The organism is Azonexus sp. GW821-FHT04F04 (genome assembly GCF_059420025.1).
This window is the reverse complement of record NZ_JBWKSX010000007.1, coordinates 112255-224803: the sequence shown is the minus strand read 5'-3', so window position 1 is coordinate 224803 and position 112549 is coordinate 112255. Positions and strand designations below refer to the sequence as shown.

Here is a 112549-nt window from a genome sequence, read left to right as displayed (position 1 = left end):
CCAGGGTGTCCGTGATATAGCGTCCACCGGCCATCACCCTCTCCAGGGCCGTCACCAGCTCTTCAGCGGCTCTGTCCTTGTTGAGGTAGCCGGCTACCCCCATTTGCAGGGCGCGGGTTGCATAGGCCGCCTCTGCATTCAGGCTCAGAACAAGAATGCGCAGATGGGGCGCCGCTTTACGCAATTGGGAAACGCTCTCCAAACCTTCCGCATCCGGCAGGTTCAGATCGACGACAGCTGCCAGCAAGCCATCACGGCGCGCCAGTTCCAACGCTGTCGCAAGGGTTTCGGCCTCGACCACCTCGGCGTCCGGCCAGCGCTGGACGATGAGTTGGCGAACGCCAATGCGAACGATAGGATGGTCTTCAAGCAGCAGAATTTTCATCGGGCAACTTTTCAGCAGTGACAGGCAGGACGAGACTTAGTGTAACGCCATGGTGGGGCGTATTTGTATAAGTCAACCTGCCCCCCATGAGTTCGGCGCGCTCCAGCATCCCCGCCACGCCAAGCGCCCCCTTGCGTGTCGGTCCATCCTGTATGCCAACGCCATCATCGATCATGGAGATTCCGTAGGTTCCGCCATCAGTGCGCGCCCCCTGAACGACAAAGTGGGCTGCCCCGGAGTGGCGTACTACATTGGTGCAAGCCTCCTGGATGATTCTATAAACCCCGAGCGTCTGACGTTTGGACAAACAATCACAATCTTCCAGATTGACGCTATACAGCACCCGAACCGGACGTAGTGATGTATCCAGCAGTTGCTCTGCCGCAGCTTGCAGGCCAAGGTCATCAATCAACGGAGGGCGGAGCTCTGCGGCAATGCGTCTTGCTGTTGCGACGCCAACATCGAGCGCTTCAAGCAGCCCCTTTTCCTGAGCCTCTGCCAAAGTCCCTTTGGGAAGCCCACGGAAAATCATCTTGATGCCGGTCAGCACGGCGCCAATCTGATCGTGGACCTCGCGTGAAATACGTTGCCGTTCCGCTTCAACTGAATCCTCCAGTTGCGTCGCGAAACTGGCAATCCGCTCCTTGGCTTCGACCAATTCGCGGGTTCTTACCGAAACCTGCTGTTCGAGGAGACGGCCGTACTCATCGACTTCGGTCAGCGTGTCTCGCATTTGATCCAGTTCGACAATGCCGGTTGAGTGCACTGGTGGCGACGCCCCGCCGAGAACCGCCTTGGTGGCATCAACGGTTTGACGCAATGACTTGGCAATGCGCCGGGAAACGATCACCGCAGAACCCAAACCAATCAGCAGCAGGGTTACACCCCAGAGGACATTTACCAGCACCTCCTGTTTGAGAGGTTCCAGTAGCAAGTCCTTCGGCACCCCCAACGAGAGATACCACCCCCATTCTCCAATTGGCCGGAGAATGGTTCTTGTAGGGACCCCCTCTTTACTGATGCCATCCCACACACCCGCAGTTTTCTTCTCCATTGCTTCAATAAGTAGAGGAGGGCCTGCCTGACCGACATAACGCTCCGGAGCGTGCGAACGGGCGACCAGAATCCCATCCATGCCGATCAAGGAAGCGATCCAGCCATCTGGCAAGTGACTAGGCTGGAGAAGGGCATTCAGCACCGCCGTGCTAATGACGGCGCGCAAACAATAGGCCACCTCGCCATCGCGAATGACTGGCACACCAAGGGCGACGACAATCTGATCGCTGATGGGCGATTTGAAGGGTGCGGAAAGCACTGGCTTTCCAGTTTCAAATACTTTTCGAACAGCCAGAATGTCGCTGGTCGGAAATTGCTGGCCGAATGGGCGCAGGGTCAGGAAAACCATCCGGTTGTCCGGAGCAATGAGCGATATGGCGGCAATATCCGTGTCAAGTTCCTGGATGCGGCGCGCATATCGGTAAAGCCCTTCCAAATCACCTTCATTTGCCGCATTGGAAATAGACAGGCTTTGCACATAACCCAGCGACTTGGCCAAGCGGTCGCGAACCTCCGATGCCAGCGCATCACCTCGCTGAACCAACTCGGTTTCAATCGCAATGCGGCGCTCCTCGGCATAGCGATAGGATGAATACGCCGAAAACAAGAGCAAGGTTAGCGTCGGTAGAAGTACCAGCAACAGTAACCACGCTGTAATGCTCGCCCGGATTTTCATAGGCACCTCGCTGCTTGTTTTGATGTTTGTCTTGATTGATGACAATACTATCAGGGCGATACAGAGATACCGTCACCGCAAATGGGTATTGAATCGCCATGCACACAAGCGTGTTGGTCTCCAAACCCTTCGCGGCAACGCTTAATCGGCCATCAGAACGGCCCACTCGCATACGTCCAATAGCGGCCCCGAGGCAGATTTTGTGTGCAAACCCAAGGACCCCGGATACGCCACCGGGGCCCCTCACCACCGCGTCAGCGAGGTAGCTGCGGCCATTGTCCGCGGATATCACCCCGGCCCCAGAAGGCCGGCGCTGATGGGTTGCTGGCGGGCTCATCAATTATTTGTCGGAGCCGTTCGATCTGCTCCGGCGAGACGTTTTGGATCGTTGCCACATCCTCTCTGTCAAAATCGTTCGTCACCGTCAGCACATTATTTTCCGTATCATGACGCAGGGTCGCCTTGTACAGAGCAATGTGTTCCGCAGTCGTACGGGTGGTGCCGGCATTAAATTGTTCAAGGGAAAGATACGCCCTATTATGAGCGTCAAATATAGCTGGCATCATCCTGTTCAACAAGGGAGATGGTCAGGACACCTTCACTACAGGTGGTACCGGTAGCGACATCATTTCCTTGGGCGGCGGCATCATCTATGCCGATCCGGTCTTCACCAAGGCGACCAATGACCTCGTGCTCAAGATCGGTGCAACCGACCAGATCACCTTCAAGAATTGGTATGCGGCGACATGCACTTGCTGCAAAGCGGCGTCTCTCTGGAGATCATTCGCGACTTCCTCGGGCACGTAGATGTGAAGACCACGCAGATCTACGCCTGGGCCAACCTCGAGATCAAGCGCAGGGCCCTCGAGAAGGTGGTGGACGATACCGCATTGCCCAGCCTGCCGTCATGGCAGCGGAACAAGACGCTGCTGGACTGGCTACACTCCCTGTAGGCCCAGCGAGAGGCTGAGGGCGGGTTGTGACTTGGAGCCACCCGGAAGTTATGCCGAGCTTGAGCCGTCAGGCTCAGCTCCGGATGGGTTCTTCTGCAGTTTGCTGCGCATAACCGCGGACGAACCTAAATAAGCCCCCGATACCCTGGCCCGGTTGTGCCCGGCCAGACGGGCCGCCGAGAGCCGCGCCGCAGCATCCACGTCGGAATGGACATCGCTGCCACCTCGCACCGGTGGTACGATGCCAGCTTTGTCGGTGTAGTGGTCGATCATCGCTTCGTGGCGCAAGCCGTGAGCCGTGGCACCCAGTCCGTCCGCCGTGATGCCGAACTTCTCCATCACGTAATCGAAGCGCCGCAGGTTGTGCTTCAGGCTATGGCTGGGATCACCCAGATGCGCATCCTCGCCCTGAACGACTGCCTGTGCAAATTTCAGCGCCGCCATGCGTTGCGCTGAATCCAGCGGTACGAAACGCAGCCGCCCACCCTTCGCGCCTTCCTTGATCCGCAGGTAGCGATCAGCCTGCCTTTCCTCGGACGCCAATCCTGTCGCCTCGAACTGGACGACACACAGGTGCGGACGAAGCATCACCGATTCCTTGCGGCGCAGGCCGAACGCCCGGATCAAACCCAAGGAAGCGCCGACGTAGCGGTCGAACGCCCTGGCCTGTTCAATCACTGAGTCGATATCGATACCCGCCGCCGTCCAGCTCTTGTCACGTTGAGCGTTTTCGTTGCGCTGATATTCCCTAAGGGTGAGGCCGTAGTGGTCAGGGGGACGGATGAATCCTGGCTTGCCTATCCACAGCGCCAGTCCCCGTAAAAAACTCAGATAGGTCTGGATCGTCGACGGTGCCAGTTTCTCTTCGCGCCACACGCCAACAATCGCCCGGATGTGCCGGTCACCAAGATTGCGGGGATCGGGCACCGTGGCGAAATTCGCCTTCAGCTTGAGGTCGCGGAAGAAACGCCGCAGGAAGTCGGCCCGCTCCTGCCGCGTTTTGTGCGAGACCGACTTGTCGAGAGCCGTATGCTGCGTGTTGAACAGTTCCAACAGGACATCGAGTACCTGCACGGGGTCCGCTTTGCCCGGAACGTAGCGGCCCAGGATCTCGGCGGGCGTGAGCGAGGCCCACTCCTGGCGGCGTGGCGGCTGATGATGGGTGGCACGGCCCGAGCCAATGGCGCCTTGGACCCGGCGACGGGAGTGGGAGGCGTTGATGAAAGTAGACTTAGACATGGCAAATCTCCGAAGCGATCCGTGCGCTGTCCCGTCAGCTCACAGCAGATGTATTGGGGGAATCTGTCGGTTCAATACGGACGCAGATTCCGTCGCGTCCGTAAGGCGTGGTCGAGTTTTTCGGCACGGCGTGCGACCACGAGCACGTCACGCCTACCCAGGGTTTGCCGGTGTCGCGCTTGACGCGCTGTCTCCGGCTCGGTCGGTCTTAAAAATGAAACGGTGATCCGTCCGCTTCCGCATTTCTGCGTTCGACGGGATGGGTGATGCAGCCTCGCCTCGAAGGTGGGGGCAACATCGGCGCGAAGGTCTCGCCTTGCGCCATAGGGGGATCAGTCCTCGATTCGTAGCGTCATCCACCTGCATGGGGCCGCCCCTGACCGAAAGTCCAGGGCAGTACAGGCGTACGAGCGGCTTCACACGGGGAGCCCATGAGGGCCAACACGACGTGTGCTGCGCAAGGCGCGTGCTCGAACAATGACGAGGAGTAGTAGCGCGGCATCGGGTGCCGGCTGTTTGAACCGAACGCAAGACACGCCCTCAAGGAGCATCCGACAGGGAATTGCCGGCAAGGTCTGGCGTTGCACTACGGGTGAAACAGCTTCGGGCGCGGTCTCGGGGACCATGCCAACCCGACTCAAGGTCGGGGCTGAAGAGGCGGGTAACGACCGCAACGCCTTTTGCTCCGCGATGGAGCAGGCCAGGAGGCCTCGGGAGCCCGTAGTTCACACCTTGAAGGAGCGAAGGTCAATGGGCTGACCCGCCGAAACACCAGGAATGTAGGGGCTTGCGGATGGCACTTGAAATTGAAACTCAGGGTGCGTTTATTTTTCGGTGGAGGACTGGAGCAAGGTGGAATCAGGGCTTGACGGGCGCCAACTCGGCCTCTGGTTTCCACCGTGAGCGTTTCGACTTCTGGCCGCAATCTTCTCTGGAGCAGCCGCTGGAAATGTGGCCTTGACGTACCCCGATCCAGTGAGATCGTAGTGCGACGCGTGGACGCTTGTATGTAAATCAACGGTGCAGCCGCGGCTTAGCGGGAATGGAGTCGGATCGACCCCCGCTGTTGTCGCAGCCAATCCCGAAAACAGCCAATTTTCGCAGGCATTCCGCGTAGACGGGGTGGTGCCGGGGAGCCGATGCTGCCTTTTGCCAACCCGTACGGAGACTTTTCCATGGACCTTGTCATCAGAGCGGTGGATGTCGGTTTCGGCAACACCAAATACATCAGGAGCGTTATCGGCGGCGAGATTCGTTGCTCCAATTTTCCTTCCATTGCCTATCCCAGCATGCGCGACCCGGCCAGTCTGCCCGGTTTTGAACGCCGGAAGACGGTCGCTATTCCCATCAACGGCTTGTTTTACGAAGTCGGGCCGGACATCGCCTTGGCCGCCGATGCGTTTCGGGCCACGCAGATGCACGACCGTTACATCGAAACGCCCGAATACATGGCCTTGCTGCGTGGCGCCCTGTCGATGATGAAGGTCGCCACCATCGACCTGCTGGTAGTCGGCTTGCCGGTGGCGATGCTCGTCACGAAAAAGATGGCACTGGAAAAGGCTGTGACCGGCACCCACGATGTTGGTGGCGGTAAGAACGTGGTGGTGAAGAAAGCCCTGGCTGTTGCTCAACCACAAGGGGCCCTGGTGGATTTCGCCTGGCAACACCAGAAGTCGGCCACTATCGAACGCGAACAAAGCCTGATTATCGATCCTGGCTCGCGCACATTCGACTGGCTGGTGGCGCGCGGGATGCGCCTGGTCCAGAACAAGAGCCATTCGGTCAATCGCGGGGTGGCAGACATGCTGCATGCGATCGCGGCCGAGATCAGCGCCGACATTGGTACGCCCTATGGTGATCTCGACGCCATCGACGTGGCCTTGCGTACCAGCAAGAACCCAGTGATCTTTCAAAAGCCATACGATATTTCGCGGGCTATGCCGATGGCGCATGCCATTGCGCAGCAGGCCGTGGCATCGATGATGCGCTGGGTCGAGGCGTCCTACAGCGTCCAGAACATCATTCTGGTGGGCGGTGGAGCCTATCTGTTCAAGAAGGCGGTGAAGGAGGCCTTTCCGAAACATCGGGTTCTGGAGGTCAAGGACTCCTTGCACGCCAACGTACGCGGATTTCAGATCGCGGGCATGAGTCACGCCCCGAAATTGCTCGAACACCCAGATGGTACGTTACCGGTTCCGGATCGGGTGGCATCGACAACTCAGCCGGGAGAATATCCATGAGCGGCGCAGACCGAGCCGAGTACTCGACTATCAGCCTGCTGTTCGAACTAGACCGTAACGACAATCCCTGGTTGTACGACGATCTGATCCGTTTCAAGAAGGGTACCAAGCGGATCAACCGTTTGCGCTTCCTGGCTCACGAGGGAATGGTCGCTCAGTTAGCGTCGGTGGGCGTGGCGGCCGGTATGACGAGACCAAATATCGCGATGCTGGCGCCGGTGACCACCTCAGCGGAAGCAACGCCAACCGTCGTACTGCCGATGGCAGGTGACATCTTTGCCGAACCGATCGCAGATTAGGCACAGTTCGGCCGTCCGTGCAGAAGTTGGGTCAGGGAACGAACCCACGGTAGGCACAAAATTTCAGGAGAGATTTCGTGATACTAAAGAAAAAATCCGCGTAATTCATGGCTGGGTTGTCGGTGCCCATCAGGACGCTGCATCAGTCCAATGGGCGCGAGATCGCGCTGCCGGCGATGTCGTCCTTGATGACTGCCATCGGTCACTTTGTCTGCGTAGCCCTCTATGTGCCGATGTGGGGGGGCTTGGGTCTGCAACGCTCCGAGAGTTGCCCGGAGTGGGGCGGTGACAGATGTTGGGAGTAATCGTGTGCTAGATGAATGACATTTTGAGCAACTATCTCTTAACGTCCGTTATTGACACTTACACCTCAGGCTTGGGGAAGTCCTTTAAGCAGCAACGTCCCGATGGGTTGCTGGTGTCGCATGAACACAATCCGGCCTTTGGTCTGGGCTATGACGAAATCCTTGGTTGTCGGATCGGCAAGAAAATCGCCCCTTGTGACACCGAAGCAGTGGCACAGAAGGTTATCGTTCGATGATTCCTTAACGCCGATTCGTGTACGCAACTGCGACTTAAGTATGGTCGACCCGTCATCGCAGAAATACACGACGTCACACGCGGGGTCATCGCAAAAGTAATAGCGATTGGTGGTCGGTTGCCAACACCAAGCATCATGGATGTGGTGTGCGATAGTTCGCGCCGATACTTCCGAATATTCGTTTCCATTCGCAGGGCAACGAAGTTTTTTCGGGTCGGTGCTGTCACGACTGGATGAGGGGCGGCAACTACTCATGACCTATCCTGCAATAGCATATCTTGAAAAGATTATCCGTCGTTTTGCACAGGATACGAAAGAGAAGGTCCGCTTGTGGGTGATCTCTGCAGGATGACTAGCCAGCATGAGAGTAGACTTTACATACAATCCAATAATCGTTAGATTGTATTCATGAGGCCAAACATTACTAAGTCCTACCTCTACGAACACGTCGCCCGCATCGGAAAGGCCATGTCCAGTCCGAAGCGACTGGAACTGATCGAACTCCTCGCCCAGGGCGAAAAAACCGTCGAGATCCTGGCCGAACAAGCCCGAATCGACATGCGCTTGGCCAGCGCCCATCTTAAGGCGCTGCGCGAAGCACGTCTGGTTGAGACACGTCGTGCCGGCAAGTTCATTCACTACCGTTTGCCCGTTCCATGCCGTTGAGTGAACTGGAGAAGCGCCTGGCTGATCTGCCGGCTGACAAGGAAATCGTCGCCTATTGCCGCGGTCCCTTCTGCCTGATGTCCGACGAGGCCGTACAGCTATTACGCCAGCGGGGCTACAGCGCACACAAGATTGCCGATGGGGTGACCGAGTGGCTCGCCAGCGGGCTGCCCATCGAAAGTAGAGCCTGAAACGAACATAGAGGATATCGGCCTTGAAAACCCTGTTCATTCTCAATGATGCTCCCTACGGCACGGAGCGCAGCTACAACGCCCTCAGGCTGGCGCGCGCTTTGGCGAAGATAGACGGAGAAGCGGTTCGTGTCTTCCTGATGGGCGATTCGGTTGCTTGTGCCAAAGCCGGTCAGAAAGTACCCGACGGTTACTACAACGCGGGGGACATGGTTCGCATGGTCGGCGGCGAAGTCGGTCTATGTGGAACCTGCATGGACGCGCGCGGCCTGGGCGAAGAGCAAATAGTTGAAGGCGCCCGCCGCAGTACCTTGAAGGAACTGGCAGAGTGGACGGCTGCCGCCGACAAGGTGCTCGTATTCTGAATTCCCAACGCGACACCCAAACTTCAACAGGAGACAAAATGATATTCAAACTGATGCGCGCCGCCGCGCTTGCCCTGGCTATCGTGGCCTTGCCGGTTATGGCCAACGAAGAAGCCGTCAAGGCCATGGAGGAGTACCTCGATTTCGTGGACTACGGTGGCGCCACCATTTTCCCGGAACAGATCCCGAAAGACGACTGGCAGAAATTTCATGTGATAGATGCCCGGGACAAGGACCAGTACGCCAAGGAACACATTCCGGGGGCCGTGAATGTCGAGTGGCGCCAGGTGCTGACCAAGCGAGACAGTATCCCCAAGAGCAAGCCTGTGCTCATTTACTGCAACACCGGCACGCTGTCTGCACAGGCTGGTTTCGCCTTGCGTATCGCCGGTTATGACAACGTTCGCATTCTGCAGGGGGGCTATGCTGAGTGGAAAGCCAAGGGCGGCCTTGATGCAGCAGCCAGTGCTACCGCACCGGCGAAACACTGAGTTACGCAGCCAGGAGTGAAACATGAAAGGGCGCGAGAGCGGGATGCCGGATGAAACCTACTGGTCGTCCTTCTTTGACTCTGAAGAAATTCTCGACCGGCTGTTGGTCACTCATGGACACTGCTACCACCTGATTGAATTTGGCTGTGGTTACGGCACCTTCACGCTTCCTGCTGCGCGCCGGACCAAAGGCTTGGTCACAGCATTGGACATCGAGCCTGACATGGTGGCCCTGGTCGACGAGAGGGCCAAAGGCTTGGCTCTTTCGAATGTCAGGGCAAAACTTCGCGATTTCGTGGCGCACGGCACCGGGCTAGAGGCGGCTTCACAAGGACATGCCATGGTGTTCAATCTGCTTCACCTTGAAGAGCCGGTCAACTTGCTCAGGGAAGCGTTTCGGACGCTCCAGCCAGGCGGGATTCTGTCGGTAATTCACTGGCGAAGTGACATCGAAACTCCACGAGGACCGCCGCTCGATATCCGTCCTACACCGGAACACTGTGCAGGATGGGTTGCGGAAGCCGGTTTCCAATCAATTTTGAAAATTGATCTTGGTGCTGCAGCTCCCTACCATTTTGGCCTTGTAGCGCAACGGCCTTGAGAGGATGCTTCGAAGTGCTATAGACCCAAGCCACGCCACGGGCATCTTGTAGAATGAAGCATGAACTTTTCTAATTTTAGTGCTCTGGGTGGCCTTTCTCGTCGAATTTACGCAGCCTTTTTGCTCGCGGCTGTTATCCCTACTGCTTTGGCTGGAGCAATTGGTGTTTATCTTTCGCTGCAGGCGCTGAAAGCGGAGACCCTGCGCAATTTGAATCAGGAAGTGACCGTTCGGTCGCAGGGAATCGGCCGTTTTTTTGACCAGTTGTCGTCGGAGCTGCTTTATCTGGCCAATGCCCGTGGTCTGGTCGACGTGATTGCTGCCAAGCAAACGAAAGATCCCTGGCTACTTCAAGCTGCGACGGCACGCTTGGAACGTGACTACGCAGCATTGGCCAGTCTCTACCCGCATATTTACCAAATTCGCCTGATTACCGCCGATGGCCAGGAGTGGGTGCGCGTTGATCGAAAGCCGAATGGGGTTTATGTCGTGCCTCGTTCCGAGCTTCAGCCGAAAGGTGACCGCTACTATTTTCGTGATGCCATGGACGTCAATGTCGGCCAGATTTATGTCTCGCCGCTGGACTTGAATGTCGAATTCGGCAAGATCGAGAAACCGGAACGTCCGGTCATCCGGGTGGCAACGCCAGTCTCAGCGGCGAACGGAAGCAAGATCGGTGTCCTGATCATCAACCTGCACGCTGACATTCTCCTTGAACAGATTCAGCAAATGGCCAATGCTCGACAGGGAACCGCCTATCTGCTCGACAGCCAGGGACACTATGTCAGCCGCTCCGCCGGAGGCGAAGCCGGGGCTTTTTCGATGGAGCCTGTGGAGCAACTGAACAGTATTTTCCCGGCCAGTATCACCAAGAATCTGATTGAAAATGGCATTTCACCTAGCCTCGGCGACGGCTGGATCGTTGCGCATGCACCGATTGATTACGCACCGCAGGCGATTGCGGAAAACTCCAAAGGGAAGTGGCGTATTGCCTTGGCCTTTCCAGAACGTGAGCTATTCTTGGCAGTCGTCAATCTCTACCTGCTTTACGCAGTCCTCTTCGTTGCGCTGATCGTAACCGCCATCGGTGGCTACGCGCTTTCCAGACGTTTGCTGCAACCACTGGAGGAACTCTCGAAAGAGACCGATGCGATTTCCAGCGGCGATTTCACGCGCCGGGTTCCGGTCATTGGCACCGACGAAATCGCGGCCTTGGGTAACAAGTTCAATACCATGGTCAATCGTTTGCAGGAGTCATCCCAAGCCATTAATGCGCACCGGGATCGACTGGAGGAAGAGGTTCGGGCGAGAACCCGAGAACTCGAACAGGAGCGTGCTTCCCTTGAAGCTGTTATTGAGCACACGGCAGATGGCATTCTCGCCATTGATCGTGGCGGCGAGATTCGCCTACTTAACCCGGCAGCCATCCGTTTGTTGGGCAGTAGCGCATCTCCTCTTGGCCTTCGAATTGATCAGTTCTGGCCTCAGTGGCCAAATATCGCTGCAGATGCCGCACCAGGACCGTTGCGTTGTGATGTCGAGTTGCTGGAGCAGGTAATTTCGTTAGCCATTACGCCAACCCGTGTCGGCTTCATCGTGGTTGCGCGTGATGTCAGCCGTGAGCGGGAAATTCAGGACGAACGCCGCGAACTTGACCGGCAGATGTTCCAGATGGAGAAGCTGACCACGCTGGGCGAATTAGCCATGGGGCTGGCCCACGAAATCGGCAACCCGTTGGCCGGGATGAAGGCTGTTGCCCAAGCCATGCAGTATGAGGAAGATATCCCTCCCGGGCTGATCGAAGCCCTCAAGCGCATGGAGGCCGAAGTGGATAGGCTGTCAGGCTTCCTGCGAAGCTTCCATGGCTTTGCCGCCCCACAGGCTATCCTGCCGGAACCATGCGGTCTGGGGCAGATTCTTGATGACGTGCTGTTCTGGACGCGTAAGGATGCCAAGAGTCGTGACATCGCATTTGAACTGGCCGGAATCGATAGCGTGCCGCCCTTGTCGGCCGATCCACATCAACTGAAGCAGGTTTTTCTCAACCTGCTGATGAACGCTGTCCATGCCATGCCGAACGGTGGGACTGTTACGGTCAACGCGGAAAAAGACGGGAAATTCGCCTTCATCCGGGTGTGCGACACTGGCATTGGCATGAGCGCCGAAGTCCTGCAAAGGATTTTCGAACCTTTCTACACTACTCGCCGTGAAGGTACCGGCCTCGGTTTAGCCATTGTGCGCAAGATCGTCGAGCAGCATGGCGGGAGCATCGAAACGAGTAGTACGCTGGGGCATGGAACCTGCTTCACGATGAGTTGGCCTCTTGCTGGAAACCAATATGCCTGAACCGATCCTCATCGTTGAAGACGACAACACCATCCGGGTAACGGTGGGCAATTTTCTTGCGCGCCAGGGTTTCGATGTCGAAGTCGCCGAAGATGGTCAACAAGCGCTGGCCTTGTTGAAGGAGCGCACCTTCAGCCTGGTCCTCCTTGATTTGCGTTTGCCGGACATGAACGGTCTGGACATCCTGGCCAAAATCAAGGAGTCGGACGATCAGCCGCTTGTCGTCATCATGACCGCCTACCCGGAGGTGCGCACTGCGGTAGCAGCCCTTAAGGCCGGCGCTTACGACTACATCAACAAGCCCTTCGATCTCGAAGATTTGCAGGAATTGATTCGCCGTGCGGTTGAAATTCACCGCTTGCGCCGTGAAGTGGAATGGCGACGTGCCCAGGCTGAGACTTGCGTCATCGAAGGACTGATCGGCGATAGCCCGGCTTTTCGGCAAATGCTCGACATGACCGCCAGGATTGCATCTGCCGGCAAAATTCCGGTACTCATCCGCGGCGAATCCGGTACCGGCAAGGAGCGGGTAGCCCAGGCCATACACTGCCGATCACCCCGGGCAGATGGCCCCTGGGTGACGCTGAACTGCTCGGCGCTACCTGAAGGTCTGCTGGAGTCCGAGTTGTTCGGCCACGAGCGTGGCGCTTTCACCGACGCCAAGCAGATGAAACGCGGACTGCTTGAACTGGCCGACGGCGGCACGCTGTTTCTCGATGAAATCGGCGATTTATCGCTGGCTCTGCAACCCAAACTGCTTCGGGTGCTTGAAACGCAGAGTTTCCGTCGGGTCGGCGGACAGAAGGAAATTCGCGTCGATGTCCGCTTCGTCTCGGCTACCCATCGCGATTTGCCGGCCATGGTGGAGTCCGGGCTATTCCGCGAAGACCTCTATTACCGTTTAAATGTGGGTGCCATCGACTTACCCGCATTGCGTGAGCGGCAAGATGACATTCTTGCGTTGGCCCAGCATTTTCTGGAAAAAACAGCCCCGATTATTGGTGTTGAATCCTTTGGGATCGACTCCTCCGTCGAACCATTACTCAAAGCCTATCGCTGGCCAGGAAACGTTCGTGAATTGCGCAATGTCATCGAGCGGGCCGCGATTCTCTCCCGCGGGGACGCCATTTCGGTTCAGCACCTGCCCAAAGAAATCATCGGTGACAGGCCGATCCCCCGTGTCGCCGAAACCCCCAAGTTCGGGACGACGATTCGTCCGCTGGCCGACATTGAAGCCGACTATATTCGCCATGTCCTACAGCATTGTGCAGGTAACAAAACCCAAGCTGCGGAATTGCTTGGCATCACCCGACTAACCCTGCGCAACAAGTTGCGTGAGTCAGACGAGGCAGCGGAAATCTGATTTCGATCAGAAATCATCCGGTTAAAAAACAACCGGCTGGTTAATTTTTAACCGGCGATTTTTCGCTAGCTTCATAGAAAACCCTAATAAATCAGTGGTCTCTGTGTCTGGCACAGAGACTGCGTATCCATAGTCCGTGTGGGGCTGTTCCCACGAATCTCCAATACACAGGGGGGACTATGAAAATCCAGCAGCGCAAGCGATTCACGCAAGCACTGGGCGCCATCGGACTGGTGACGGCGGTGACGCTGACTATCGGTATCCAACCAGTTTTTGCTCAGAGCAAAGCACCTGATCTTGCACCGATGCCTGAGGTCAAGCCGGGTAATGCGGCAATGATCGAATTGGGTAAAGCCTTCTTCTTTGACAGCCGACTCTCCGGCGACTGGGGCGTTTCATGTGCCTCATGCCACGACCCGAAAAAAGGTTGGGGCGATGGACAGGCACTGTCGGCTGCTTACCCGTCGATGGAATATTTCCGCAACTCACCGACGGTTCTTAACGCCAAATATCGTCAGCGCTTCCTGTGGGATGGCCGGCTTGATGGGTCCGATGCAGGCACCCTGGTTCGGGACATGATTACCGAAGCGCATACCATGAACATGGACGGCCGCTTGATGCAGGAGCGTCTGCAACAGGTACCCGAATACGATGCCTTGTGGAAGAAGTGGCGAAAGGACGACATCAATGGGATGCGCGTCTTCAACGTTATTGGTGAATTCATCCGTAGCCTGGAAACCACCAATGCGCCCTTCGATAAGTTCGCCAAGGGCGATAGCGCCGCCATCAGTTCCGAAGCCAAGGATGGTTATGAACTGTTCAGGGGCAAGGCGGGTTGTGTTTCCTGTCACAACGGCCCAATTGGCACTGACGGCAAGCTTTACAACACAGGCGTTCCGGAAAACCCGGAGGTCCTGAAGAACCCGTTGCGCACCATTACCATGCTGCGCCATTACGCCACCAGCGGCGTGCCCAATTACATGAATTTGCGCACAGACGTCGGCTCTTATGCCATTACCAAAAAGCCCAAGGACATCGGCAAGTTCCAGACGGCCCAGTTGCGTGACCTGAAGTACACCGCACCCTACATGCACAACGGCATGTTCAAAACCCTCGATGAGGTGGTGGCGTTCTACAACCAGGGCGGTGGCAAGGGCTCCGAACTGAAGCCGCTGAATCTCTCGGCCGGCGAACAGAAAGCGCTCGTTGCCTTCTTGCTGACCTTGTCCGGCGATCAAGTGATGGTCAAAGACCCTGGTCAGCCTGACATGCAGGTTCGCACTTTCGGCAAGAACTGAGGGAGACCACCATGAAAAAACAGTTAGCAATCACGATGGCCGGACTTCTGCTGAGCAGCGCCGTAGCCTTGGCCGCCGACAAATATCCGCCATTGGCACCGCTGCCGCCGGCGCCGATACCCAAAGACAATCCGCAATCACCGGAAAAGATCGCTCTCGGCAAGCAGTTGTTCTGGGAAAACCGGCTTTCCGGCGATGGGTCGATGCCCTGCGTTTCCTGCCACTTACCCGGTCTTGGCTGGGGTGACGGCGGCCAGATTTCCCGTGGCTATCCTGGTACCAAGCATTGGCGCAATTCGCAAACGGTCATCAACTCCGCCTATTACAACAAGCTGTTCTGGGAAGGTAGTGTGACCAGCCTAGAAGGACAAGCCCCGTCGGCAGCTGAAGGTGGCGTAGCCGGCAATGGAGACCCCTCGGTGATGGAAATGCGCCTGCGCTTCATCCCGGAATACGTCGAGGCCTTCAAGAAGGTGTTCGGAGCCGAATGGCCACGCATGAATGATGCCTATCGAGCCATCGCTGCCTATGAGCGGACCATCGTTTCAGACGCCAAAAAAGTTCCGTTCGACCGTTACGCCATGGGCGACAAGAAGGCCCTGAGCGCTTCACAAATGGCCGGTATGAAGTTGTTTAACGGCAAAGCGGGTTGCGTCCAGTGTCACAACGGTGCGCTGGCTTCCGATCAGAAGTTCTACGACACCGGCCTGCCTGACTTCACGGGCTTCAAGGATGACCCGCTGTACCAGGTAACCCACCGTTGGGAGCATTACCAGAAGGGTGTTCCCGAGCAGAAGTACCGCACGGCGGACATGGATTACGGCCTCTACTACATCACCAAGAACCCGAAAGACGTGGGCAAGTTCCGCACGCCGTCACTGCGCGAAGTGAAATACACCGCACCGTACATGCACAACGGCGTTTTCACTACTTTGCAGGAAGTAGTTGATTTTTATGATCGCGGCGGTGGCAAGGGAGCCAACAAAACCCAGTTGCTCAAGCCACTGAAATTGTCGGCGCAAGAAAAGAAGGATTTGATCGCCTTCATCGAAGCACTGTCGATGACTGAACCGCTGATCCACGACGATCCAAAGCTGCCTGGCGACTATCAGCCATTGCCGGCACCGGTGAAATAAGGAGTATCGAACATGAGTCAGAAAACCATTCCAGTCCAATCGGCCCACGATCATTCGCATGAGGGTGAGCGGATGTGCATGAGTCGTCGCCAGTTTTTGCTGACTGGCGGTGCGGCGGTAGCTGTCATCAGTCTGGGGAGTTTTCCAGGCATGGCAGAAGCAGCCCAGGCTTTAAAGGCTGAATATCCCCGCCAGAAAATTGGCACGCTGTCGGCCCTGAAAACCGGCGTCCCCGTCGAGTTCAACTTCCCGTACCCGGATGTGCGCAATATCCTGGTCAAGCTTGGTGTTCCCGCTGGTGCCGGCATCGGTGGCGACAAGGATATCGTTGCCTTCAATCAGCAATGCACCCACATGGGCGGTCCGTTGGATGGCACCTACAAGCCGCAACACCAAGTGCTGGGGCCTTGTCCGCTCCATCTCACCACTTTCGATTTGACTCGCCACGGCATGGTCGCCTCCGGGCACGCCACGGAAAGCCTGCCGCAGATCATGCTGGAAGTGCAGGGAGACGACATCTACGCCGTTGGCGTGATGGGCCTCGTTTATGGCTATAGCGCCATGACCACCAAGCGTAGTGCGTAAGGAGCAGAACATGAGCAATCAAGACAACTACACGCCCAAGGACTTCGTGCCACTGCCGCCGAAAGACGCCGATGTCCTGACCACGGCTTGCGACTACTGTACGGTGGCTTGCGGATACAAGGTCTATCGCTGGCCGGTCGGCAAGGAAGGCGGCGCCAAGGCTTCGCAGAACGCACTGAAGGTGGACTTCCCGCATCAGACAATGATGGGGGCCTGGGTCAGCCCGGTGCAGCACAACGTCGTCAGCTTCCAGGGCAAGCAGCACCACGTGGTCGTCGTTCCCGACAAGGATGCGACGGTCGTCAATCCGGGCGGAAACCACTCCATCCGTGGCGGCACGCTGGCCGAAAAATGTTTCAACCCCAGCAATCGTACCCGCGAGCGCTTGATGCATCCGATGATCCGGGTCAACGGCCAACTGAAGCCAGTTAGCTGGGATCTCGCGACCGAGGTGATGGCTGACATCTCCAAGTACATTCTCGCCAAGTATGGCGAGCATGCCTGGGCCGTGAAGTCTCACTCCTACCAGTATTTCGAGAATGTCTACGCCATTACCAAGCTGGCGATGACGACCATCGGCACGCCGGCCTTCGCCTGGCACGACAAGTGTTCGGCCACCAATGACGCGACCGGTCTCGACGATGCCGGTATTGACTCCTTCGCATCCAGTTACGAGGACTGGGCCAATTGCGAAGTGGCTTTCCTCTCCGGTGTCGATCCGTATGAGACCAAGACGACCTTGTTTACCTCGCACATGATGCCGGGCGACAAGAAGTTCATCTTCGTCACCCCGCACAAGACGATGGGTGTGGCCTGGTCGGTCAAGGAGGGGCGCGGCATGTGGCTGCCGATCATTCCCGGCACCGATACGGTATTGCACATGGCGCTGGCCCGCATCATCCTTGAGAACAAGTGGCAGGATCAGGCCTTCATCGACAATTGGGTGGCCAAGCCTTGGGAGGTCGATCAAGGTTACGGGCGCGGTACCCGCAACACCGGTTGGCAGTGGCGTACGACCTGGGGTACCTGGCAAAGTGACTGGGATGATTACCAGAAATTCATCCTGTCGCAGGAAGAGTCGAAACTTGATGTAGCCGCCAAGATTACCGGCCTCAATCCAGACGACATCCGGAAGGCTGCCGAATGGATCGCCAAGCCGAAGGCTGATGGCTCAATGCCGAAAACCTCGTTCATGTGCGAGAAGGGAAATTACTGGTCCAACAACTACATGAACACGACCTCGTTCGCATCGCTGGGTCTGATCTGCGGAGCCGGCAATCGTCCGGGACGTATGATTTCCCGTGGTGGCGGTCACCAGCGCGGTGGCTTGTCGGCTGGCGGTGGTTCAGGCTGGCTGTCTCCCGAGAAGCATCCGGGTCGGCGCAAAAAGGACTTCAACCTTGATCTCTGGATGATGCAAGGCAACATGCGCTTTGCCTGGGTGATTGGTACGACCTGGGTAGCAGCGATGATGGGATCGAACGCGCTGGAAAAGAAAATGCGCGAATTGACGGTAGGCAATCCGAACCAGATCACTAGCCTGGATCGTGCCGCCATCTTTGAAACACTGAAGAAGCGTGTCGACTCCGGCGGCATGGTGATGGCCAATTCCGATCTCTACCCGGTGATTCCCATCGGTACCGATCTGGCCGACATCGTCTTCCCGGTTTCTTCTTGGGGTGAAGACAACTTTACCCGCTGCAACTCCGAGCGCCGTCTGCGTCTATACAGCAAGTTCTATGACGCACCGGGTGAATCCAAACCCGACTGGTGGATCGTCCAGAAATTTGCCCAGAAGATGGGCTTCGACAAGGATGGCGGTTACGACTGGAAAGATTCCAACGATGTCTTCGAGGAAGCCGCTCGCTTCTCGCGGGGTGGCGTGCTGAACTATCACCCGCTAGCCATGCAAGCCAAGGAAAAGGGTGTCAAGGCGCAGGAATTGCTGCGTACTTACGGCACAACCGGCATCCAGACGCCGATCCGTGTCAAGGATGGCAAGCTGGTCGGCACCAAGCGCCTGCATGACCCAGATAACAACTGGGGTGAGATAGAGCAAGCCGAGGTTCAGATCGCCGCGCTGTATGCCTTCAATACCCATAGCGGCAAGGCCATTCTGCTCAAGTCGCCGTGGAAGTACGCTGGCTGGATTCAGTTCTACGAGGCGATCAAGCCACGTGCTGAAAAGGGCGAGGTTTGGGTTACCAACGGCCGCGTAAATGAAACCTGGCAGTCCGGGTTCGATGACCTGCGCAAGCCTTATCTCTCGCAACGCTGGCCCGAGGCCTTCATCTTCATCCATCCGGATGATGCGAAGAAAAAAGGCATCGAGTCTGGCGATTACGTCGAAGTGGTGAACGACACGGTCTATATCCAGACCGGTCAGCCGCAGGGCGTCATGGATGCTGACCTCACCTTCAATCAGTTGATGAAGGATGGCCACATCATGACCACCGAAGGCCGGTTCAAGGCCGTGGCCATTGTTTCCGACGAAATGCGCCCGGGTGTTTGCAAGGCCAACTTCAACTTCCCGAAATCGCCGGCCAATGCTGTCGTCTCGGCCATCCCCGATCCAATGACCAACAACTACCGCTACAAATTGGGACGTGGGGTGTTGAGCAAGGTTGGCGAATCGCCCTACAAGCACAGCTTTACGCAGATGAGTCTAAAGCCTCGCAATATCGTTTGATCCACGCATGGCGGTGCCTTTCGGGGTGCCGCCCTTTATTTTTACTGGAGAATCTTATGAAGAAAATCCTCACACTGGCTGTGCTGGCTACCCTGTCTGTTCCGTCATTTGCCGTCGACCAGGCTGCAGCCATGGAAATTGCCAAGAAAAACGGTTGCCTGGCCTGTCATGCCCTCGACAAGAAACTGGTTGGTCCGGCCTGGAACGAAGTCGGCAAGAAATACGCCGGTGACGCTGCTGCCGCTGAACAACTGGTGGTGAAGGTCAAGAAAGGCTCCAAGGGCGTCTGGGGCCCGGTCCCGATGCCGCCGAATTCGACCGTCAAGGATGCCGATGTAAAAACGCTGGTCGAGTTTGTTCTGGCCTTGAAATAACTTGTTTCATTGTTCCCCCCTCTCCGGCGCATCCCACCTCCCAATGCGTCTTCCCGGATAGCCCTTCGGGGCTATCCATTTTTCCAAGGCGACTGGATGTCTTTATGCAAATCCTGTCTGGCGCTTCGTAAATCCAATTCACAAGAGCAACCACCGGAATCTCGACGTGTCTCAACAATCCCCCGTTTTGGTTGACCCGTTTGGAAGGGCTATTTCCTACCTGCGTTTATCGGTGACTGATCGTTGCGATTTACGCTGCGCTTATTGCATGCCAGTTGAATTCGATGATTACGAAACGCCCGGTAACAGGCTTCGGTTTGACGAAATCCTTCGCCTGAGCAGGATTTTCGTTGGGCTTGGTGTTTCTCGGATTCGCCTCACTGGCGGCGAGCCTCTGGTTAGGGCGCGTTTTGTCGAACTGACCGAGGGGATTGCTCGGATTCCAGGGGTGGAAGACTTGTCCGTCAGTACCAATGGCACCCGCTTAGTATCGATGGCTGATCATCTGAAAAAAGCAGGCGTAACCCGGCTGAATGTCAGCCTAGATACACTTTCGCGTGACCGTTTTCAGCAATTAACCCGGCGCGATGCACTGCCCGATGTCCTCGCTGGATTGGAAGCGGCCCGTGAGGCTGGATTTCAGCCCATCAAGATCAACATGGTCTGGTTGCCGGGCGTCAATCAGGACGAACTCGAAGCCATGATCGAGTATTGCATGGCTCGGGGATTCATCCTTCGTTTGATCGAAAACATGCCGATGGGCGATGCCGCCAGGTCGTTGGGTACGTCTTCATTGCAACCCCTGATCGCCCATCTCAGGGAGCGTTTCGGCCTAATCGACCATGCGATACCCGGCGGCGGGCCTGCTCGCTATCTGGCCTCGCCCGATTTCTCCTTTTTCATTGGATTCATTACCCCCATGTCGCAGCATTTTTGCGAGGCTTGCAACCGGGTACGTCTGTCGGTGACCGGAACTCTGCATCTGTGTCTGGGGCAGGAAGATCGCCTCGAACTACTGCCATTTCTCAGAAGCGATGCCAGCGATCAAGAAATCGCCGAACAGATTCGGGCTGCGGTTATGCGTAAGCCTGAAAAACACGACTTCCTGCAACGCCCCGGGAAGGTTATCCGGATCATGGCCTCGACCGGCGGTTGATCTTCAGCCTGGATGCCGAAGATATCTAACGTGCCAAATTTCGCAAGCATCAAGACGACCAAGTACAATTTTGACTGGAGCAAGCTGATTGCATCGCTGCAAAACGATCGAGAATTTACATGTTTTTCTGCTCAATGCGGCATTCATGCCGAACTAGCGGCCATGGCCCTGACCTATCTGGAGCCTCTCTCCGGGGCCGCGATGAGTACCGAGCAGATCATAGCGATCAGGGAGGTCATCAAGCTTTTTGACGAGGAATGCAAGGTGTCGATGCAGGATCTTTTTCGCGAACACATGCGGGAGTGTGGAACGTGTGCAGCCTTGCTCAGGCAACTTGCCTAGCCTGGTCCTTCCATTTCTTGAAATGGGGCCGGTTGCGATTCATGCCGACGGCCAGCCGCTGACTTCGGGCGAAAAACAGACATGACCACGATCAACGTACTTTATTTCGCCGGATTGAAAGAAAAGATCGGCCACGGCTCGGAAACGACAGCCATTCCCTTCGATCAAAGTTGGACAGTCGCAATGTTCCGGGAGCATCTGGTTTCCCTTGGGCAAGGACGTGACTGTCTGGCGACCCCAAAAAAATCTCAAGCCTTCCATTAATCACGAACTGGCAACATTCGATATTGGCAATAGAAAGTTCGGTAAACAGTGATGACAAGAACAACAAAATTCTGCAGGCATGGCCGGTGTTATGAACTAAGGCCAGAAACTGGCATGATGGGGTTCTTGCCAACATCTATGCTATAGAAATACGAGGTACGGATATCATGTTGTTCTTCGCTCCACCTCGCGAGCATTTTTTTCGCCCGTTAACTCATGAGAATCGCGAGTTGTGCGCCGGGGCGCTAAGGGCTTTGTACGAGCGCGTGCATGGAGCGAACGCCGACTATGCCGAGGCGCTGACGCGGGAAGTAGTGCTGGAAGTGGTTGGGCGAGTACTCGCTGATCCCGTCATGCGGGCGCTAGCGTTCGAGTCGGGCGGCTCAATTTCGGCGGAAGAGGAGCGTTCCTATGCCGGCGAGTTGCTGCGCAAGCTCAAGGAGCACGGCTGGTTGGAGGACTACCGCGACCCCATCGACCTCAAGCCGACACTCAAACTTAGCCGCGCAGGCAAGGCCTTCAGCGAGACCTTCGCCAATCTGGATGATTCGCGTGCCAAGACCCGGCAGCGCAACATGCGTTCGGCTCGCAAGGCATTAGCCGCATTCAAGGACATCAAAGACGCCGATGAATTACTTGACGCACATGAGTTCGCCAGTCGTGTCGTCCAGGATCTACAGGACGATATCGAGTATTTTCGCCACCTGATCCAGAGCCTTACTCGTGAAGCGTTGGCGCAGAAGGTGGCCTGGGGCGAGTTCAACGAGTTCATTGAAAAGCGCTTCGCCCGTGAATATGCAGTGCGCCTAGTAGCGGATTCGGCCGAGCGCCACAGGGGACAGATTGTCGAGGCACTGGATGAGGTGCGCGCGCTGGGCGGAGAAATCCGTGATCAGGTAGATGGCCACTTGTTGCAGCGTGCGCCCTGGCTGGAGCATGAAGTGCAGGGCCGTAGCCCCATGCTGTGGTTGGCCGACCGGATAGAGAGCATGGTGGAGGCTGCCTGTGGTTTAAAGCTACCGATGCTGCGCTCGGAGATGAACAACTATGTGCGCCGCTTCACCAGTCTTTTACGCCAAGCCCTGTCGCTGGATTACGGCGCGGAGTCGGCCTTGGGCCGAACCATGGGCTGGTTGAAGGACAAGCCGGAGGTGGGGCGCCTGGCGTTGCTTGATGCCTTGTCGGTGCGAATGGCCACGAGCGAAATCCGTCTGCCCGGATGCGTGTTGCGATGGACCGTGCGCGACCGCCACGCCGATCATACGGATCTGGCGCCGCTGGCAGTGGATGATGCCAGTCGGCTGGAAGCCGCAATGCGTCGTGCCGAAGCCGAAGCCTTCGCCTTTAGCGACCAAGATGTGCTTGCCGGGTTGTTACCGCATTTGCTATCACTTCCGAATGGTGGCCCGGTGACTTTGGCTGCGCTGCCGGTGAGTACCGCTGAGGAGGCAGTGCGCGTGCTGCATGCGGTGGGTGCGGCACGCTCCACCGAAGGGCGGCGCTTTATGCGTGCGCGCAAGACTGCGGATCTCGTAGAGAACGAATTCTTTACGGCCGACAACTACGAGCTGGAGGCCGATCTGCAAGCCATCCAGCACGAGACACGCTAAGGAAAGTGCATGCTCCAGTCGATCGCCCAAGTTGTCGAACAACGCCTATCCACCGAGGGCGCGGGCAACATCAAATCCGTACGCTTCGCCGAACTGGTTGGGCGCATGCTGGCCAGCGGCGTACTGTGGCGTGATTGGTCGCGGCCGGAAGCAGCGCTGTACGACGATGCCACGCAATGTGAGCAATTATTGCGCGAGTGGTTCGCCTGTATCGGCTTTGTGCTGATCCATGATGCGGATGCGCGTATTTTCCGCTTGTACCCGCCGGGCGAGCACGGCGCGGGAGGCGACGAGGATGAGGACGGCATCAAACGCCTGAAGAGCCGGCTGTCGCGTGACTTCGTGGCGGCAGTGATCGCACTGCGCTTTCTCTATACTGAAGCGCTTACTGGCCGCCGCCCGCTGGTGGATGAACGACTGGCCATCAGCCTTGAAGAACTGTCACAAGCGGTAGTTTCGCTGCTCGCGCACAAACTGCCACCATCGGCGACCGAACGCATGACCTTGCTACGTGAATTGCGTAAGCATCGCATCGTGCATTTCATCGAGTCGGATGACGCCGGTAGTATGGAAATGGGCTTGGCCGTCCTACGGCCAGTGATGAGTTTCGTCAGTGATGAAGCCATGGAAGATGCGTTGCGGCTGGTTGGCCGGAAGATATCCCAGCCAGCCGTAACCCAACCGTTCTCCGTAGATGAAGGGGCCGCAGCACTCCCACAGGAGGGCGATGCATGAAAATCGCCAAACTGCTTACTTGGAACTGGGGCTCGCTGGAAGACCGCGAATGGATTTTTGCCGACACGGTACTGCTTACCGGTGAATCGGGTTCGGGCAAGTCCACGCTGCTCGATGCGATCCAGACCGTGCTGACGGCAGCGCACCAGCATCTCGTGCAGTTCAACATCGGCCAGGATGAATCTACCCAGAGCCGCCGGGGCGGCAAGGAGCCGCGCACGCTGGCCGCTTACGCACTAGGTCAGCAGGCAGACGGTGTATTCCTTCGCCCGCGCTCCACCAGTTATGCCGCCATCGTATTCGATGTATCCGAGAAGGCGGGTGAGCAAGCGATGCCGCTGACGGCGTTGGTCGGCTTGGAGGCGTTCGAGGATGGCAAACGCGCCGTTATGGCGGGTACACCACTGTTCTTCATTGTGCGGCGTGCACTGTCGTTTGAGCATCTGGCGCGACGCGACGCAGATGTGCTGGGAAGCGCGCCGATACCGTTGAAAGAGATCTACCTGCAACTGCAGCACCGCCTTCAGGCCGGCCCGGAAACTGTGCAACGCTTCCCGGATAAGGGTAGTTACCTGCAGCATCTGTACGGCGCGCTGATGGGTAAGACCGCCGTCAGCGAAGCCGAATCGACTCGGGCCGCCAAGTCCATTGTCAAGGCCATGGCTTACAAAGAACTGGGCAACGTCAACGATCTTGTGCGTGACGAAATCCTGGAGCCACACGATTTCAGTCGCGACTTGGACAAAATGCGCGAACTGATGCGCTCAATGGCCGCCCTCAAGGCAGAAGCTGAACGCTTGGAGCTTAACTTGAAGCGCCTTGATACCGCTGCCGAGAGCGCGCAAGAAGTTCTGGATGAAGCCCGACGTTTCGTCGTGACCACCGTCGCCCATGCGCTACGTTCCCGAGACGACACGCGCGGCGAAATGGAATCGGTGCAGCGCCAGATCGGAACGCAGAACAGGCGGCAAACGGAATTGCAGGCCAAACTGGCTTCGTTGCAAGCCCAAGAGGATCAGTTGCGGCATCAAATGGGGATGGTGCAGTCGCAACTGAGCGCCAACGGTGTGGTGCAGGAGAAGGAGAAGCTGGATAACGACATTCGTCAATATGCCAGTCAGTTCCGTCTGCATTGGGCCCGCGTTCAGCAAGCAGCGCAAGGCATTGCTGGGATGGTCGTGCAACTGGAACAATTGTTGGGCCTCGAGTTGATCCATGTACCGGTGCTGGCGAGTGCGGTGGATTCTCTGCGCCCGGCAGCGGCCGCGCTACTCAGGCTCTGGCCGTCGATGGCGCAGGCTTACGTCAGTGAAGCGCGTCTGGATGTGGAGCTTCCTGCAGTGGATGTGGAAGCTTTCGATGCAAACCTGGGTCGTCTGGAACAAGGCATACGCGACGGAGAAGCGTCGGTGCAGGGGGCCATCCTGCAGGCGCTTACCGAAGTGGGGGAGCGTCTGAACAAGATTGAGGACGAGCGCATCGAACGCGAGGCCGAACTGCGCTTGCTTCAGTCGGGGCGCGTGTCCGGTCGACCCGATGCGCACCAGGCGATTGATCTGATCGAACACGAATTACCGGATGCACACCCGTACCTGCTTGCCCAACTGGTAGAGCCCCGGCCAGGTAGCGAGTGGCAGAATGCCATTGAAGGTTATATGGGTAACGACCGTTTCGCGCTCATCGTCGAGGCGGGTTGGGAGGCTCGTTGCGCCCGGTTGGTCAAACGGCAATTTCCGGTGCGTTCGCCCAAGGTAGTTCAGGGCAGCAAAGCCATGGAAGACACCGAGGGTCGCCAACTGGAGGGGAGGGCGATTCTGCACGAGTTGCAATGTACGCATCCCGTCGCCAAGGCTTTCCTGATGGCGCAATATGGTCGTGTACGCAAGGTAGACAGCGAGGAGGAATTGGCCCGTACACCACAGGGCTTGATGAAGCAGGGGCTGGGTAGCCGGGGCTATGGCATGTTTGCTTGTCGCTTGCCTGATGCCGACCTGACTTTCGGCGAGGCGGCGCGTCAACGGCGCAGGCAGTGGTGCGAAGATGAACTCGTTCGTCTTCAACACGAAACGACGACGCTCAAAATCCTGAAGCAATCGTTGAACGCAGTGGCACGCATGTTCTCCGGCGCGGTCTTCACGCCGCTCACACCATTATTGCTCGCGGTACTGGAAAGCCAGGTTCAGCATGCGAATGCAGCCAAAGCGCTGGCGGCTCTGGACTTATCATCGGTCGAAGAGCAGTTGCGCGAGCGGGAAAATTTGAATGAGTGTATCAAGAAAACAAGGGAGCAGTACGACGAGCATATGAAGCAGGTTGGCGCTACGGATAAGGCGCTGACGGATTTGCTGCGAAGGGAGAGCGACCTCAGCGGAAATCTGCCAACTTTGGAAATTGCTTGCACCAACGCCAGCGTTTGGGCATCACGTTTCTCGGCGGCGGCACCCGAATTGGCAACCGAGCCGCAACTGATGTCCGAGGCCGAAGAACTCGCGGCCGCCGTGGAGGTCAGCCTTGATGCCCTGCGTCTTCGTATTCAGTCATTGAAGGAAAAGCTGACGCCGATGTTGCGCGAACTGGCACTCGCTGTGGGTTCTTATCTATCGGGGGCTCGTGACGACGCCGAGCGCTTTGCCTGGAGCGATCCGCCGCGGAGCTTTGATCGACTGGAAGAACTTCTGCCCATCGTTTTCTCGGCACGGCAGGCCATTGCCGAGCAGACTCAGCGCCAACGCGCCATCGGGCTGGCCGAGAATGCCGGACGCCTGCGCGACGCCGAAGCGCGTTTCAACCAAGTATTCACCACGAGTTTTTGCTTCAAGGTGCGCGACGACGTCAAGCAGGGCGCATCGACCTTATCGCGTCTGAACCGTCACATGCAGGACATTCGCTTTGGCGCCGACACTTTCAAGCTGGAGTGGGACTGGATTCCGCGCATGCAGAAGATATTTGAGTTCTTTGAGGCAGTGGAAACCGTCATTGAAGGGCTGGAGCGCGAACGCGGCTCTATCTTCGAATCCTCCCTATTGACAGATGAGCACCGTGCCACTGCTGAGGATATCCGCAAACTGCTGCTGGCCAACGACCAGGGCGCCAGTGAGCGTGCCTTGAAGGAAATGGCAGATTACCGCAACTACCGCCGCTACGATATCGTGCGCACCAGTCCGGTCGGGCAGACGAAGTTATCTACTTGGGGAACTGGCTCCGGCGGCGAATTGGAAACACCCTTCTACGTCGTGCGCTCGGCAGTGTTGGCTCATGCGCTTGGGCATTTTGGCCGCGACCGGCGCGAAGCGCCGGCGCTGCGCCTGATGCTTAGCGATGAGGCGTTTTCGAAGATGGACGAGTCCCGCTCGCGCAGCGTGCTGCAGTTCCTCTCCGGCACATTGGGGCTACAACTGGTGGTGGCTATGCCGACCTCCAAGTCGGGTGCCGTGAAGCCAGAGTTTGACAAGGAGTTCACTTTCTCCAAGGTGATGGCCAAGCGCGATGGATGCGAGTTGTTCATCAGTGAGGCGCAGGAGAAGATACTGCACCGTGAATCTCTGGCGCGGCTGTGGCAGACTCACGCAGAAATGGCGCGCGGTGCCGCCCGGTTGGCACATGAGGCGTCGCGGGCAGCTGCAACCTCTGGAAGTGCGGGTGAAGATGATTGACCTTCCGATGCTCTCCCCATTTCTGCAGCGACTGGCGATCAGGTTACTCACCAAGGCAGAGCGGTCAACGGGTAGTGGTCCGGTCCGCCTGAAGATCGACCGTCGCGAAGCGCCGGAGCTATTTGAGCAAACCGATGCAGAGACTGTGCAACGCTGGGTAATGCTGCTCCAGGACCTGTGTGCCACGGGCTGGGTCTCCCTAAGGTTGGCACCGCCCAAGGAGTTTTCAGGTTTCGTCGATCGGAACCCACAGCTCGAACTGCATGATTTCGATGCCCTCGCGATCTGGGCTGGCTACACACCGCAGGCCATGCGTTGGCAACGTCAATGGTTGGACTACCTGGCTGTGCTCTGGAGGGAGCCTGGGGCAAATTCGCCTCCCGAGCCAGAGGCATTACTGGACTACTTGGCCCGCAATCCGTTGTTGGCCCTGCAGGAGCTTCCGATGGAAGAAGCAGCGCGCAGCCTTGAAGCCTTGCAAGTGCTGTGTGCGTCGGGCCTCCAACTTCCGCTGCGCGAGGCTTCGGCGCAAGTCTTTCAAGGGCGTTCGAAGATACTGGACAGCCGCGAGGAACTATTGCGCTTGTTGGGAGCTACCCCAGGGCAATTCCATGAAGGACCGATCCAGTTGCTGGTCGATATCACGGTCGTTTTCGACGAGGTGCTTTTCGTCGAAAATCTGGTCACCTTCGAGCGCATGTCCGACCTGCGTCAGCCGTCTTGGCAACGCTGCCTTCTGGTGTACGCTGCCGGCTTCAAGGGCAGTGCCCAGCGGCTACGGTCACGGCAGGGCTGCCGACTCTATGTACGAGCTTCATCGTTATCGAGTGCTGCCACGTCTGTGGTTGGGGAAGGGGGCTTGCGTGCTGTCGAAAACTGGCTGTTCGATACGGCAGACCTGCCCGTGTATTTTTTTGGTGACCTCGATTACGCCGGCATGCAAATACTCGGTAGTCTGCGCACAGTATTTACGAATGCCCAAGCCTGGATTCCCGGCTATCACGTGCTTGCCAACGCTTTGGAGCGTGGTGGAGGCCACGCTCCCAGTCTTGCCGCCAAGGAGCTACAGACGGATCCCGAACACACCGGTTGCGCGTATGCGGACCAATGGCTGTTGCCATTGATGCGCCGCCATGGTCGTTTCATTGATCAAGAGGCATTCAGTTCTGAATCTTCTGCGGAATGCGCCAAGCCGCAGGAGAGCGGACAGATTTTTTCGAGGTGATCAGCGATAATTTGCACTCAGGTGATGGCTAGCCTTGGAGAACTCCCCATTGAATTCTGATCGCGCTCTGCTACGATCGGTTACGTGCTGCAGGATGCTTAATCAATTCTATGAAGCAAGGTTACCGATGCTGCTCATCCATGTCTCACTGACTTCCTGGTCGTAGTAGATGTCGAGAGAATCTATGGCACTATTTGGTGTGTGGGCCAGTTTGATGCGCGCGACTCATCTTCAATGTTGGAGGCTTCAACATCAGGTCGTGTCATGTCGTGTCAATTGAGCCCACTGGTTTTGACGGTATCTCTGACGGTATGAAGGATTTCATGGATCGCTGCAACCCTAGGAACACAAGCGTGTGGCGGTTCAATGAATAATCGAGTGGGAATGATGTAAGGTTTTTGCACAAACGACAAAGCCCGGTTTTCCGGGCTTTGTCGTTTGTGGCGCAAGGCTTTACTGGTCTTCAGCCAGTGGCGTCGAGTGCTTCTGAAGCGCTGCGGACTGGTGATGTCACGTGGTTTTCATGGTTCAGGCCATACATACGGAGATTGATGGCGAGCGTCGCCGTCAGCAGGAGGGCGGCGCCGAGATTGTGGGCGACGGCGATGACCAGTGGCAGGCCGAGCAGCACGTTGGCGATGCCCAAACTGAGTTGCGCCAGCAACAGAAACGCCAGCAAGCCACCCCATAATTGCCAATTTCTCTTGCCGGTTTTGAACAGGGCAAGTGCCAGCAGGCCCGCCATCAGGGTAACCAATACAGCTCCCAGACGGTGGCTCCAGTGAATCGCTGTCAGGGCGGCGTACGGCAGTAACTGGCCATCGCTTGTTTCGCCCAATTCGCGGTGCAGGCTGAAGGCGTGGGTGAAATCCATTTCGGGCTGCCATTGACCCTGACAGGTCGGGAAATCCGGGCAGGCGAGGGCGGCGTAGTTGCTACTGACCCAGCCGCCGAGGGCGATCTGGATGACGATTGCCAGCAGTGCTGCAAAAGCGAGCCGGCGGGTGCGGGGACCAATGGCGTTATCCGGCGTTGCCTTGCGTCCGGCAACGCTCATGCCGACGAGGATGGAGAGTGTCGTCATGCCACCGATTAGGTGCAGGGTGACGATGACCGGCTTGAGCAATAGCGTGACGGTCCACATGCCGAGAGCTGCCTGCAGGCCAACAATGCCGAGCAGTGCGGTCGGCATCGTTGGCGACTGGAGGCTGCGGGATTCCTTGCGCCAGGCGAGGATGCTCAGCGCCAGGATGAGCAGGCCCAGTGTGCCGGCCAGATAGCGGTGGAGCATTTCCTTCCACGCCTTGCCAGTGTCGAGCGGACGGTCTGGATAGGCTTGCGCGGCAGCATGTTGTTCATGGGGAGCGTCTGGTATGCCCAGCCAGTGCCCGTAGCAGCCCGGCCAGTCGGGGCAACCGAGGCCGGCGTCGGACAGGCGGACGTAGGCGCCGAGGGCGATGACGGCGAAGGCGAGCAGCGTAGCGACGAGTAGCAGGCGACGGTAGAGGCGCATCGGCAGATCAGAACAAGCAGATCAAAACAGGCGGTCGATGAACAGAGCGGCAAAGAGCAGGGTCAGGTAGAGGATGGAGTAGCGGAAGGCGCGGCGGGCCAGGGCGTCGCTGTAGTTGCGGCAGAGGGCGATGGCGTAGCCGAGGAAGACGAGGTCGAGCAGGCTGATGGCAATCAGGTAGAACGTGCCGCTCATGCCGAGCGAGACCGGGATCAGGCTGGCGGCGGCGAGCATCACGGTGTACCAGAGGATGTGCTGGCAGGTGAAGGCGATGCCGTGGGTGACCGGCAGCATGGGCAGGCCGGAGCGGGCGTAGTCGTCGCGCCGGTAGCAGGCCAGCGCCCAGAAGTGCGGCGGGGTCCACAGGAAGATGATGAGGAAAAGAACCAGCGGTTCGGCCGAGACATGGCCGGTCATCGCCGTCCACCCGAGCAGTGGCGGCATGGCGCCAGAGGCACCGCCGATGACGATGTTCATCGGCGTCGCCGGTTTGAGGATCAGGGTGTAGATGACGGTGTAGCCGACGAAGGTGGCCAGCGTCAGCCACATGGTCAGGTCGTTGATGTAGGTGTGAAGAAGCCACAGGCCGGTGGCGCCGAGAGCGGTGGCCAGCGTGATCGTTTCGAGCGGCGAGATGTCGCCGCGGGCCGTGGCGCGCCAGCTGGTGCGGGCCATCTTGGCGTCGACGGTGCGTTCGACCAGACAGTTCAGCGCGGCGGCGGCGAAGGAAACCAGCGCGATGCCGAGCGAGGCGACCGTGAAGCGGAGCAGCGGTGGGAAATCCGGCGTCGCCAGGCACATGCCGATCATCGCGGTGAATACGATCAGGCTGTTGACCCGGGGTTTGCACAGGTGGCTGAAGGCGGCCAGGCGTTGGCTGAGGCTCAGGGTGGGGGCTGTCGCGGTGTGCATGGCGGTTCTCCTAGCCGGTCCAAGCGTATTTGAGCAGGCGGTCGAGGTCGGCGCGCATGCCCTGGGGTCTGGCGTCGGGTGGGTAAGTCATGATCACGAGGCCCTGTGGATCGACCAGCAACACTGGGTCGGTGACTTCAGCCAATGCGCCGGACGGGGCGGTTAGCACCATCAGGTCGGGCTGGCTGGCGTGCAGGGCGAGCAGGGCGGGGTCGTCCGGCTGGTCGGTCAGCACGGCGCGGCTCAGGCGGCCCATGTTTTTGTAGAGGGCGACGTGGATGCGGCGCATTTCGTCGAGACGGCTCGTGCAGTCGGCGGCGCAGGGGCCGCGGACCTGGAGCACGAGTTTCCATTTTTCGGCATTTTTTCCGGTTGACCGTAGCATTTGCTCTGGCAGTGGTCGGGGAGGATTGACGAGGTGCCCGTGGTGCCCAATCCGGGACGGATGCCAGCCGCCGAAGTAAAGGCCGGCCCCGATGATGAAGGGCAAGGCGAGCAGGCCGACGATCAGCGCCAGCATGAGCCGGCCCTGGCGTTGGTTGGGGAGCGGACGGATTGCGATGCTGTTCATGGCCGGCGGATCAGGAAATAGGCCCAGATGCCGACGCTGGCGGTGGCGAAACCGAACCATTGCAGGGCGTAGCTGCGGTGGCGGTCGGCCCGTTCATCCGGCCGCGGCCATTCGCGCACAAAGCCGCCCGGTGCCGTTGGGTCGAGCTGAATGACCAGGCCTTGCAGGGGATAGGGCACGGCCGAGCGGAAGCGTTCGATGTCGAGGTTCTGCCAGACCGGTGCCCAGCCGCTGGTCGGCTGCGGCGCCAGGTTGAAAAAGCGCTGGGTGGGCAGTACGGCAATGCCGCTCAGTTCGATTTCACCGGCCGGTACTTCGGCCACCGGTTGCTGCTGATGATCGGCCGGGGCGGCCAGCCAGCCGCGATTGACCAGCACATGCATGTTCGATCCGGCCAACTGCAGGGGCGTGATGACGTGGTAGCCGGCCTGTTCCTGATGCAGGCGGTTGTCGATCAGCACCTGGCGGGCCGTGTCGTAGGTACCGCGCAGGATGACCCGGTGATGGCGCAGGGAATCAACATCGGCGAGCGTGGTTGGCATGGCGATGGCGGCATCGTGGCTGCGGGTGTCGAGTTCGATCTGTAGCGCGGTTTTGGTCTCGGACTTGCGCCATTGCCAGAGGCCGAGCGAAATGAAGGCCGGCAACAGGAAGGCGAGGAGCAGGCCGCCAAGGATCGCCGCCTGCTTGCGGCTGGCCCTTGCCGCGCCGCCCGGCCGGCGCGCATACTGGGCTACGGAAATCCCTGTGGAGGCGTCGTCCATGCTCAAGCTGCTGGTTGTTTTGCTGTTGTTGGCCATAGTCGGCAGCCTGTTCTCCGGGCTCTTCTATCTCTACCGCGACCGAGGGGCCGGCGAGCGGACGGTGCGGGCGCTGACCCTGCGCATCGGGCTGTCCATCGCGCTCTTCATGGTGCTGCTGGCCGGGTTCAGGTTTGGTCTCATACCCGGCTACACCCAGTAAACGAAGACGAAGAGGATCAGCCAGACCACGTCGACGAAGTGCCAGTACCAGGCGACTGCTTCGAAGGCGAAATGGCGCTCGGCGCTGAAATGGCCGCTCAGGCTGCGCAGCAGGATGACGGCCAGCATGATGGTGCCGAGCGTGACGTGGAAACCGTGAAAGCCGGTCAGCATGAAGAAAGTCGCCCCGTAGGCGCCGGCCCCCATGGTCAGGCCGAGTTCGGTATAGGCGTGGTGATATTCGTAGGCCTGAAAGCCGAGGAAAACGCTGCCGAGCAAGACCGTCGCGGCTAAACCGAGCACCAGGTGGCTACGCTTGTTGCGCAACAGCCCCCAGTGCGCCCAAGTGACAGTGGCCCCGGAACTGAGCAGCAGGGCGGTATTGAGTGCCGGAATGCCCCATGCGCCCATAGGCGTGAAGGCGGCGCCTTTCGGCCCGCTGGTCGGCCAGGTGCCGGTGAACTCCGGCCACAGGCTGAAGCCATGGGCGCCCTCCATGCCGCCCAGGGTCGGCACCGAAATCACCCGCACGTAGAACAGTGCGCCGAAGAAGGCGGCGAAGAACATCACCTCGGTGGCGATGAACCAGATCATGCCGTAGCGGAATGAGCGGTCTTCCCAGTCGCGGTAGGCGCCGCTCTGCGATTCGCCGATGACCTTGCCGAACCAGCCGAACAGTACATAGAGGATGACGGCTGTGCCGCCGAGCATGACCCATTTGCCGGGGCCGAAGTTGTTGATCAGCTGAATGAAGCCAAAGGCGAGCAGGAACATGCCGGCCGAGAGAATGACCGGGTACAGGCTGGGCTGCGGAACGAAATAATGTTCTGCGTGTACGGCGTGAGCTGGACTGGTTTTCATCGGGCCTCCCCGGGGTGGGTCAGTGTCTGGCGTTGTCCATCAATGCTGAAAAAGGCGTAGGACAGGGTGATGTGGCTGATGTTGCGGTCAACCTCTGGTTTGACGATAAAAGCCAGCGGCATTTCGCGCGCCTCGCCCGGCCCCAGGGTTTGTTGTGAAAAACAGAAGCATTCGATCTTCTCGAAATGCTGCGCTGCCTGGCCGGGGGTAACGCTCGGCACGGCTTGGCCAGTGATCGGCCGGTTCGATGTGTTGCGGACGAGGTAGCTGACTTGCTGTAGTTCGCCGGGGTGGATGTCGAGGCTGATCGTTAGTGGCCGCATGTCCCAGGGCAGGCCGGGCATCACGGTGCCGGTGAATTCGACGCGGACAGTCCGCCCGGTATCTACCTTCGAGGCCGGGGCAGCGGCGGTTTGCAGGCCGCCGACGCCGAAGCCGTCGCGAATCACTCCCGGTCCGGCTGTCTTGCCGTTGAAGCCGGTGGCCGCACAGAGCACGTCGTAAAGCGGCACCAGCGCGAAGGCAAAAACGAAGGCCCCGGCCACCATCAGCAACAGCTTGCCGATCAGGCGATTGTGGCTGGCTGGGGTGGGCTGGGCCTGTTCCATGGTGCTAACGCTTGATGAACAAGCCGATGAGGTAAATGACCAGTACGACCGTGCCGAGTAACCAGCCAAGGCGGCGCGATGCGGCGCGGCGGCGGGCGAGCTCGGCATCGGTGAAGGCCGGGGTCATGTGCTCCTCGTTCATTTGATCACCGGCTGGATTTCCCAGCTATGGTGGGGCGGTGGCGACGAAAGCTCCCATTCCAGCCCCTCGGCGCCTTCCCAGACCTGGCCGTCGACCTTCGGGCCGCCGCGCACACAACACCAGATATTCCAGGCAAAGAGCAACTGGCTGATGCCGAGGACAAAGGCACCAATGGTCGAGATGGCATTGAATTCGGCAAACTGCAGCGCATAGTCGGGAATGCGTCGCGGCATGCCGGCCAGACCGAGGAAGAACTGTGGCAGGAAGGTCAGATTGAAAGAAAAGACGGTCAACCAGAAATGCAGCTTGCCGAGCTTTTCGCTGTACATGTGGCCGGTCCATTTCGGCAGCCAGTAATAGACCCCGGTCATCACGCCCATGATGCCGCCGGCGAACAGCGCGTAATGGAAGTGGGCGACGACGAAATAGCTGTGGTGGTACTGGGCATCGGCCGCGACGTCGGCCAGAATCAGCCCGGTCAGCCCTGCGATGCCGAACAGCACGATGAAGCCGACGGCAAACAGCATCGGCGTCTCGAAAGTCATCGCACCCTTCCACATGGTGGCGATCCAGCAGAAGAACAGGACGGCCAGCGGCAGCGAAATGGCCATGGTGCTGAACATGAAATACACCAGTGCCGGTACCGGCATACCGGCCGTAAAGAAGTGGTGGGCCCAGACCACGACCGAGAGCAGGCCGATGGCGATGAAACTGTACACCTGCGCCTTGTAGCCGTAGGTTGGCTTGCGCGAGAAGGTGGACAGCACGTGTGGCATCAGGCCCCAGACCGGCAGCAGCAGGATGTACACCTCGGGGTGGCCGAAGAACCAGAACAGGTGCTGGAAGAGAATGGGGTCGCCGCCACCAGCGGCATCGAAAAAATGCGTGCCGAAATGGCGGTCGGTGAGCAGCATGGTCACCGCGCCGGCCAATACCGGCAGCGTGGCGATGAGCAGGAAGGCGGTGATCAGCCAGCCCCAGGCGAAGAGCGGCAGCTTCATCATGGTCATGCCCGGTGCCCGCATGTTGAAGATGGTGACGATGATGTTGATCGAACCCATGATCGACGAGATGCCGAGGATGTGCACGGCGAGGATGGCGAAATCGACGCCCATGCCACCCTGCACCGACAGCGGCGCGTAGAAGGTCCAGCCGGTGGCGATGGCGCCGTCGCCGATGCCGAACAGGGCCAGCGTGAAGGGCAGGGTGAGCAGGATGGCGGCCGGTGGCAGCAGCCAGAAACCCCAATTGTTGAGACGGGGTAGCGCCATGTCGGGCGCGCCGATCATCAGCGGCAGCATCCAGTTGGCGAAGCCGGTGGCGGCCGGCATCAGCGCCGCAAAGATCATCACCAGCGCATGCACGCCGATGAGCTGGTTGAAGAACTCAGGCTTCATGAGCTGCAGGCCGGGCTGGAATAGTTCGGCCCGGACAGCGAGGATCATCAGGCCGCCGACGAAGAACATGATCAGCGAGAAAGTCAGGTACATCGTGCCGATGTCCTTGTGATTCGTCGTCGTCAGCCAGCGCATCAGGCCGCCGGGGTAATGTTCTGCCGGGTGCTCGGCGGCGTGGGTGGCTGTGCTCATCGCTGTCTCCTAGCGCAGTGACTTGATCTGGGCTGGCTGGATCATGTCGCCCGTCTGGTTGCCGAAACTGTTGCGTTCGTAGGTGATGACTGCTGCCAGCTCGACATCGGACAGGCTGGCGCTGAAGGCCTGCATGGCTGTGCCGGCCTTGCCGTGCAGCACCCGGTCAACATGGCTGTCCTTGATCACCTTGCCGTTCATGTCGAGCAACGGCCCGCTGACGATCTTGCTGCCGGCCAGCGCCGGGAAGGCTGGGGGCAAACCCTTGCCATCCGGCTGGTGGCAGGCGGCGCAAACCTTTTCATAGACCGCTTTGCCTTCGGCGACCAGTTCGTCCTTGCTCCAGGTCCGGTCGGCCCCACCGGCCGCCACCTTGGCTTCGGCTTTTTGGGCTTCCACCCAAGCGAGATACTCGGGTTCCGGTACGGCATGGACGACCACCGGCATGAAGCCGTGATCCTTGCCGCACAGTTCGGCGCACTGGCCGCGATAGATGCCGGGCTTTTCGATCAGCACCCAGGTTTCGCGCAGGAAGCCGGGAATGGCATCGCGCTTGACGCCGAATTGCGGAACCCACCAAGTATGGATGACGTCGGTCGACGTGAGCAGGATGCGCACCTTCTTGCCGACTGGTAACACAACCGGTTTGTCGACTTCGAGCAGGTAATGCTCGCCCTTGGCCTCGGCATTGCTGATCTGGTCGCGCGGTGTGGCCAAAGTGCTGATGAATTTGACGCCGGATTCCGGGTACTCGTACTGCCACTTCCACTGCATGCCGGTGACCTTGAGCACCATGTCGGCCTTGGTCTGGGTATCTTCCATGTTGATGATGGCCTGCACCGCCGGGATGCCCATCAGCACGAAGTCGATGAAAAGCAGGATGGCGAACGGGATCAATGCCCAGAACCATTGCAGGGCGCCAGTCGGCCCGGTGAACTTGGCCGGTGCGTGGCCGCTGCTCTTCCGGTGCTTGATCATCGAGTAGATCATGATGGCGAACACCACCACGAACAGAATGGTGATGATCAGCATGAACTCGTTGTGGATGTGCAGCGTTTCCCGGGCGATGGGCGTGACCGGCTCGGGGAAATTAAACTTGTACTCAGCGCTGGCTAAAGCCGGCAAGAGCAGGGCGGAAGGAGGGAAAAGGCTGCGTAGCAGCCGGGCAGCAAGATTTGCGTCTGCGCTTTGCGCAGCCTGAGTCTCAAGCGTACAACTCGCCATTCTGTTCCCTCCCCTTGTGAGAACCGACCTCTAGCCTGAGAATCAATGTTCCTGAAATAGTTCAGAAAAAATTGTCATGATGAATCGCCGCCTCTTTCTCGCGCTGTCCATGGCTGCCTTGCTCTCCTGCAAGCGGCCACCTGCGACATTTCGAAATACCGATCTGACCGGCGCAACTTTCGGGCGTCAGTTGACGCTGGTCGACCACCACGGTCGGCAACGATCCCTGACCGACTTTCAGGGCAAGGCAACGGTGGTGTTCTTTGGCTACACCGCCTGCCCGGATATTTGTCCGACCATGCTGGCCAAGCTGGCCGACGTGATGAAGGCGCTTGGCGGCGATGCGGAGCGGGTCCAAGTGCTGTTCGTCACGGTCGATCCGGAGCGGGACAGTGCTGAGCGTCTGAAGGATTTCGTGCCCTGGTTCAACCCGACATTTCTTGGCCTGCGCGGTGATGCAGCGCAAATCAAGGCGGCCACCGAGGAGTTCCGCGTCTTCGCAGCGCGCAAACCGGTCGAAGGCGAACTGGGCTATGTCATCGACCATTCGACGGGCGCCTATGTCTTCGATCCGGCCGGTCGCCTGCGGCTCTATGTCAAGGATACGAGCAGCGTTGATGACATCACTGCCGACATCCGTCTGTTGCTGCTGGGCAACTAGGGTGAGCCAGTCCGCTAGCGCTATACTTGCCGCCCTTCCGAACCCGATTTTCCTGGCCACCGTTTTATGAATGATCCTGTTTTTGCTGGCGAGCTGGCATGAGCGACGAAGCAACACTCGGTCTCAGTGACGAGTTTTTCATGCGTGAGGCGATGTCGCTGGCGCGCGCTGCCGAGTGCCTTGGCGAGGTGCCGGTTGGCGCTGTCGTGGTCCTCAATGGCGCCATTGTCGGCCGTGGTTTCAATTCGCCGATTGGCGAGAGCGACCCAACGGCCCATGCTGAAATCGCTGCCTTGCGCGACGCCGCGCGGGTGCTCGGCAACTACCGCCTGCCGGGGTGCGAACTGTTCGTCACGCTGGAACCGTGCGCCATGTGTGCCGGCGCCATCATGCATGCGCGGATCAGCCGCGTCATCTACGGTGCACGTGACGCCAAGACCGGCGTGCATGGCAGCGTCGTCGATCTGTTCGGGGTCGAGCGGTTGAATCATCATGCGACTGTCGAAGGTGGCGTGCTGGCCGATGAATGCAGCGCCATGTTGTCGGCTTTTTTTGCTGGTCGGCGCAAGAAGTCATCATGAAACTGCATATTTCAGTGGCACGCCAGGCGATGACCGTCTTCGACGATCAGGGCGAGATTCTGCGCGAGTACCCGGTTTCGACGGCCAAGGCCGGGGTTGGCGAAGTTTCCGGCAGCTATCAGACGCCGCGTGGGCGACACATTATTCGCGCCAAAATCGGTGCCGGTCAGCCGGAAAACACCGTCTTCGTTCGCCGTCGCCCGACCGGCGAACTCTGGTCACCCGCTCTGGGCGAGGAATTCCCCGGTCGCGACTGGATCCTGACGCGCATTCTCTGGTTGTCTGGAAGCGAGGCCGGCTGTAATCGGTTGGGTTGCGTCGATACCATGCGCCGCTATATCTACATTCACGGCAGCCCGGACTCTGCGGAAATGGGTTTGCCCGGCTCGCACGGCTGTGTGCGCATGCGCAACGCCGATATCGTCGAATTGTTTGACCTCGTGCCTTGCTATTCGGAAGTCGAGATCACTGAAGACTGAAGCGGCTGCCCGTTCGGGCCGAAACTGTTTTCGTGAACCGTGATCTTGCCGTCAGCGTCTTGCCAGACCAGCGTTGAGGCACGCGTGCCGTAACTTTCCGATTTGACGAAAATGGCTGATAGCAGGCGTTCCCATTCGATGGGAACACCGGTGCTGGGCAGGTTCTCATCGACGACGATGGCCTGGTCGGCCAGCAACTCAAAAAATGCTGACTCATCGGGCAGGCAGGGCAATGCGTCGGCAAATCGCTGGCGGGCAGCCAGCAGTTTCGGCCATGGGCTGTCGAGCAGGTGATTCGATAAGCCATAAACACCCGGCGCCAGTGAGCGTGGATTGCCATCGCGATTCGAGCAGTAGACCAGTTCGTCGCCGTCGCTCAGCAACAGGTTGAAGCCGGAGTATTGGTTGCCATTGATCCCTGCGGCGTATTCCTCGGCCGATGATCTGGCCGTCAGGAAGCCCCGTGTCAGGGCGCCGCGGGATTGCGCGCCTTTGGCCATGCCGGGCTCGCGTACGTTGGTGACCGCGGCGAAGCGCCCGGACTCGCTGATGCCCAGCCAGGTGCCACCGGCTTCGAGATCGAGCCCGCCGATAACTTCTGGCGCATCGGGCCAGCGTCCCAATGGCGCTGTCGGGCGGGCGTAGAACTCGTCACGATTGGCCGCGACGACCAGTGGGTAATCCCGATGCACCCGCCAGCCGACGACGATCAGACACATTTCATTTTTGGCCGTTTTTACGGGTTGACCGCGGCAGCCTGGACGGAAGGGCCTTCCAGCGAACCCAGACGGACATTGCCGGCAAAATTGCTCTGGATGACCGCCAGGGCTTCGTAACCGCCGGCCGGCGACGGGGCGACGGTCATCACCGTGCCACAGGACTGATCCGGGTTGTCGGGCGAATACAGAACGTCGCCGGCCTTGAGTTCCTGCGCGCTGGTTACGCGATGCAAATGGCGTTTGACCTTGCCGAGGTACTGGGTGCGGGCGACGATTTCCTGACCCGGATAACAGCCCTTGTGGAAACTGACGCCGCCAATCTTTTCGAAATCGGCCATTTGAGGCACGAACTCCTCCTTGGTGGCCAGGGTGACGAGCGGGAAAGCGGCCTGAATATCGAGCCAGCGCCAAGCGGGGAGGCCTGCCGGGCGAGCTTTGACGGTGAGTTTTTGCCACAGCACAGCCATCGCCGATTCCGGCGCCACGATCATGAAACGTTTGGCATCGAGGCGAATGACGGTTACACCGCCGGCGGTGGCCGTCGCCACCATTGCTTCAGCCGGGCAGGGCAGTCCGGCATCGGCCAGCGCCTCTTCGGCTTGCGGGCCGGAGAGGCCGAGCATGACGGTACTGTCGGTCTGCGCGGCCAGTTTTACTTTTGCCCGCAAGACGAACATTTGCAGGCGCTTTTGCGTTGCTTCCTGGAGGTCGGCAGCCAGAGCAAGGAGATAGCGCTCGCCTTGGCGCCAGACGACGAAACTCGCCTGCATCCGGCCTTTGGCGGTGCACCAACCGGCATGCTGGGCCTGACCATCGGCCAGATGGTTGATGTCGCTGGTGAACTGGCTGTGCAGGAAGGCCTTGGCCTCGTCACCCATGGCTTCGATAAGTCCAAGGTGGGTGAGCGGAACGACGACGGTCTGCTGCGTTGCGGCAAGCAATTCGCCGGCGCCATCGCCGAAATTGAGAAGCTCGGTCGAATCGTTATCGAAGACACCTTCGGTCGATTCCAGAAAGCTGCGCCAGTGGGGATTCATGAGGGCTCCTGAGGGGGTTTCGGATATTATATCGCTCGTTATAACGTGCTCGTTCCACACGGGCAAGACCTGCTTGCTCCCTTCGAGTTCCCGTGCGCTTCCTACTCAAGATTTCCCTTCCGATTTTTGTGCTGTTGGCAACCGCGGCAGCCGGCATGTGGTGGTGGGCAAATCAGCCCCTGCAATTGAGCAGCTCGCCACTCGATTTCCGGGTGACGGCAGGCAGCAGCCTGCGTTCAGCCATCACCCAGATGCGCGAGGCTGGCATCGCTGTCGAGCCAACCTTGCTCGCCATGCTGGCCCGTATCAATCGGGCCGATACATCCATCAAGGCGGGGAGCTATGCGGTCAAAACGGGGGTTACCCCGATACAGCTGCTCAACAAGTTGCTCAAAGGCAAGGTGACGCAGGGCGAACTGACCCTGGTTGAAGGCTGGACATTCCGCCAGTGGCGCGGGCGGATGGACAGCCATCCCGATCTGAGTCATGAGACCCGTGAATTGAGCGAAGCGCAGATCATCACCCTGCTCGGGCTCAATGTCAGGAGTCTGGAAGGTCAGTTATTTCCGGATACCTACCTTTTCGACAAGCAATCGAGCGATCTGGAGCTGCTGGCTCGGGCCAATCGAGCCATGCTGCGCAAACTGGATACTGAATGGACCCGGCGCGCCACCGGGCTACCCTACAAAACGCCGGCTGAGGCGTTGGTCATGGCGTCGATTGTGGAAAAGGAAACCGGACGCGAAGCCGACCGGAATCTGGTCGCTGCGGTGTTTGTCAATCGCTTGCGCAAGGGCATGTTGCTGCAGACCGATCCGACCGTAATCTATGGTCTGGGCGAGAGCTTCGACGGAAATCTGCGAAAGCGCGATCTGCTTACCGACACCCCGTACAATACCTACACCCGGCCCGGCTTGCCGCCGACGCCGATCTCCATGCCCGGGCAGGCTTCCTTGCGCGCAGCGCTCAATCCGGCTCAAAGCGACGTTCTTTATTTTGTTGCTCGTGGCGACGGCAGCAGCCAGTTTTCGCCGACGCTGGATGAACACAACAACGCAGTCAATAAATATCAGAGGGGTGGGAAGTGAAAGGTAAATTCATCACTTTCGAAGGCATAGATGGCGCAGGAAAGAGCAGTCACGTCGAGTGGCTGGCCGAATTGCTGCGAGCACGCGGTATCGTTGTTCAAGTGACACGCGAACCGGGCGGTACGGAGCTGGGTGAAAAATTGAGGGAATTGCTGCTCAACGAGCCCATGCATCTGGAGACTGAAACGCTTCTGATGTTTGCCGCCCGCCGTGAGCATTTGGCCAAATTGATAGAACCGGCGCTGGCCCGGGGGGAGTGGGTAATCTGCGACCGCTTCAGCGATGCTACCTACGCCTATCAAGGCGGTGGCCGCGGGTTGGATCGTGCCAAGTTTCTGATTCTGGAGCATTGGGTGCATGAACACCTGCAACCTGATCTGACGCTATTGTTTGATCTGCCCCTCGATATTGCCCGCGAGCGCATCGTGCTGGCCAATCGGGTGCTCGACAAGTTCGAACAGGAACGGGTCGATTTCCACGAGCGAGTCCGTCAAGCTTATCTGGAAAGAGCGCATGGCAGCCCGAGCCGAATGCGTGTGGTTAACGCTGATAACACCATTGAAAATATTCGCAAACAACTTGAACAAATTATTGCAGCGATTTGTTTATGAACGTTATTGATCTTCACTCGAAGGTCTGGGCAGGATTGCAGGCAAGGCGGAAGCAATTGCCGCATTCGCTGTTGCTGGTTGGCCAAAAAGGCTTGGGGAAATATGAGCTGGCGAGGCGTTTCGCGGCCAGTCTGCTCTGCGAATCGCCATCAATCGACGGCTTGGCTTGCGGCAAATGCCTGGCCTGCAACTGGTTCGAGCAGGGCAATCATCCCGATTTTCGCTTGTTGCAGCCGGATGCGCTCGGCGAAGAAGCCGAGGTCGAGGACGGCAAGAAAAAGCCCAGTCAGCAGATCACCATCGATCAGGTGCGTGGGCTTGATGAATTCTTCAATATCGGTACCCACCGCGGTGGATTGCGGATCATTCTGGTCAATCCAACCGAGGCAATGAACCGCAGTACCGCAAATTCACTTCTCAAAACACTTGAAGAACCTGCTCCAGATACTTTGTTTTTAATGGTTTCAAGCGAGCCAATGCGTTTGTTGCCAACCATACGCAGCCGCTGTCAGGTCGTGCCTGTGCCGGTACCTTCGATGAAGGTCGCGGAGAAGGTTTTGGTTGACGATGGTGTCGCCCAAGCCGAACGCTGGCTGGCTTTGGCGGGTGGTTCGCCCGGGTTGGCACTGGAGTTTGCAGCATCCGGACAAGGGGCGTGGCTTGAGTTGCTGACAACACGACTGGGCGCAGGCCGCAAGGGTGACCCATTGGCAACCGCAGCCGAACTCGAAAAAGCCGTCAAGGACAGCAAAGGCAAAGTGGCGTTGAAACACGTTACCGAAGCTTTGCAGAAATGGATGGTCGATCTGACCCTCGCCAGGAATGGCCTGCCTGTCCGATATTTTCTGCCGCAACAAGCCATTATTTCAGGCTTGGCTGATATGATTCCCCCTGCACGCCTGATTCAGTCATATCGGGCTCTGATTACACGTCGCCAGGAGGCAGAGCAGCCACTCAATGCGCGCCTCTTCCTGGAAAGCCTTTTACTGGACTATCGAGCCCTGTTTGCCAATTGATCAAAGATGAGTGAAGCAAAACCCGCTCCGCAGCGCCCCAGCGTTCTCTCGCTCAATATCAATTCCAAATCCGCGCTTTACGCCGCGTTCATGCCGCACCTCCGCAGCGGTGGCATCTTCATTCCGACGACACGCAGTTACACCATCGGCGATGAGGTCTTCATGCTGTTGTCGCTGATGGATGATCCGGCCAAACTGCCAATCGCCGGCACCGTCGTCTGGATCACCCCGGCCGGGGCCCAGAACGGCCGGGCACAGGGAATTGGCGTACATTTCAACAATGATGAAAGTGGCCAGGAAGCCCGGCGCAAGATCGAAGGCCTGCTTGGCGGCGTCATGCAGTCGGCCCGCCCCACGCATACGCTCTAATTGACCGGCATGCTGGTCGATTCTCACTGTCACCTGGATTTTCCTGATCTGGCCAATCGCATGCCGGATGTGCTGCTGCGCATGCAGGAGAATCAGGTTGGCCTGGCTGTCTGCATCGGTGTCAATCTGGAAAATTTTCCGCAGGTGCTTGCGCTGGCCGAGCAGCATGAGCTGCTTTATGCCACAGTCGGCGTGCACCCCGAATATACCGATGTAGAAGAGCCCGATGAAGAGCGTCTTCTAACGCTTGCCGCGCACCCGAAAGTGATTGCAATCGGCGAAACAGGGCTCGATTACTACTGGCAGAAGGATCAGCCTGAGTGGCAGCGCGACCGTTTCCGGACTCATATTCGGGCAGCCAAGCGTTGCGGCAAACCGCTGGTGGTGCACACCCGGGATTCCGCGGCCGATACCTTGCGCGTGCTGAAGGAAGAGGGCGCCGATGCGGTCGGCGGTGTCATGCACTGCTTTACCGAAAACTGGGATATCGCCCGACTGGCGCTTGATCTTGGCTTCTATCTCTCATTTTCCGGAATCGTTACCTTCAAGAACGCCGCCATCGTCAAGGAGGTGGCGCAGAAGTGCCCGCTCGACCGCCTTCTTGTTGAAACCGATTCGCCCTATCTGGCGCCTGTCCCATATCGCGGCAAACCCAATGAGCCGGCCTACGTGCGCTATGTGGCCGAGGAAATCGCCAAGCTGCGTTCGGTTAGCATTGATGAAGTCCACCAAGCGACAACCGATAATTTCTTTTCGTTGTTCAAAGGCGCAAAACGGATATGAAAATTAGCCAAAAATTCCGGTTGACCGTAGCAATAGCCCTGGCTTTCCCTGTAATTGTCGGTGCGGCCACCTACGATGATCTGATTACCTCGGCCAAGATGGGCGATGTCAAAGAAATCGCGCAGCTTGCTGCCAAGGGTGCATCCCTCGATACAACTGATATTGATGGCAACACGTTACTGATGCTTGCGGCCCGCGATGGGCATGCGGACACGGTCGACTTTCTGATCAAGAAACGCGTCAAACTTAACGCCCGCAATGCCGCAGGTGACACCGCATTACGTCTGGCAGCCTTTCGCGGACATCAGAAAGTTGTAGAGTTGCTTTTGGCAGCAGGTGCGACGGTCAACATGCAAGGCTGGACGCCGCTGGCCTATGCCGCATTTAGTGGCCATCTTGAAATTGTAAAGCTACTGATCAAGTCCGGCGCAGACATAAACTTGGCGTCCGAGAACGGAACCACCCCGCTGATTGCAGCATCGCGCGGTGGGCATGTCGAGATTGTCCAACTGCTTATTGCCAACAAGGTTGATCTTGGCCGCACACTTGATAGCGGGGAGACAGCCCTCGATATTGCAGCGCGATTCAACAATACCGACATCGCCGACCTGATTCGCAAAGCCGGTGGCAAGTCAGGAAAAACGGTCAGCATCGAGGTCCGATAGAGCCGGAGAGGGCTGCCCAAACATCATGAATCCTTCGGAAATCGACTGGGGTTTGTGAAAAAATGCACATCGGCTGCTTGCTGCTGATATGTAGTATTGGAATCGGTGTATTGCGGATGTCTTATTCCACTTTCACCAATTCATCTACCCCAGCATTCGGACCATAATGAGTCTCCAACCACATTTTCTCCAGCAATTTGACCAGTTCCCTGTGCTGCAACGTATTGAACTCGCAATCAGTCTCACAGTTGTTCTTGCCATGGGTATGGGGGTGTCGGCGAATGTGCAGGCAACGCCGGAAAAGGCATCAAGCTATTATGAAGATGCCCTGAAAAGATACGAAAAAAACGAGATGCCGGCGGCAGTAATTCAGCTGAAGAACGCACTGCAGCAAGACCCAAAAATGCTTGCCGCCCATCTCCTGCTCGGCAAGGCCTTGCTGAGAAACGGCGATCTGAAAGGTGCTGAAGCGGCATTTGAGGAGGCGCTCAAGCAGGGCGTCAATCGCGGCGAAGTGGCGCTGCCGCTCGGCCAGGTCTATCTTGCACTTGGGCGTCCTGAGGCTGTGATAGACAAGATTCCAGCTTCGGGCCTTTCGCCAGCGTTGCAGGTTGAAGTTCTCACCATGCGTGGGAACGCCTACATGGAGGCTGGCAAGAACAGTCTGGCGGTCCAGAGCTTCGAAAACGCACGGGCAATCGACCCGAAATCGCCCTCTCCGCTGATCGCCCAAGTTCCAATGTTGTTGGCGGCCGGAAAAGCCGATCAGGCTCGTGAAAGCGCAAATAAAGCTGTCGAACTGGCACCTAATAACGCTTTAGCATGGAACATGAAAGCATCCGTTTTGCATGCTGCGTTCGACGCTGCGGGTGCCATGGCTGCGTATGATAAAGCCTTGGTGCTGAACCCAAAGCATGTCGATGCCCGTGTTGCTCGTGCAGCACTGCTCCTTGACCTCAAACGCGAATCAGATGCCCGCAAGGATCTCGACTACCTGAAAACAGTGGCGGAAGATGAGCCACGTGCAGCGTACTTAAGGTCGGTGCTGGCTAGTCAGCAAGGCGATGCTAAGGCGACAACTGAAGCGTTAACGGAAGTTGCTCGGACCATCGATGCTCTCCCTCCAGCTTGGCTGGCTCGTCGCGAGCAATTATTGATGGCGGCTGCCTTGGCTCACTACGGACTTGGCAATCATCAAAAGTCCCGCGAGTATCTTGATGTGATTGTCTCGCGCAGTCCGAATAATCTGGGTGCAAAGAAGCTTCTCGCCTCAATATACGTTGACACCAAAGACTTCGGACGCGCCCAGGCATTGCTCGAATCGCTGCAACGAGCATTGCCGGACGATCCGCAGGTAATGTTCATGCTTGGATCGATTAATTTGTCCCAGCGGCGTTATGCTCAGGCAACCACATTGCTCGAGAAAGCAGCTGAACGGACGGGGTCGCCTGAAATGAATCGCTCGTTAGGGTTCAGTCAGCTTGGACTTGGGCAAACTACGCAAGGTCAGTTGAGTCTGGAAAAAGCGTTCGCGGCCAATCCAACCGATACACGGACAGGGATGGCGCTGGCAATGCTCCATATGCGACAAGGCAAGACCGATAAGGCGATGAAGGTTGCGGAGTCCATGGTCAAGCACGACCCGGCCAATCTCACTGCGGTAAATTTTTTGGGTACGCTTAAGGGGGCAAATGGCGACAAGGCGGGTGCGCGTGCCGCATACACTCTGGTTCTTGCCAAGGACTCAACCTTTCCTCCCTCTGTTCTGAATTTGGCTCGCCTCGATATTGGGGAGAAACGCTTCGACGAAGCACGTCGCCGTCTTGATGGTTTGTTGAAAAAAGATGGCAACGATCATCAGGTACTGTTTGAATATGGTTTGCTCGAGCAACGGGCTGGCCGTCCCGACGACGCGATTCGCCATTTGACCAAGGCAGGCAATGTGCAGCGCACCGACCCAAATCCGACGCTCGCGCTGATAGACCTTTTGTTAAATCAACGTCAAGGTGAGCAAGCTTCGGCGGCGGCAAAGGAGTTGGCTGGTAAATTCTCCACGAATTTGAAAGTTCAACTCGCTTTGGCACGAACTCATTTGGTAAATGGCAATGCCACTGCTGCCAGAACGACATTGAGCGGAGCTACACGTCTGGCCGAATTCGATCCGAGGTCTCAGGTTGCAATTGCGAGAATGCAAATTGCTGCATCCAACCCTGATGGCGCAGCCTACAGTGTCTACAAGGCTCTGCAGGGCAGCCCAGATGATGTCGCGGCACTTGCCTTGGCGGTTCAGGTTGAGGCCCTGCGTGGCGATGCAGTCAAGACTGACTCTGCTCTCAAAGCGCTCAACGCCAAGCATCCGGCGGCCATAGAGACGGCCCGAGTTGGCGCAGATTTGGCGATGTCTCGCGGTCAATACGCAGCGGCCATAATCGGCTATCGCAAGCTTCTTTCTCGAGAGGAAAGTATCGGCAATGCCCTGGCGCTTGTCCAAGCGCACATGGTGGCAGGAGAACCCAGCAAAGCGGTAATCTTTCTTGAGACGTGGGTCAAAAGTCATCCAGATGATCAGATGGCTCTTAAAGCTCTGGCGGAAAGTCAATTTCGTGCCGGTCAGCTAGCTGCCGCAAAGCAGGCCTACAAGCGAGTGGTTGCTAATGCTCCGGAAGATGCTGTATCTCTCAACAACTACGCCAATTTGCTGCACCAGATGAATGACCCGGCCGCACAGGGTGTTGCCGAGCGCGCACTCAAACTTTCACCGACCCATCCTGCTTATGGCGACACACTAGGCTGGATACTGGTTAGCAAAGGTCAGTTCGAGGCCGGACTGCGCTATCTGCGGGAAGCTCGCTTGCGCAGCCCGGAAAATAGCGAAATCCGTCTCCATCTGGCTTATGCCTTGGCAAAAAATGGTCGAAAAGATGAGGCTCGTGAGGAGCTAAGTGCTGCACTCATTGGACCGGGCGGCGTATCGAGCAGTGCAATGGCTACGCAGTTGAAGAACGACTTGGGGTTGTGAGAAATTAGAATGTGTGTCGGGTTTTTTTACACCGTCATCGCAGCTGGGGTTGGGTCAATTCTGTAACTAATTGAAAATGTTGATTAATTTGTTGTGGTTTGGTTCTTGCTTTGTGTTTACGCAAGAATTGATTTCGGGGAAAAATATGAAAAACCAACTCAAAGTAGTGTGCGGTGTATTGGCGATGGCATTGGCTGGACAAGTGTCGGCTGCGACGACATGGACGCTAGGGTCAAGCTATGGAACGATCAGTGGTGGTGTGACAGTTTCCGCGCTCTCGAATACAGGTGGTTCAGATACTGTTGCATCTTCGGCAAATAACGCTGCAACCCAAACCATTCAGGCTGCGAATTGGGTAAATACTTGGGGGGGGATTGGCAACGCCGATGCATGCTCTAGCGGTTCTTATTGCGACACGGTCGAAGGGACATCCCCTGAGCACTCCATCGACAACAACCAACGCTATGATATGGCTCTGCTGTCCTTCTCTTCATCGGTTAAGTTGACGCAAATGAAGCTGGGTTGGAGCCAGACTGATTCCGATGTGACCGTAATGGCTTACACGGGAACGGGTGCGCCGACAGCCCTGGTAGGGCAAAAATATGGTGATCTTCTCAGTGCTGGCTGGAGCTTGATTGGTAATTATGCAGACATCGGCACCGTTACAAAAACCATCAATGCAGCAAACGTCTTTTCCTCTTATTGGTTAGTCGGTGCGTACAATCCGTTGGCCGGTGGGGCGACAAGCGGACTTGATGTTGGAAATGACTACGTGAAGCTTGCCTCGGTTACTGGTTGCGTGTCTGGATCTACTGGTTGCAATCCACCGACGACGGGTAAGGTTCCTGAGCCGGGCTCCTTGGCGCTGATGGGTGTAGGTATTCTTGGATTGATCCGTATGCGGAAGTCGCGCAAAAGCTAGACTTTTTCGGACTGACAAAAAAACGGTACCTTGGGGTGCCGTTTTTTTTTGGATGCCCGTACACAACAGTGGGGGCGAGAAAAATGTTTTATCTGTCTCGGTTGGCGTTGGCGTGATGCGATCTAAGAAGGGTAGCGAGCGTTGAGACGGATCGCAAATGCTTCCGTGTTTGCTCATCATTGGCCTCAAGCAAAACCCCATAGGTTTTTTTCAATGCCAGGACGAGTTCGAGTGCATCGATTGAATCCAGACCAAGGCCGTCATCGGCAAAGAGCGGGGCGTCGTCGCCGATGTCGGTTGGCGTAGTGTCTTCCAGATTCATCGTTTCGATGATGAATGCTTTTAATTCATGGTGCAGATCGTTCATTTCTAATTCAGTTTCTTGCGTAGTTGAATTCCGGAAAAGCCCAGTATGGCGTCGTCTCCGGCGCCAATCAGTCGGAGCGTATCACCGCGACCTGTACCCAAGCCCGCTGTTACTACTTCATTGTCGGAGACTGCACGGAAGGCTATCTGCAAAAGGAGATCGGGTACTTCCGGGAAGTGCGCTTCACCGACTAGCAGCCCATTATCTTCCTTGAGCAGAAGCCTGTCTGGTGTGGGGCCATCTATCTTTCCAACGATCTCATAGTGGCCGAGATTGTTCCAGAATCGATCAGGGATTTTCGTTGGCTTCAGCTTTTCGCCAAAAATTAGCGATTCCGTACCGATTCGGCCAACGATGATTTGCCGTCCGTCGACTTTGGCCATTGATAGATGAATATCCTCAAAAGCGCCGACACGGACGGCCATCATTCCGAATAACCGGTACTTGATTGTCAGTAGTCCATCTTCATGTGGCACCAATCGGAACTGATGGCCGGCAGCTTCGACGTCGATTTGGCCATTTTTTGTGCTGATTCTGGCCAAGCCAACCATGGTGTCGAAATTTCCGTCGAATTCGCGCAATTCGTCAGGAGTCGGCGCACGTTCTGCAACTTGTGCCGGAGGCGTTGGATCTTGTCGAATACCTGTCTTGGCTTCAAGCATGAGGCGCAGGGCTTCGGTTGCAATTTTCGAGACGGCTACATGAGATGAGGATGAGTTTGATAGGACAACGACACCCAGTTTGTGCTCAGGCAGTATGGCCATCATGCTGTGAGAGTCTGGTAGCGAACCGCCGTGGCTAGCGACGGAGCCACCCCCTGGCACATCGATTCCGCTCATCATCCAGCCTAGGCCGACGTATTGCCCGAATGTCATCGGAAAACTCTTGTTCTGGATTCGCACCATTTCTTTGGCTGATTTTGTCGAGAGTATGTGGTGCTGGCCGGACATGCCATCGCCGAACTGCATCTTGATGAATTGGCTGAGGTCCAAAACGTTGCTTAGCAGGTTGGCCGCAGGCATGTCGCGTAGTGAAAATACTTCGATTTCCTTGTTGCGATCGTAGGCCTTCGCGATTGGGCGTGGCGTAAAGCTACTCTGCATCATGCCTAATGGCTGGAAAAAATTGCGATCCATGTAGCTTTCAAAGGGTTCTCCGCTAACCTTTTGAATGGCTGCACCGAGCAATGCCATTCCAAGATTGGAATAGGAAAAAACGTAGTTTGGCGGGAAGGCCTGGTATTCGTCCTTGATGTTGGCGACCACCGTCTCGAAACGGTCTGGTTCCCTGACGTATAGGCCTTGCAGAAAATTCGATGGTAATCCGGAGTGATGACACATGATATTGCGTGGTGTCACTGGATCGGCATTGGGAAAGCGGCTTCGGATTGAGAACTCGGGCAGGGAAGCGGACAGTGGCTTGTCAATATCAAGTTTGCCCTGTTCGGCCAGTTGCATGGCTGCGGCTGCTGTAAAGACCTTGGCGATTGAGCCGGCCCGATAAACGGTTTCCGGCGTAGCCAATATTTTGTTTTCCAGGTCGGCGTAACCGAAGCCCTGCTGCCAAATTACTTTCTGGTCATCGACTAGTGCGATGCTGAGCCCGGTAATTTCATTTTGTGCCATTTCACGGTCGACCAGCCATGAAAGGTATTTTTGAGTGTGGCTGAAATCGCCCCGCTCATTGCTGGTCGCAATCGGTGGTGGCGTTGCGCAACCAGCAAGAAAAATGATGGCGGCAAGTAACGATGCGAGGCGGTTGAGCATGGAGGGCTAGCTATTTGCGATAGGTGTCGGATTATAAACTTTTGCGATGTTACAACTGGCGGGAAAATAGCTGACAAATTCAGTCGAGTATTCTAAAATCGCCCTCCATTCAACAGGGAGATCAGGTTTCATGTTCCGGTATCTGCGTGAGGACATCCGTGCGGTTTTTGACCGCGATCCGGCCGCCCGCTCATCCTGGGAGGTTCTTACCTGCTATCCCGGTATTCATGCCCTGATCATGCATCGCCTTGCGCACTGGCTATGGGGGCACCGTCTTCGCTGGCTTGGTCGCTTCACGGCCCATTTGTCGCGAATGTTGACCGGAATCGAAATTCATCCGGGGGCAACTATCGGGCGCCGTTTCTTTATCGATCATGGCATGGGGGTCGTGGTTGGCGAAACCGCCGTGATCGGTGACGACGTGACGCTTTATCATGGAGTTACCCTCGGTGGCACCTCATGGAACAAGGGTAAGCGTCACCCGACATTGGAAAACGGCGTGGTCATAGGTGCTGGCGCCAAGGTGCTCGGGCCGATAACCATCGGTGCTGGTGCCAAGGTTGGTTCCAATGCCGTTGTAACCAAGCCAGTGCCAGCCGGTGCGACCGCTGTTGGCAATCCGGCACGGATACTGAATAACAACGAACAAACTCGTCAGCGTGAGGCACAAGCTGAAAAGCTGGGCTTTTCGGCCTATGCCGTGGGTCGCGATCAGGATGATCCGCTGGCCAAGGCGATCCACGCGTTACTGGATCATGCAGCTGAAACTGATCGGCGGTTGGCTTCATTGGTCAAGGAGCTGGATGCTCAGGGCGTCAAGTGCGATCAAGACGTCGATCAGTCTGATGCATTTGATCCGAAATACCTGAGTAAAATAGTTGACTAATTTTGTCTGGATTGGATATAGTTGACTACAACACTAGGTTATTAACAGAGGTTCGGAATGCGTTTGACAACCAAAGGACGTTTTGCCGTCACGGCCATGATGGATCTTGCTATGCGTGGCGAGGACGGGCCGGTCGCCTTGGCCAGCATTAGCGAGCGGCAGCAGATATCGCTGTCCTATCTTGAGCAGTTGTTTGGCAAACTGCGTCGCCATAAGCTGGTCGATAGCGTGCGAGGTCCCGGTGGTGGCTACTGTATAGCTCGTCCGTTTGATCAGGTTGCAGTTGCTGACATTATTCGTGCTGTAGACGAACAGCTCGATGCCACCCAGTGTGGCGGTCGGGAGAATTGTCACGATGAACACCGTTGCATGACGCATGATTTGTGGTCGACGCTCAACGCCAGAATGTTTGACTACCTTGCCTCTGTAACTCTGGCTGATCTCGTCGAGCGAGAAAAGGCAAAGCGGACTCCCGGTGCCCTCGTGCTCGAAGACAAGCGTCGACTTGGTCCGTTGCCGCGTGGTCGTGCCGGGCGCGACAAATTGCCGGCGGTTGCCTGAGCGCAGGACAATCCCCATGCCTGTTTATCTCGACCACAACGCCACAACGCCACTCCATCCGGCGGTGTTGGCGGCGATGTTGCCATGGCTTGAAAGCCAGTTTGGCAACGCGTCGAGCCGTCACGAATACGGTCGGCGGGCACGGCAAGCCATAGACGAAGCGCGACAAAAAGTAGCTTCGGCGGTCAACGCACACCCGACAGAGGTGATTTTTACCAGTGGGGGCAGTGAAGCAAATAACCTGTTTTTGAAGGGGGCTGCAGCCAGCCTCAAGCCTGGACTGGTTGCGGTTAGTGCCATCGAGCATCCTTGCGTTCTCAAGCCAGCGGCCCAATTGGCAGGGCAGGGGTGGATGGTCAGGCATCTTGCGGTCGACGGTGCGGGAAGTCTAAAAATCGAAGATTATGCTGAGGCGCTATTGGCCAAGCCGAAGTTGATTTCAGTCATGCTCGCCAATAATGAAACGGGTGTCGTGCAGGATATTGCCGCCCTGGCAAATGCCGCAAAGGCCAGCGGGGCGTGGTTTCACACCGACGCTGTGCAGGGGCTGGGCAAGCTGGCCATCGATTTTCGCGCGGTTAACTCAGCGGGCGTTCATGGCATGACTCTGTCGGGGCACAAGGCTGGTGGGCCGAAGGGCGCGGCGGCGCTGATTGTTGACAAGCGAGTCGAGTTGCAACCGTTGATTGCAGGAGGTGGCCACGAGCGCGGCCTACGCTCAGGTACCGAAAATGTGCCAGCAATCGTCGGATTTGGTGTTGCGGCGGAACTTGCAGCGGCCAGTGTTGCCGAACTATCGAGTCGCATGCGGGTTATGCAGGCAAAGCTCGAAGCCGGGTTGGTGGTATTGGGGGCTAGGGTATTCGCGACTGAAGTAATGCGTTTGCCGAATACCAGCTATTTTGCCTTTCCGAATATTGATGGCGAAACACTGGTCGGCAAGCTGGACCGCGAAGGATTTGCTGTGGCTAGTGGCGCGGCATGCTCAAGTGCTAATCCTGAGGCATCGCATGTACTTCGCGCCATGGGGGTAACCCCTGAAATCGCTCGAGGAGCCGTGCGGGTAAGCCTTGGTGTGGGCAACACGGAAGTCGAAATCGAACAATTTATCAACGCCTTGCGGGTGACAGTCGGACGCCTGCAGGGACTGACTGCTCTTGCGACGCATTGAGATGTCTGAACAACCCGACTTAGCGAGAATGACGATGAAACTCCCTATTTACCTGGATTACTCTGCCACTACCCCGGTGGACCCGCGTGTTGCCGAAAAAATGATTCCCTATCTGTGTGAGCATTTTGGCAATCCTGCATCACGTTCGCACAGCTTTGGCTGGGTTGCCGATGCGGCGGTCGAAGAGGCTCGTGAGCAGGTGGCTGCATTGGTCAATGCCGATCCAAAGGAAATCGTCTGGACCTCCGGTGCGACCGAGTCCAACAATCTCGCCATCAAGGGTGCTGCCAATTTCTACGCCGGTACCAAAGGTAAGCACATCATCACGGTGAAGACCGAGCACAAGGCAGTGCTCGACACTGTCCGCGAAATGGAGCGCCAAGGATTCGAAGCGACCTATCTCGATGTCAAGGAAGACGGTCTGCTCGACCTGGAGGTCTTCAAGGCGGCTATCCGTCCGGATACCGTGCTGGCTTCGGTCATGTACGTCAATAACGAAGTCGGCGTTATTCAGCCGATCGCCGAACTCGGCGAAATCTGCCGTGAGAAGGGCGTTATCTTCCACGTTGATGCTGCCCAAGCCACAGGCAAGGTCGATATTGACCTGAGCAAGCTCAAGGTCGATCTGATGAGTTTCTGTGCTCACAAGACTTATGGCCCGAAAGGCATCGGCGCGCTGTATGTACGCCGCAAACCGCGTATTCGTCTTGAGGCACAAATGCATGGTGGTGGTCATGAGCGTGGCTTCCGCTCTGGCACACTGCCGACGCACCAGATCGTCGGTATGGGCGAGAGTTTCCGCCTGGCTCGTGAGGAAATGGCCGAAGAGAACAAACGTATAGGCGCACTGCGCGACAAGCTCCTGAAAGGCTTGCAGGATATTGAAGAAACCTTTGTCAATGGCGACCTGACGCATCGGGTTGCACACAATCTAAATATCAGCTTCGCTTACGTCGAAGGTGAGTCGATGATCATGGCAATCAAGGATCTGGCAGTGTCTTCAGGTTCGGCCTGTACCTCTGCCAGCCTGGAGCCGTCCTACGTATTGCGAGCGCTGGGGCGTGATGATGAACTGGCGCATAGCTCCATCCGCTTCAGCATTGGTCGATTTACGACAGAGGAAGAAATTGACTATGCAATCAAATTGTTGCATGCGAAAGTTGGTAAATTACGCGAGCTTTCTCCGTTGTGGGAAATGTTCAAGGACGGCATTGATCTGAGCACCGTTCAGTGGGCTGCACACTAAAGAATCTCAAGGAGAAACAGCATGAGCTACAGCATTAAAGTTATTGATCATTATGAGAATCCACGTAATGTTGGTTCCTTCGGCAAAGAAGATGATGACGTAGGTACTGGCATGGTTGGTGCGCCAGCCTGCGGTGACGTCATGAAACTGCAGATCAAGGTGAACAAGGCGGGCGTCATTGAGGATGCCAAGTTCAAGACTTACGGTTGTGGTTCGGCCATTGCTTCGTCTTCTTTGGTCACCGAGTGGGTCAAGGGCAAGACTGTCGATCAGGCTCTGTCGATCAAAAATACGGAAATTGCCGAAGAATTGGCCTTGCCGCCGGTTAAAATTCACTGTTCTATTCTGGCTGAGGATGCCATCAAGGCAGCTGTGGCCGATTACAAGAAAAAGCACGGAGAATAAGCATGGGCGTCACCTTGAGCGATAAGGCGGCAACACACGTCGCCAACTTCCTCGCAAAGCGCGGAAAAGGCATCGGCCTGCGCCTTGGCGTGCGGACCAGTGGCTGTTCCGGCATGGCGTACAAGCTCGAATTTGTCGACGAGGTGAATCCCGATGACATGGTGTTTGAACATAATGGCGTCAAGGTCATTGTCGACGCCAAGAGCCTGCCTTACCTGGATGGAATGGAACTGGACTTTGCTCGCGAGGGCTTGAACGAAGGTTTCAAGTTCAATAATCCGAACGTCAAGGATCAGTGCGGTTGCGGCGAATCGTTTAACGTCTGATGGATTTCCGAGCCGACCATTTCTCCCTGTTTGGGTTGAATCCGGGCTTCCGGCTCGATATGTCCGACCTCGATTCCCGTTATCGCGATATTCAGGCTCAGGTTCATCCGGATAGATTTGCAAACGCCGGCGATGCTGAACGCAGGCTCTCCATGCAGTGGGCCACTCATGCCAACGAGGCCTATCAGACGTTGAAAAAGCCGCTGGAGCGGGCCAAATACATGCTTCATCTGGCTGGCCACGACATTCAGGCGGAGAACAATACCGCCATGCCCACCGATTTTCTGATGGAGCAAATGGAATGGCGCGAGGCGGTAATGGAGGCTCGCGACGGCGGCGACCATCACGAACTGGAGCGTCTGCATAACCGTCTGCGCGGCGACATCAACGCTCGTTATGAAGAGCTCGGCGAACTGTTCGATCGGGGCGAGCATGCATTGGCCACGGATCGTGTCCGTCGTCTGATGTTTCTGGAAAAATTACTGTACGAAATCGACGACGCGCTGGCGTCGCTGGAAGAATAAAAATGGCCCTGTTTCAAATTGCCGAGCCTGGTGAGTCGGCCGCCCCCCATGAGCACAAGCTCGCCATCGGTATCGATCTAGGTACGACCAATTCTCTGGTTGCCACGGTTCGTAGCGGCATGGCCGTCTGCCTGAATGATGAGCAGGGGCGTCCTTTACTGCCTTCAGTGGTTCGTTATCATGCCGATAACAGCACTGAAGTCGGTTACGACGCCCAGACCAAGCAGGCCATCGATCCGCACAACACCATCGTTTCGGTAAAACGCTTCATGGGGCGCGGACTGAAGGATATTGCCCACGTCGAGTCGATGCCTTACGACTTCGTCGAAGCGCCTGGCATGGTCAAGGTTAAGACCATTGCGGGCATCAAGAGCCCGGTTGAAGTCTCGGCTGAAGTCCTCAAAAGCCTCAAGCAACGCGCGGAAATGGCGCTTGGTGGCGATCTGGTCGGTGCGGTGATTACCGTCCCAGCCTACTTTGACGATGCGCAGCGTCAGGCCACCAAGGATGCGGCGCGTCTGGCTGGCCTCAATGTGCTACGTCTGCTCAATGAACCGACGGCTGCAGCCATTGCCTATGGACTTGATAACGCTTCCGAAGGTGTATATGCCGTCTATGACCTCGGTGGCGGCACTTTCGACATTTCCATTCTCAAGCTCACCAAGGGCGTTTTCGAAGTCATGTCTACTGGCGGTGATTCGGCGCTCGGTGGTGACGATTTCGACCACCGCATCTTCTGCTGGGTCATTGAACAGGCCAAACTGCAACCTTTGTCGCCGGAGGATGGCCGTCATTTGATGATGCGCTGCCGCGAGGCCAAGGAATATCTGACCAATAACCCGGAAGCGCAGATCACGGTTCGCCTGACCTCCGGTGAAATGGTCGATATTAAGCTTGATGTGCCAACTTTCGCGGCGATTGCCCAGACGCTGATCTCGAAGACCCTGCAGCCGGTCAAGAAGGCGCTTCGTGATGCCGGCTTGCGCGTTGAAGACATCAAGGGTGTGGTCATGGTTGGTGGCTCGACGCGCATGCCGCAGGTCCAGAAGGCTGTGGGCGATTTCTTCCGCCAGGATCCACTGACCAATCTTGATCCGGACAAGGTCGTTGCTCTTGGCGCGGCGACTCAGGCCAACCTGCTGGTCGGCAACAAGACCGGCAAGGATGACTGGCTGCTGCTCGATGTCATTCCGCTGTCGCTCGGCCTGGAAACCATGGGTGGGCTGACCGAAAAGGTGATTCCGCGTAACTCGACGATTCCGACGGCACGGGCTCAGGAATTCACGACTTTCAAGGATGGCCAGACGGCGATGGCGATCCATGTCGTGCAAGGTGAGCGCGAGTTGGTCAGTGACTGTCGTTCGTTGGCGCGTTTCGAACTGCGCGGCATTCCGCCAATGGTGGCAGGTGCGGCCCGCATTCGCGTTACTTTCCAGGTTGATGCTGATGGATTGCTGTCAGTGGCTGCCCGCGAGCAGACAACCGGTATCGAGTCCAGTGTTACCGTCAAGCCATCCTATGGCCTGTCGGATGACGAGATTGCCGGCATGCTCAAAGATTCGATGGAGCACGCCAAGGACGATGCAATGAGCCGTGCCCTTAAGGAGGCGCAGGTCGAGGCACAGCGTATGATCGAGGCTACCGAAGCAGCGATGATGGAAGATCCGCATCTGTTGAACGAGGCTGAAACCGCCAAAATTGTCGCTACCATCGCCAAGCTACGCGAAACCATCGCAGGCGAGAATCGCCGGCTGATCAATATCGCCATGGACGACCTTGGTTTCGAAACGCAAGCCTTTGCTCATCGCCGCATGGACCAAAGCATCAAGAAGGTGCTGGCCGGCCGCAACGTGGATGACATCAAAATGGGAGAAGACGCATGACGCAATTAATCGTCCTGCCGCATCTTGAGCTGTGCCCGGATGGCGCAGTCATTGAGGCGGAAGAGGGCAAGTCGATCTGCGAGAATCTGCTGGCCAATGAGATCGAACTCGATCATGCCTGCGAAATGTCGTGCGCCTGTACGACCTGCCATGTCATTGTCCGCGAGGGCTTCAATTCGCTTGAGCCAGCCGAAGATATCGAAGAGGATCTCCTCGACAAGGCTTGGGGACTGGAACCGAATTCCCGCCTTGGCTGCCAGGCGATTGTACGGTCAACGCCAATAACGGTCGAAATTCCGAAATACAGCATCAACATGGCCAAGGAAGGACATCGCAAATGAAATGGACCGACATCAACGATATCGCCATCGAGTTGAGCGAAATCCATCCTGATACCGACCCACTGAAGATCAATTTTGTCGATTTGCGCGATTGGGTAATGGCCTTGCCCGGTTTCAACGATGACCCCAAGCACTGTGGCGAAAAGATTCTCGAAGCGATCCAGCAGGCCTGGATCGACGAGGTCGCGTAATTATTTCCGCGGCCCCCCAAGAGGTCACCTGTGAAGGGTGTCAGGCATGCTGCTGCCGGCTTGAGGTGATCCTGATGGGTGACGACGACGCACCCCGGCGATTGACAAAAATGGATGACTGGGGTGGTGAAGTGATGCGTCGCCTCGATGATGGCTGGTGTGCCGCGCTGGATCGGGACACCATGCGCTGCACGATCTACGAGCGGCGGCCTGGGCTATGCCGGGATTACGAAATGGGCGATAGTGATTGCCTGGTCGAGCGCAGTCTTTACGCCAAAAACCATCCTGGTAGTTTTTTGTTGATTGCTGCACCGGTAAACTCATGAACGATCAACCAAACAATCCGCTGCATGGTGTCACTCTCGAAAATATCGTTACCGAACTGGTGGCCTGTTACGGCTGGGAGTCACTGGGGCAGCAAATCGACATACGCTGCTTTACCCAAGATCCAAGTATTGCCTCCAGCCTGAAGTTTCTGCGCCGAACCCCATGGGCGCGGGCCAAGGTGGAGGCGCTTTATGTTTCCATGAAATACGATCAACCATGACCTACGAAGAACATCTTGACGAAGTAACGACACTCATCACTGAAAAATACGACATCGCGGATGACGCCGCGATCGAAATGGTGATGCTTGCCCAGGCCGACGATTTCTTTACCGGCCATGACGACGATGAATCGATCTGTACGCTGGATCGGGCTCATCTTGATGCCAAGGCTGTTTTCAAGAAGTACAAGTAGCCAGAATGCGCTCGACTCGTGCCACTGCTGCCGTTGCGCGCCTGAATCAACGCAGCGCAGGCCGGCATTACGTGATGGTGATTACCAGCAGCAGTCTTTTCGTTTTGCGAGAGCGGGTTGATGGTGCCGAGAAGGACGTTTCCGAACCCCTGGCGCTTGACGAGTTTGTCCGCTTTGTAAACGGACAAGGGCCGCAGGTTGTGCCGCGCGTTACCAAGAACGATGCAGCCTTCGCCCGGCAATTGGTCAAGAAAGCCTGAATCGGCATGGCTAAGCTGATCCCCGGTTGGCTGGCGCATTACCCAAAGGACAAGCTGGGAGCCGACGTCGTTGCCGGTCTCATCGTTACCATCCTTGTCATTCCTCAGAGCCTGGCTTACGCACTGCTGGCTGGTTTGCCGCCGCAGCTCGGGTTATATGTCAGCATCTTTCCGGTGATTGCCTACGCGCTGTTCGGTAGCAGCATGGTGCAGGCCGTCGGGCCGGTGGCCATCACCGCGATCATGACCTACTCTGTGTTGAGTCCGATTGCGCCGCCTGGCTCGTCCCTCTACATCATGTTGGCGGCAGTGTTATCACTCCTTTCCGGCCTGATGCTGCTGGCCTGCGGTGCGCTGCGCTTGGGGTTTCTGTCGCAATTGCTAAGTCGCCCAGTGATCAGCGGCTTTATCTCGGGGTCCGCCGTGCTGATTATAATCAGTCAGCTGAAATACCTGACCGGTGTTGTGCCACATGGGTCGAGCAGTGGGGAACTACTGCTTGATCTACTTATAAAGCTGCCGCTGGCGCATCTTCCGACGTTGGCCATCGGGTTGTTCGCCTTCGGCATTCTTGCCTTCGTTCGTCTGGCCCTTGCTGGCTGGCTAGTCAGGGCCGGTCTGGGCAAGATGCGGGCTGATTTTATCGTCCGCCTGATGCCGCTCGTCGTGGTTATCGCCGGCACGCTGGCAGTCATCGAGTTCGATCTTGATCGAGGCCAGGGGGTAGCCGTCGTTGGCCCGGTGGTGGCCGGCCTGCCGGGCTTCACCTTTTTCGTTCCCGAGCTCGATACCGTGCATCGCCTGTTGCTGCCCGCTTTCGTGATGATGCTGATCGGCATGGTGCAGAGCATCACCATGGCCCAGGCGCTGGCCATCAAGCGGCGCGAGCGGATCGATCCGAACGCCGAACTGGTTGGTCTCGGAGCAGCCAACGTCGTGGCGGGATTCTACGGTGGCATGCCGGTCGGCGGCGGCCTGTCACGTTCGGCCATCAATGTCGCGGCGGGGGCCCAGACGCCACTGGCCAGCATTCTGTCGGCACTGGCCATGATCGGCGTGGTTGCTGGTGCGGCACAGTGGTTCGAGCGCCTTCCTCTGGCCGTGCTGGCGGCCAGCATCATGATGGCCGCAATTTCGATGATCGACGTGCGGGCGTATCTCCTCGCCTGGTCTTACGACCGGGCCGATGCGCTGGCTTTGCTTTGTACTGCTGGTGGCGTACTGCTCTTTGGTTTGGAGGCAGGGATCGGCATGGGGATCGTGCTGTCGATGGCGACCTTGTTGTTTCGCACCAGCGTTCCTCATATCGCTGTCGTCGGGCGGGTGCCCGGCACCGAGCATTTTCGCAACGTTGCGCGCTACGAGGTCGAGACGCTGCCTGGTGTACTTTTTGTCCGCATTGACGAGCGCCTGTTCTTTGGCAACCTGGGCGCTGTTGAGCAGCGTCTGAACCAGGAGCTGGAACGGGTGGCCGATGCGCACGACCTGGTGCTGGTGATGAGCGGCGTGAATCTGCTCGACACTACTGCGGTAGAGGTATTCGGCGAACTCAACCAGGATCTTGCCGAGCGCGGCATCAAGTTGCATCTGGCCGAGGTCAAAGGCCCGGTTCAGGACAGGCTGATGAGGTCCTTGTTATGGAGCACGTTGACCGGTGAGGTATACCTGTCAGCCAATGCCGCCTACGAAAAGCTGGCGCCACCCGAAGTGTGGTGTCCGGAAATCTAGACGCTTATTCGTCGTCGAACAGCTTGAGCAGTGCGTCGAGACCGCCAAAATTGATCGCCACATCAGCCTTGGCGCGCGTTGCCGGCTTGGCATGAAACGCCACCGACAGTCCTGCCTGGGCCATCATCAGAAGATCGTTGGCACCATCGCCGCAGGCAATGACCTGTTCCTTTTTCAGCCCCAGTTCGTCAGTCAGGCGAGCGAGGTGATGAGCCTTGGCTGAGGCATCGACGATGTCACCAACCACCCGTCCTGTGAGCTTTCCACCGGATATTTCCAGTTCATTCGACGTGGCGAAATCAAAACCCAGTTCGATTCGCAGTCGCTCGGTGAAGTAGGTGAAACCACCAGACAGGATAGCCGTACGCAGGCTGGCGTTCTGGCAGGCTTCGAGCAGTTCGCGGGCTCCCGGTGAGAGCAGGAGGCGTTCGCCAAAAACACGGGCCAGGACGCGGGCATCGAGCCCGGCAAGCAGAGCCAGGCGCCGGCGCAGGCTTTCCCGGTAGTCGATATCGCCGCGCATGGCGGCTTCAGTGACGGCTGAAACCTCCGCTTTCTTGCCGGCGAAGTCAGCCAGTTCATCGATGCATTCGATAGTGATCAGCGTCGAATCCATGTCGAAGCAGATCAGTCCATAGTCGGAAAGCTTCTTTCCCTTCTCGACAAATGCCCAGTCCAGTTTTTCCGCCTCGATCAACGGAATCAAAGTATCGAAATCCGTCGTCCGCGTCGCATCTGCCAGGCAAACAACCTGTGGCGGTCGGGGTTCCACGGTCGACGCCCCGGTGGCGGCAACAATGCGTTCAAGCAGGAAAGTAGGGAGGGCGCCGCCCTGGATGATGAGATTCATGTTGGAAATTGTCGGGAAACGGGACGCGCTTTCGCCAGGTTATACCGCGGAAAACCCTTCGGCTGTTTCATCGATCCTCGGCAACCGGGGTGTTCGTTTCTTGCGGATAGAGCGTTTTTCGCAAGTTGAACAGGTAGCTTCCTGTTGCTACCAGCCCGGCAACAATGCCGAGCGTGATTTTGAGGGAATGCTCCATCAGCGAATCGGGGGCAAAGAAAATCCACCAAGCGCCCACCAGCAAGCCAATCAGCACGGCGCGCAGGAAAATCCACCGACGAACGGATGGATGACACGCGATCTGTTGTTCCGGATGTGCATTCATGCGTATGTTCAGGCTCTGTACTTCTTAAGACAGCCGTTCCGGCAGCACATCGCGGAGCAGGATGGCGGCGTCGCGGATCATCTTTTCGGTGGTGGCCCAATCAACACAGCCGTCGGTCACGGAGCAGCCATACTTGAGCTGGCTGAGGTCAGCTGGAATCGACTGATTGCCGGCTTCGATGTTGGACTCGATCATCACGCCGACCAGTGACTTGTTGCCGAGTCGGACCTGATTGACGATGTCGGCCATGACCAGCGGTTGCAGCTCGGGCTTCTTGAAGCTGTTGGCGTGCGAGCAGTCGACGACGATGTTGTGCGGTAGCTTGGCCTTGTCCAGCGCTTGCTCGACCATGGCGACGGAAACGGTATCGTAGTTCGGGCGGCCATCGCCGCCACGTAGCACGATGTGGCCGTAGCCGTTGCCCTTGGTGCGGACGACGGCAACACGGCCCTGGTTGGTCAGACCGAGGAAGGAGTGCGGCTTGGAAGCGGAGAGGATGGCGTTGACAGCAACGCTGAGGTCGCCGCTGGTGCCGTTCTTGAAGCCGACCGGGGTGGACAGGCCGGAAGACATCTCGCGGTGGGTCTGTGATTCGGTGGTGCGGGCACCAATAGCGGTCCACGTGATGAGGTCGCCGTAGTATTGCGGCGCGTTCGGGTCGAGCGCCTCGGTGCCTGTCGGCATGCCGATTTCGGCAACCTGGAGCAGGAATTCGCGGGCTTTGGCCATGCCGATGTCGATGCGGAAGCTGTCGTCCATGAACGGGTCGTTGATGTAACCCTTCCAGCCGACGGTGGTGCGCGGTTTTTCGAAATAGACGCGCATGATCAGTTGCAGGGTGTCGCCGACTTCTTCGGACAGCTTTTTCAGGCGGCGGGCGTAGTCGAGACCGGCCACCGGGTCGTGGATCGAGCAGGGGCCGACCACGACGAACATGCGGTGGTCCTTGCGATCGAGGATGTTGCGCAGCAGATGGCGACCATGGGTGACCGTCTTGGCGGCTTTCTCGGAAAGTGGCAGGCGGGCATGGATTTCTTCCGGCGTCGGCATTTCGTCGAAGGCGGTGACGTTGATGTTCTCGATGTGGTGTGTGGTCATGTCAGTTGCTCAGCTGGCGAATCATGTCTTTGACTGCGACAACCTTGTCGTTCAAGGTCGGGCAGTGGCGTAAAAGGGAAATTTTATCCTGTCCCGCCAGCTTATAGCTGCGGTCTTTCTGAATCAAATTGATTATCTTGATCGGTTCTATAGGCGCCAGCCTGGCGAACTCCGGGCTGAACTGCAGGGTGATCTGGTCGTTGGTGGCATCGAGCTTCTGGATGCACAGCGGTTTGACCAGCAAACGCAGGCGGTGCGTGGCGAGCAGCGATTGCGCCTGGATTGGCAATTCGCCGAAGCGGTCGATCAATTCTTCCTGCAGCGTATCGATTTCCTCGGTGGTTTCACCGTTGGCCAGGCGCTTGTATAGGGTCAGGCGTTCGTGAACGTCGGGGCAGTAGGCATCGGGCAGCAGGGCTGGGGTCCGCAGGTTGATCTCGGTGCCGATGCCGATCGGCTGGGTCAGGTCAGTGGCTTCCAGATGCTTGCCTTGTTTCAGGGCGGCAACGGCGCGGTTGAGCATGTCGGTGTACATGTTGAAGCCGACTTCCTGCATTTCGCCCGACTGATTGTCGCCAAGCACTTCGCCGGCGCCCCGGATTTCCAGATCGTGCATGGCGAGGAAGAAGCCCGAGCCGAGTTCCTCCATGGCCTGAATGGCTTCAAGACGCATTCTGGCCTGCTTGGTCAGCGCCTTGTCGTCCTGGACGAGCAGGTAGGCGTAGGCCTGGTGGTGCGAACGGCCGACCCGGCCGCGCAGTTGGTGCAACTGGGCAAGGCCGAATTTCTCGGCGCGGTTGATCAGGATGGTGTTGGCGTGCGGGTTGTCGATGCCGGTTTCGATGATCGTCGTGCACAGCAATACATTGGCCCGCTGACCGGTGAAGTCGCGCATGACGCGCTCCAGTTCGCGCTCGTTCATCTGGCCGTGACCGATCACGATGCGCGCTTCGGGCACCAGCTTGGCCAGTTTTTCCTGCATGTTGGCGATGGTGTCGACTTCGTTGTGCAGGAAGTACACCTGGCCGCCGCGCTTCAATTCACGCAGGACCGCTTCACGGATGATGCCGTCGGAGAGGTTGCTGACGAAGGTTTTGATGGCCAAGCGCTTTTGCGGCGCGGTGGCGATCACCGAGAAATCGCGCAAGCCTTCCATCGACATCGCCAGCGTGCGCGGAATGGGGGTTGCGGTCAGGGTCAGGACATCGACCTCGGCGCGCATCGACTTCAGGGTCTCTTTCTGGCGCACGCCGAAACGGTGTTCCTCGTCGATGACGACGAGCCCGAGACGGTTGAATTTGACGTCCTTGCCGATCAGCTTGTGGGTGCCGATGATGATGTCGATCTTGCCTTCGGCCAGTTCCTGCAAGGCTTGTGCCGATTCCTTGGCGGTCTTGAAGCGGGAGATTTCGGCAATTTTGATCGGCCAGTCGGCGAAGCGGTCGGTGAAGGTCTGGTGATGCTGTTCGCAGAGCAGGGTGGTCGGACAGAGCACGGCGACCTGCTTGCCACCGGCGACCGCACAGAAGGCAGCACGCAAAGCAACTTCGGTCTTGCCAAAGCCGACGTCGCCGCAAACCAGGCGATCCATAGGTTTACCGGAACGCATGTCATCGATGACGGCAGCGATGGCGGTCGCCTGATCATTGGTTTCCTCGAAGCCGAAACCGTCGGCGAATGCCTCGTAATCGGTTTCCTTGAAAGCGAAAGCGTGACCTTGGCGGGCAGCACGGGCGGCATAGAGGGCAAGTAGTTCGGCGGCGGTATCGTGCGCCTGTTCGGCCGCCTTGCGCTTGGCTTTTTCCCACTGGCCGGAGCCAAGGGTGTGCAGCGGCGCACTTTCCGGGTCGGCGCCGGAGTATCGGGAAATAACGTGCAACTGGGCGACCGGAACGAACAGCTTGGCCTCGTTGGCGTAGTGCAGTTCAAGAAATTCCTGTTCGCCGAGGCCGAGGTCCATGCGGACCAAGCCCTGGTAGCGGCCAATGCCGTGGCTTTCATGGACGACCGGGTCGCCGACTTTCAGTTCGGTGAGATCCTTGAGCCAGTTGTCGAAGGTCGCTTTCTTTGCCGCTTCGCGCCGGGTGCGGCGGGGCGTGCCGGCGAACAGTTCGGTCTCGGTGATGAAAGCCAGATTTTCCAGGGCAAAGCCGGCCTGCAAGGGACCGATGCCGAGGGCAAGTTGCGCCTTGCCGCTCAGGAATGTCGGCAGATCGGCACAGGCTTCGGGTTTCAGACCATGTTCGGCAAACATGGCGGTCAGCGTTTCGCGGCGACCGGCGGTTTCGGCGAGGAGCAGCACGCGGCCCGTGAAACTGGCCAGGTGGTTTTTCAGGGCGCCGAGCGGGTCCTCGCTGCGTCTATCGACGGCAACGTTGGGCAGCTTGCTGGCGACTTCTCCGTTTTTGCCCTCAATGGCCAGTCGACCGTAGGATTTGGCGGCCGTGAAGAAGGCCTCATCGGACAGGAACAGTTCATTGGGCGGCAGCAGCGGCCGGGCCTTGTCGCCCTGCAGCAGGTTGTAGCGCGAGCGGGTGTCGTTCCAGAAGGCGGCGATGGCGGCCGGCGCGTCGCCGTGGGTGACGAAGACGGCATCCTTGGGCAGATAGTCGAAGACGCTTGCCGTTTCGTCGAAGAATAGCGGCAGGTAGTACTCGATGCCGGCGCTCGCGATGCCCGTCGAAATATCCTTGTAGATGCCGGATTTGGCCGGGTCGCCCTCGAAGCGTTCACGGAAACACTGGCGGAAATGGGTACGGCCCTTGTCGTCCATCGGAAATTCGCGGGCCGGTAGCAGGCGGACTTCGGGTACCGGATAGACGGTGCGCTGGGTGTCGACGTCGAAGGTCTTGATGCTCTCGATTTCGTCGTCGAAGAGGTCGAGCCGGTAGGGCAGTTGCGAGCCCATCGGGAAGAGGTCGATCAGCCCGCCACGAATCGAGTATTCGCCGGGCGAAACGACCTGCGTGACGTGGGCGTAGCCGGCCAGCGTGACCTGACTGCGGAATTTTTCGGCATCGAGTTTCTGCCCCTTCTTGAAGGCAAAGGTATAGGCGGCCAGGAAGGCGGGCGGTGCGATCCGGTAAACAGCCGTCGAGGCCGGCACGAGCAGGATGTCGAGTTCGCCCTGGGTGGCGGCCCACAAGGTGGCCAGCCGTTCGGAGACGAGGTCCTGATGCGGCGAGAAGTGGTCGTAGGGCAGCGTTTCCCAGTCCGGCAGCAGCCGCACGCGCAGGGCCGGGCCAAACCACGGAATTTCGTCGAGCAGCCGTTGGGCATCGGCGGCACTGGCGGTGACAACGGCGAGCAGCTTGCCGGGGTGGCGCGTGGCGATTTCAGCCAACGCCAGGGCATCGGCGGAACCGGCCAGCAGCGGCAGATCGATGCGGTTGCCTGGCTTGGGCAAGGCAGGAAGGGAGAGCAAATACCGGGGTGTGGACACTCAGGGGAAGGCAGCGTTTCGGGGCAGGAATTATAGCGTTATACGCCCCGGCGATTTCGTGCCGGCGCTTGTATTCATTTGTCCTGTGATTACAATGACGACACGATAATTCCATACGGATTTGTTGGTGTCATATCGAGGTGGTTCCCCCTAGCCCTGAGTAAAGTCAATTTGGAGGTCAGATGAATACCGATGCAAAACCCCAGCGTTTCCTGCTGCCCATGCTTGCCGGCTTAGGCTTGATGGTGACCAGTTTGTCGGCCAGTGCGGCAAATGACTATTTTCTGAAATTCGACGGCATTGACGGCAGTAGTACCGTGAAAGGCCATGAGAAGGCGATCGAGTTCGATTCGTTCAACTGGGGAATCTCGATCACCAGGCCCCAGGGCGGCTCTGGCGTTGGAAAACCGGTCTTCTCGGATTTTTTCTGGACTCAGGATCCGGTTGATGCCAGCGTTGGCGGGCTGACGAGCGCACTCTGGAATAGTCAGTCGATCGCGACGGCAATCGTTGATTTCACGACACAGGTTGGCGGGGGAGCAAGTCAGACTTATTTCCGCTTGAGTTTTGAAAACGTATTCATTACGAGTCTCGATTATTCGGCGAGCAATGGCAGCTTTGTTAACCTGGCTGGAGCTTTCGCCTACGACAAGGTGACGCTCGATTACTGGTCGCAAGACAAGAGTGGAAAATTCGTCAAGACCTCGACTGCTTCATACGATTTGGCCAAAGGAGAAGGCTCTGTGCCGGCAGTTGCTGCCTTGTTCGCCCAAGGCCTTGCCGGGCCGCAGATTGCCGTGGTGCCTGAGCCGGAAAGTTATGCCATGTTCCTGGCCGGGTTGGGGCTTCTGGGGGCGGTCGCCCGTCGTCGGGGCGGCGTGAACGCTGTTTGACATCCTGCAAAGCGGCAGGGTTTTGCGAACTCCCTGGATAACGGGGACTCGCGGCGGGCCGGGGAAACCCGGCCTCTTTTTCATGCCCCAATTTTTTTAATACATCTGAAAATAATGAGCGATAGCCAAACGAACCCCGAGCGCCGCCAGCGGCAAGAGCGGCGCCGGGCAGACAGCGGCCCGCCGACAGGGATTCATGAGCGACGGGTCAATATCGAGCGTCGTCTGTTCAACCTGGGGCTGGATTGCGGCAAGGCGTGGCTAAGTACACCACCTCCGGCCGGGCCGTGGAATGCGAAGTCGTTAACCACCGACCTCAATTCTTCAGGTGAGCAGTAGTCAGAGTTTGCACGCTGGCTTCTTCACTGATCCCGCTGGATTCGGTGAAATAGCCGCACAGCGGGCACTTGAAGCCGGGCGGACAGTCATGTTCGCGAGCGCATTCGGCCTGGGTTTCGTCGGTCAGGACCATTTGGCGGACAGCTTCGCAACGGGCGAGGGGGGAATCGAAGAAGGACATCGGAGTCTCCTGAATTGTTGTTTACATACTCAGTTTAGTCCGGATGCGACCAAATGCCATGGCCATTCCGAATCCCACGGTCAACCGGAAAAATGCCCCAAAAACCAGGTTGCGGCGAGTGCGGCCGGGTCTTCGCCGATTTCCAATAACTGCATGGCGTGAACCCCGCCAAGGTGTGATGTCGCCCGTTGGTAGGCCATCTTGCCAACCAGGTCATCCGTTTCCAGGAGCAGAAGCAGTGGCGCAACGAGCAGGTCGAGAGCCTGTGCGCCGGCCCGGTCGATCAGGCCGCCATGGCAGGCCACGGCCCTGACCAGCGCATCGCGCTGGGCGGCGGCTCGGATGGCCGCCGGCGCGACGTCGCCACTGGTAAAAATGGCCAGCGGTAGCTGCTCCATGTCGCCGTCCTTGCGGGTCATGTCCAGGATGTCGATCAGGCGCTGGGTCAGGCGTGGCACGTTTTGCGTGGCATCGGGGAACTGCACCTCCTGGGCGGTGAGCAGTTCCATGCTCAGGGTGGCGCAGCCGAAGTCGGCGAACGTTGACGAAATGGCCGCATCCTCCGCTGCATGATGGGCGCGGGCGATCACGATCAGGCCGCACGGATTGTCGGGCAGATTCAGCTGGCCGTGCAGCGAACCGTGCGGCGTGTGCAGGGTGATGAAACGGCTCATGCCGCGAGATGGACGGGTATGCGGTTGGGGCCGAAGGCCTTGCCGTCACGACCGAGCGTCTTGCCGAAGCGGCCGGCGATGGCGGTCTGGCAATTCGGGCAACGGCCTTCCGGCGTCAGGTCGTAGCGCTGGATGTCGTACCAGTCGCGAACGATCAGCGCGGCATGGCAACTCGGGCAGAAGGTGGTGCCGCCTTCCGGGTCATGGACATTGCCGGTGAACACGTGGTGCAGGCCGGCCTCAAGGGCGATGCGCCGAGCCTGAATGAGGGTGGCCGGCGGCGTCGGCGGGATGTTGTCCATCTTCCAGTCGGGGTGGAAGGCGGAAAAGTGCACCGGTACGTCCGGTCCGAGTTCGCGGGCGACCCAGGTACTCAATTCGTTGATTTCCTGGGCACTGTCGTTCTGGCCGGGGATGAGCAGCGTGGTGATTTCGAGCCAGCAGTCGGTTTCGTGGTGGATGTAGGCGAGGATGTCGAGCACCGGTTGCAGGTGGCCGACACAGAGCTTGTGGTAGAAATCCTCGGTAAAGGCCTTGAGATCGACGTTGGCGGCGTCCATAACGGCAAAGAATTCACGCGCGGGTTCCGGGTGGATGTAGCCGGCGGTGACGGCAACGTTGCGGATGCCCTGTTCGCGGCAGGCGAGCGCCGTGTCGATGGCGTACTCGGCGAAGATGACCGGGTCGTTGTAGGTGTAGGCCACCGCGTCGGCCCCGTAGCGGCGGGCGGCAGTGGCGATCGTTTGCGGACTGGCCGCGTCCATCAGGCGGTCCATGTCCTTCGACTTGGAAATGTCCCAGTTCTGGCAGAACTTGCAGGCCAGATTGCAGCCGGCGGTACCGAAGGACAGGATGCTGCTGCCCGGGTAAAAGTGGTTGAGCGGCTTTTTCTCGACGGGGTCGATGCAGAAGCCCGAGGAGCGGCCATAGGTCGTCAACTGCATGGCACCGTTAACCATCTGGCGGACGAAGCAGGCGCCGCGCTGGCCTTCGTGCAACTGGCAGTCGCGCGGGCAGAGGTCGCACTGGATGCGGCCATCGGGCAGAGCGTGCCACCAGCGGCCGGGGAACAAGGATTCGGCTGGATTCATGGTGTTGCCTCCTTCCATTTCTTGACTGTGTAGCGTTCGAGGCGGACATCAGTGCCCCAGTAATTGGCCGGCAGCCCGGCCTTCTGCTTGAGGTGGGCCATGAAACTGGCCGGACCTGGCAATTGTTCCCAGACCTGCGGCAGGAAAGTCGAACGGCGCTGGCCTGCCGTGAGGATCACGCCATCGATCTCCGGGCGAAGCTGGGCCAGGGCATCAGCCTCGCTGGTAAAAAATATCGGCTCGGCCGGCGTCAGCAGCGAGACTTCGACGCGGGTGATCGGCAACTCGTCGGCCGTCAGCGGCTCGAAGCGGGGGTCGCGAAAGGCGGCGCCGATGGCGTTTTCCTGAACGTCCTGAGCCAGCGGTCGCCAGGCTTCGAGGCTGCCGATGCAGCCGCGCAGGTTGCCTTGCTGGGTCAGCGTGACGAAGGTGGCGCCCGGTTTGTGCAATTCCGGGCAGTCATCGGCCGGGCTTTGCGCCTCGCCAAGTTGGGCAGCAATGGCATTGCGGGCCAGAGTCAGCAGGATTGCGCCGAGCTCAGGCATGATCGCTGGCCTCGGTAAAGGAAAAGGCGGCGTAACCGACCACGCGGTCTTTGTCGCCAGCCGTATCGCCGGAGTTGCACAGGCCGAGCAGGGTTGGCTTCAGTCCGCGCTGCTGGGCGGCGAGCAGCAAGCCGTTGATCGGATAGGCTCCGCAGGCCTGTTCCGGGTGGATATGGATGTCGAACTGCGCGATATGGCGACAGGTGTCGCTATCGACCCGCCGGGCGGTGGCGTAGGGCAGGAAGTGCGAGAGGTCGGAACTGACGACGATCAGCGTTTCCGGCCCACCCCACAGCAGCTCAAGAACTTCGGCCACAGCCTCCGGCGTAGCATGACCGACCGCCAGCGGGACCAGCGTGAAGTGCTCGAGTACGCGCTGCAGGAACGGTAGATGGACCTCCAGCGAATGCTCGAAGGCATGAACGTGATCGCTGAAGACGATCTGTGGCAAGTCGGCGATGGTGGCGATGGCCTGGGCGTCGAGGCGGATGGTACCGAGCGGCGTCGAAAACGCTTCGGCTTCGGGCAGGGCGATGCCGTCGACGGCAACGCGGTGAGTCGGGCCGAGCAGGATCACCCGATGGATCGTCGTCGCCCACGGCGCCAGCGTGGCGTAGGCCGTGGCCGCCGTCGAACCGGAGTAGACATAGCCGGCATGCGGCACGATGAGGGCCTTGGGCTGGCTGCCGGAAACGGCTTCGGTGTCGGCGAGTAGTTGATCGACGGTAGCCGACAGGGTAGCGGGATCGCCGGGGTAAAAAGCGCCGGCGACGGCGGGAGGACGTGTGTTGATCATGGTCGACTCCTCAAAGAATGATCAGCCCGGCCACCATGCCGCCACCGATGGCGAACAGGCCGGGCAGGGCGTGACGGGCCAGTTTGCCGCCGCCGATGCTGAGGACCAGTCCGATCTTGAAGACCAGGTTGGCGAGCAGGGCCAGGGTGACGGCAATGACAGCGTCGCCGCTGACCACCTTGTCGAGGTTGAACATGCGCAAGGTGGACAGGACGCTGGCGTCGGCATCGGTCAGTCCCGACACCAGCGCCACGATGTACAGGCCGCTGCTGCCGGCGATGTCCTGCAGCCAGGCCGAGGCCAGTACCACGACGGCATAGAGCAGGCCGAAAGAAACGGCGGTACGCATTTCGGTCGGGTTCTTGACTTCCGGCATCGGCAAGTCACCGGCGTCGCTCAGTACCTTCCAGCGATACAGCGCCATGGCCACGCCGGGCACGATGCCGCAAGCGAAAACGATGGCGATCTGGGTTGCCAGGGTGGGGGCAACGACGCTGGCGACCAGCCAGAGACGGATCATGACCATGACGTTGGCGATCAGGATGACGATCGCCGACATGTGGATCAGGTCGGCATGATCGCGGGCGTGGCGCGAAAACATCATGGTTGTCGCGGTCGACGAGGCCAGACCGCCAAAAATGCCGAGCAGCGCCGCGCCGTGCCGGGCGCCGATGATGCGCAGGGCAAGGTAGCCGGACAGGGCGAGACCGGAGATCAGCACGACCATGTACCAGACCTGACGCGGATTGATCGCGTTGTACGGGCCGAAGTCCTCGCTCGGCAATATGGGCAGGATGACTAGCGAAAGCACGGCAAACTGCAGGATTGAGTTGATGTCCTTGGGCGTCGTCCGTTCGCTGAACTGGCGCAGTTCGGCCTTGAAATAAAGCAGTACGGTGGTCGTGATGGCGAGCATGACGGCCAGCGTCGAATAGCCGAACCAGACGGCAGCACCCAGCCCGTAGGTGACGATGATGGCCGCTTCCGAGGTGAAGCCGCGATATTGCTCTTCCTGCTGGGCGGAAAAGTTGGAGGCAATCATGCTCCCCGAGATAACGAGCAGACCGGCCACCAGCAGCCAAGGGCCGCCAGTTTTCTCGCCAAGCAGCGCAAAAAGGCAGCCAAGCATGGCGACCAAAGCAAACGTTCGCAAACCGGCCGCGGCGTCCGGACGCCGTTCGCGCTCCATGCCGATAAGCAGGCCAATGCCGAGCGCTGTGCCAAATGCCTCGACGGGGGCAGCCAGTTCCGGGACCACGAAGGTCATACGAATCCTCTTTTGCGATGGTTCTTAAGTAAAATTAAGCCATGCCACGCCATTACGCAATCGTTCCCGCTGCCGGCAGCGGTTCCCGCTTCGGAAGCGAGAAGCCCAAACAGTATCTCGACCTGCTCGGTCGCCCGCTGATTTTTCATACCCTGAAGGCTTTGACGGCTTGTCCGGACATCGAACGGGTGTGGGTCGTGCTGGCGCCGGACGACCCGTGGTGGCCGCGTTACGACTGGAGCGAACTTGGCGCCAAGCTCGAAACAGTGCGCTGCGGCGGGGCGACGCGGGCGGAGAGCGTGAGCAACGGATTGCGCGCCGCGGCGATGGTTGCCGCCGACGATGACTGGATTCTCGTGCACGATGCGGCGCGGCCCTGCCTGTCAGCCGCCATGCTCGATGCGCTTTTTGCCGAGCTGGCCAACGATCCGGTCGGCGGCATCCTCGCCGTGCCGGTCGCCGACACCATCAAGCGGGCCGATGCCGAGCAGCGCGTTGCCGCCACCGAACCGCGCGACGGTTTGTGGCAGGCGCAGACGCCGCAGATGTTTCGCTACGGTCAACTGGAAAAATCGCTCAAAAATGAAATGGCCGTCACTGACGAAGCCGGCGCCATCGAGGCCATGGGCCTCAAGCCGAAACTCGTGCGCGGCGATGCGACCAATCTGAAAGTCACCTATCCGGCCGACCTCGCCTTGGCCGCGATGATATTGAGGGCACGCAAATGAATTTCCGCGTCGGGCAGGGCTACGATGTGCACCAACTGGTCGAAGGCCGCAAGCTGATCCTTGGCGGTGTCGAAATCCCGCATTCGACCGGCCTGCTCGGTCATTCCGACGCCGATGCGCTGCTGCATGCCATCACCGATGCGCTGCTCGGCGCCGTCGGGCTCGGCGACATCGGCCGCCATTTTCCCGACACCGACCCGCGCTACAAGGGTGCCGACAGCCGCGTCCTGCTCCGTGCTGCCGTTGGGCTATTGGCCGAACGTGGCTGGCGGCCGGTCAATGTCGATGCGACGCTGATCGCCCAGCAACCCAAGCTCGCCCCGCACGCCGCGGCAATGGTCGCCAACGTCGCCGCCGACCTCGGTATTGCGGCCGACAGCGTCAATATCAAAGGCAAGACCAACGAGCGCCTGGGCTACCTCGGTCGCGAGGAAGCCATCGAGGCGCAGGCCATCGCGCTGGTCGAACGTGTCGGCTGAGGGCCGAAACCAGAAACAACCCAAACCGGCTGCGGCCAGAGTTTTCTTCGCCCTCTGGCCCTCGCCGGAGTTGGCCGAGCGCCTCGGCACCATCGCCGACGCCGCCGCCCTGTCGTTTGGCGGCCGCGCCACCCGCCGCGACACCATCCACTTGACGCTGGCCTTTCTCGGCAACGTTCCCGAAGCGCGTCTGCCCGAATTGTCGAAGGCTGTCGCCAGCCTTCGCGCCGCGCCTTTTGCCATCAACGTGAACCACCTTGGCTTCTGGGCGCACAACCATTTGCTGTGGGCTGGATGCAAGGCGCCGTCGGCGCCTCTGGACGTACTATCCAGCCAGTTGCGCAGGGCTTTGGCGCGGGCCGGATTCAGGGTCGGGGGCGAAGGCCGGGATTTTGTGCCTCATGTCACGCTGGTCCGCCGCGTACCGGAGGCCACCGCGCCGTCGGACAGCAACCCGCTTCCGTCGATTGCCCCCTTAATCTGGCGTAGCGAACGTTTCGTGCTGGTTCGCTCGATGCTGTCGGCGCTCGGCTCGTCCTACCGGATCATTGACGAATTCCCGCTGACCGCAGGCCTCAGCGCCTGATCGGCAGAACCAGGCGAACGAGCAGGCCGCCGCCGGGATTGGGCAGCAGATCGAGGTGTCCGTCGTGCAGCCTGGCGATGCGCTCGACGATGGCCAGCCCGAGTCCGGTGCCGGTGGCGTCGGTGCGGGCGTTCTCGAGCCGGGTGAAGGGACGTTTCAGGCGCTCGATCTCGTCCGGCGGAATGCCCGGCCCGCGATCTTTGATTTCCAGCCAAATTTCCCCGTTGACCGTAGCAGCCGACAAGGTGATCTCGCCACCGCCGTATTTGACGGCGTTGTCGATCAGGTTGGTCACGGCGCGGGTGATCGCCTTCGGGCGCAGCACCATTTCCGGCAGCGTCTCGATCGCCGCGGTCAGCGCGTGGCCAACGGAGCGCTGACGCTCGACAATGCTCGAAAGCAAGGCACCAAGATCGGTCGCCACGGCGGCCTCGCCGGATTCGGTCCGGGCGTAATCCATGAACTGCGAAATCACCGCTTCCATCTGTTCGATGTCGGCCACCACGGCTTGGCGGGCGCTATCGGCGACGCTCATTTCGGCCTCCAGACGCAACCGGGTGAGCGGCGTGCGCAGGTCGTGCGAGATGCCGGCCAGTACTTCGGAGCGGTCTTTTTCGTGACGTTCAAGATCGGCCGCCATGGCGTTGAAGGCGACGGCCAGACGACTCAGTTCCTCGGCGCCATCTTCCGGCAGCGGTGCGGGCATCTGACCGCGGCCGACCGTCTCGGCCGATCTGGCCATGGCCTTGAGCGGCCGGCTGATGCGCGAGGCGATCAGCCAGGCAACCGCCAGGGCCAGGACGACAGCGAGCAGGCCCCAGGCCAGCCAGTGGCTGGCGAAGTCGCGAGCGGCGCGCTCGCGCGGCAGGACCAGCCAGTATTCTTCTTCATCGGCATCGTCAAGGCGGAAACTGACCCAGAAGCCGGTCACTCCGTCGACGCTGGCGGCAATTCGCGTGTGATCGCCGAGGCGCGCCGTCAGCTCGCGTTGCAGGAGCCGGAAAAAGCGCGAATCGGGCATCGCTTCAATTTTGTCCTCCGGTTCGGCCGGCAGCAGGCGGATGCCTTCGCGTCTCGAGAATTCGTTGAACAGCCCGAGACGTTTCGCCGGTGCCGCGGCAAACAGCGAGGCGCGGATCAGGTTGACGGCAGACGCTGCCAGCTGGGCGGTTTCCCGCGCCCGCGGCTCGGCATCGATATGGCGGAACAGGCTGAGCCAGGCTGCCGTGGTCAGCAGCACCAGCATGGCGAGCAACAGGAAGGTGCGCGCCAGCAGCGTGCGTGGCATCAGCACCCGGACTATTCCTTGGCTGCGCCGTCCGGCACGAAGACGTAGCCGAAGCCCCAGACCGTCTGCAGATAGCGCGGCTGGGCCGGATCGGCTTCGATGAGTTTGCGCAGGCGGGAAACCTGGACGTCAATGGCGCGGTCGAACGGCCCCTGTTCGCGGCCACGGGCCAGGGTCATGAGCTTGTCGCGCGACAGCGGCTGGCGCGGGTGCTGGAGCAGCACCTTGAGCACGGCGAATTCGCCGGTGGTCAGGGCTTGCAGTTCATTGCCGCGGGTCAGCGTGCGGGCGGCGAGATCGACTTCGATGTTGCCGAAAGTGATTTTTTCCTGGTCGTCTTCCGGTGCGCCGGGTGGGCGGTTGCCCTGGCGGCGCAAGACGGCGTGGATGCGGGCGAGCAGTTCGCGCGGGTTGAAGGGTTTGGGCAGATAGTCGTCGGCACCCATTTCGAGGCCGACGATGCGGTCGATCTCGTCGCCCTTGGCGGTGAGCATGATGATCGGTGTCCGGTCGCCCTGGCCGCGCAGGCGGCGGCAGATGGTCAGCCCGTCTTCTCCCGGCATCATGAGGTCGAGGACGATCAGATGGTAATGTTCGCGGGCGCGCAGCTTGTCCATCTGCTGGCCGTCAGCGGCAGCCTTGACCTCGAAGCCCTGCTCGCCGAGGTAGCGGGTGAGCAGGTCACGCAGGCGGGCGTCGTCGTCGACGACAAGGATGTGTTGGTGTTGTTGTTCGTTCATGCTGGCAAGGATAATGGCGGACAGTGAATGGAACGCGGCAAATGGTAACAAGCTTTTGCCGGAGCGGGCCGTGAAACATATTCTTACATTTCGAAGTGCCTGTCGGGCGCCGCCAGATGGACAATGGTGGCATCTGAAACGCCTGTTGTAGTGCCTGCCATGAAACGTCTTATCGCCCTTTCACTGTTGCTGCTGAGCCTCCTGGGTTCGGCCGGTGGCGTCTGGGCGCAGCAAGGCAACTGGCGCGATCTGCCGCCGGAAGACCGGCGCCAGCTGCGTCAGCAGATGCGGGAACACTGGCAGCAGGAACGCGAAATCCGCCGTGAGGAAGGTGCCCCGCGCTGGCGTGATGTGCCGCCGGAAGACCGCCGCCGCCTGCGCGACGACATGCGCGAACAGCGCGCCTGGCAGGAGCAGCGCGGCTGGGGTGAGCAACGTGAACGGCGGGGCGATGGCCGCCGGGGCTGGCGCCGAGATTGAGTCCCGACTGGATCGCGCCTCCGGTAAAATGCCGGCCCATGCTGATCCTCGCTCTCGAAACTTCAACTGAACTTGGCTCCTGCGCGCTCTGGCGCGATGGTTTGGTGGCTGAACGCACCTGCCCGCCGGGCAAGTCTCATTCCGAAACCCTGTTGCCGCTGGTCCGCGAACTGCTGGCCGAAGCCGGCGTCAAGGTCGGGCAGCTCGATGCGATTGCTTTCGGCGTTGGTCCTGGCGCCTTTACCGGTTTGCGGGTTGCCTGTGGCGCGGCGCAGGGGCTGGCGGTAGCGACCAATCGGCCGCTGATTCCGGTGACCAGCCTTGAAACGATGGCCGCGCAGGCCGGTGCCGAGCGCGTCCTGGCCCTGCTCGACGCGCGCATGGGCGAGGTGTATTCGGGTAGCTATCAACTGATCGACGGCGCATACGTTCTGCAGGGCGACATTCGTGTATCGGCGCCGGATGCGGTCGGGCTACCATCCGAACCGGGCTGGATCGCCTGCGGCAATGCCATCGCCGCCTATCCGGTTTTGGTTGAGCGCCTGAGCGTCGCCAGCATCGCAGTTCAAGCGGATGTCTTGCCGACTGCCACCACCGTGGTACGTCTGGCTGCACCACGCGCAGCTCGTGGCGAAGGCATCGACGTCGCGCTGGCCGCACCGCTTTACATCCGTGACAAGGTGGCCAAGACGGTGGCCGAACGCCTTAGCGAAGGCGGGCGGGCTTGAGCGCCTTGAGCATTCCGGCCGAGTTTTTCCCGATGAACGAGCGCGACCTCGATGCGGTGGCGGCGCTCGAGGCTACCCTGCAAACCTTTCCGTGGTCGCGCGGCAATTTCGCCGATTCGCTGACGGCTGGCTACAGCGTCTGGGTGCTGCGCGTTGGTGGCGATCTGATCGGCTTTTCGGTGGTCATGCGCGTCATTGACGAGGCGCATTTGCTGACCATCGGCATCTGCAAGCGTTACCAGGGCCAGGGCTATGGCGCGCGCATGCTGCGCCATGCCATGGAGTGCGCCCGACTGGGTGGCGCGAGCAAGCTGTTTCTCGAGGTCAGGCCGTCCAACGAGCGGGCCGTCGAACTCTATCGTCACTTTGGATTTCACCAGATCGGCCTGCGCAAAGGCTATTATCCAGCGGTGATCGGGCGCGAGGATGCGCTGGTTTTTGATAAGGAATTGGCATGAGCCTGAGCCGAGAGCAGATGCTGGTTGAGATGGGCATTACGCCGATCTGGGTGCTGCGCGATACGGAACCAAGTGCACCTGTAGTCGAGGTCCGCGAACAAGCCGTAGCCCAACCGGAAGCTGGCGCTCCGGCGCCGAAACAGGCACCTGCCGTCGTGTCCGAGCCGGCCCCGGCAGCCAGGCCGGCGCCCGCTGTTGCGCTACGCCCGATGACGCCGGTCGATAACCTGAACTGGCCGGAACTGGCCAAGCAGGTTGCCGAATGCCGCGCCTGCCCGCTTTGCGAGCAACGCAAACAAGCCGTGCTCGGTGTTGGCGATCTCAATCCGGACTGGCTGTTCATCGGCGAAGGGCCGGGTGCCGAGGAGGACGTCAAGGGCGAACCTTTCGTCGGCCAGGCCGGCAAGTTGCTCGACGCCATGCTGGCTTCGCTCGATATCGCCCGTGGCAACCGGGTGTATATCGCCAACGCGGTCAAATGCCGGCCGCCCGGTAACCGGACGCCGGAAGCGGCCGAAATGGCGGCCTGCTGGCCGTATCTGGAACGGCAGATCGCGCTGCTCAAGCCGAAGATCATCGTCCTGCTCGGCAAGGCCGCCGTCCATGCGGTGCTGCACGACGACAAGTCACTGGCCACGCTGCGCGGCAAGCGTTACGAATACGCGGGAATCCCGCTGGTGGTGACTTATCACCCGGCCTATCTGTTGCGCAATTTGCCGGACAAGGCGAAGGCCTGGGAAGATCTGCTCTTCGCCCGCCGTCTGCTGTGTGAAGCGGCGGCGCCTGAACTGCCGTTCTAGGCGCCTACAGCAGATTTCATTTTTGGCCGTTTTTCCCGGTTGACCGTGGAAACGGCGGAACTCAGTGGTGTGACGAGTCGTCCAGATGCTGGACGTCGTCCTGCTGCGCCTGGTTGGCCAGATGGCGCAGGCGGATCATGTACATCAGGCCGCTGACGAATAGCCCGAAGAGGGTGACCACCCAATAGATCGACAGATCCATCTTGACCATCAGGTAGTACAGCCCGGTCATGATCAGGATTGAGATGTTTTCGTTGAAATTCTGTACGGCGATCGAGTGGCCGGCACCCATCAGGATGTGGCCGCGGTGCTGGAGCAGGGCGTTCATCGGCACGACGAAGAAGCCGGACAGGCCGCCGATCAGGATGAGCAGCGGCACGGCCAGCCATATTTCATGAACGAAGTTCATGATCAGTACGATGAGGCCCATGGCGATGCCGAGGGGGATGACGCGGACCGACTTGCGCAGGGTGATGAACTTGGCGGCCATGATGGCGCCGACCGCGACGCCGACGGCGACCACGCCCTGAAGCATCGAGGCTTTGGACAGACCCAGGCCAAGGGCGGTTTCCGACCATTTGATCACAATGAATTGCAACGTGGCGCCGGCACCCCAGAACAGCGTGGTGACGGCTAGCGAAATCTGGCCAAGCCGATCGCGCCAGAGCAGCGACAGGCAGTGATTGAATTCGTGGATCAGGTAGATCGGATTCTTTTTGAGTGCCTTGTGATCGACGCCGGTGTCGGGAATATAAAGATTGAACACGGCGGCGAGAATGTAGAGTACGGCAACGACCGAGAGGGCCATTTCACCGATGCTGTCGACACCGGTGTCGATGACCGGGAAGTCGAAGGCGAGCAGGTGCTGGGCGATCTCCGGGCGGATCAGGGTGCCGCCGATAACGACGCCGAGGATGATGGCGCCGACGGTCAAGCCTTCGATCCAGCCGTTGGCGACGACAAGCAGGCGGTGCGGCAGGTATTCGGTCAGGATGCCGTACTTGGCCGGCGAGTAGGCGGCGGCGCCGAGGCCGACGACAGCGTAGGCGAGCAGTGGATGGGCGCCGAAGAACATCATGCTGCAGCCGATGATCTTGATGCCGTTGCTGATCAGCATGACCCGGCCCTTGGGCATCGAGTCGGCAAAGGCGCCGACGAAGGCGGCGAGCACGACGTAGGAAACAGTGAAGAAGGTCTTGAGCAGCGGTTCGTATTCCGACGGCGCCTGCATCTCGCGCAGCGCGGCGATGGCGGCAATCAGCAGGGCGTTGTCAGCCAGCGCGGAAAAAAACTGCGCGGCCATGATGATGTAGAAGCCGAACGGCACGAAATATTTGTCTCTTATATGACTTTGGGCGAGGTTTATACCACGCTGAGAATTCGGCGCAAGGCTTGCGCGATCGTCGCCGTTATGCATCGTTGCGCCAGCCCCGGTCAAATCATTCAAGCCTATGGAGCGCCGGTTAAGGCTTGATGACAGTTGGTCAATGTGGCCTGCGCTGCCATTATTTGCGGCTGCCACGGTCAACCGGAAATTTTGCCCAAAATCGAAGTTGCCCGCCGGAAGGTCGGCGGAATGTGATTGAATATCGGCCGCACCCCTCCAGGAGAGAAATCATGGCTGACCGGCGCTTGCAGGTCTTTCATGCCGTCGCAAAACATCTGAGCTTTACGCGGGCGGCCGACGCCTTGTTCATGACGCAGCCGGCCGTCACCTTCCAGATCAAGCAACTGGAAGAGCAGTACGGCACACGTCTGTTCGAGCGGCGGCACGGCGGCATTTCGCTGACGCCGGCCGGCGAGATGGTGCTCTCATACGCTGAAAAAATCCTCGCCCTGTCCGATGAAATGGAGACGCGGCTGTCCGAAATGACCGGCGAAATGCGTGGCCCGCTGCTTGTCGGGGCCAGCACGACCATCGCCGAGTTCATGTTGCCGCGCGTCCTCGGCGAATTCAACGCGGCCTACCCGCAGGTCCGTGCCCGACTCATTGTCGCCAACTCGGAAAGCATCGAGAGCCAGGTGGCCGAACATACCCTTGACGTCGGGCTGATTGAAGTTCCGGCCAAGCTCGCCGGGCTGACCAGCCAGATCTGCTGCGAAGACGAATTGCTGGTCATCTGTGCGCCCGACTACCCGCTGGCCGGCATGAAATCGGTAACGCCGAAAGCGCTGGCTGAATACGAATACATTTCACGCGAGCCGGGGTCGGGGACGCGGGAGATCACCGATGCCTATTTTCTCGCCCACAAGGTACCGCCGGACAACCTCAAGACGCAGATGGAGCTGGGCAGTCCCGAGTCGCTGAAAGGCGTCGTGTCCACCGGCCTCGGTTTCGCCATCGTGCCGAAGGCCGTTGTCGCCAAGGAAATCCAGCTCGGCGAACTGCTCGCCATCCGGCTCAACCCACCGCTCAAACGCAGCCTCTACCTGGTTTCCCCGAAGGATCGTTTCCAGTCCCGGCTGACTGGCACCTTTATTGAATTCACCCGCGTAAAACTGAAAGAAATGGCTTCATGAAAACCTCACGTCCCATTCGTGCGCGCATCGCGCTGGCGGCGATCCTCCATAACTACCGGCTGGCCAAAAGCCATGCCCCGCAAGCCAAGGCCTGGGCTGTCGTCAAGGCCAATGCTTACGGCCACGGCCAGTGGCGCGCTGTTGAAGCGCTGCGCGGCGAAGCGGACGGTTTCGCCCTGCTCGAATGCGAAAATGCCGTTGCCCTGCGCGAAGCCGGCGTTACCCAGCCCATCCTGTTGCTCGAAGGCGTGTTCAGTGCGCGCGATGTGCGGGCCGTCATCGAACATCGGCTGACCTGCGTCGTCCATTGCCTCGAACAGCTCGAATTGCTCGTGCGTAACGGCCAGTTTACATCGCCCGTTTCGCTCTATCTGAAGCTCAACACCGGCATGAACCGCCTTGGTTTCACGCCACAAACGCTGGGCAAGGCCTGGGAAATCCTCCAGCAACTGCCGCAGATTGAAGTCACGCTGATGACCCATTTTGCCGAAGCCGATGGCGAGCGTGGCGTCAGCGAACAGCTTGAGCGTTTTTACCAAATGGCTGGCGACTGGTCCAGCCCGATTTGCCTGGCCAACTCGGCGGCCATCCTGAGCCATCCGCAAACGCACGGCGACTGGGTGCGGCCGGGCATCATGCTCTACGGCGCCAGCCCGTTTGCCGGGGTCAACGCTGAGTCGCTCGGTTTGCAACCGGTGATGACGCTGGAGAGCGCCATCATTGGCGTGCAGGATCTGGTGGCCGGCGACCGCGTTGGTTACGGCGGCACCTTCACGGCCGACAGGCCGATGCGCATCGGCGTTGTGGCCTGCGGCTATGCCGACGGCTACCCGCGCCACGCGCCGAGCGGTACGCCGATCGCTGTCATGGGAAAACAGACGAAGACCGTCGGCCGCGTCTCGATGGACATGCTGGCCTGCGACCTGACTGACATTCCCGAAGCGGGCATCGGCGCCCCGGTTACCCTGTGGGGCGAGGGCATCGCCGGCCGCGTGGCGGCCGACGATGTCGCCGCGGCGGCCGGGACCATCGCCTATGAACTGTTCTGCGCCCTGGCGCCCCGCGTCCCGGTCAGCCTGGACGATACTGCTGCGGTCAACCGGAAATAATGGCCAAAATCAAAACGATTTACAGTTGCACCGAATGCGGCGCGACCAGTCCGAAATGGCAGGGGCAGTGCCCGGGTTGCAACGAATGGAACACCTTGGTCGAAACCGTCGCCGAAAAGGCGCCGACCAACAGCCGCTTCGAGTCGCTGGCCCCGACAGCCCGGCTGCAGAACCTCTCGGAAATCGAAGCGCGTGAAGTGGACCGCATCGCCACCGGCGTCGGCGAATTCGACCGGGCGCTCGGTGGTGGGCTGGTCAATGGCGCCGTTGTCCTGATCGGCGGCGATCCCGGCATCGGCAAGAGCACGCTGCTCCTGCAGGCTCTGGCCCACCTGTCGCTCGACAACAAGGTGCTCTACGTCAGCGGCGAGGAATCCGGCGAACAGGTGGCCTTGCGCGCCCGTCGTCTTGGCCTCGACACCCGGCGCCTGCAATTGATGGCTGAAATCAACCTGGAACGTATCCTGGCCACGCTACAGGCTGAAAAGCCGACGGTGGCGGTCATCGATTCGATCCAGACGCTGTGGTCCGATCATCTCTCCAGCGCTCCCGGTTCGGTCGCCCAGGTCCGCGAATGCGCCGCACAACTGACCCGGCTGGCCAAGCAGGCCGGCATCACGGTCATCCTCGTCGGTCACGTGACGAAGGAGGGCGCGCTGGCCGGGCCGCGCGTGCTCGAACACATCGTCGATACGGTGCTCTATTTCGAGGGCGATACCCATTCGAGCTTCCGCCTGGTGCGTGCGGTCAAGAACCGCTTCGGCGCAGTCAATGAAATTGGCGTTTTTGCCATGACGGAAACCGGCCTGAAAGGCGTCAGCAATCCATCGGCGCTATTTCTGTCGCAGCACGGGCAGGACGTGGCCGGCTCGTGCGTGATGGTGACGCAGGAAGGCACGCGACCGCTACTCGTCGAAATCCAGGCGCTGGTTGATACATCACACGGCAACCCACGTCGGCTGACGGTCGGCCTCGATCCGCAACGGCTGGCCATGCTGCTGGCTGTTTTGCATCGTCATGCCGGCATCGTCTGCTTCGATCAGGACGTCTTCGTCAACGCTGTCGGTGGCGTCAAGATTACCGAACCGGCGGCCGATTTGGCGGTGCTGTTGTCGATAACATCATCGTTAAAAAACAAGCCATTGCCGTCCAAACTTATAGTGTTTGGTGAGGTTGGTCTGGCGGGCGAGATCCGTCCCGCACCTCGCGGGCAGGAGCGTTTGAAGGAAGCCGCCAAGCTCGGTTTTACGCGCGCCCTGATCCCCGATGCAAACCGTCCCAAACAGGGCATTCCGGGTATGGAGGTCATAGCCGTAAAACGCGTCGAAGAGGCGGTGGCGCGGATACGCGAGATGGAATAAGCTGGCCGGATAATTCTTTCGGTCTATATGTTCAATCTTTCGCGTTATTTCTCGACGGTCAGTTTCATCCTCATCGTGCTGGCGGCCGGATTGCTCGGGCCGCTCTACCAGAAGCTCTCGCTGCAGCAAATGCAGGATCTGGCCGAGGGACGCAATGTCGCCATGGCGCAGGTGTTCCAGAATTCGCTGCGCAATTCGCTGGATGCGCTGATGAGTGACTCGGTCGGCCGCGACGTCGAATCTCTCACGCAATCCGAAGAGGCTCGCCGCCTCCACGCCAGCGTCCTTGAATTGATGCGCGATACCTCGGTCATTCGGGTCAAGATTTACAACCGCATCGGCAGTACCGTGTTTTCAACCGATGCCAGTCAAATCGGCGAAAGTCGCCTCGACAATCCCGGCTTCCGGGCTGCAATCAGCGGCACAATTGCCAGCGAACTGACGCACCGCGACAGCATGAACAGCCTGGATGGAACGCTGTCCGAGGTCGATGTCCTGGCGAGCCATATTCCCATCCGCGGCAAGGACCAGTCGGTTGAAGGAGTTTTCGAGCTGTATCAGGACGTCTCGCCATTTGTCAGCCAATTGCATCGCAATATGTGGTTGGTTACCGGTGGCGTGGCGCTGGTTTTTGCTGCGCTCTATCTCATGCAGTTTCTCGTTGTCCGGCGTGCCCAGGGCATTCTGGAGGATCAGGAAGGGCGGATTGCGGCCGCCCGCGACACGCTCGAAATTCAGGTTGCGGCCCGCACCGACGAGCTCAAGCGAACCAATACACAGCTCGAAGGCGAGATCGTCGAGCGCCGGCAGGCGCAGAGCAAGCTTAACTATCTTGCCTACCACGATCCGCTGACCGGACTCTCCAACCGCCGCAGCTTCATCGAGCGGCTGGAAGAAAGCCTGCGCGAATCGGCCCGGCATGGCGAGCGGCTTGCCGTACTCTTCATCGATCTCGACCAGTTCAAGCAGGTCAACGATTCGCTCGGCCACGGCGTCGGCGACGAATTGCTGGTTTCGGTGGCGGCGCGGCTGTCCGAGCATGTCCGCCTGATCGACATGCTGGCCCGGCTTGGCGGCGACGAGTTCATCTGCTTGATGGAAGGTGTACGCAGCGAAGACGAAGTCGAAATGCTCGCCCGCGAAATCATCGGAGCCTTCGAATACCCCTTCAAACTGGAGGACCACGAGCTATTCCTGACGGCTTCGGTCGGAATCTGCCTTTCCCCCGGAGATGGCGACAGCGTGCTCGATCTGCTACGCAATGCCGACACGGCGATGTATCGGGCCAAGGCTCTGGGGCGCGGCAATTTCCATTTTTATACGCCTGAGATGACGCGAGACGCGCAGGAGCGAATCCGCATGGAAAACCTGTTGCGCCGGGCGCTCGACAACGGCGAACTGTCGGTGCATCTGCAACCCCAGGTCGAGACCAGCAGTGGCCGGCTGGTCGGTGCCGAAGCCCTGGTGCGCTGGAACAGCCCTGAACTGGGTCTGGTCATGCCGATGCGCTTCATTCCGCTGGCCGAGGATTCGGGGTTGATCGTCGGGCTTGGCAACTGGGTGTTGCGCGAAACCTGCAGGCAGGTCATGCAATGGCGCAAGAGCGGATTCGATTTGCCGCAGGTGTCGGTCAATCTTTCAGCCAAACAACTGGAACGCCCCGAATTTGTTGATGTTCTCGGCCAGATTCTCGACGAAACCGGCATGGATGCGACCAGCCTCAAACTCGAGCTGACCGAGTCGGTGGTCATGGCCGTTGGCGATGCCTTTGACTTGCTCGCCCGTCTGCGTGACCTCGGCATCAGCCTGTCGCTCGACGATTTCGGGACCGGCTATTCGTCGCTCAGCTATCTGAAAATGTTGCCTGTTCAACAATTGAAAATCGACAAATCCTTTATCGATGGAATCGGCAAGAACAGGGGTGACGAGGCAATCATCAGAACGGTCATGGAACTCGCCCGCAGCCTTGATTTTGAGGTGGTTGCCGAAGGCGTCGAGACGCTCGAGCAGTCGGAATTTCTGGCCGGACTCGGCTGCGAACAACTGCAGGGCCATTTGCACGGAAAAGCTGTGCCGGCACCGGAGTTCCGGGCCCGCTGGTCGGTACGCCCATGATCGCCGCCCACGCCTGGCGCACGCTCGGCCGCGAGTTGCGCTCCGGCGAGCTTCGCCTGCTCTTCGCGGCACTGGCCATCGCCGTTGCCGCTGTCACCGCCGTCGGCTTCTTTGCCGATCGGGTCCGTCTGGCGCTGGAGCGCGAGGCGCAGCAGATGATGGGCGGTGACCTCATCCTCATCGCCGATCACGCCCTGCCTGCAGCTTATGCCGCCGAGGCCCGCCGACGTGGCCTCAAGCTGGCCGAAACGCGGGGTTTTCCGAGCATGGTCATCGGCCCCGAACAGGCGCAACTGGCCGATATCAAGGCGGTCAGCCCGGGTTATCCGCTGCGCGGCCGGGTTGAAACCAGCCAGCGGGCTGGCGAGGAGGGAGCTCCCGCCGAAGGAGGTCCGGCCGTTGGATCTGTTTGGCTGGACGAACGGCTCTCGGCGGCACTTCAGGTCGTCCCGGGTGGATCGGTGACGGTCGGCGCGCAAAAACTGCAAGTGGCGGCCATCCTGACCCGCGAGCCGGACCGGGGCGTCAATTTCTTCAGTCTGGCGCCGCGGCTCATGATGCACGCCGACGACCTGCCGGCTACCGGCCTGATCCAGCCCGGCGCGCGCATCCGCTACAGCCTGCTGGCGGCCGGCGAGGCCAAGGCGGTGGCCGGTTATCAAGGCTGGCTGACGCAACGTCTTGAGCGTGGCGAACGGCTCGAAGATACGCGCAATGCCCGGCCGGAAATCCGTGGCGCTCTGGACAGGGCCGAGCGGTTTTTGGGCCTGTCGACGGTGTTGACCGTGGTACTGGCGGCTGTCGCTGCGGCCATGGCTGCACGGCGTTACATGCAGCGCCATCTCGATGCCTGTGCCGTCATGCGCTGCCTGGGCATGACTCAAGATGGATTGCTTCGCCTGCATGGCTGGCTGTTTCTCTGGCTGGCCTTGCTGGCCGCTGTTGTCGGTAGCATCGTCGGCTATGCCGCGCATTTCGTGCTGATTTACTGGCTGTCCGCCTTGCTCGTTCTCGACCTTCCGGCCCCCGGCTGGTTGCCGCTGGCCGGTGGGCTGGGCGTCGCCGGCGTCTTGCTCTTCGGCTTCGCTTTCCCGCCGCTCATGCAACTGGCCAGTGTGCCAACTCTGCGCGTCATGCGCCGCGAACTCGGTCCGCCACAGGCGTCGTCGCTCGGCGGCTACGCCCTTGGGCTGGTCCTGCTGGCCGGCCTGATCATCTGGGTGGCTGGCGATATCCGGCTCGGCGCCTATGCCGTCGGCGGCTTTGTCGTTGCCCTCGGCAGCTTTGGGGTCATCGCCCGGCTGATCATCGCGACCATTGCCCGTCTGCGTGGCGGGGCCGGTTTCGGCTGGCGACAGGGACTGGCCAGCCTGACCCGCCATGCGGCATCGAGCGCGGTGCAAATCGTCGCACTGGCCATCGGCTTGATGGCCATGCTGCTGCTAACCGTGATTCGTGCCGAATTGCTCGATGCCTGGCAACAATCGGTGCCGGCCGACGCACCGAATCGCTTCGTCATCAATATCCAGCCCGACCAGCGCCAACCCGTAGCCGACATGCTGCGCGCCAGCGGCATCGAGGCTGAGCTGTTGCCAATGGTCCGTGCCCGCCTGATCCGGATTGGTGGCAAGGAAGTCAGCCCGGCCAGTTTTCCCGAAGACGAACGCGCCCAGCGCCTGATCGAACGGGAATTCAACCTGTCGTGGCGCAGCGATCTGCCCGCCGGCAACCGGGTTACGGCCGGGCGCTGGTTCGCGCCGGATGAAGCCGGGCAGGGCCTGGCCTCGGTTGAAGATGGCCTGGCCAAGACCTTGGGCATCCAGCTCGGAGATGAGCTGGTGTTTACGGTTGCCGGCGTCGAAAAACGGGTAATAACCAGCAGCCTGCGCAAGCTGTCCTGGGATTCGATGCGCGTCAATTTCTTTGTCCTGACGCCGCCTGGCGTCATTGAAGATGCGCCGGCCAGCTACATCACCAGCTTCCATCTGCCGACCGAACGGGCTGATGCCGCATCCGAACTGGTCCGGCGATTTCCCGGTCTGACGATGATCGATGTTGGCGCCATCCTGCGCCAGTTGCAGGGGGTTATCGGTCAGGTGGCCGGCGCCGTGCAGTTCGTGTTTGTTTTTGCCTTGCTGGCTGGTGGCATTGTTCTGTATTCGGCCTTGCTGACCAGTTTCGACGAGCGGCGCTACGAACTGGCGGTGATGCGCTCGCTGGGTGCCCAACGGGCGCAACTGCGTCAGGCCATGCTGGTCGAACTCGGTGTCATTGGCAGCGTCGCCGGGTTGATGGCGGCCATCGGCGCCATGCTGCTCGGGCGCATTGTCGGCCAGCAGGCGTTTCAGCTGGATTTGTCGTTCGGCCTCTGGTTGCCGGCGCTATCGACTGTTGGCGGCGGTTTTCTGGCAGTAGTCATTGGCTGGCTGGCGGTTCGCCAGTTGATCGCCACGCCGCCCTTGCTGGCCTTGCGCAACGGCGCCTAAAACTCGATTTCGGTGATGTTGCGCTGCCCCAGCCGCTGGTAGCGGATGGCTTTGCTCATGCCGTGGATCAGCCCGAGGCCCTGACCACCGATTTCCGCGGTCAACCGGAAATTTTGCCCAAATTCGGAATGGTCAAAAGGCAGCGCATCGTCCTCGTAGCGCAGGGTCAGGACACCGTCGTTGCGGCCCAGGGCGAGGCTAACCTTGTGCTCGCTGTCACCATGGTGGCCGTGGGTGATCGTGTTGGTGAACAGCTCTTCGATGACCAGTTGCAGGCGCAGCGAATCGTCAGCGGCAATGCCCAGGCCAACCGCCAAGTCCGCCACCCAAGCCATCAGCCCGGGAAGCTCCGCATAGCGCGCGCTGACGGAAATGTCCGTAAAATGTGCAGTCATCGAATCATCAAGGTTTTCGCCATGATTAAAGCACATCGGGCTGCGCTTTGTGCGCTGCTCGCCCTGTTCTCCGGCTCGCCCGCCTTTGCTGCCGACCCGGCCGGCATGGTCAAGGTCGCCAAGGGGCAGGTCAGCGTCGAACGCGACGGCAAGAAACTGCCGGCTACGGTTGGTACCCCGATCGAGGTCGCCGACCGCGTGCGCACCGGCGCCGATGGTTCGGTGGGCGTCACCCTGCGCGACAACACCCTGTTGTCGGCCGGGCCGAATTCGTTGATCGTCATCGACAAATTTGCCTTCGATAACGCGACGCAGGACGGCAACATGTCGATCCGCATCCGCAAGGGGACGCTCTCCGTTGCCTCGGGCAAGATCGCCAAACGGACGCCGGAATCGGTCGATTTCCATACGCCGACCTCGGTTCTTGGCGTGCGTGGCACCGAGTTCGTGATCGAAGTAGAAGGTGGTCGCGATGAATAAGCCGACTGTTTCCCTGATGTTGGTGGCGCTGCTGACCCTGGCCGGCTGTGCCAGCGAGCGCGTCGTCCTGCTGCCGTCGGCCGATGGCCGGGCCAGCGCCGTTGTCATCCGCGACACCCGTGGGGAAATTGTTCTCGACAAACCCTATGCGGCGGCCAAGCGCAGCATGGATGCCAACAAGGCATATCAATCGTCGCCAGAGGAGGTCAGGGAGCGCTTCGCCCAGGCCCTGGCCGCGCAACCGCCACGGCCGAGCAGCTATGTCCTCTACTTTGAAGCCGGCGGCAATGTCCTGACGCCGGAATCTCAGGCGGCGCTGGCCACTATCCGCAAAGAAATCGCCGAACGCCCGGCCTCCGAAGTCATGGTCATTGGCCATACCGATCGCGTTGGCAGTGTCGATGGTAACGACCGCTTGTCGAAAACCCGGGCCGAAGGCCTGCGTGACCAGCTGATCGAATCGGGAGTGGCAGCCGAGAAGCTGGCCGCGGTCGGTCGCGGTGAGCGCGATCCGCTGGTACCGACCGACGACGAAGTCGACGAGCCGAAAAATCGGCGCGTTGAAATCAGCGTTCGCTAGCTGCCGAAGCTGTCTGGCCGTGCCACTGCAGCAATAACAAGGTCAGGTCGTCCGCTGCCGGATGACCGGCCTCGAAGGTGCGCACGGCATCGCGTAGTGCCGTAGCGGCGATTGGCAGCTCGGCCCCGGCGTGGTCTTGAATCACCGATTGCAAACGCCCGATGCCAAACATGCCGGCACCGGCGCTGGCTTCGGTGACGCCATCGGTAAACAGGCAGATCCGGTCGCCGGGCTGCAACAGCAGTTCGCCGGCCACGTAGGGGTAGTCGCCGACGGCACACAGCGGCGGGCCGGCAGTTGCCGTATCGATCCGCGACAACTCTCCAGCGCGCAGCAGGATGGGTGCATCGTGGCCGGCGCAAACGTATTCCATGCGACCTGAGGCGACATCCAGCACGGCGATGAAGGCCGTGACGAAGAGGTATTCGGCATTCTCGCGACTTAACTCGCATTCAAGCTCGCGGACGGCCAGCCCAAGATCGGCCTGACGCCGCGTCAACGTACCGGTCAGGGTCTTCGAGATGGCCATGAACAGGCTGGCCGGCACGCCCTTGCCGGAAACATCGCCGATTGCCACGCAGAGTCGTTGTTGGTCGAGCATGAAACAGTCGTAATAGTCGCCGCCGACGGCCTGGGCGGGTTCGAGGAGGGCGGCGATGGAAAAACGCCGTTCGCCGGCGAAGATTGTCGCCGGATTCGGCAACAGCCCCATCTGGATGCGCCGGGCGGCATCAATTTCGCCAGCCACCCTGGCAGCCTCTTCGCGGCTGCGCTGGAGTAGCAATTCCGCTTCGCGCCGCCGGCTGTCGGCGGCGACCAGCGTGTTGCCCAGCAACAGGATGAATACCGGCGCGAGCAGCAGGATCTGGCTGACGCCGTCGAACAACCAGCGTCCGAAGAAAAAGGCCAGGTAGCCAGCGGCAATCAGCAGCAGGCCCCAGACGGTGAAGCTGAGCACGGCGTAGCGCGGCCGGAGCACCGGAATCGTCGCGATGAGGAGCAGGCCACCGAGCAGCAGCGTGGCGGTTTCGAGGAGCGGGATCCAGTGCGGACGTTGCAAGGCCTGACCGCTGAGCAGGCTTTCAATGACCTGGGCGTGGATGTCGATGCCGGGCAGGCTTTCGCCGAGCGGCGTGATGATCCGGTCCTGCAGCCCGGTACTGTTGAAACCGATGATGACGAAGCGGTCGTCGAAGATTTCCCGGGGATGCACGCCGGCCAGAACGTCGGCTGCCGACAGATAGTAGTTGGCGTTGGCCCGACCGAAATGGAGCAGCACTTCGCCGTTTGGTTGCGTCGGCAGACGATAGTCGCCGATGCGGATCGCCGTCATGCCGCGGCTTCCGCTTTCGGGTACGACGGCGCCGCCACCGAGTGCCAGACGGACCATTTCAAGTGGTAGCGAAAGGAAAGGCAACTGGTTGATGGTGGCTATCGTCGGTACCCGGCGCAGCACGCCTCGTTCGCTGTTCGCCTGCAGGACGCCGGGGCTGGCGTTGATCAGGCCTTCGCCGGCCGCCGATTTTTCGATAAGCGGACGACTGGCCAGCGCCCCGGCATATTGTGGGAGATGCAGGTCGAGGTTGGTGCCCGGATTGAATTCCGGTAGCGGTCGGGCTGGTTGTGTCGAGCCGGGCAGGGCCTTACCCAGGCCGACAACGGCGAGGGCGGTCGGATGAGCGCTCAGGGCGCGGGCCAGTTCCCGGTCGGGATCGGGCAGCGTCGCCAGAACTTCCGCGGGCAGGCCGGGCATCCGGGCCGAGAGGACTTCCGGGCTGTATCGGTCGCGCTCGGCAAAAACGATATCGATGCCCAGCGCCAGCGGCTTGCCAGTCTGGATTTTGTTCACCAGTTGGGCGACCAGGTCGCGCGACCACGGCCACTGGCCATGTTTCACCAGACTCTGGCTGTCGATGCCGACCACAATGACCGGCTCGCTGGTGCGCGCCCGCGGCATCTGGCGCTGATACTGATCGAACAGCGCTTCGCGGACGTTGAGTAGCGGCGTGCGCTCGATGCCGTTCAGCACCAAGGCGCCGACAATGAGCAACAGCAGGGGAAAGGCCCGGCCACGTCCGGCCTGGATCGCCGCAAGGAGCAGTCCGGCCGGAGGCTTCACAGGTCGATAGTCAGGCCGTCGTAGGCAGAAATGATCTCGAGCGGCGCCCGGCTGCCCCGGGTTATCTGCTCGAGCCGCCGTGTTTCGGCGACCAGACGAGAGAGTTGCTTGTCGTCATGGACGGGCTCGTGGTGGAACAGGACCAGCCGCTTGACGGCGGCCGCCTGACAGAGTTCGACGCCGACGATGTTGCTCGAATGGCCCCAGTCGGCCTTGACTGATACGGCCTCGGCCAGCGAGTACATGGCGTCGAAAATGACGAGGTCGGCCTTGCGGAAGAACTGGCTGAATTCGGCGTGTTCGTCGGGGTTTTCCAGCTTGTGCTCGGAGTCGGTCGAATAGACGACAGTGCGATCGAGGCTTTCAAAGCGATAGCCGTAGGAGTCGCCGGCATGCATCTGGCGCTTGGGCGTCACGTTGATGCCCGAGATATAACGCGTCTCGTCGGGCTTCATGATGTCGAACTCGATCTTCGCACCGGCCATGGCGTAATCGACGGGGAAATTGGGCGACTGCATCTGCAGGCGGACAGCCTGTTCGAGATTCGCATGGCAACCGTGGACGACGATGCGGTTGCCCGGAATGTACATGGGCGCGAAATACGGGAAGCCCATGAGGTGATCCCAGTGCAGGTGGGAAATGAAGATGTGGTAGGTCTGCGGATTGGGGACCCCGAAGCGGGCGATCTTCGCCTGGCCGAGTGGCCGGGCGCCGCTGCCCATGTCGCAGATGAAATGATCGTTGCTGTCGCCAACGATCTCGACACACGATGAATTGCCGCCAAAGGTGCCGGCCACGGAAAACGGCAGCTTGTCGACGAATTCGTCGAGGGCCGTGCGGGTCTTGAAATTCTTGCCGTTGGCTGCGGTCAGGGCGGCGACGATTTTTTCCCGGACATCGCGATGCGACAGCGAAACCGGCAGCGAACCGCGAGTACCCCAGAAAACAACCTGATTCATGAGCCGAGAACCTTGCAGGCGGTTTCGACGCTCACATAGCACGGCACGATCAGGTTGAAGCGGCTGATGGCGAATACTTCCTGAACCATGGGCTGCAGGGCGGCAATCGCGAACACGCCTTTTTGCGCCTTGGAGCGGCGCGAGGCCATCATCAGGACACGCAAGCCGGCACTGCTGATGTAATCAACCCCGGAAAAGTCAAGGAGGACGGAAGGGCGCCCCTGAACGCATTGATCAAGCAGGGGATCGAGTGCTTTTGTGAACTCTTCGCTGGATATGTGGTCTATGCGTCCGCTGACGGAAACGATCAGGACACCGGCCTGTTCGCGGGTGGGAAGATTCATCATCGCGTAGGGGATGGGCTCTTGGACAAAGGGCAAGTATGCCATGGCCCCTGGCGCTCTCAGGTAAAATATTGCATGGATTCAAATCAGCAAAACACCCGCCCCCTCTTCGGTTACCGCAAATTCTGGGCACATCGTTTCGGGCCTGCCCCCTTCCTGCCCATGTCGCGCGCCGAGATGGATTCCCTGGGCTGGGATTCGTGCGACATCATTCTCGTCACCGGCGATGCCTACATCGACCATCCGAGCTTCGGCATGGCCTTGATCGGGCGTTTGCTCGAGGCGCAGGGCTTCCGCGTTGGCATTCTTTGCCAGCCGGACTGGAACTCTGCGGTTGACTTCAAAAAACTGGGAAAACCGAATCTTTTCTTCGGCGTCACGGCCGGCAACATGGATTCGATGGTCAATCGCTATACGGCTGACCGCAAGATCCGCTCTGACGACGCTTACACGCCGAACGGCGAGCCGAACAAGCGGCCGGACCGGGCGGTGACCGTCTATGCCCAGCGTTGCCGCGAGGCTTTCCCGGGTTGCAACGTGATCATCGGATCGATCGAGGCCAGCCTGCGCCGCATCGCGCATTTCGATTACTGGTCGGACAAGGTTCGCCGTTCGGTGCTGCCCGACTCCAAGGCCGACATGCTGTTCTTCGGCAATGCCGAGCGGGCCATCGTCGAGCTGGCCCACCGCGTCGCCAAGGGCGAGAAGATCAGCGAAATCCGTGATCTGCGTGGCACAGCCTTCATGGCCCCGTCCGGTTGGTTGCCTTCGGATGACTGGGATGTCATGGATTCGACTTCGGTCGACACGCCGGGCCCGCTGATCAAGCACGTCGACCCGTATGCCATGGAAGGCGATTCCAAAAATGGCCAAAATTCCCGGTCGACCGTGGAAGACGGGGCACCAACGAACGCCCAGCCAATCCGCATCGTTTCGCGCACCGAGCGGCTGGCAGCGCGCCAGGATAGACGTGCCCATACCGTCGTTCGCCTGCCGTCCTACGAGCAGGTCAAGGATGACCCGGTGCTCTACGCCCATGCCTCGCGCACCTTCCACCTTGAATCCAACCCCGGCAACGCCAGGGCGCTGGTTCAGGCCCATGGCGAACGCGATGTCTGGCTCAATCCGCCACCGACTCCGCTAACGACGGAAGAACTCGATCAGGTCTACGAGTTGCCCTACGCCCGTCGGCCGCACCCGAGTTACGGCGAAGCCAAGATTCCAGCCTGGGAAATGATCCGTTTCTCGGTCAATATCATGCGCGGCTGTTTTGGCGGCTGCACCTTCTGTTCGATCACCGAGCACGAAGGTCGCATCATCCAGAGCCGTTCCGAAGATTCGGTGATCCGCGAAATCGAGGAAATGCGCGACAAGACTCCGGGCTTCACCGGCATCGTCTCCGACCTCGGCGGGCCGACCGCCAACATGTTCCACCTGACCTGCAAGGACCCGAAGATCGAGTCGGCCTGTCGCCGGCTGTCCTGCGTCTATCCCGACATCTGCGAGAACATGAATACCGATCACAGCAAGCTCATTTCGCTGTATCGCAAGGCGCGTTCGCTGAAGGGCGTCAAGAAGGTGCTGATCGGCTCTGGCCTGCGCTATGACCTGGCCGTGCGCTCACCGGAATACATCAAGGAACTGGTCACCCACCATGTCGGCGGCTACCTGAAGATTGCGCCCGAACACACCGAGGAACGGCCGCTCTCCAAAATGATGAAACCGGGCATCGGCTCCTACGACCGCTTCAAGCAGCTGTTCGACCGTTTCTCCCGCGAAGCGGGCAAGGAGCAGTACCTCATCCCGTATTTCATCGCCGCCCACCCGGGGACTGAGGACGAGGACATGCTCAACCTGGCGTTGTGGCTGAAAAAGAACAATTTCCGCCTTGATCAGGTGCAGACCTTCATTCCGACGCCGATGGCCATGGCAACAACGATGTATCACAGTGAGCGCAACCCGTTGCGTAAGGTGACGCGCAGCAGCGAACAGGTCGGGACCGTGCGCAACGGTCGTCAGCGCAAGTTGCACAAAGCCTTCCTGCGCTACCACGATCCGGCCAACTGGCCGTTGTTGCGCGAAGCGCTCAAGGAAATGGGGCGGGCCGACCTGATTGGCAATGGCAAAAAGCAATTGATTCCGGCCTGGCAGCCGGCTGGTACGGGCGGTGCGCCGGCTGTATCCACCGGGAATATTCGGCGGACCGGGCCGGCGCCGCGCTCCAGCGTGCAGCGGCAACAGGGGCCCAGGAAAAAATAGTATTCATTGTGGGTTTGACGGGGCTGCGGGAAGTGGTGATACTTTAAAAAAGTCGCATTTTCCGTAGCTTCGAAAGCCTTTAGCCCGTTCCGTTTGTCATATGACCGGGGTTCTCGACAGCTTGTGCGGCATCAAGACAGGATGGCCGGAGCAGACATGTACAGAGGACGAGACCACGAGAGGGGCGGTTGCCATGGTCGACGGATGACCGATCGGCGGCCCGGTTTCGCCCAGCGTCTTGATCTTCACCTGCTCGACGGGGCGCCGCATCGCCTGTCATGGGAGGATCAGCGGGCGCAATACTGGACGCGCTTGCTGTTTTGTATCCTGGCGCTGATGTATTTCAACTTTGGTGGCGAAGCTCAGGTTCGCTCATGGGCAAGCCTGCCCGTCGTCAATGTCGTAATGACAATTTATGGCATGGAGATCCTGTTTTTTATGTGGCATGCAACGCGTGTGCCGCACGCTCCGTGGCGCCAGCGACTGACCATGTGGGTCGACATTGCTGCTGCTTCATTCGCCGCGCTGGCTGATTCGACGCTGAGCTCACCGGGTTTCCTCGTTTTCCTGATGGTCATCCTTGGTAACGGCATGCGTTACGGTCTCAGGCTTTTTGGCGAAGCTGTCATCGGTAGTTTGGGGGCTTCGATCCTCATAGTCTGGCTGCGATTGCCCGATTACCTCGCCATCTTCTCGGTCAGTGCCATCTTTTTCCTGGTGTTCTTTGCCATTGTTGTTCTCTACTCCTATTCGCTGACAGCCAAGATCGAACGGGCTCGCCAGAAACTCTCGCACGAAAGAAATGTTGATGCGTTGACCGGCATGCTCAACCGGCGAGCATTGATCGAAAGAGCTTCCCAGCTTTTCCAGTCCCCTGCGGCGCATGGCGGCAGGATTGTCGTGCTGTTTGCTGATCTGGATGGTTTCAAGAGCGTGAACGATACGCATGGTCATCATGTCGGCGACAAAGTGCTGGTTGCCGTGGCCGAACGCATTCTCGACAACGTTCGCGATATCGATCTGGTGGCGCGCTATGGGGGTGACGAGTTCCTGCTTGTCCTGCCGCGGACCACGCAGGAGGGCGGTGAAATTGTCGCGCAGCGTGTGCGCCAGCAAATCAACGACTGGGCAAGGCAGAACAATATCGATTTCAATGTTTCGATTGGCGTCGGCAACTACCCGGAACATGGCAGCGATCTGGAATCCGTCATCGCCTCGGTTGACAAGGCCATGTACCGCAGCAAGGCGGAATATGGGCGAGGCGGCATTCTGCATGCCGAAAGTGCAGGCTTCTCGGTCTGAACCAGGTTCTCGGCATTTGCCCTGGCCTCCGTTACACTTGACAGCTTTCTTACGAACTACTGCGAGTTGATTGATGACCGACCAGGCCACTACGCCCACGACCTATGAAAAAATCGGTGGCGAAGCCACTGTTGCCAAGCTGACCGCGCGGTTTTACGAATTGATGGACACCACTTCCCATTTTGCGGAGCTGCGGGCCATGCATCCGGCCGATCTTTCGGGTTCCCGGGACAAACTCTTCATGTTTCTTTCCGGCTGGTTCGGTGGCCCGGATCTCTTTGTCGAGAAATTCGGCCATCCAAAGCTGCGTGCGCGCCACATGCCCTTCGCCATCGGCACGAAGGAGCGCGACCAGTGGGTCGCCTGCATGGTGTTGGCGATGGAGGATGTTGGTCTGAGCGAAGATGTTCGCAAGGTGCTGCTGACCAATTTCTTCAATACGGCCGACTTTATGCGCAATAAAGAAGGATAAAAAGCCGGCTGGGGATGTTGCGGCGCACCATCGGTGATAGAATCACGCCTTTGATTTTTCAGGCCTTCCCATGTCCGCTCGTCCGATCCGCAACATCGCCATCATCGCGCACGTTGACCACGGTAAAACCACCCTGGTCGACCAATTGCTCCGCCAGTCCGGCACCTTCGCTGCTCACCAACAACTGGTCGAGTGTGTCATGGACTCCAACGACCTGGAAAAAGAGCGTGGCATCACGATCCTTTCCAAGAACACCGCGGTCGAGTACCAGGGCGTTCACATCAACATCGTCGATACCCCGGGACACGCGGACTTCGGTGGTGAAGTCGAGCGCGTGCTCGGCATGGTCGATGGCGTGGTCCTGCTGGTCGATGCCGCCGAAGGCCCGATGCCGCAGACCCGTTTCGTCACCAAGAAGGCACTCGCTCTCGGCCTGCGTCCGATCGTGCTGGTCAACAAGGTTGACCGTGATGGCGCCGATCCTGATCAGGCCGTCAATCTGACTTTCGACCTGTTCGACAAGCTCGGCGCGACTGACGAACAACTGGACTTCCCGATCGTTTACGCTTCCGGCCTCAACGGCTGGGCGGCCATGGAACTGGATCAGCCACGCGAAAACATGATTCCGCTGTTCGACACGATTCTGCGTCACGTGCCGGCTCCAGATACCGATATCGAAGCTCCGCTGCAACTACAAATTACTGCCCTCGATTACTCCTCCTACGTTGGTCGTATCGGCGTCGGCAAGATCAATCGGGGCAAGGTCAAGACCGGTCAGAACGTGCTGGTCATGTTCGGTACCGAAGAAGAGGCTGCCGAACACGAGCGCACTCCGATCAAGGCCAAGATTGGTCAGGTTTTCGGCTACAAGGGCCTGAACAAGATCGAGTTGGAAGAGGGCCACGCTGGCGACATCGTCCAGATCACCGGTATCGAAGATCTGGTTCTGGGTTGTACCGTGACCGATCCGGAACAACCGGAATCGCTGCCGTTGCTGAAGATCGATGAGCCGACGCTGTCCATGCAGTTCATGGTCAATACCAGCCCGCTGGCTGGTACCGAAGGCAAGTTCGTTACCAGCCGCCAGATCCGTGATCGCCTGCACAAAGAACTGCTGACCAACATGGCGCTGCGTGTGCATGACACCGGTAACGGCGATGTTTTCGACGTGGCTGGCCGTGGCGAACTGCACCTCGGCATCCTGCTCGAAAACATGCGTCGCGAAGGCTATGAACTGGCCGTCGGTCGTCCGCGCGTCGTCAAGAAGACCATCAACGGCGTCGAGTGCGAGCCGTATGAACTGCTGACGGTTGACGTCGAAGAAGACACCCAGGGCGGCGTCATGGAAAGCCTCGGCATGCGTCGTGGCGACCTGCAGGACATGGTGCCGGATGGTCGCGGTCGCGTCCGTATCGAATACCGCATCCCGGCCCGTGGCCTGATCGGTTTCCAGGGCGAATTCATGAACCTGACCCGCGGCAACGGCCTGATGAGCCACGTTTTCGACGAATACGCTCCGGTCAAGGACGGTACTGTTGCCGAGCGTCGTAACGGCGTGCTGATCTCCCAGGACAACGGCGAAGCCGTCGCCTACGCGCTGTGGAAGCTGCAGGATCGCGGCCGCATGTTCGTGGTGCCGGGCGACAAGCTGTACGAAGGCATGATCATCGGTATCCACAGCCGTGAAAACGACCTCGTGGTCAATCCGATCAAGGGCAAGCAACTGACCAACGTCCGTGCCTCCGGTACCGATGAAGCGGTTCGCCTGGTGCCGGCTGTCCAGCTCAGTCTGGAAGCCGCCGTCGAGTTCATCGAAGAAGACGAGCTGGTCGAACTGACGCCGAAGTCGATTCGTCTGCGCAAACGTTACCTGACCGAAATCGAGCGCAAGCGCGCGGTGCGCGGCCTGTAAGGATGTAGCATGAGTTTCTGCCAACCCTGTCGCAACTGGGTCGGACAGCACAAAAAGGCGGCCCGTTGGGTCGCCTTTTTGCTTTTGTTGTCGCTTTTCTTTACCTTGCTCGGCCAATTTACGACGCCGATCAACGCCATCGGCTTCTGCAAGGTTTATCCGTAAATTCCACGGTCAACCGGAAAAAACGGCCAAAATCGAAATCAGCCGCCGGTCATCGACATGAAGCGGACGACCTGCGGTGCATCCATTTGCTGTGTAAAATCGTGCCCGTAGGGCTTTATGCCCATGCTATCGATGATTGCCTGGCGCAGGGCAGCATCGTCATTACTGGCGCGTAGCGCGGGCAGCAGATTGGCTGCATCGTTCTGGCCGAGGCATGGGTAAAGCTCACCCTTGGCAGTAATCCGGACACGGTTGCAGCTATCGCAAAAATTGTGGCTGTGCGGAGAGATGAAGCCGACGCGTGATTCGCTACCAGGAATGCGCCAATAACGGGCCGGCCCACCGGAATCTTCCGTCGATGGAATCAGCTCGAAATGGCGCGACAGCATTTCCCGCGTTTCCTCGGACGAAATATAGGTATTGCTGCGCCCGTGAATTTCGCCCAGCGGCATTTCCTCTATAAACGAAATATCCAGTTCATTTTTGATGGCGAAGCTGACCAGATCGACGAATTCGTCGTCGTTGGTGCCGCGCATCATCACGGCATTGAGCTTGGTGCGCCGAAATCCGGCTTCTCGGGCCGCTTCGATACCGCGCAGCACCTTGGCCAGATCGCCGATCCGGGTGATCTTCCGGAAGCGTTCCGGATTCAAGGTGTCGAGGCTGATGTTGATGCGCTTGACGCCGGCTGCTCGCAAAGGGGCAGCAAATCGGTCGAGCTGGGAACCGTTGGTGGTCAGGACCAGATTTTCCAGACCGGGCAGGGCGCCCAAGCGCTCAATCAGCCACATGGCATCCTTGCGGACGAGTGGCTCACCACCCGTGATCCGCAGTTTGGTGACGCCCAGGCCGACGAACACCGAAGCAACGCGCAAGCACTCCTCAAGACTCATCACCGACTGGCGTGGCAGAAATGTCATTTCCTCGGCCATGCAATACGTGCATCGGAAATCGCAGCGGTCGGTAATGGATAGGCGAACGTAGGAAATGCGCCGCCCGTATTTATCGAGCAGAGTGCCTTCCTGGTGCCCCATTGCCGCGGGGTCGATGCGTGGCGTGAAGTCGGCAAGGCCGACAGGTGTCACTTCCTGTCGAAGTGTTTCGTTTTGCATGGCGAACGATTCATGATGGCCTACAAGGAGTAGAGCTACTGTCAGGACGGCGATTATCGATGGGTGACCGCCCTCGAACAAGTAGAGACATCAAAAATCCAGAAAGTTTCTTGCCGCGAGAAAATGATCCCTCGGGCTACCGGTGTGTGCGCATCGGAATGGCCAGGAAACCGCTCGGTTCAGAGATGCCATGAGGATGATGCTATGATCTCCGCTTCAACATTTCGCAGTATGGCAATAAAAACGGGGAGGGCATGAAATTGACACAACAAAACAAAAAGCCCAACCAATTTGGCTGGGCTTTCTGATGTGTTTTTCTGGCTCCCCGACCTGGGCTCGAACCAGGGACCTACGGATTAACAGTCCGGCGCTCTACCAACTGAGCTATCGAGGAACAGAGATGCGCATTATAGGAGTAGAATCCTCTGCTGTCAAGCATCTTGTGGTTTTTTAAGAAGAAAAATCAGGTTTATGGATTCCAATTTGGTTTATGCAAAAACGCCGATTGGCGATGAGGCGGTTCGCCAGAGCACACGCGTTGTTCAGCGCAATCTGCGTATGGTTTTGGTGCAGGTCGACGGAAAAATGAGCGTTGAGGAGTTGACCGCAAAAATCGGAAATCCCCGGCTGGTTCAATCAGCGTTGCGCGAACTTGAAGAAGGCGGCTATATCGCGCCGACCATTGCAGCAGTGTCGGTATGGGAAGAAAGCAAAAAAGCGGCTCGTCAGGAGGCCGCGCAGGAAAAGTTATCGCCGATTCCTCCGATGTCGGAGTTTTCGACTTTTGGGCCCAAGTCACTGGGCCCGGAGTCAAAGAGGGGTGAGAGCGCGGCGAGCAATTTTTCCTCATTCGGCAAGCCAATTCTTCCTTCCCCAACCCAGTCAGGAAGTGAAGCGGTTCAACCAGTTGTTGCTGAAAGCCGCGATCCAGAATTTCATCCGTACCAGCAAGGCATGTCAACGGGGCGCAAGGCGCTTTTGGCGGTTGTGGCGATCCTGTCACTTCTGCTTGCAACGGTTGTTTTCTATCCCTATGAGCAGTTCAAGCCGGCTATCGAGGCATCAGCGACGCGGATGCTCAATGCCACGGTCAAAATTGACCAGGTCGGTGTAGCGCTTTTTCCGAGTCCTTCGCTAAAGCTGACGGGGGTAAATATTGGTGAATCGGCGGGAGGAAGGATTGCCGAAGTCCGTATTTCGTCGCCTCTTTCACTGCTGGGCAATCCGCCATATCACGTGGCAAAAGTTGAGGTTTCGGGAGCTGCATTGCCAGCCAATCATCTTCTGGCCTTCCCAATGTTCATGGGGGGAGTGGCTGGCAGTCAGGGGCTGATCATCAAAAAATTGGTCGTCGACCATTTGCAACTGGGGCTGGGTGACAGTCTTGTTTTCCGCGATCTTTTTGGCGAGCTTGCATTTCACCCTGACGGAGCCCTTGAAAAAGCAACATTTGAGACAGTCGACCGCAGCATGCTCGTCTATGCCCAACCCGGTGAACAGGGAGTGGCTCTGAGCATTGAAGGACGGGCTTGGGCACCGATGGGAACAGCGGTTTCATTCGCATCTCTGCAAGCCAAAGGGCTGTTGCAAAAGAACAAGTTGCTGATTCAAAACATCGATACCACTTTCCTGGGCGGCATTCTGCGAGGAAACTGGCTTCTCGACTGGAGCAATGGCTTGTCAATGGCGGGCGATGGCACTTTGAGCCGGCTCGATAGCCGCAAGGTTAGCGGCGCTTTTGCGCCTTCCCTCAAAATAGACGGTGATATGAGCGGGACGATACGTCTGCGTTCCAGCGCACCTGACTGGGATGGGCTGTGGGGCAATGTTGAGGCAGTGTTGAGCACGGAAATTACCCGCGGCACCTTGCATGGCGTAGACCTTGGCGAGGCGGTTCGGCGCAGTGGTGTGTCCGAGGTGCGTGCAGGCTCAACCAAATTCGACCGGTTGCGTTCGACGATAAATATCACACCGAAGCAGGTTGTCGGTCGCGATGTCAGGATGGACGCTGGGATGGTGACCGCGGTTGGTCAGTTCACTTCCGGACGTAGCGGGCAGGTCGATGGCAATATGGCTGTCACCATGCAGACATCAGTCTCCAGCCAAAATGCGTCAGTTCATGTTTTTGGTACTCTGCCTGACCTGAGCGCGACAACCCGAAAATAAAAAAGGGCGGAACCGGAGTTCCGCCCTTTTCGTGTTTGGCTACCTAAGCGGTCAGGCCTTGGTGACTGCCGCAATTGCCTTGGCCACGTAATCCAGGTTCTTGGTATTCAACGCAGCCAGACAAATACGTCCGGTTGATACGGCGTAGATACCGAACTCTTCACGCATGCGATCAACTTGGGCAACGGTCAGGCCGGTGTAGGAGAACATGCCGCGCTGCTGGGCAACGAACGAAAAGTCCTGCGCAACTCCTTGGGCCTTGATGGCATCGACCAGGCCGGTACGCATGGCACGGATGCGGTCACGCATGCCTGCCAGTTCGGTCTCCCACATCTGGCGCAGCTCTGCAGAGGCGAGAACGCCAGCTACCAGTGCGCCACCATGGGTCGGCGGGTTGGAGTAGTTGGTACGGATAACGCGTTTGACTTGCGACATGACGCGGGCAGATTCTTCCTTGCCGGCGGTGACAATGGACAGTGCGCCAACGCGCTCGCCGTACAGCGAGAAGTTCTTGGAGAACGAGCTGGAGGCGAAGAATTGCAGGCCGGAAGCCGAGAAGGCACGAACTGCCACAGCATCGGCATCGATGCCGTCGGCAAAGCCCTGATAGGCCATGTCGAGGAAAGGAACAAGGCCGCGATCCTGGCAGATGGCGACGATTTCGGCCCACTGGACATCCGACAGGTCGGCGCCAGTCGGGTTGTGGCAGCAGGCATGCAGCAAGATGATCGAGCCGGCAGCCAGGCCGTTCAGGCAGGCTTTCATGCCGGCGAAATTGACACCGCGCGTCGCGGCATCGTAGTAAGGGTAATTTTCAACAGCGAAGCCGGCAGATTCGAACAGGGCGCGGTGATTTTCCCAGGACGGATCGCTGATATAGACCTTGGCATCCGGGTTCAGGCGCTTCAGATAGTCGGCACCAATTTTGAGGGCGCCGGTGCCACCCAGGGCTTGAGCAGTGATAACCTGACCGTTGGCGATCAAGGCTGAGTCCTTGCCGAGCAGCAGGTTCTGTACCGCAGTGTTGTAGGCCGGATTGCCTTCGATCGGCTGATAACCGCGCGGCAAGGCAGCTTTCACGCGGGCATCCTCGGCGGCCTTGACCGCGGCCAACAGGGGGATCTTGCCGTTGTCGTCAAAATACACGCCGACACCGAGGTTGACCTTGGTGGTGCGCGCATCGGCATTGAAGGCTTCATTCAGACCGAGGATAGGATCGCGCGGGGCCATTTCCACCGCAGCGAAGATCGAAGAGGACATAGGAACTCCGTGAAATAATACAAACAATGTTCGCGCAGCCGATTTGCCGTGCGACGAAAAACCTAAGAATTTTAGCATGAGCGAAACCAACAACATCATTCCGGTTGTCTGCTTTGATGGCAGCCCATTTCGACTGCACCAACCCTTTCCTCCGGCGGGCGACCAGCCAGAGGCGATCAAGTTGCTGGTCGAGGGGCTGGAAGACGGCCTGTCGTTCCAGACCTTGCTTGGCGTCACGGGCTCCGGCAAAACCTATACGATGGCCAACGTCATCGCGCGTACAGGTCGTCCCGCACTGGTGCTGGCGCCGAACAAGACGCTGGCGGCTCAGTTGTATTCCGAATTCAAGGAGTTTTTTCCCGAGAACGCTGTTGAGTACTTTGTTTCCTACTACGACTACTATCAACCGGAAGCCTACGTACCGTCCCGTGACCTGTTTATTGAGAAGGACAGCTCGATCAACGAGCACATCGAACAGATGCGTCTGTCGGCAACGAAAAGCCTGATCGAACGGCGGGACGTCGTTATCGTTGCTACAGTGTCCTGCATTTACGGCATCGGTGATCGCGACGAATACCACAACATGATCCTGACCATGCGCGTTGGCGACCGGTTCGATCAGCGGGCCATCGTCAAGCGACTGACCGACATGCAGTACGAGCGAAACGAGATGGACTTTCATCGAGGTACGTTTCGTGTGCGGGGCGATATCATCGACATCTTTCCAGCTGAGCATGCCGAGCATGCCATTCGTGTTTCGCTATTCGATGACGAGGTTGAAGCGCTGCAGTTTTTCGATCCGCTGACCGGCCATTTGCTGCACAAGGCGCTCCGTTTCACGGTCTTCCCCGCGTCGCACTATGTCACTCCGCGGGACACCGTCCTGCGTGCCATCGAGGCAATCAAGGATGAGTTGCGCGAACGCATCGACTTTTTTACCCGCAACAACAAGTTGGTAGAGGCGCAGCGCATCGAGCAGCGCACCCGATTTGACCTGGAAATGCTCGATCAGATCGGCTTCTGCAAAGGTATCGAGAATTACTCGCGACATTTTTCCGGGCGCAAGGCGGGTGAGTCGCCGCCGACGCTGATTGACTACCTTCCGGCTGATGCGCTGATGTTCATTGACGAGTCGCATGTCAGCATTGGCCAGGTTGGCGGGATGTACAAGGGTGACCGCTCGCGCAAGGAGAACCTGGTCGATTACGGCTTCCGTCTCCCGTCAGCACTTGATAACCGTCCGTTACAGTTCAATGAGTTCGAGGCGCATATGCGCCAGACCATCTTTGTTTCGGCCACGCCGGCCGATTATGAGCAACAGCACGCAGGGCAGGTGGTTGAGCAGGTTGCCCGGCCAACTGGCTTGATTGATCCCGAGGTAATTGTTCGGCCGGCATCGACTCAGGTTGACGATCTTCTGGCAGAAATTAGCAAGCGAGTGGCGGTTGGTGAGCGGGTGCTGGTTACAACGCTGACCAAGCGCATGTCCGAGGACTTGACGGATTTTCTTGCCGACAACGGCATCAAGGTTCGCTATCTGCACTCCGACATTGATACTGTCGAGCGGGTCGAAATCATTCGCGACCTGCGCCTGGGGGAGTTCGATGTTCTCGTCGGCATCAATCTGCTGCGTGAAGGGCTGGATATTCCGGAGGTTTCCCTGGTTGCTATCCTCGATGCTGACAAGGAAGGTTTTCTGCGTTCAGAGCGATCATTAATTCAGACAATTGGCCGTGCGGCGCGCCATATCCATGGCACCGCAATCCTGTATGCTGATACGATTACACGGTCAATGCAGTACGCCATTGCTGAAACAGGGCGGCGGCGAGAGAAGCAAATTGCCTTCAATCTGGAGCACGGCATCACACCGCGCGGTGTGTCCAAGAAGATCAAGGACATCATCGATGGCGTTTATGATGCAGAATCGGCCCAGACCGAGCAGAAGGCCGCTCAGCAACTGGCCGTATACGAGGCCATGGATGAAAAGACAGTGGCCAGGGAAATCAAGCGGCTCGAGAAATCGATGCTGGAGTGCGCGAGAAACCTGGAATTCGAAAAAGCGGCGGCAGCCCGCGACGAACTTTTCCGGCTCAGGGAGCGGGTGTTCGGTGCGGCGCAACACGACCCTGACGGAGAGACGATATGAGCTATCGCGTGCTACTTGTCTGCATGGGCAACATTTGCAGATCGCCGACAGCTGAGGTGGTTTTTCGATATTTTATAAAAATCAATAATTTGGGTAGCAAAGTTGAAGTTGATTCTGCTGGAACGCACGGCTATCACGTTGGCGAAGCTCCCGACTCTCGGACGCAGCGGGCTGCATCTGCACGGGGCTACAACCTTTCCCAGCTACGTGCTAGAAAGGTTGCCAGGCAGGATCTCGACTATTTCGATCTAATCCTGGCCATGGACAAGAGCAATCTGGATACCCTGATGCGCATGGCCACGCCGGAACAACAGAAGCGCATCGGATTGTTCATGGAGTACTCCCAGAATTTTGACGATGACGAAGTGCCCGATCCGTACTATGGCTTGGGCCATGGTTTTGACCTCGTCCTGGACATGGTCGAGGATGCTTCGCTGGGTCTGGTCGAGGAAATAAAAAAGAAACTGGAAGATTCCTGAGGCGGCACCAGGAATAAGAAGGGGCTCCCACGGGAGCCCCTTCTTTGTTACGTCATCGACGTATTATTTGCCCGTTTCAACCATCACGAGCGGCTCGTTTTCGGTTTGCTCGGTAACGGACCGTTGCTTGCGCGGACGTCCCAGTTTGACCGGAGGTTCAGCTTGGGCAATGGCGACAGCAGGTGCGGTTGTCTGAACCAGAACCAATCCGCTTTCAGCCAAAGCCGAGGTTAGGTCAATCGGTTCAGGAGCAACAACGGTTGACTGGACGGCAACGGTTTCGGCGATTGGTGGAGTGATGACAGCAATCGTTTCGACAGCCGCAGCCTCAATTACTGCTGCCTGAACCGGTGCAGGTTCCGGTTCGGCTTGCGCAGGTGCGATAACAGCGTCAGGAACTGCAATTTCGGGCTCAACCATTACCGGAGTTGACTCGATTGCCGGTGCGATGGCCTCGACCGCGGCGACCGGTTCGGCTGCGGGGATGACAATGATCACCGGTTCCTGACTGGCTGCTTCTACATTTTCCTGAACCGGGGTAACTATCTCGCCAGTTTCAACAGCAGGTGCCACAGTCTCTGTTTCGGTGCGACGCTCACCACGACCGCGACCGCCACGACGGCCGCGACGGCGATTGCCTTGTTCTTCGCTGCCATTGGCCTCTTGCGCTTCGTTGCCGGTCAGCGGGGTGACTGATGCGGACAAATCCGCACCTGATGCCTGTTGCGCCAGCTTGTTCTCAACCGCCTCTGCTTGCGGACGTTCACCACGCCCCTTGCGCTCACCACGCGGACGGCGTTCCTGACGTTCGGTGTTGCCTGCGGTCGACTCGTCTGAAGGTGCCTTTTCTGCACCACGTTCATTGCGGTTGCCGCGATCCTTGTTACGTTCGCCGCGGTCTCCACGTTCTTCATCGCGCTTGTTACCGTTACGGCCGCCACGACGACCATCGCGGTCTCGACGACCATCACCGCGACCTTCGCGGGGCTTCTTCGCCGGTTCCGGCGCAACAACCGTTTCGACCGGCTTTGCCGGAGCGCGGAGCCACGAAAACAGCTTGGAGAAAATACCGGCTTCCGGCTGGACCGGTGCTGCGACCGGTGCCTCTGTCTTTTCCGGGAGGTTAGGCGCGGGCTGATCGGGCGAAATACCCTTGATTGCCGCCTCCTGCCGGGGTTTGACTATCTCTTGCTGGGTCGCCTGTTTGATGGCTTCCTCAAGAGGCATATCGACCATGCGGTAGGACGGCTCGCGGATGTCATCCTGATTCAGGTCGTCGTGGCGCAGGCGGGTGATGGTATGGGCCGGCGTTTCGAGATGGATGTTCGGGATGAGCAGGATGGTGACCTTGTGGCGCAACTCGATCGCCTGGATGTCCGGGCGCTTTTCATTGAGCAGGAAGGTGGCCACATCGACTGGAACCTGAACATGAACGGCGCCGGTGTTTTCCTTCATCGACTCCTCTTCCAGAATGCGCAGGATATGCAGCGCAGCGGATTCGGTCGAGCGGATGTGTCCGGTGCCAGTGCAACGCGGGCAGGGGATGTAGCTGGTTTCGGCCAAGGCAGGGCGCAGGCGCTGACGGGACAGTTCCATCAGGCCGAATCGGCTGATCTTGCCCATCTGAACGCGGGCACGGTCAAACCGAAGGCCGTCGCGCAGGCGGTTTTCGACGTCGCGCTGGTTCTTCTGGCTTTCCATATCGATGAAGTCGATAACGATCAAGCCGCCAAGGTCGCGCAAGCGCAGTTGGCGGGCTAATTCGTCGGCCGCCTCCTGGTTGGTCTTGAGTGCGGTTTCTTCGATATCAGCTCCCTTGGTCGAGCGACCGGAGTTCACGTCGACAGCGACCAGCGCTTCAGTGTGGTCGATGACGATGGCGCCGCCAGACGGCAGATTGACCTGACGGGCAAAGGCAGTTTCGATCTGGTGTTCGATCTGGAAGCGCGAGAACAGCGGCACGTCGTCGCGGTAGCGTTTTACGCGATTGACGTTGCCTGGCATGACAGTGCCCATGAAGGCGCGGGCCTGTTCGTAAACTTCGTCGGTGTCGATGAGGATCTCACCGATATCCGGCTGGAAGTAGTCGCGGATGGCGCGAATCACCAGACTGCCTTCGAGATAGATCAGGAAGGCGCCACTCTGCTGCTGGGCGGCACCGTCGATGGCGGTCCACAGTTGCAGCAGGTAGTTCAAGTCCCATTGCAGTTCTTCGGCCTGACGACCGATGGCAGCAGTGCGGGCGATCAGGCTCATGCCGTTGGGTACTTCGAGCTGATCCATGACGTCACGCAGCTCAGCGCGCTCGTCACCGTCGACGCGACGGGAAACACCACCGCCGCGCGGATTGTTCGGCATCAGTACGAGATAACGACCGGCCAGGGAAACGTAGGTGGTCAGGGCTGCACCCTTGTTGCCACGCTCGTCTTTGTCAACCTGGACAATCAGTTCCTGGCCTTCCTTCAGCGCATCCTGAATTCGGGCGCGGCCGGCTTCTGTGCCCGGCAAAAAGAAGGCGCGGGAGACTTCCTTGAAGGGGAGAAAACCGTGGCGGTCGGCACCGTAGTCGACGAAGCAGGCTTCGAGCGACGGTTCGATGCGGGTAATTACACCCTTGTAGATGTTGCTTTTGCGTTGTTCCTTGGCGGCGGACTCAATGTCGAGATCAATCAGTTTTTGACCATCGACAATGGCGACACGGAGTTCTTCCGCCTGTGTCGCATTGAATAGCATGCGTTTCATTATTTTCGGGCTCCAGCGCACGGCAGCACGCTACAACGAAACGCCCGGCAGGCAGCGACAGTTTCAGTTTTCGGGTTGCGTCATAAATGGTTGGCAAAGGCGATGGTGAATGTGCTGATCAACAAACGGCCGCGTGCTTTTTATTGAAATGCGCGACCTGAAAATTCCTGCAACGGGCAATCCGTGCGTGCTTACAGTGGGCTTATCCATTAACATCACTACTTTTGGTGAGTGAACTTAACCAGTCGTTTTACGTTGGTCTGGCCTGGGCAGTTGGCACAGGTGAGACTTTCGAGCCTGCCGCTTGGCGGTCGCGCATTTAGCGCAAGGTCACAAACGGTCTGACGGTTCGGCATCTCTTGCAAACCGAGACGTAGAACGCAGGCAGTATATTAGAAAATGACCGGGGTAGGTAACAATTCAGTCACGCACGCGGTGATCGGCGAAGAGGAAGAGGGGCAGCGCCTCGACAACTTTTTGATTCGACGTTGCAAGGGGGTTCCGAAGAGCCATATCTACCGGATTTTGCGGAGCGGAGAAGTACGTGTGAATAGCGGCCGGGTTGATGCAACCTATCGCCTTTGCGCCGGCGACAACGTACGAATTCCGCCTATTCGGATTGCCGAGCGGCCGCAAATTGAAGTCGACGAAGTGGCCAAGGAACGCGTCGATTTGCCGATCATTTTTGAAGATGAGGCAATGCTCGTCATCGACAAGCCGGAAGGCATTGCCGTCCATGGCGGCAGCGGTGTCAGTTTTGGTGTGATCGAAGCATTGCGCCGGCAACGGCCGCAAGCCAAGTTTCTCGAACTGGCGCACCGACTTGATCGAGAAACTTCCGGCGTGCTGCTCGTTGGCAAGAAACGACTGGCCCTGACTGCGCTTCACGACATGTTCCGCGAACATGGCGCTGGAGCTGACAAGCGCTACTTGGTTCTGGTCAAGGGGCGCTGGATGAACACTACCCAGCACGTCAAGTTACCTCTGCACAAGTATCTGACCGAGGGGGGGGAGCGCCGCGTTTCGGTCAATCCCGAGGGTAAGGCTTCGCATACCATCTTCCGTTTGCTGGCTCGCTGGTCGGATATGAGCCTGCTCGAAGCGCAGTTGAAAACCGGGCGCACGCACCAGATCCGCGTTCATCTGGCGCATCTCGGTTTTCCCATTCTCGGTGATGAAAAATACGGCGATTTCGCGTTGAACAAGAATCTCAAGCGCGATGGCCTGAAGCGCATGGCTTTGCATGCCTGGCGGATGGCTTTTCGCCACCCGTTGACGGCTGCGCCAGTCGAATGCATCGCACCGTTGCCGGACAGTTTCGGAAGTTACATTGCCACGGTCAACCGGAAAAACGACCCAGAATTCAAATCCGATAATGTGGACGAGATATTAAGCAAACGATGAAATACGAACTGGTAGTTTTTGACTGGGATGGCACGCTTCTCGACTCGGCTGGCGCCATTGTTCACGCCATCCAGGCGTCTTGCCGTGACCTCGGCTTGACGGTCCCAGATGACGCCCGAGCCCGCCACGTCATTGGTTTGGGGCTGGCGGATGCCTTGCGCCATGCCGTACCGGATTTGCCTCCCGATAGCACGCAGGCCATGGTCGAGCGCTATCGTTATCACTATCTGGCAGGCGATCAGAGTCTGTCCTTGTTCGAAGGTGTGCCTCTGATGCTGCAACGCCTCAAGGCAGCCGGACATATTTTGGCGGTGGCAACGGGGAAGAGCAGACTTGGTCTTGAACGAGCACTCGATCATTCGGGATTGCGTCCGCTGTTCCAGGCATCTCGCTGCGCTGATGAGTGCCATTCAAAGCCGCATCCACAGATGCTGCTCGAACTGATGGCTGAGTTTGGCGTAGCCGCGGAGTCAACGGTCATGATCGGCGATACGTCGCATGATCTGCTGATGGCGACCAACGCTGGCGTCGACAGCCTGGCGGTTACCTATGGCGCCCATCCACACGACCACCTTCTGGAGCACAAGCCGGTAACCTGTCTGCATAGCGTGAAGGAACTGGATCAGTGGCTGCGGGATTGCGCCTGATCTGCGCTGGTAGTGAGGTTGAAAATACCGGGCGAGGGTTTCGATTCACCGTCGAGCGCCACGGACGTACGACCCCGGCATTCGTTATCCGCTTTCATGGGCTGGCACATGCCTATCTGAACGAGTGCGGGCACGTTCCCGCTGAACTTGACTGGCAACCCGGCGAATTCTTTGATGATTCCAAGCTATACTTGATTTGCTCGATTCATGGCGCACTTTATGCTCCTGAGTCAGGCAGATGTCTCAGTGGCCGCTGTCAGGGGAGGGGATTGAAACCCCTGAAGGTACAAGAGATCGATGGACAGATTTATTTAGAGCAAGAAAACAATCATGGATAGCCCCCAACCGCCCAACAATGACTCCGCCTGGGAACGGAAAACCCTCGAAAAGCTAGTGTTTGCCGCTCTCGACGAGCAGCGCTCCCGGCGCCGCTGGGGAATCGCCTTCAAGGCACTTGGCTTCGTTTACCTTCTGGTCGTATTGATTGCCGTCGTTGATTGGGGGGCTGGTGCCGAGCATCAGGAGCGGCATACTGCTCTGGTTAACCTCAATGGCGTCCTTGAGGCCAAGGGTGAGAGCAATGCAGAAAATCTCGTCGCTGCACTGAATAGCGCTTTTGAGGAAAAAAATGTTGCTGGCATTATCTTGCGCATCAACAGCCCCGGCGGTAGTCCAGTCCAGGCGGGGATCATCAATGACGAAATTCGTCGCCTGCGTGGCAAGCATCCGGACAAGCTTTTGTACGCGGTAGTCGAAGATATGTGCGCCTCCGGTGGTTACTACGTCGCTGTGGCAGCCGACAGCATCTACGTCAACAAGGCCAGCATTGTCGGCTCAATTGGTGTGCTGATGGACGGTTTTGGCTTTACCGGCACGATGGATAAGGCTGGCGTTGAGCGCCGCCTGCTGACGGCTGGCGAAAACAAGGGTTTTCTCGACCCATTTTCTCCTCAGGCGCCGCAACACAAGGCTCACGCTCAGACTTTACTGAATGACATTCACCAGCAATTCATTGACGTCGTC

General features: G+C 58.8%; 115 protein-coding genes and 1 tRNA gene (2 of these 116 running past the window's edge). 77 read left to right on the top strand and 39 right to left on the bottom strand.

Going from position 1 to position 112549, the window contains the following annotated elements; all coding sequences use genetic code 11:
• From AC07TV_RS15120 to AC07TV_RS15110, 3 genes are all read right to left on the bottom strand, one after another.
• Positions 1–385 carry the 5' portion of a response regulator gene (locus AC07TV_RS15120; RefSeq protein ID WP_494649196.1) on the bottom strand. 254 nt of this gene lie to the left of the window's left edge, so only the first 385 of its 639 coding nucleotides appear in the window; the start codon lies at positions 383–385; its stop codon lies off the left edge, out of view.
• Entirely contained in the window at positions 366–2162 is a 1797-nt protein-coding gene (locus AC07TV_RS15115; RefSeq protein WP_494649195.1) for a sensor histidine kinase, read from the bottom strand. The genes AC07TV_RS15120 and AC07TV_RS15115 overlap by 20 nt, the downstream gene beginning before the upstream one ends.
• Before the next feature lie 209 nt (positions 2163–2371).
• Positions 2372–2695, bottom strand: a complete 324-nt coding sequence (locus tag AC07TV_RS15110; RefSeq protein WP_494649194.1) for a hypothetical protein — start codon at positions 2693–2695, stop codon at positions 2372–2374.
• Positions 2696–2863: 168 nt separating this feature from the next.
• On the opposite strand from AC07TV_RS15110, the gene AC07TV_RS15105 reads away from it, so the two are divergent.
• On the top strand, positions 2864–3070 hold the full coding sequence (locus AC07TV_RS15105; protein ID WP_494649193.1) for a hypothetical protein: 207 nt from the start codon (positions 2864–2866) through the stop codon (positions 3068–3070).
• Between the two features lie 48 nt (positions 3071–3118).
• Here AC07TV_RS15105 and AC07TV_RS15100 read toward each other — a convergent pair whose 3' ends face one another.
• On the bottom strand, positions 3119–4309 hold the full coding sequence (locus tag AC07TV_RS15100; RefSeq protein WP_494649192.1) for an integrase domain-containing protein: 1191 nt from the start codon (positions 4307–4309) through the stop codon (positions 3119–3121).
• Positions 4310–5484: 1175 nt separating this feature from the next.
• On the opposite strand from AC07TV_RS15100, the gene AC07TV_RS15095 reads away from it, so the two are divergent.
• Positions 5485–6549 (top strand): PRTRC system protein D, encoded by a 1065-nt coding sequence (locus AC07TV_RS15095; RefSeq protein ID WP_494649191.1) that lies wholly within the window; start codon positions 5485–5487, stop codon positions 6547–6549.
• A complete protein-coding gene (locus tag AC07TV_RS15090) occupies positions 6546–6848 on the top strand; it encodes a hypothetical protein (protein WP_494649190.1) in 303 nt (100 codons plus the stop codon). The genes AC07TV_RS15095 and AC07TV_RS15090 overlap by 4 nt, the downstream gene beginning before the upstream one ends.
• Before the next feature lie 370 nt (positions 6849–7218).
• On the opposite strand, the gene AC07TV_RS15085 is transcribed toward AC07TV_RS15090, so the two are convergent.
• A complete protein-coding gene (locus AC07TV_RS15085) occupies positions 7219–7644 on the bottom strand; it encodes a putative iron-sulfur cluster-binding metallochaperone (protein ID WP_494649189.1) in 426 nt (141 codons plus the stop codon).
• 153 nt (positions 7645–7797) lie between these two features.
• On the opposite strand from AC07TV_RS15085, the gene AC07TV_RS15080 reads away from it, so the two are divergent.
• From AC07TV_RS15080 to AC07TV_RS14990, 19 genes are all read left to right on the top strand, one after another.
• A complete protein-coding gene (locus AC07TV_RS15080; RefSeq protein WP_494649188.1) occupies positions 7798–8055 on the top strand; it encodes an ArsR/SmtB family transcription factor in 258 nt (85 codons plus the stop codon).
• Entirely contained in the window at positions 8046–8246 is a 201-nt protein-coding gene (locus tag AC07TV_RS15075; RefSeq protein WP_494649187.1) for a rhodanese-like domain-containing protein, read from the top strand. The genes AC07TV_RS15080 and AC07TV_RS15075 overlap by 10 nt, the downstream gene beginning before the upstream one ends.
• Positions 8247–8269: 23 nt before the next feature.
• On the top strand, positions 8270–8611 hold the full coding sequence (locus AC07TV_RS15070; RefSeq protein ID WP_494649186.1) for a DsrE/DsrF/TusD sulfur relay family protein: 342 nt from the start codon (positions 8270–8272) through the stop codon (positions 8609–8611).
• Between the two features lie 38 nt (positions 8612–8649).
• Positions 8650–9102, top strand: coding sequence for a rhodanese-like domain-containing protein (locus AC07TV_RS15065; RefSeq protein WP_494649185.1), 453 nt, complete (start codon positions 8650–8652; stop codon positions 9100–9102).
• Positions 9103–9124: 22 nt separating this feature from the next.
• The gene (locus AC07TV_RS15060) at positions 9125–9703 is read left to right on the top strand and encodes a class I SAM-dependent methyltransferase (protein ID WP_494649184.1); all 579 of its coding nucleotides are present in this window, start codon (positions 9125–9127) and stop codon (positions 9701–9703) included.
• Between the two features lie 60 nt (positions 9704–9763).
• Positions 9764–12049 carry an ATP-binding protein gene (locus AC07TV_RS15055; RefSeq protein ID WP_494649183.1) on the top strand — a complete coding sequence of 762 codons (2286 nt, stop codon included), beginning with the start codon at positions 9764–9766 and terminating at the stop codon, positions 12047–12049.
• Positions 12042–13412 carry a sigma-54-dependent transcriptional regulator gene (locus tag AC07TV_RS15050; RefSeq protein WP_494649182.1) on the top strand — a complete coding sequence of 457 codons (1371 nt, stop codon included), beginning with the start codon at positions 12042–12044 and terminating at the stop codon, positions 13410–13412. Before AC07TV_RS15055 ends, AC07TV_RS15050 begins: the two co-directional genes overlap by 8 nt.
• A 179-nt stretch (positions 13413–13591) precedes the next feature.
• Positions 13592–14710: a cytochrome-c peroxidase gene (locus AC07TV_RS15045; RefSeq protein WP_494649181.1), complete on the top strand. Its 1119-nt coding sequence runs from the start codon at positions 13592–13594 to the stop codon at positions 14708–14710.
• 11 nt (positions 14711–14721) lie between these two features.
• On the top strand, positions 14722–15846 hold the full coding sequence (locus tag AC07TV_RS15040; RefSeq protein WP_494649180.1) for a cytochrome-c peroxidase: 1125 nt from the start codon (positions 14722–14724) through the stop codon (positions 15844–15846).
• 12 nt (positions 15847–15858) lie between these two features.
• Positions 15859–16431: an arsenate reductase (azurin) small subunit gene (locus AC07TV_RS15035; protein ID WP_494649179.1), complete on the top strand. Its 573-nt coding sequence runs from the start codon at positions 15859–15861 to the stop codon at positions 16429–16431.
• A 10-nt stretch (positions 16432–16441) separates the two neighbouring features.
• On the top strand, positions 16442–19120 hold the full coding sequence (locus tag AC07TV_RS15030) for an arsenate reductase (azurin) large subunit (protein ID WP_494649178.1): 2679 nt from the start codon (positions 16442–16444) through the stop codon (positions 19118–19120).
• Positions 19121–19176: 56 nt separating this feature from the next.
• Positions 19177–19494 carry a c-type cytochrome gene (locus AC07TV_RS15025; protein WP_494649177.1) on the top strand — a complete coding sequence of 106 codons (318 nt, stop codon included), beginning with the start codon at positions 19177–19179 and terminating at the stop codon, positions 19492–19494.
• A gap of 166 nt (positions 19495–19660) precedes the next feature.
• A complete protein-coding gene (gene moaA / locus AC07TV_RS15020) occupies positions 19661–20650 on the top strand; it encodes a GTP 3',8-cyclase MoaA (RefSeq protein ID WP_494649176.1) in 990 nt (329 codons plus the stop codon).
• Between the two features lie 30 nt (positions 20651–20680).
• Positions 20681–20992, top strand: a complete 312-nt coding sequence (locus AC07TV_RS15015; RefSeq protein WP_494649175.1) for a hypothetical protein — start codon at positions 20681–20683, stop codon at positions 20990–20992.
• 81 nt (positions 20993–21073) lie between these two features.
• Complete coding sequence (locus tag AC07TV_RS15010; RefSeq protein WP_494649174.1) at positions 21074–21256, top strand: hypothetical protein; 183 nt, start codon at positions 21074–21076, stop codon at positions 21254–21256.
• A gap of 167 nt (positions 21257–21423) precedes the next feature.
• Positions 21424–22866 carry a Wadjet anti-phage system protein JetA family protein gene (locus AC07TV_RS15005; RefSeq protein WP_494649173.1) on the top strand — a complete coding sequence of 481 codons (1443 nt, stop codon included), beginning with the start codon at positions 21424–21426 and terminating at the stop codon, positions 22864–22866.
• A gap of 9 nt (positions 22867–22875) precedes the next feature.
• Complete coding sequence (locus AC07TV_RS15000) at positions 22876–23601, top strand: DUF4194 domain-containing protein (protein ID WP_494649172.1); 726 nt, start codon at positions 22876–22878, stop codon at positions 23599–23601.
• Positions 23598–27254 carry an SbcC/MukB-like Walker B domain-containing protein gene (locus AC07TV_RS14995; RefSeq protein ID WP_494649171.1) on the top strand — a complete coding sequence of 1219 codons (3657 nt, stop codon included), beginning with the start codon at positions 23598–23600 and terminating at the stop codon, positions 27252–27254. The genes AC07TV_RS15000 and AC07TV_RS14995 overlap by 4 nt, the downstream gene beginning before the upstream one ends.
• Entirely contained in the window at positions 27241–28479 is a 1239-nt protein-coding gene (locus tag AC07TV_RS14990; RefSeq protein WP_494649170.1) for a hypothetical protein, read from the top strand. Before AC07TV_RS14995 ends, AC07TV_RS14990 begins: the two co-directional genes overlap by 14 nt.
• Positions 28480–28942: 463 nt before the next feature.
• On the opposite strand, the gene AC07TV_RS14985 is transcribed toward AC07TV_RS14990, so the two are convergent.
• From AC07TV_RS14985 to AC07TV_RS14970, 4 genes are read right to left on the bottom strand one after another with little or no spacing between them, the layout of a single operon-like run.
• Positions 28943–29992: a COX15/CtaA family protein gene (locus AC07TV_RS14985; RefSeq protein WP_494649169.1), complete on the bottom strand. Its 1050-nt coding sequence runs from the start codon at positions 29990–29992 to the stop codon at positions 28943–28945.
• 21 nt (positions 29993–30013) lie between these two features.
• Positions 30014–30904, bottom strand: coding sequence for a heme o synthase (gene cyoE / locus AC07TV_RS14980; RefSeq protein WP_494649168.1), 891 nt, complete (start codon positions 30902–30904; stop codon positions 30014–30016).
• Between the two features lie 10 nt (positions 30905–30914).
• Positions 30915–31475: a redox-active disulfide-containing membrane protein gene (locus AC07TV_RS14975; protein WP_494649167.1), complete on the bottom strand. Its 561-nt coding sequence runs from the start codon at positions 31473–31475 to the stop codon at positions 30915–30917.
• Positions 31472–32239, bottom strand: a complete 768-nt coding sequence (locus AC07TV_RS14970) for an SURF1 family protein (RefSeq protein ID WP_494649166.1) — start codon at positions 32237–32239, stop codon at positions 31472–31474. The genes AC07TV_RS14975 and AC07TV_RS14970 overlap by 4 nt, the downstream gene beginning before the upstream one ends.
• On the opposite strand from AC07TV_RS14970, the gene AC07TV_RS14965 reads away from it, so the two are divergent.
• The gene (locus AC07TV_RS14965) at positions 32238–32438 is read left to right on the top strand and encodes a twin transmembrane helix small protein (RefSeq protein ID WP_494649165.1); all 201 of its coding nucleotides are present in this window, start codon (positions 32238–32240) and stop codon (positions 32436–32438) included. The genes AC07TV_RS14970 and AC07TV_RS14965 overlap by 2 nt on opposite strands.
• Here the strand turns inward: AC07TV_RS14965 and AC07TV_RS14960 are convergent.
• From AC07TV_RS14960 to coxB, 5 genes are read right to left on the bottom strand one after another with little or no spacing between them, the layout of a single operon-like run.
• Complete coding sequence (locus AC07TV_RS14960) at positions 32426–33298, bottom strand: cytochrome c oxidase subunit 3 (protein ID WP_494649164.1); 873 nt, start codon at positions 33296–33298, stop codon at positions 32426–32428. The two genes, AC07TV_RS14965 and AC07TV_RS14960, sit on opposite strands and share 13 nt — an antisense overlap.
• Positions 33295–33906, bottom strand: a complete 612-nt coding sequence (locus AC07TV_RS14955; protein WP_494649163.1) for a cytochrome c oxidase assembly protein — start codon at positions 33904–33906, stop codon at positions 33295–33297. Before AC07TV_RS14955 ends, AC07TV_RS14960 begins: the two co-directional genes overlap by 4 nt.
• 4 nt (positions 33907–33910) lie before the next feature.
• Positions 33911–34048 carry a hypothetical protein gene (locus AC07TV_RS14950; protein ID WP_494649162.1) on the bottom strand — a complete coding sequence of 46 codons (138 nt, stop codon included), beginning with the start codon at positions 34046–34048 and terminating at the stop codon, positions 33911–33913.
• Positions 34045–35637, bottom strand: coding sequence for a cytochrome c oxidase subunit I (ctaD, locus tag AC07TV_RS14945; RefSeq protein ID WP_494649161.1), 1593 nt, complete (start codon positions 35635–35637; stop codon positions 34045–34047). Before ctaD ends, AC07TV_RS14950 begins: the two co-directional genes overlap by 4 nt.
• Positions 35638–35646: 9 nt before the next feature.
• Positions 35647–36861, bottom strand: coding sequence for a cytochrome c oxidase subunit II (coxB, locus tag AC07TV_RS14940; RefSeq protein ID WP_494649160.1), 1215 nt, complete (start codon positions 36859–36861; stop codon positions 35647–35649).
• A gap of 76 nt (positions 36862–36937) precedes the next feature.
• Here coxB and AC07TV_RS14935 point away from each other — a divergent pair, with 76 nt between their 5' ends.
• The 3 genes from AC07TV_RS14935 to AC07TV_RS14925 all read left to right on the top strand — a co-directional run bounded on the left by AC07TV_RS14935 (position 36938) and on the right by AC07TV_RS14925 (position 38582).
• Entirely contained in the window at positions 36938–37522 is a 585-nt protein-coding gene (locus AC07TV_RS14935) for an SCO family protein (protein WP_494649159.1), read from the top strand.
• Between the two features lie 98 nt (positions 37523–37620).
• Positions 37621–38103 (top strand): tRNA adenosine(34) deaminase TadA, encoded by a 483-nt coding sequence (gene tadA / locus AC07TV_RS14930; protein WP_494649158.1) that lies wholly within the window; start codon positions 37621–37623, stop codon positions 38101–38103.
• Positions 38100–38582, top strand: coding sequence for a L,D-transpeptidase family protein (locus AC07TV_RS14925; protein WP_494649157.1), 483 nt, complete (start codon positions 38100–38102; stop codon positions 38580–38582). Before tadA ends, AC07TV_RS14925 begins: the two co-directional genes overlap by 4 nt.
• Here AC07TV_RS14925 and AC07TV_RS14920 read toward each other — a convergent pair.
• A complete protein-coding gene (locus AC07TV_RS14920) occupies positions 38552–39301 on the bottom strand; it encodes an NRDE family protein (protein ID WP_494649156.1) in 750 nt (249 codons plus the stop codon). The genes AC07TV_RS14925 and AC07TV_RS14920 overlap by 31 nt on opposite strands.
• Positions 39302–39318: 17 nt before the next feature.
• Positions 39319–40338 (bottom strand): CAF17-like 4Fe-4S cluster assembly/insertion protein YgfZ, encoded by a 1020-nt coding sequence (gene ygfZ, locus AC07TV_RS14915; protein ID WP_494649155.1) that lies wholly within the window; start codon positions 40336–40338, stop codon positions 39319–39321.
• A 92-nt stretch (positions 40339–40430) separates the two neighbouring features.
• Between ygfZ and mltG the strand changes: the two genes are divergently transcribed.
• The 8 genes from mltG to xdp1 all read left to right on the top strand — a co-directional run bounded on the left by mltG (position 40431) and on the right by xdp1 (position 48811).
• Positions 40431–41426 (top strand): endolytic transglycosylase MltG, encoded by a 996-nt coding sequence (gene mltG / locus AC07TV_RS14910; protein WP_494649154.1) that lies wholly within the window; start codon positions 40431–40433, stop codon positions 41424–41426.
• Positions 41423–42037 (top strand): dTMP kinase, encoded by a 615-nt coding sequence (tmk, locus tag AC07TV_RS14905; RefSeq protein WP_494649153.1) that lies wholly within the window; start codon positions 41423–41425, stop codon positions 42035–42037. The genes mltG and tmk overlap by 4 nt, the downstream gene beginning before the upstream one ends.
• Positions 42034–43053 (top strand): DNA polymerase III subunit delta', encoded by a 1020-nt coding sequence (holB, locus tag AC07TV_RS14900; protein ID WP_494649152.1) that lies wholly within the window; start codon positions 42034–42036, stop codon positions 43051–43053. The genes tmk and holB overlap by 4 nt, the downstream gene beginning before the upstream one ends.
• 6 nt (positions 43054–43059) lie before the next feature.
• Positions 43060–43422, top strand: a complete 363-nt coding sequence (locus tag AC07TV_RS14895; protein ID WP_226405441.1) for a PilZ domain-containing protein — start codon at positions 43060–43062, stop codon at positions 43420–43422.
• A 9-nt stretch (positions 43423–43431) separates the two neighbouring features.
• Positions 43432–44205, top strand: a complete 774-nt coding sequence (locus AC07TV_RS14890) for a TatD family hydrolase (protein WP_494649151.1) — start codon at positions 43432–43434, stop codon at positions 44203–44205.
• Positions 44202–44870 (top strand): ankyrin repeat domain-containing protein, encoded by a 669-nt coding sequence (locus AC07TV_RS14885; protein ID WP_494649150.1) that lies wholly within the window; start codon positions 44202–44204, stop codon positions 44868–44870. Before AC07TV_RS14890 ends, AC07TV_RS14885 begins: the two co-directional genes overlap by 4 nt.
• 166 nt (positions 44871–45036) lie before the next feature.
• Positions 45037–47889 carry an XrtA/PEP-CTERM system TPR-repeat protein PrsT gene (gene prsT / locus AC07TV_RS14880; RefSeq protein ID WP_494649149.1) on the top strand — a complete coding sequence of 951 codons (2853 nt, stop codon included), beginning with the start codon at positions 45037–45039 and terminating at the stop codon, positions 47887–47889.
• Positions 47890–47965: 76 nt separating this feature from the next.
• Positions 47966–48811 carry an exosortase-dependent surface protein XDP1 gene (gene xdp1 / locus AC07TV_RS14875; RefSeq protein ID WP_494649222.1) on the top strand — a complete coding sequence of 282 codons (846 nt, stop codon included), beginning with the start codon at positions 47966–47968 and terminating at the stop codon, positions 48809–48811.
• An 88-nt stretch (positions 48812–48899) separates the two neighbouring features.
• On the opposite strand, the gene AC07TV_RS14870 is transcribed toward xdp1, so the two are convergent.
• Together AC07TV_RS14870 and AC07TV_RS14865 are read right to left on the bottom strand one after the other, a co-directional pair.
• Positions 48900–49178 (bottom strand): phosphopantetheine-binding protein, encoded by a 279-nt coding sequence (locus tag AC07TV_RS14870; RefSeq protein ID WP_494649148.1) that lies wholly within the window; start codon positions 49176–49178, stop codon positions 48900–48902.
• Positions 49179–49180: 2 nt separating this feature from the next.
• Positions 49181–50944 carry a serine hydrolase domain-containing protein gene (locus AC07TV_RS14865; protein ID WP_494649147.1) on the bottom strand — a complete coding sequence of 588 codons (1764 nt, stop codon included), beginning with the start codon at positions 50942–50944 and terminating at the stop codon, positions 49181–49183.
• A gap of 130 nt (positions 50945–51074) precedes the next feature.
• Between AC07TV_RS14865 and cysE the strand changes: the two genes are divergently transcribed.
• From cysE to AC07TV_RS14790, 15 genes are read left to right on the top strand one after another with little or no spacing between them, the layout of a single operon-like run.
• Positions 51075–51830, top strand: coding sequence for a serine O-acetyltransferase (gene cysE, locus AC07TV_RS14860; RefSeq protein ID WP_494649146.1), 756 nt, complete (start codon positions 51075–51077; stop codon positions 51828–51830).
• A gap of 57 nt (positions 51831–51887) precedes the next feature.
• On the top strand, positions 51888–52391 hold the full coding sequence (gene iscR / locus AC07TV_RS14855; RefSeq protein ID WP_494649145.1) for a Fe-S cluster assembly transcriptional regulator IscR: 504 nt from the start codon (positions 51888–51890) through the stop codon (positions 52389–52391).
• Between the two features lie 16 nt (positions 52392–52407).
• Positions 52408–53562, top strand: a complete 1155-nt coding sequence (locus AC07TV_RS14850; protein WP_494649144.1) for a cysteine desulfurase family protein — start codon at positions 52408–52410, stop codon at positions 53560–53562.
• 34 nt (positions 53563–53596) lie between these two features.
• Positions 53597–54808 (top strand): IscS subfamily cysteine desulfurase, encoded by a 1212-nt coding sequence (locus tag AC07TV_RS14845; protein WP_494649143.1) that lies wholly within the window; start codon positions 53597–53599, stop codon positions 54806–54808.
• Positions 54809–54829: 21 nt separating this feature from the next.
• Entirely contained in the window at positions 54830–55213 is a 384-nt protein-coding gene (gene iscU, locus AC07TV_RS14840; protein WP_226405456.1) for a Fe-S cluster assembly scaffold IscU, read from the top strand.
• A 2-nt stretch (positions 55214–55215) separates the two neighbouring features.
• Complete coding sequence (gene iscA / locus AC07TV_RS14835; RefSeq protein ID WP_226405457.1) at positions 55216–55539, top strand: iron-sulfur cluster assembly protein IscA; 324 nt, start codon at positions 55216–55218, stop codon at positions 55537–55539.
• Positions 55539–56063, top strand: coding sequence for a Fe-S protein assembly co-chaperone HscB (gene hscB / locus AC07TV_RS14830; RefSeq protein ID WP_494649142.1), 525 nt, complete (start codon positions 55539–55541; stop codon positions 56061–56063). Before iscA ends, hscB begins: the two co-directional genes overlap by 1 nt.
• A 2-nt stretch (positions 56064–56065) precedes the next feature.
• Positions 56066–57946, top strand: coding sequence for a Fe-S protein assembly chaperone HscA (gene hscA, locus AC07TV_RS14825; RefSeq protein ID WP_494649141.1), 1881 nt, complete (start codon positions 56066–56068; stop codon positions 57944–57946).
• The gene (fdx, locus tag AC07TV_RS14820) at positions 57943–58287 is read left to right on the top strand and encodes an ISC system 2Fe-2S type ferredoxin (RefSeq protein WP_494649140.1); all 345 of its coding nucleotides are present in this window, start codon (positions 57943–57945) and stop codon (positions 58285–58287) included. The genes hscA and fdx overlap by 4 nt, the downstream gene beginning before the upstream one ends.
• Entirely contained in the window at positions 58284–58478 is a 195-nt protein-coding gene (gene iscX / locus AC07TV_RS14815; RefSeq protein ID WP_494649139.1) for a Fe-S cluster assembly protein IscX, read from the top strand. Before fdx ends, iscX begins: the two co-directional genes overlap by 4 nt.
• Positions 58421–58804, top strand: a complete 384-nt coding sequence (locus tag AC07TV_RS14810; protein ID WP_494649221.1) for a YkgJ family cysteine cluster protein — start codon at positions 58421–58423, stop codon at positions 58802–58804. Before iscX ends, AC07TV_RS14810 begins: the two co-directional genes overlap by 58 nt.
• Positions 58801–59025, top strand: a complete 225-nt coding sequence (locus AC07TV_RS14805) for a VF530 family protein (protein WP_494649138.1) — start codon at positions 58801–58803, stop codon at positions 59023–59025. The genes AC07TV_RS14810 and AC07TV_RS14805 overlap by 4 nt, the downstream gene beginning before the upstream one ends.
• A complete protein-coding gene (locus AC07TV_RS14800) occupies positions 59022–59219 on the top strand; it encodes a hypothetical protein (protein ID WP_494649137.1) in 198 nt (65 codons plus the stop codon). The genes AC07TV_RS14805 and AC07TV_RS14800 overlap by 4 nt, the downstream gene beginning before the upstream one ends.
• Before the next feature lie 5 nt (positions 59220–59224).
• Positions 59225–59479 carry a hypothetical protein gene (locus AC07TV_RS14795; RefSeq protein WP_494649136.1) on the top strand — a complete coding sequence of 85 codons (255 nt, stop codon included), beginning with the start codon at positions 59225–59227 and terminating at the stop codon, positions 59477–59479.
• Positions 59480–59485: 6 nt separating this feature from the next.
• Positions 59486–61207 carry a SulP family inorganic anion transporter gene (locus AC07TV_RS14790; protein WP_494649135.1) on the top strand — a complete coding sequence of 574 codons (1722 nt, stop codon included), beginning with the start codon at positions 59486–59488 and terminating at the stop codon, positions 61205–61207.
• Between the two features lie 4 nt (positions 61208–61211).
• Here AC07TV_RS14790 and serB read toward each other — a convergent pair whose 3' ends face one another.
• The 4 genes from serB to mfd form a co-directional block, all read right to left on the bottom strand.
• Complete coding sequence (gene serB, locus AC07TV_RS14785) at positions 61212–62057, bottom strand: phosphoserine phosphatase SerB (RefSeq protein ID WP_494649134.1); 846 nt, start codon at positions 62055–62057, stop codon at positions 61212–61214.
• Between the two features lie 67 nt (positions 62058–62124).
• Complete coding sequence (locus tag AC07TV_RS14780; RefSeq protein ID WP_494649133.1) at positions 62125–62379, bottom strand: hypothetical protein; 255 nt, start codon at positions 62377–62379, stop codon at positions 62125–62127.
• Between the two features lie 24 nt (positions 62380–62403).
• Entirely contained in the window at positions 62404–63477 is a 1074-nt protein-coding gene (locus AC07TV_RS14775) for a 3-deoxy-7-phosphoheptulonate synthase (RefSeq protein ID WP_494649132.1), read from the bottom strand.
• Position 63478: 1 nt separating this feature from the next.
• Positions 63479–66919, bottom strand: a complete 3441-nt coding sequence (mfd, locus tag AC07TV_RS14770) for a transcription-repair coupling factor (RefSeq protein ID WP_494649131.1) — start codon at positions 66917–66919, stop codon at positions 63479–63481.
• Positions 66920–67101: 182 nt separating this feature from the next.
• On the opposite strand from mfd, the gene AC07TV_RS14765 reads away from it, so the two are divergent.
• Together AC07TV_RS14765 and AC07TV_RS14760 are read left to right on the top strand one after the other, a co-directional pair.
• Entirely contained in the window at positions 67102–67812 is a 711-nt protein-coding gene (locus AC07TV_RS14765; protein WP_494649130.1) for an Hcp family type VI secretion system effector, read from the top strand.
• 114 nt (positions 67813–67926) lie between these two features.
• Positions 67927–68151: a hypothetical protein gene (locus AC07TV_RS14760; RefSeq protein WP_494649129.1), complete on the top strand. Its 225-nt coding sequence runs from the start codon at positions 67927–67929 to the stop codon at positions 68149–68151.
• Here AC07TV_RS14760 and AC07TV_RS14755 read toward each other — a convergent pair.
• From AC07TV_RS14755 to AC07TV_RS14730, 6 genes are all read right to left on the bottom strand, one after another.
• Complete coding sequence (locus tag AC07TV_RS14755) at positions 68129–68332, bottom strand: hypothetical protein (protein WP_494649128.1); 204 nt, start codon at positions 68330–68332, stop codon at positions 68129–68131. The genes AC07TV_RS14760 and AC07TV_RS14755 overlap by 23 nt on opposite strands.
• 80 nt (positions 68333–68412) lie before the next feature.
• Positions 68413–69006, bottom strand: a complete 594-nt coding sequence (locus AC07TV_RS14750; RefSeq protein WP_494649127.1) for a hypothetical protein — start codon at positions 69004–69006, stop codon at positions 68413–68415.
• Positions 69003–70097 carry an AmmeMemoRadiSam system radical SAM enzyme gene (amrS, locus tag AC07TV_RS14745; protein WP_494649125.1) on the bottom strand — a complete coding sequence of 365 codons (1095 nt, stop codon included), beginning with the start codon at positions 70095–70097 and terminating at the stop codon, positions 69003–69005. Before amrS ends, AC07TV_RS14750 begins: the two co-directional genes overlap by 4 nt.
• A complete protein-coding gene (gene amrA, locus AC07TV_RS14740) occupies positions 70094–70642 on the bottom strand; it encodes an AmmeMemoRadiSam system protein A (protein WP_494649124.1) in 549 nt (182 codons plus the stop codon). Before amrA ends, amrS begins: the two co-directional genes overlap by 4 nt.
• Positions 70635–71438 (bottom strand): AmmeMemoRadiSam system protein B, encoded by an 804-nt coding sequence (amrB, locus tag AC07TV_RS14735; protein WP_494649123.1) that lies wholly within the window; start codon positions 71436–71438, stop codon positions 70635–70637. The genes amrA and amrB overlap by 8 nt, the downstream gene beginning before the upstream one ends.
• 10 nt (positions 71439–71448) lie before the next feature.
• The gene (locus tag AC07TV_RS14730) at positions 71449–72705 is read right to left on the bottom strand and encodes an MgtC/SapB family protein (protein ID WP_494649122.1); all 1257 of its coding nucleotides are present in this window, start codon (positions 72703–72705) and stop codon (positions 71449–71451) included.
• Positions 72706–72746: 41 nt separating this feature from the next.
• Between AC07TV_RS14730 and ispD the strand changes: the two genes are divergently transcribed.
• Genes ispD through thpR form a run of 3 tightly spaced genes read left to right on the top strand, consistent with a single transcriptional unit; the run spans position 72747 to position 74498 of the window.
• The gene (gene ispD / locus AC07TV_RS14725) at positions 72747–73433 is read left to right on the top strand and encodes a 2-C-methyl-D-erythritol 4-phosphate cytidylyltransferase (RefSeq protein ID WP_494649121.1); all 687 of its coding nucleotides are present in this window, start codon (positions 72747–72749) and stop codon (positions 73431–73433) included.
• Positions 73430–73912 carry a 2-C-methyl-D-erythritol 2,4-cyclodiphosphate synthase gene (ispF, locus tag AC07TV_RS14720; RefSeq protein ID WP_494649120.1) on the top strand — a complete coding sequence of 161 codons (483 nt, stop codon included), beginning with the start codon at positions 73430–73432 and terminating at the stop codon, positions 73910–73912. The genes ispD and ispF overlap by 4 nt, the downstream gene beginning before the upstream one ends.
• On the top strand, positions 73902–74498 hold the full coding sequence (thpR, locus tag AC07TV_RS14715; protein ID WP_494649119.1) for an RNA 2',3'-cyclic phosphodiesterase: 597 nt from the start codon (positions 73902–73904) through the stop codon (positions 74496–74498). Before ispF ends, thpR begins: the two co-directional genes overlap by 11 nt.
• Here the strand turns inward: thpR and AC07TV_RS14710 are convergent.
• Entirely contained in the window at positions 74488–75786 is a 1299-nt protein-coding gene (locus AC07TV_RS14710) for an ATP-binding protein (RefSeq protein WP_494649220.1), read from the bottom strand. The genes thpR and AC07TV_RS14710 overlap by 11 nt on opposite strands.
• An 11-nt stretch (positions 75787–75797) precedes the next feature.
• Complete coding sequence (gene ompR, locus AC07TV_RS14705; protein ID WP_494649118.1) at positions 75798–76526, bottom strand: osmolarity response regulator transcription factor OmpR; 729 nt, start codon at positions 76524–76526, stop codon at positions 75798–75800.
• A gap of 159 nt (positions 76527–76685) precedes the next feature.
• Here ompR and AC07TV_RS14700 point away from each other — a divergent pair, with 159 nt between their 5' ends.
• Genes AC07TV_RS14700 through AC07TV_RS14685 form a run of 4 tightly spaced genes read left to right on the top strand, consistent with a single transcriptional unit; the run spans position 76686 to position 78992 of the window.
• Positions 76686–77006 (top strand): hypothetical protein, encoded by a 321-nt coding sequence (locus tag AC07TV_RS14700; RefSeq protein WP_494649116.1) that lies wholly within the window; start codon positions 76686–76688, stop codon positions 77004–77006.
• A 38-nt stretch (positions 77007–77044) separates the two neighbouring features.
• A complete protein-coding gene (gene tsaB, locus AC07TV_RS14695) occupies positions 77045–77734 on the top strand; it encodes a tRNA (adenosine(37)-N6)-threonylcarbamoyltransferase complex dimerization subunit type 1 TsaB (RefSeq protein ID WP_494649115.1) in 690 nt (229 codons plus the stop codon).
• Positions 77731–78192, top strand: coding sequence for a ribosomal protein S18-alanine N-acetyltransferase (gene rimI / locus AC07TV_RS14690; RefSeq protein WP_494649114.1), 462 nt, complete (start codon positions 77731–77733; stop codon positions 78190–78192). Before tsaB ends, rimI begins: the two co-directional genes overlap by 4 nt.
• Positions 78189–78992, top strand: a complete 804-nt coding sequence (locus AC07TV_RS14685) for a uracil-DNA glycosylase (RefSeq protein ID WP_494649112.1) — start codon at positions 78189–78191, stop codon at positions 78990–78992. Before rimI ends, AC07TV_RS14685 begins: the two co-directional genes overlap by 4 nt.
• A gap of 61 nt (positions 78993–79053) precedes the next feature.
• Here AC07TV_RS14685 and lplT read toward each other — a convergent pair whose 3' ends face one another.
• Complete coding sequence (lplT, locus tag AC07TV_RS14680; protein WP_494649111.1) at positions 79054–80319, bottom strand: lysophospholipid transporter LplT; 1266 nt, start codon at positions 80317–80319, stop codon at positions 79054–79056.
• 290 nt (positions 80320–80609) lie between these two features.
• On the opposite strand from lplT, the gene AC07TV_RS14675 reads away from it, so the two are divergent.
• Genes AC07TV_RS14675 through AC07TV_RS14655 form a run of 5 tightly spaced genes read left to right on the top strand, consistent with a single transcriptional unit; the run spans position 80610 to position 88583 of the window.
• Positions 80610–81512 carry a LysR family transcriptional regulator gene (locus AC07TV_RS14675; protein ID WP_494649110.1) on the top strand — a complete coding sequence of 301 codons (903 nt, stop codon included), beginning with the start codon at positions 80610–80612 and terminating at the stop codon, positions 81510–81512.
• A complete protein-coding gene (alr, locus tag AC07TV_RS14670) occupies positions 81509–82621 on the top strand; it encodes an alanine racemase (protein WP_494649109.1) in 1113 nt (370 codons plus the stop codon). The genes AC07TV_RS14675 and alr overlap by 4 nt, the downstream gene beginning before the upstream one ends.
• Positions 82621–83982, top strand: a complete 1362-nt coding sequence (gene radA, locus AC07TV_RS14665) for a DNA repair protein RadA (RefSeq protein ID WP_494649108.1) — start codon at positions 82621–82623, stop codon at positions 83980–83982. Before alr ends, radA begins: the two co-directional genes overlap by 1 nt.
• A 27-nt stretch (positions 83983–84009) precedes the next feature.
• On the top strand, positions 84010–86097 hold the full coding sequence (locus tag AC07TV_RS14660) for a putative bifunctional diguanylate cyclase/phosphodiesterase (RefSeq protein ID WP_494649107.1): 2088 nt from the start codon (positions 84010–84012) through the stop codon (positions 86095–86097).
• Positions 86094–88583: an ABC transporter permease gene (locus AC07TV_RS14655; RefSeq protein WP_494649106.1), complete on the top strand. Its 2490-nt coding sequence runs from the start codon at positions 86094–86096 to the stop codon at positions 88581–88583. The genes AC07TV_RS14660 and AC07TV_RS14655 overlap by 4 nt, the downstream gene beginning before the upstream one ends.
• Here AC07TV_RS14655 and AC07TV_RS14650 read toward each other — a convergent pair.
• Complete coding sequence (locus AC07TV_RS14650) at positions 88580–88978, bottom strand: ATP-binding protein (RefSeq protein ID WP_494649105.1); 399 nt, start codon at positions 88976–88978, stop codon at positions 88580–88582. The genes AC07TV_RS14655 and AC07TV_RS14650 overlap by 4 nt on opposite strands.
• Positions 88979–88999: 21 nt before the next feature.
• On the opposite strand from AC07TV_RS14650, the gene AC07TV_RS14645 reads away from it, so the two are divergent.
• Positions 89000–89458, top strand: coding sequence for a FecR family protein (locus AC07TV_RS14645; RefSeq protein WP_494649104.1), 459 nt, complete (start codon positions 89000–89002; stop codon positions 89456–89458).
• Positions 89451–90038 carry an OmpA family protein gene (locus tag AC07TV_RS14640; RefSeq protein ID WP_494649103.1) on the top strand — a complete coding sequence of 196 codons (588 nt, stop codon included), beginning with the start codon at positions 89451–89453 and terminating at the stop codon, positions 90036–90038. Before AC07TV_RS14645 ends, AC07TV_RS14640 begins: the two co-directional genes overlap by 8 nt.
• Here the strand turns inward: AC07TV_RS14640 and AC07TV_RS14635 are convergent.
• Genes AC07TV_RS14635 through AC07TV_RS14625 form a run of 3 tightly spaced genes read right to left on the bottom strand, consistent with a single transcriptional unit; the run spans position 90025 to position 93463 of the window.
• Positions 90025–92157: a CHASE2 domain-containing protein gene (locus tag AC07TV_RS14635; protein WP_494649102.1), complete on the bottom strand. Its 2133-nt coding sequence runs from the start codon at positions 92155–92157 to the stop codon at positions 90025–90027. The two genes, AC07TV_RS14640 and AC07TV_RS14635, sit on opposite strands and share 14 nt — an antisense overlap.
• Positions 92154–93116, bottom strand: a complete 963-nt coding sequence (locus tag AC07TV_RS14630; protein ID WP_494649101.1) for an MBL fold metallo-hydrolase — start codon at positions 93114–93116, stop codon at positions 92154–92156. Before AC07TV_RS14630 ends, AC07TV_RS14635 begins: the two co-directional genes overlap by 4 nt.
• On the bottom strand, positions 93113–93463 hold the full coding sequence (locus AC07TV_RS14625; RefSeq protein ID WP_494649100.1) for an STAS domain-containing protein: 351 nt from the start codon (positions 93461–93463) through the stop codon (positions 93113–93115). The genes AC07TV_RS14630 and AC07TV_RS14625 overlap by 4 nt, the downstream gene beginning before the upstream one ends.
• 159 nt (positions 93464–93622) lie before the next feature.
• On the opposite strand from AC07TV_RS14625, the gene AC07TV_RS14620 reads away from it, so the two are divergent.
• The 5 genes from AC07TV_RS14620 (at position 93623) to AC07TV_RS14600 (ending at position 99570) form a co-directional block, all read left to right on the top strand.
• Positions 93623–95719, top strand: a complete 2097-nt coding sequence (locus AC07TV_RS14620) for a YgiQ family radical SAM protein (protein WP_494649219.1) — start codon at positions 93623–93625, stop codon at positions 95717–95719.
• Between the two features lie 156 nt (positions 95720–95875).
• A complete protein-coding gene (locus AC07TV_RS14615; protein ID WP_494649099.1) occupies positions 95876–97021 on the top strand; it encodes a GGDEF domain-containing protein in 1146 nt (381 codons plus the stop codon).
• Positions 97022–97094: 73 nt separating this feature from the next.
• Positions 97095–97493 carry a group II truncated hemoglobin gene (locus tag AC07TV_RS14610; protein WP_494649098.1) on the top strand — a complete coding sequence of 133 codons (399 nt, stop codon included), beginning with the start codon at positions 97095–97097 and terminating at the stop codon, positions 97491–97493.
• A gap of 70 nt (positions 97494–97563) precedes the next feature.
• Positions 97564–99405 carry a translational GTPase TypA gene (typA, locus tag AC07TV_RS14605; protein WP_226451612.1) on the top strand — a complete coding sequence of 614 codons (1842 nt, stop codon included), beginning with the start codon at positions 97564–97566 and terminating at the stop codon, positions 99403–99405.
• Between the two features lie 9 nt (positions 99406–99414).
• On the top strand, positions 99415–99570 hold the full coding sequence (locus AC07TV_RS14600; protein ID WP_226495115.1) for a hypothetical protein: 156 nt from the start codon (positions 99415–99417) through the stop codon (positions 99568–99570).
• A 38-nt stretch (positions 99571–99608) separates the two neighbouring features.
• Here AC07TV_RS14600 and moaA (AC07TV_RS14595) read toward each other — a convergent pair whose 3' ends face one another.
• Both moaA (AC07TV_RS14595) and AC07TV_RS14590 read right to left on the bottom strand, forming a co-directional pair.
• Complete coding sequence (moaA, locus tag AC07TV_RS14595; RefSeq protein ID WP_494649097.1) at positions 99609–100682, bottom strand: GTP 3',8-cyclase MoaA; 1074 nt, start codon at positions 100680–100682, stop codon at positions 99609–99611.
• A gap of 318 nt (positions 100683–101000) precedes the next feature.
• Positions 101001–101076 (bottom strand) — tRNA-Asn (locus tag AC07TV_RS14590).
• A 77-nt stretch (positions 101077–101153) separates the two neighbouring features.
• On the opposite strand from AC07TV_RS14590, the gene AC07TV_RS14585 reads away from it, so the two are divergent.
• Positions 101154–102848: a hypothetical protein gene (locus AC07TV_RS14585; RefSeq protein ID WP_494649096.1), complete on the top strand. Its 1695-nt coding sequence runs from the start codon at positions 101154–101156 to the stop codon at positions 102846–102848.
• 51 nt (positions 102849–102899) lie between these two features.
• Here the strand turns inward: AC07TV_RS14585 and AC07TV_RS14580 are convergent, their stop codons facing one another.
• Positions 102900–104108: an amino acid aminotransferase gene (locus AC07TV_RS14580; protein WP_494649095.1), complete on the bottom strand. Its 1209-nt coding sequence runs from the start codon at positions 104106–104108 to the stop codon at positions 102900–102902.
• A 76-nt stretch (positions 104109–104184) separates the two neighbouring features.
• On the opposite strand from AC07TV_RS14580, the gene uvrB reads away from it, so the two are divergent.
• On the top strand, positions 104185–106254 hold the full coding sequence (gene uvrB, locus AC07TV_RS14575; RefSeq protein ID WP_494649094.1) for an excinuclease ABC subunit UvrB: 2070 nt from the start codon (positions 104185–104187) through the stop codon (positions 106252–106254).
• The gene (locus tag AC07TV_RS14570) at positions 106251–106733 is read left to right on the top strand and encodes a low molecular weight protein-tyrosine-phosphatase (protein WP_494649093.1); all 483 of its coding nucleotides are present in this window, start codon (positions 106251–106253) and stop codon (positions 106731–106733) included. The genes uvrB and AC07TV_RS14570 overlap by 4 nt, the downstream gene beginning before the upstream one ends.
• A gap of 63 nt (positions 106734–106796) precedes the next feature.
• Here the strand turns inward: AC07TV_RS14570 and AC07TV_RS14565 are convergent, their stop codons facing one another.
• Positions 106797–109475 carry an Rne/Rng family ribonuclease gene (locus AC07TV_RS14565; RefSeq protein ID WP_494649092.1) on the bottom strand — a complete coding sequence of 893 codons (2679 nt, stop codon included), beginning with the start codon at positions 109473–109475 and terminating at the stop codon, positions 106797–106799.
• Between the two features lie 399 nt (positions 109476–109874).
• Here AC07TV_RS14565 and AC07TV_RS14560 point away from each other — a divergent pair, with 399 nt between their 5' ends.
• The 4 genes in view from AC07TV_RS14560 to AC07TV_RS14545 are tightly spaced (each overlapping or abutting the next) and all read left to right on the top strand, a layout consistent with a single transcriptional unit that may run on beyond the window.
• On the top strand, positions 109875–110879 hold the full coding sequence (locus AC07TV_RS14560) for an RluA family pseudouridine synthase (RefSeq protein WP_494649091.1): 1005 nt from the start codon (positions 109875–109877) through the stop codon (positions 110877–110879).
• Positions 110876–111526 (top strand): HAD family hydrolase, encoded by a 651-nt coding sequence (locus AC07TV_RS14555; RefSeq protein WP_494649090.1) that lies wholly within the window; start codon positions 110876–110878, stop codon positions 111524–111526. Before AC07TV_RS14560 ends, AC07TV_RS14555 begins: the two co-directional genes overlap by 4 nt.
• A complete protein-coding gene (locus AC07TV_RS14550) occupies positions 111505–111864 on the top strand; it encodes a Rieske (2Fe-2S) protein (protein WP_494649089.1) in 360 nt (119 codons plus the stop codon). Before AC07TV_RS14555 ends, AC07TV_RS14550 begins: the two co-directional genes overlap by 22 nt.
• Positions 111857–112549 carry the 5' portion of a S49 family peptidase gene (locus AC07TV_RS14545; RefSeq protein WP_494649088.1) on the top strand. 270 nt of this gene lie beyond the right edge of the window, so 693 of the gene's 963 nt are visible here — the first part of the coding sequence; the start codon lies at positions 111857–111859; the stop codon falls past the right edge of the window. The genes AC07TV_RS14550 and AC07TV_RS14545 overlap by 8 nt, the downstream gene beginning before the upstream one ends.

Bases quoted from the DNA above. Each gene is read 5' to 3' on its own strand.
- AC07TV_RS15105 (WP_494649193.1), top strand. From the start codon at position 2,864: ATGCACTTGCTGCAAAGCGGCGTCTCTCTGGAGATCATTCGCGACTTC.
- AC07TV_RS15100 (WP_494649192.1), bottom strand. From the start codon at position 4,309: ATGTCTAAGTCTACTTTCATCAACGCCTCCCACTCCCGTCGCCGGGTC.
- AC07TV_RS15095 (WP_494649191.1), top strand. From the start codon at position 5,485: ATGGACCTTGTCATCAGAGCGGTGGATGTCGGTTTCGGCAACACCAAA.
- AC07TV_RS15090 (WP_494649190.1), top strand. From the start codon at position 6,546: ATGAGCGGCGCAGACCGAGCCGAGTACTCGACTATCAGCCTGCTGTTC.
- AC07TV_RS15085 (WP_494649189.1), bottom strand. From the start codon at position 7,644: ATGAGTAGTTGCCGCCCCTCATCCAGTCGTGACAGCACCGACCCGAAA.
- AC07TV_RS15080 (WP_494649188.1), top strand. From the start codon at position 7,798: ATGAGGCCAAACATTACTAAGTCCTACCTCTACGAACACGTCGCCCGC.
- AC07TV_RS15075 (WP_494649187.1), top strand. From the start codon at position 8,046: ATGCCGTTGAGTGAACTGGAGAAGCGCCTGGCTGATCTGCCGGCTGAC.
- AC07TV_RS15065 (WP_494649185.1), top strand. From the start codon at position 8,650: ATGATATTCAAACTGATGCGCGCCGCCGCGCTTGCCCTGGCTATCGTG.
- AC07TV_RS15060 (WP_494649184.1), top strand. From the start codon at position 9,125: ATGAAAGGGCGCGAGAGCGGGATGCCGGATGAAACCTACTGGTCGTCC.
- AC07TV_RS15055 (WP_494649183.1), top strand. From the start codon at position 9,764: ATGAACTTTTCTAATTTTAGTGCTCTGGGTGGCCTTTCTCGTCGAATT.
- AC07TV_RS15050 (WP_494649182.1), top strand. From the start codon at position 12,042: ATGCCTGAACCGATCCTCATCGTTGAAGACGACAACACCATCCGGGTA.
- AC07TV_RS15045 (WP_494649181.1), top strand. From the start codon at position 13,592: ATGAAAATCCAGCAGCGCAAGCGATTCACGCAAGCACTGGGCGCCATC.
- AC07TV_RS15040 (WP_494649180.1), top strand. From the start codon at position 14,722: ATGAAAAAACAGTTAGCAATCACGATGGCCGGACTTCTGCTGAGCAGC.
- AC07TV_RS15035 (WP_494649179.1), top strand. From the start codon at position 15,859: ATGAGTCAGAAAACCATTCCAGTCCAATCGGCCCACGATCATTCGCAT.
- AC07TV_RS15030 (WP_494649178.1), top strand. From the start codon at position 16,442: ATGAGCAATCAAGACAACTACACGCCCAAGGACTTCGTGCCACTGCCG.
- AC07TV_RS15025 (WP_494649177.1), top strand. From the start codon at position 19,177: ATGAAGAAAATCCTCACACTGGCTGTGCTGGCTACCCTGTCTGTTCCG.
- AC07TV_RS15010 (WP_494649174.1), top strand. From the start codon at position 21,074: ATGACCACGATCAACGTACTTTATTTCGCCGGATTGAAAGAAAAGATC.
- AC07TV_RS15005 (WP_494649173.1), top strand. From the start codon at position 21,424: ATGTTGTTCTTCGCTCCACCTCGCGAGCATTTTTTTCGCCCGTTAACT.
- AC07TV_RS15000 (WP_494649172.1), top strand. From the start codon at position 22,876: ATGCTCCAGTCGATCGCCCAAGTTGTCGAACAACGCCTATCCACCGAG.
- AC07TV_RS14995 (WP_494649171.1), top strand. From the start codon at position 23,598: ATGAAAATCGCCAAACTGCTTACTTGGAACTGGGGCTCGCTGGAAGAC.
- AC07TV_RS14985 (WP_494649169.1), bottom strand. From the start codon at position 29,992: ATGCGCCTCTACCGTCGCCTGCTACTCGTCGCTACGCTGCTCGCCTTC.
- cyoE (WP_494649168.1), bottom strand. From the start codon at position 30,904: ATGCACACCGCGACAGCCCCCACCCTGAGCCTCAGCCAACGCCTGGCC.
- AC07TV_RS14975 (WP_494649167.1), bottom strand. From the start codon at position 31,475: ATGAACAGCATCGCAATCCGTCCGCTCCCCAACCAACGCCAGGGCCGG.
- AC07TV_RS14965 (WP_494649165.1), top strand. From the start codon at position 32,238: ATGCTCAAGCTGCTGGTTGTTTTGCTGTTGTTGGCCATAGTCGGCAGC.
- AC07TV_RS14970 (WP_494649166.1), bottom strand. From the start codon at position 32,239: ATGGACGACGCCTCCACAGGGATTTCCGTAGCCCAGTATGCGCGCCGG.
- AC07TV_RS14960 (WP_494649164.1), bottom strand. From the start codon at position 33,298: ATGAAAACCAGTCCAGCTCACGCCGTACACGCAGAACATTATTTCGTT.
- AC07TV_RS14955 (WP_494649163.1), bottom strand. From the start codon at position 33,906: ATGGAACAGGCCCAGCCCACCCCAGCCAGCCACAATCGCCTGATCGGC.
- AC07TV_RS14950 (WP_494649162.1), bottom strand. From the start codon at position 34,048: ATGAACGAGGAGCACATGACCCCGGCCTTCACCGATGCCGAGCTCGCC.
- ctaD (WP_494649161.1), bottom strand. From the start codon at position 35,637: ATGAGCACAGCCACCCACGCCGCCGAGCACCCGGCAGAACATTACCCC.
- coxB (WP_494649160.1), bottom strand. From the start codon at position 36,861: ATGGCGAGTTGTACGCTTGAGACTCAGGCTGCGCAAAGCGCAGACGCA.
- AC07TV_RS14935 (WP_494649159.1), top strand. From the start codon at position 36,938: ATGATGAATCGCCGCCTCTTTCTCGCGCTGTCCATGGCTGCCTTGCTC.
- tadA (WP_494649158.1), top strand. From the start codon at position 37,621: ATGAGCGACGAAGCAACACTCGGTCTCAGTGACGAGTTTTTCATGCGT.
- AC07TV_RS14925 (WP_494649157.1), top strand. From the start codon at position 38,100: ATGAAACTGCATATTTCAGTGGCACGCCAGGCGATGACCGTCTTCGAC.
- AC07TV_RS14920 (WP_494649156.1), bottom strand. From the start codon at position 39,301: ATGTGTCTGATCGTCGTCGGCTGGCGGGTGCATCGGGATTACCCACTG.
- ygfZ (WP_494649155.1), bottom strand. From the start codon at position 40,338: ATGAATCCCCACTGGCGCAGCTTTCTGGAATCGACCGAAGGTGTCTTC.
- holB (WP_494649152.1), top strand. From the start codon at position 42,034: ATGAACGTTATTGATCTTCACTCGAAGGTCTGGGCAGGATTGCAGGCA.
- AC07TV_RS14895 (WP_226405441.1), top strand. From the start codon at position 43,060: ATGAGTGAAGCAAAACCCGCTCCGCAGCGCCCCAGCGTTCTCTCGCTC.
- AC07TV_RS14890 (WP_494649151.1), top strand. From the start codon at position 43,432: ATGCTGGTCGATTCTCACTGTCACCTGGATTTTCCTGATCTGGCCAAT.
- AC07TV_RS14885 (WP_494649150.1), top strand. From the start codon at position 44,202: ATGAAAATTAGCCAAAAATTCCGGTTGACCGTAGCAATAGCCCTGGCT.
- prsT (WP_494649149.1), top strand. From the start codon at position 45,037: ATGAGTCTCCAACCACATTTTCTCCAGCAATTTGACCAGTTCCCTGTG.
- xdp1 (WP_494649222.1), top strand. From the start codon at position 47,966: ATGTTGATTAATTTGTTGTGGTTTGGTTCTTGCTTTGTGTTTACGCAA.
- AC07TV_RS14870 (WP_494649148.1), bottom strand. From the start codon at position 49,178: ATGAACGATCTGCACCATGAATTAAAAGCATTCATCATCGAAACGATG.
- AC07TV_RS14865 (WP_494649147.1), bottom strand. From the start codon at position 50,944: ATGCTCAACCGCCTCGCATCGTTACTTGCCGCCATCATTTTTCTTGCT.
- cysE (WP_494649146.1), top strand. From the start codon at position 51,075: ATGTTCCGGTATCTGCGTGAGGACATCCGTGCGGTTTTTGACCGCGAT.
- iscR (WP_494649145.1), top strand. From the start codon at position 51,888: ATGCGTTTGACAACCAAAGGACGTTTTGCCGTCACGGCCATGATGGAT.
- AC07TV_RS14850 (WP_494649144.1), top strand. From the start codon at position 52,408: ATGCCTGTTTATCTCGACCACAACGCCACAACGCCACTCCATCCGGCG.
- AC07TV_RS14845 (WP_494649143.1), top strand. From the start codon at position 53,597: ATGAAACTCCCTATTTACCTGGATTACTCTGCCACTACCCCGGTGGAC.
- iscU (WP_226405456.1), top strand. From the start codon at position 54,830: ATGAGCTACAGCATTAAAGTTATTGATCATTATGAGAATCCACGTAAT.
- iscA (WP_226405457.1), top strand. From the start codon at position 55,216: ATGGGCGTCACCTTGAGCGATAAGGCGGCAACACACGTCGCCAACTTC.
- hscB (WP_494649142.1), top strand. From the start codon at position 55,539: ATGGATTTCCGAGCCGACCATTTCTCCCTGTTTGGGTTGAATCCGGGC.
- hscA (WP_494649141.1), top strand. From the start codon at position 56,066: ATGGCCCTGTTTCAAATTGCCGAGCCTGGTGAGTCGGCCGCCCCCCAT.
- fdx (WP_494649140.1), top strand. From the start codon at position 57,943: ATGACGCAATTAATCGTCCTGCCGCATCTTGAGCTGTGCCCGGATGGC.
- iscX (WP_494649139.1), top strand. From the start codon at position 58,284: ATGAAATGGACCGACATCAACGATATCGCCATCGAGTTGAGCGAAATC.
- AC07TV_RS14805 (WP_494649138.1), top strand. From the start codon at position 58,801: ATGAACGATCAACCAAACAATCCGCTGCATGGTGTCACTCTCGAAAAT.
- AC07TV_RS14800 (WP_494649137.1), top strand. From the start codon at position 59,022: ATGACCTACGAAGAACATCTTGACGAAGTAACGACACTCATCACTGAA.
- AC07TV_RS14795 (WP_494649136.1), top strand. From the start codon at position 59,225: ATGCGCTCGACTCGTGCCACTGCTGCCGTTGCGCGCCTGAATCAACGC.
- AC07TV_RS14790 (WP_494649135.1), top strand. From the start codon at position 59,486: ATGGCTAAGCTGATCCCCGGTTGGCTGGCGCATTACCCAAAGGACAAG.
- serB (WP_494649134.1), bottom strand. From the start codon at position 62,057: ATGAATCTCATCATCCAGGGCGGCGCCCTCCCTACTTTCCTGCTTGAA.
- AC07TV_RS14780 (WP_494649133.1), bottom strand. From the start codon at position 62,379: ATGAATGCACATCCGGAACAACAGATCGCGTGTCATCCATCCGTTCGT.
- AC07TV_RS14775 (WP_494649132.1), bottom strand. From the start codon at position 63,477: ATGACCACACACCACATCGAGAACATCAACGTCACCGCCTTCGACGAA.
- AC07TV_RS14765 (WP_494649130.1), top strand. From the start codon at position 67,102: ATGAATACCGATGCAAAACCCCAGCGTTTCCTGCTGCCCATGCTTGCC.
- AC07TV_RS14760 (WP_494649129.1), top strand. From the start codon at position 67,927: ATGAGCGATAGCCAAACGAACCCCGAGCGCCGCCAGCGGCAAGAGCGG.
- AC07TV_RS14755 (WP_494649128.1), bottom strand. From the start codon at position 68,332: ATGTCCTTCTTCGATTCCCCCCTCGCCCGTTGCGAAGCTGTCCGCCAA.
- AC07TV_RS14750 (WP_494649127.1), bottom strand. From the start codon at position 69,006: ATGAGCCGTTTCATCACCCTGCACACGCCGCACGGTTCGCTGCACGGC.
- amrS (WP_494649125.1), bottom strand. From the start codon at position 70,097: ATGAATCCAGCCGAATCCTTGTTCCCCGGCCGCTGGTGGCACGCTCTG.
- amrA (WP_494649124.1), bottom strand. From the start codon at position 70,642: ATGCCTGAGCTCGGCGCAATCCTGCTGACTCTGGCCCGCAATGCCATT.
- amrB (WP_494649123.1), bottom strand. From the start codon at position 71,438: ATGATCAACACACGTCCTCCCGCCGTCGCCGGCGCTTTTTACCCCGGC.
- AC07TV_RS14730 (WP_494649122.1), bottom strand. From the start codon at position 72,705: ATGACCTTCGTGGTCCCGGAACTGGCTGCCCCCGTCGAGGCATTTGGC.
- ispD (WP_494649121.1), top strand. From the start codon at position 72,747: ATGCCACGCCATTACGCAATCGTTCCCGCTGCCGGCAGCGGTTCCCGC.
- ispF (WP_494649120.1), top strand. From the start codon at position 73,430: ATGAATTTCCGCGTCGGGCAGGGCTACGATGTGCACCAACTGGTCGAA.
- AC07TV_RS14710 (WP_494649220.1), bottom strand. From the start codon at position 75,786: ATGCCACGCACGCTGCTGGCGCGCACCTTCCTGTTGCTCGCCATGCTG.
- ompR (WP_494649118.1), bottom strand. From the start codon at position 76,526: ATGAACGAACAACAACACCAACACATCCTTGTCGTCGACGACGACGCC.
- AC07TV_RS14700 (WP_494649116.1), top strand. From the start codon at position 76,686: ATGAAACGTCTTATCGCCCTTTCACTGTTGCTGCTGAGCCTCCTGGGT.
- tsaB (WP_494649115.1), top strand. From the start codon at position 77,045: ATGCTGATCCTCGCTCTCGAAACTTCAACTGAACTTGGCTCCTGCGCG.
- AC07TV_RS14685 (WP_494649112.1), top strand. From the start codon at position 78,189: ATGAGCCTGAGCCGAGAGCAGATGCTGGTTGAGATGGGCATTACGCCG.
- AC07TV_RS14675 (WP_494649110.1), top strand. From the start codon at position 80,610: ATGGCTGACCGGCGCTTGCAGGTCTTTCATGCCGTCGCAAAACATCTG.
- alr (WP_494649109.1), top strand. From the start codon at position 81,509: ATGAAAACCTCACGTCCCATTCGTGCGCGCATCGCGCTGGCGGCGATC.
- radA (WP_494649108.1), top strand. From the start codon at position 82,621: ATGGCCAAAATCAAAACGATTTACAGTTGCACCGAATGCGGCGCGACC.
- AC07TV_RS14660 (WP_494649107.1), top strand. From the start codon at position 84,010: ATGTTCAATCTTTCGCGTTATTTCTCGACGGTCAGTTTCATCCTCATC.
- AC07TV_RS14655 (WP_494649106.1), top strand. From the start codon at position 86,094: ATGATCGCCGCCCACGCCTGGCGCACGCTCGGCCGCGAGTTGCGCTCC.
- AC07TV_RS14650 (WP_494649105.1), bottom strand. From the start codon at position 88,978: ATGACTGCACATTTTACGGACATTTCCGTCAGCGCGCGCTATGCGGAG.
- AC07TV_RS14645 (WP_494649104.1), top strand. From the start codon at position 89,000: ATGATTAAAGCACATCGGGCTGCGCTTTGTGCGCTGCTCGCCCTGTTC.
- AC07TV_RS14640 (WP_494649103.1), top strand. From the start codon at position 89,451: ATGAATAAGCCGACTGTTTCCCTGATGTTGGTGGCGCTGCTGACCCTG.
- AC07TV_RS14630 (WP_494649101.1), bottom strand. From the start codon at position 93,116: ATGAATCAGGTTGTTTTCTGGGGTACTCGCGGTTCGCTGCCGGTTTCG.
- AC07TV_RS14625 (WP_494649100.1), bottom strand. From the start codon at position 93,463: ATGATGAATCTTCCCACCCGCGAACAGGCCGGTGTCCTGATCGTTTCC.
- AC07TV_RS14620 (WP_494649219.1), top strand. From the start codon at position 93,623: ATGTCGCGCGCCGAGATGGATTCCCTGGGCTGGGATTCGTGCGACATC.
- AC07TV_RS14615 (WP_494649099.1), top strand. From the start codon at position 95,876: ATGTACAGAGGACGAGACCACGAGAGGGGCGGTTGCCATGGTCGACGG.
- AC07TV_RS14610 (WP_494649098.1), top strand. From the start codon at position 97,095: ATGACCGACCAGGCCACTACGCCCACGACCTATGAAAAAATCGGTGGC.
- typA (WP_226451612.1), top strand. From the start codon at position 97,564: ATGTCCGCTCGTCCGATCCGCAACATCGCCATCATCGCGCACGTTGAC.
- AC07TV_RS14600 (WP_226495115.1), top strand. From the start codon at position 99,415: ATGAGTTTCTGCCAACCCTGTCGCAACTGGGTCGGACAGCACAAAAAG.
- moaA (WP_494649097.1), bottom strand. From the start codon at position 100,682: ATGCAAAACGAAACACTTCGACAGGAAGTGACACCTGTCGGCCTTGCC.
- AC07TV_RS14585 (WP_494649096.1), top strand. From the start codon at position 101,154: ATGGATTCCAATTTGGTTTATGCAAAAACGCCGATTGGCGATGAGGCG.
- AC07TV_RS14580 (WP_494649095.1), bottom strand. From the start codon at position 104,108: ATGTCCTCTTCGATCTTCGCTGCGGTGGAAATGGCCCCGCGCGATCCT.
- uvrB (WP_494649094.1), top strand. From the start codon at position 104,185: ATGAGCGAAACCAACAACATCATTCCGGTTGTCTGCTTTGATGGCAGC.
- AC07TV_RS14570 (WP_494649093.1), top strand. From the start codon at position 106,251: ATGAGCTATCGCGTGCTACTTGTCTGCATGGGCAACATTTGCAGATCG.
- AC07TV_RS14565 (WP_494649092.1), bottom strand. From the start codon at position 109,475: ATGAAACGCATGCTATTCAATGCGACACAGGCGGAAGAACTCCGTGTC.
- AC07TV_RS14560 (WP_494649091.1), top strand. From the start codon at position 109,875: ATGACCGGGGTAGGTAACAATTCAGTCACGCACGCGGTGATCGGCGAA.
- AC07TV_RS14555 (WP_494649090.1), top strand. From the start codon at position 110,876: ATGAAATACGAACTGGTAGTTTTTGACTGGGATGGCACGCTTCTCGAC.